Raw genomic sequence first — 114166 nt, 5'->3', positions numbered from 1 at the left:
ACCGGATCCGCGCGCATTGGTGGATGCCCGCGAGCGTGATGCGACGCTGACCAAGCCGGCGGGAGCACTTGGAAGACTTGAGGAAATCGCCTTCTGGCTCGCCGCATGGACGGGCAGGGCGCCGGCCGTCACCCGCCCGCTCGTGGCGATCTTCGCCGGCAATCACGGCGTCACCAGGCACGGCATTACGCCGTTCCCGCCTTCGGTTACCCAGCAGATGGTGGAGAATTTTGCCGCAGGTGGTGCGGCAATCAATCAGATCTGCGTCACCCATGATCTGGGCCTGAAGATCTTCGATCTGGCGCTCGATTACCCGACAGGTGACATTGCAACCGAAGCTGCCCTTTCCGAGCGCGATTGCGCCGCCACCATGGCCTTCGGCATGGAAGCGATTGCCGGCGGCACCGATCTTCTCTGCCTCGGCGAGATGGGGATCGGCAACACGACGATCGCTGCGGCAATCCATCTGGCGCTTTATGGCGGCGAGGCGGAAGACTGGGTCGGTCCTGGCACCGGGTCTCATGGCGAACTGATGGCGCGCAAGATCGCCGTCGTCAAACAGGCGGTCGATTTCCACAAGGATCATCTTTCCGATCCGCTCGAAATCCTACGCCGTCTCGGCGGCCGTGAGATCGCCGCGATCGCCGGCGCCATTCTGGCCGCCCGCATGGAAAAGATCCCGGTCCTGCTCGATGGCTATGTTGTAACCGCCGCTGCCGCAATCCTGAAGGCCATGAACCCATCGGCGATCGACCATTGCCTGATCGGTCACGTGTCTGCCGAACCGGGGCATCTGCGCTCCATCGAAAAGCTTGGCAAGACGCCGCTTCTGGCGCTCGGCATGCGGCTGGGTGAAGGCACGGGCGCAGCACTGGCTGCGGGTATCGTCAAGTCGGCCGCCGCCTGCCATTCCGGCATGGCGACTTATGAGCAGGCTGGCGTGACCAACAAGGCCTGAAGGCAATAGATGGAACAGACGCCGCTCGACACTAGAAACGGAAAAGCGAGCGGCGTTCGCCGGGTCATCGCGGCGACGCGATATTCGATGCAGGGGCTTTTGCGCCTGTGGAAGGAAGAGGCCTTCCGGCACGAGGTCTATGCTTTTGCGGCAGGCCTCATCCTGTTTGCCGTCGTTGGCGCAGCCGCGATGGATTATTTCATCTTCCTCATACTCATGCTGCTCCTGTTTTCCGCCGAAGCGCTCAACACCGCGATCGAGGAACTCGTCGATCGAATCTCGCCAGAGATCTCCACGGTCGGACGTCACGCGAAGGATCTCGGTTCCTTCGCCGTATTCTGCCTTTTGGCAGCAAACGGCCTGTTTGCTCTTTATGTCGTGATCAGGGCTCTATTCTGGTTGTCTTAGAGAATCGGAATGTTCAGATATTCCAATTGCCTAGTTATGGCATCACGGATCCGTGATGCGGGACTACAACTTCTTGTAGTGGACGTGCGAATCCTGAAAACTTAGCTTCTGTCATGTTTTCTGAATGTCGCGGAGCTTGTCACCTTGATAGACGACAAGATCGAAATTTTTGAATCTAATTTCAGGTGGGTCGTTCGGATACGCGAGGACGGACAGGTGAGCGAGCACATTTTCAATATTGCTGAACACGCCCATTCCTGGGCCGCGGGGCAGCGGATACGCATGCGAATTCAGCATGAGCAGGAAGACTGTCGCAAACGGCGTTCTGATTAGAGCGGCCGAATTGACCGAAAATGCTCTATTGCGTTTACAGGGCTTCAGGCGAATGAACGCCTGCGCCTTTCAATCGCCTGCGCATCGGCAACGGCTGGAATACTTTGCATCACGCGCGTCGCCGGCAGGATGGCGATCACTTCTGTTCCTTCGCGCAGTTTCGAGCGCAGCACGAACTGGCCGTCATGCTTGGCGAGTATCGCCTGTACTATCGGCAGTCCGAGCCCGGTGCCCTGTTCTGCACTCTTGATGGCGATCGATCCCTGGCCGAAAGCCGACAATACCACAGGGATTTCCTCTTCTGGAATGCCCGGCCCGTTGTCCTTGATCGATACATACTGGCCGCCGCCGGCCGTCCATCCCGCCTTGACGGAGATTTCTCCGCCCTGCTGGGTGAATTTCACCGCATTGGAGAGCAGGTTGAGAATGACCTGGCGGATCGATTTCTCGTCGGCCCAGACATGCGGCATATCGTTTTCGAAAGCGTGCTTGATGACGATATTCTTCGCGCGCGCCCGCAACTGCACCATGCCGATGCAGTCTTCCGCCACTTCGAGCAGTGACAGGGTTTCCTCGTTGAGATCGTAGCGGCCGGCTTCGATGCGCGACAGGTCGAGGATTTCGTTGATCAAGTTGAGAAGATGCTCACCGGAACGATGAATGTCACCGGCATATTCCCGGTAGGTCGGGTTCGGCAGCGGACCGAGCACTTCGGAACTCATCACCTCGGAAAAGCCGAGAATGGCGTTGAGCGGCGTCCTTAGTTCATGGGACATCGAGGCAAGAAAGCGGGATTTGGCCAGATTGGCCTCTTCCGCACGGCGCCGCGCCTCGTCCGACATCGATTTGGCCACTTCCAGCTCGGCGATCAGATCATCTTTTTCCGACTGATAGGACATCAGGGTCAGGTTCGATCGATAAAGCCTGTCGCCGATGAAATGGAAGAACACGACCGCAATTGCGCAGATTGCCGTCAGTCCGACATCCACCAGGTCGCGGGACATGATCGCCATGAAGAGAAGCGCTGCGATCATCGGCAGAAAGCCGACGAGCACGCCCTGGCGCAGCATGAAGCTGCTCATGGCGGTGATCGAGATCGCAAACAGAAGCACTGCGCCCTTGTAGAAATAGAAACTGTCGCCGCCGCAGGTGTTGCAGGACTGAAGCGCAAAGATCGCCCAGCCGACACCGAGCAGAACCTGGGCTGCCAGCAAACGTCGCCGCCACTTGGTCGTCGATGCCGCGGCGATCTCCTTGCGGCTGAAGCGGCGGGCGATCAGGAGATTGATCGCATGCAGGCTGAGCATGAGAAGCGCCCAGACGATCAGATTGGCGCTGGGCGACACATACATGCCGATCGCGGTGACAAGCGCGATGAACAGGGGGACGACCGCTGCGGCCTGCAGGACCGCATTGACATGCATGGACAGAGTGTCCCGGTCAAATGCCTGATTGCCGTTGGTGCTGAGTTGCAGTCGTTCACGCGTCGCGCGCACGGCCTTGGAAACCGCCTTGTTGCGGTGACCACGCGATCGATCAACGATTATCTTGTCGGTCGAGGTACTGACGCCGCTACTCATTGGTTGTGAACTAACTTACTCGGATGATTGAGAGCTTATGTTCCAAACCTTAAGAAGATACTGCCGGGAAAGGTTTTGTTTGCCATTTTCCTGAAGCTTCCGTTTGTAATTGGGACCGGATTGTGACCCGACTTGCCAAGACCCTGAAGGATGGTCTGTTCCTCGGAGCATTCCTCGTCCTTGCCTCGCTGATCGTTGCCAAGATCGACTTGAACGGCGACACCCGCATCAGCGGCCCGTTTTACGCAATCGACGGCGATACTCTGGCTGCCGGGGCAGAGCGGTTGAGGCTGATCGGCATCGATGCGCCGGAGTCCGATCAGTCCTGTGGCGGCGAGGGCGGAAATGCCTGGACATGCGGCGATGCCGCACGCGATGCTCTGTCGAAGTTCGCCGCGTCGCCTGACGCATATTGTGCGGGATCGTCCAGAGATCGTTACGGGCGCGTGCTGGTGCGTTGCAAACTGGGCGAGACGGATGTGAATGCCGAGCTTGTTCGTCAGGGCATGGCCGTTGCCTCCGGGGATTATCACGAGGAGGAGACTGCCGCGCGGGGCGAAGGCAGGGGGATTTGGTCAGCTCCCTTCGAGACGCCGCGCGCATGGCGTGCCGCCAAGGGCGCGGCAGCGGAAGATGATGGATCGGCAGGGGACGAAAGCCTGGTGGACACGATCCTCGACCGGTTGAAAGGGTGGCTTCCTTGGTCGTGACGGACCCTTGCCGGATCGCCGATCTTGGCGCATCGATTGCCGCCTGTCGCATCTGTCGGGATCATCCTGCAAAGGCGGACAATCCGCTGCCCCATGAGCCGCGGCCGGTCGTAACGCTGTCATCGACGGCGAGGCTGATGATTGCCGGCCAGGCGCCGGGCCTGCGCGTCCATGAAAGCGGACTGCCTTTCGATGATGCATCTGGCAACCGGCTGCGCGACTGGATGGGCGTCACGCGCGAGGAATTTTATGACGCGAGCCGTCTAGCGATCGTGCCCATGGGCTTCTGTTTTCCCGGTTACGACGCAAAGGGAAGCGACCTGCCGCCGCGCAAGGAATGTGCGCCCGCATGGCGCAGCAAGGTGATTGCGGCAATGCCGCAAATCGACACCATCCTCGTCATCGGCCAATATGCCGCTGCATGGCATCTGGGTGCGCGCCGCAAGAAAAGCACGACCGAGACGGTGAGAAACTGGCGCGACTATTTCTTCGCCAATGACGGGCCGCGCATCCTGCCACTGCCGCATCCGAGTTGGCGCAACAGCGGCTGGCTGAAAAGAAACGTCTGGTTTGAGGAAGAGATCCTGCCGGTGCTGAGGCTGCATGTGGATAGCTTGATCCGCGGAACAAAATTCGCTTAACTGTGCGAAATTCGGGTGTATAACGAAAAAACATTTCGAAGGGGACAATGATGGACCGTCTTGACCGCAAGATCCTGCGCATTCTGCAGGAGGATTCCACACTCGCAGTTGCGGATCTCGCAAAGAAGGTCGGCCTGTCCACCACGCCTTGCTGGCGTCGTATCCAGAAGATGGAAGAGGACGGCGTCATTCGCCGTCGCGTGGCATTGCTCGATCCGGGCAAGGTCAACACCAAGGTTACCGTCTTCGTCTCGATCCGTACCGCCAGCCACTCGATCGAATGGCTGAAGCGTTTTTCCGAAGTCGTGGTCGATTTCCCGGAAGTGGTGGAGTTTTACCGCATGAGCGGTGATGTCGATTATCTCCTGCGCGTCGTCGTGCCGGATATCGCCGCCTATGACGCCTTCTACAAGCGCCTGATCGCCAAGATCGAGATCCGCGACGTCTCCTCCGTCTTCGCCATGGAGCAGATCAAGTACACGACGGAACTGCCGCTCGACTACATGATGATCGACAACCAGAAATCCGGCGACGACTGAGCGATCCAGCTCTGTTGAGGCAATTTTGCGAGCGCTGCGATCCGGCATGGGTTGCGGCGTTTTCGCTTTGATATTCAGACTTTCAGCCGCTTCAGCACCTTCTCGCTCGACAATTCCTTGACTGCATCCTTGCCGATCCAACGTGCCGTTTTATCGTCGGATGCCTCAAGTTTTCGGGCAAGGGCGAGGGCAGGGGCATGGCAGGTGACGCTGCGCTTGCCGATATTGCGCAAGGCCCAGTTGACGGCCTTTCTGACGAAATTGCGCGGATCGGTGGAGTGCTCTTCGATCAAAGGCAGATAGCAGATCAACGCTGCATCCGGTTCCTTCTTCAGATGGACGGAGGCGCCGGCGATCATGGCAAAGGCCGTGCGGCGGACGAATTCGCGATCGTCTGCGGCAAAGTCGGCGATCAGGTCCTGCCAGAAGGGCGTTTCGGTAAAAAGGTCGGCGGCGGTATCGACGATTTCCCAGGAGACGAAGTCATTCGCCCATGAATGTGCTTCGGCGGGGTTAAGCGCTTTCGGGTCGGCCGTGTAGATCGCCACCATCCGCGCCTCGCGGATGCCTGTCTTCCAAAGTTCGAGCGCCCGGGCGTGGTTTCGTTCTACCGCCCGGGCAATCTTCTGCAGGTCCGGATTGGAGATCCCGAGCGCCGTTTCGGTGACTATGCCGAGGCGGCCCATGCCGGCAATGTTCTCCTCCGACCGTAATGTGCGCAGATGATCGATGATGCCTGCGACGTCGGAGGAGGGGCTGAGCATTGCCTTTGACCTTGCCGGTTATTTCCGCTCAAGCCGGGCGAGCAGCGAGGACGTGTCCCAGCGATTGCCGCCCATGGCCTGCACGTCGCCATAGAACTGATCGACCAGCGCCGTCAGCGGCAGTTTTGCGCCGTTGCGGCGCGCCTCGGTCAGCACGATGTCGAGATCCTTGCGCATCCAGTCGACGGCAAAGCCGAAATCGTATTTTCCCTGGTCCATCGTCTTGTGGCGGTTTTCCATCTGCCACGAACCGGCAGCACCCTTGGAAATGACATCGACGACCTTTTCAATATCGAGACCCGACTGCTTGCCGAAATGAATGGCTTCCGAGAGACCCTGGACGATGCCCGCAATGCAGATCTGGTTCATCATCTTGGTGAGTTGGCCGCTTCCGACCGGACCCATCAGCCCGACCATGCGGGCATAGGCGTCTATGACCGGCTTGGCCTTGTCGAAGATGGCTTGCTCGCCGCCGCACATGACGGTGAGCACGCCGTTTTCCGCGCCTGCCTGTCCGCCGGAAACGGGCGCATCCATGAAGTGGACACCCTTTTCTTTGGCTGCGGCCTCCAGTTCTCGGGCGACTTCGGCGCTGGCCGTGGTGTTGTCGATCAGGATCGCACCTGCCTTCATCGAAGAGAGTACGCCGTTTTCGCCTGTTGTCACTGAGCGGAGATCGTCGTCATTGCCGACGCAGGTGAAAACGAAATCGGAATCCTTGGCGGCTTCAGCCGGGGTGGCTCCGGTCGCACCACCGAATTTCGCGGCCCAGTCGGCAGCCTTGGCGGCGGTGCGGTTATAGACGGTGACGTCGTGGCCGCCCTTCTGCTTGAGATGTCCCGCCATCGGGAAACCCATCACCCCGAGACCGATGAATGCCACTTTCGCCATGCCGAACCTCCGAACGCTTGTTGTTCCAGATGATTAGAACAAAGCATGGCCGACGGGAAGAACAAAGCAGGCAAAAATGATTTTCCGCAACGCAGCGTAGATTTGCGGTTTAGCAGTTTTGCATTCCCATCTGCTTGAATCGGAGAAATGAAATCTCCATTCCCGGTTGTTTTTTGAAATGTTGGAATGTCGACCAAGTCGATAGAGTATGGGAGCCTTTCACCATCGAAATCCGGAGAGGAAGGGTTCATTCGATGGTGACACTCAATTTGAAACGTCGGCAGGCATTGGGGCTGATCGGTGCGGCCGCGGCCGCGGCAGTGCTGCCGATTGCCGGCCAAGCGAGGGCCGCCGCCAAGGAACTGCGTATCGGCTGGCAGAAGAACGGTGTGCTGGCGCTCGCCAAGAGCCAGGGCGCGCTCGAAAAGCGTTTTGCCGATCGCGGCATCAAGGTCACGTGGTCGGAATTCACATCCGGCCCGCCGCTTCTCGAAGCGCTCGGGGCGGGCGCGCTTGATTTCGGCCCGACGGGTGACGTGCCGCCGCTATTTGCCCAGGCCGCACGTGGCAATCTGCTTTATGTCGGCACCTATCGGGGCAGTTCTCAAGGTTCGGCCATCCTCGTCCACAAGGACAGTCCTATTCAGTCGATCGCGGACCTGAAGGGCAAGAAGCTCGCCTTCAAGCGCGGCTCCAGCGCCCACAATGTTGCGGTCAAGGTTCTGCGCAAGGGCGGTCTTGCACCCACCGACGTGACCCAGCTCGATCTGGCGCCGCCGGATGCGGCCGCCGCCTTCAAGAACGGCTCGATCGATGCCTGGTCGATCTGGGATCCCTATACCGCGATTGCCGAAGCCGATCCGCAGACCCGCGTGCTGACGACGGCGGAAGGCATCGTCGACAGTTGGAGCTATTTCCTCGGTAATGGTGATTTCGCTGGCGAGAACGGCGATCTGATCGTCGAGGTGATCGACGAACTGAAAAAGGTCGGCGGTACGGCACAGTCGAATTTCGACGAAACGGTAAAGGCGATCGCCTCGATTACCGGCGTGCCGGAAGATGTCACCAAGGTCGTGCTGTCGCGGCGTGGCGCGGATCTCGGCGCTGTCTCCACCGTGCCGGATGCGGCAGTCCAGTACCAGCAGGCGCTGGCCGACGAATTCTACGATCTCAAGATCATCCCGCGAAAGCTGGACATTTCCGACATCGTCTGGCGCCCGAAGGCCAGCTGAGCTGCCGTCCGTCACAGACCAACCGAGATCAAGGATTTTTGACGATGAGCGATAAGAAGAACCCCATCGATTTTCTCTGGTTCATTCCGACCGGTGGCGACGGCACCTATCTCGGCGGCAGCGAACTGAACCGCCCGCCGGAGAACCGCTATCTGCGCGAACTGGCGCAGACGGTGGACAGGCTTGGGTTTTCCGGCGTTCTGTTGCCGACCGGCGTTTCCTGCGAGGAATCCTTCGTCACGGCGGCCTCTCTGGCGCCGTTCACCGAAAAACTGAAATTTCTGGTGGCGATCCGTCCGGGCACGGCGGCACCTGCCTATTACGCACGGCTCGCGGCTGCACTCGACCGGGTGACGAACGGCAGGCTGCTCCTCAATATCGTCGTCGGCGGCAATCCATCGGAACTGGCCGGTGACGGCATCTTTCTCGAGCATGACGAGCGTTACACCCACGCGGAGGAATTCTTCCAGGTCTTTGAGGATCTTGTCACCACCGGCCATGCGGATCTCGACGGCAAGCATATCAAGGCGAAAAATGCCAGGCTCGGTTTCCCGACCATCCAGCAGCCGCGGCCGCCGCTTTATTTCGGCGGATCGTCGGATGCCGGCATCGAATTCTTTGCCGGTCGCGGCGACAAATATTTGACCTGGGGCGAGCCGCCGGAACAGGTGGGTGAGAAGATCAAGGCCGTGCGCGCTGCTGCCGAAAAACGGGGCAGGGACGTCTCCTTCGGCATTCGCCTGCATTTCATCGTCCGTGAGACCGACGAGGAAGCATGGGAAGCGGCGGATAAGCTGATCTCCAAACTCTCCGACGAGACGATCGCCAAGGCGCAGGCGCATTTCGCCCGTGATTCCGACAGTGTCGGCCAGCAGCGAATGGCGGCGCTGCATAATGGTCGTCGCGACAAGCTGGAAGTCTCGCCCAACCTCTGGGCCGGTATCGGGCTGGTGCGCTCGGGGGCGGGTACCGCACTGGTCGGCTCGCCGAAGACGGTGGCCGCACGCCTGCGCGAATACCAGGATCTTGGCATCGAGACGGTGATCGGCTCCGGTTATCCGCATCTGGAAGAGGCCTATCGCGTGGCGGAACTGCTCTTCCCGGAACTCGGCATCACCCGCGAGGAACAGCGTGCTGGCTTCGGCAACGAGTTCGCCTCGGGAAAACCGCTCTTCGGCGGCGGTGGTCACGCCACCATCCGCGCCGTCGCGGCAGCCTGATAAGAGAGTGAGGGCGAGAGAATGACGACAGTCGATACGTTTACCGATGGTCACCCGCTTCGACGTAGTGGCAGTCAGTCGCGATCTGTTGGGGGCAAAGGGCTCGCGGCTCCTGCGATCTCCCCCCTTGTGGGGGAGATGCCCGGCAGGGCAGAGGGGGGGAACGTCTCGCGGAATTCGGCATCGGCAGAGGTCGCCGAGGGGGCATCACCCCGCTCTGTCAGCTTCGCTGACATCTCCCCCACAAGGGGGGAGATCACCCGGAGCGCCTCCGATCGCTCCCGAGCAGTATTGGCCGCTTTCGGCCGATTTTTGCCATTTCTCCTGCCGGTGACATTGGTCATTCTCTGGCAGGCCGGTTCCTCCTTCGGCCTCATCTCCGACCGCATCATGCCATCGCCGGCGGCGGTGGTTGCGGCTTTCTGGGAAAGGCTGTTTTCCGGTGAACTCGCCCGCGATGTCGGTGTCAGTGGTGCGCGTGCGCTGAGCGGTCTTCTGATCGGCGGCTCGATCGGCTTTTTGCTCGGCATCGCCAACGGCGTGTCGAAACTGTCGGAACAGCTGACCGATACGACGCTGCAGATGCTGCGCACCATTCCGCATCTGGCGATGATCCCGCTCGTCATCCTCTGGTTCGGCATCGGCGAGGAGGCCAAGCTGTTCCTCACATCGCTCGGCGTGCTCTTCCCGATCTATTTGAACACCTATCACGGGGTGAAGAATGTCGATCGCGACCTCATCGAGATGGGGCGCATCTACGGCATGAGCGGCTGGTCGCTGTTCCGCAAGGTGATCTTTCCAGGCGCACTGCCGTCGATCTTCGTTGGCCTGCGTTATGCGCTCGGCATCATGTGGCTAACGCTGATCGTCTCGGAATCGATCGCCGCCAATTCCGGCATCGGCTACATGGCCAATACCGCGCGCGAATTCATGATGACCGATGTCGTCGTGCTGGCGCTGGTCATCTATGCGGTGCTCGGCAAGCTTGCCGACGTCATTGCCCGGACGTTGGAGCGGGCAGCGCTCTCATGGAACCCGGCCTATCAGCGATAAGGAGGATAAAATGCCCGTTGGACCCTATCAATCGCCGCTCGCCTTCATTTCTGATGCGGAGCTGGACGCTTACCATGAGGCACAGCCCGTGGACTATCAGGCAGCGCCGCAACCGGCGGGCTTAAGGCTGCGCGGCGTCGAAAAACGCTTCGGCGACAATCCTGTCCTGCGCGGTCTCGACCTCGATGTGCCTGCCGGACAGTTTCTGGCAATCGTCGGCAAGAGCGGTTGCGGCAAGAGCACGTTGTTGCGGCTTCTCGTCGGGCTGGATGAGCCGACCGGCGGACGGATAGAGTTCGTCGATGAGGAAGGCGAGGCGGTTGAACCGAATTCCCGCATCGTCTTCCAGGAGCCGCGGCTTTTGCCATGGTTTTCTGTTGCCGACAATGTGGCGGTTGGCCTTGGTGACGGCGTGCCAAGGGCTTTCGGGCGGCGCGAGGCCGAGCGGGCGCTGGCGGGCGTGCAGCTGTCGGAAAAGGCGAAGGACTGGCCGTCAAAGCTTTCCGGTGGCCAGCGGCAGCGTGTGGCGCTGGCACGCGCACTGGTCAGTCGCCCTGGCCTGCTGGCGCTCGACGAGCCGCTCGGCGCGCTCGATGCGCTGACGCGGATCGGCATGCAGAATCTGGTGACGGATGTCTGGCGCGAGCTTGGCTTTACCGCAGTGCTTGTGACCCATGACGTGGCGGAAGCCGTGCATCTGGCCGACCGGGTGATCGTGCTTGATGAAGGCCGTATCAGCCTTGATCTCGAAATCCCGAGAGACCAGCCGCGCCGGCATGGCGATCCGGTTCTGGCGGAACTGGAGGGCAGGCTGCTCGATACGATCCTCGGGAAAGCTTGAGGATCGGATCAGAGATTAGATCAGATCGATCGGCCGGCCCGCGCCAGCCCGTGTTCCACAAGCCGGTCGATCACTTGAGGATAGCTGACGCCGCTTGCGCCCATCACCTTGGAATACATGCTGATATCGGTGAAGCCGGGAATGGTGTTCAGCTCGTTGACGAGAATGCGCCCTTCGGCGGTGAGGAAGAAGTCAGCCCGCGCCATGCCGTCGCAGCCGAGTGCGCGAAAAGCCTTGATCGCGAAGGCGCGGATCTCGTCTTCGACATCCGGCGGTATCTGCGCCGGGACTCGCAGCGCCGCGCCATCCTCGTCGATATATTTGGCATCGTAGCTGTAAAAGCCGTGGCTCTCCGCCGGAACGATCTCACCCGTTGTCGAGACGAACAGGCTGCCGTCCGGTGCCTCCAGAACAGCACATTCGATCTCGCGGCCCTTGATGAATTCTTCGGCGAGAAGCTTGCTGTCGTGGCGAAACCCTTCGGACAGCGCCGCGCCGTAACCGGCCTTCGTCAACACCTTGCTGACGCCGACCGAAGACCCCTGGCGGGCCGGCTTGATGAAGATCGGCAGGCCGAGCGTCTGTTCCAGTTCCTCGAAAGCGGGTGCCGCATCCTGATAGATCGTCACCGAGCGTGCAGCCGGAATGCCGGCCTCGTTGAACAGCCGCTTGGCGATATCCTTGTCGAGCGCATTGGCCGAGCCGAGAATGCCGCAGCCGGCAAGCGGTACACGCGCCACCTCAGCCAAACCCTGAACCGCGCCGTCCTCGCCATGCAGGCCATGAAGCACGGGAAACAGGATGTCGATCTTCGGCAGTTCGTATGCCGCAGCCCCTTCGGGAAGCGCAAGCATGCGGCCCTTGCCGCCGGGAATGAGCGAAAGCTGGGTGCCGCTTTCCGGCTTTGAAAGCGCACCGCCCTCAAACGCGCTGAGCAGCCATTCGCCTTCGCGGCTGACGAAGACCGGTACCGCATCATATTTTTGCGGATCGAGCGCATTCATGACATTAGTTGCCGAAAGCACCGACACGTCATGTTCCGCCGAACGCCCGCCGAACAAAACGGCAATACGCAGCCTGTCTGTAGTTCCCGTCATATATCCCTCTCCAGTCCGGCTCGCAGCCGGTATCCGATTCTGCATCGGTTTTTGCCCATTCCTTGCGACGCCGCAAAACGGGCTGTTTTGCGGCGGATGCGCAGTCAAGGATGAGAAAAGGGCGAAATCAGAACGGCTTGATCACGGCCAGCGCTACGATGAGCACCAGACAGATCAGAATGGTCGGCATGCCGATGCGCACGAAGGCATTGGGTTCAAGCTTCGGATCGGCAGCCATCTTGCGCATCGCGGCCTGTTGCATGCCGTGTAGGGCCGAAAGAATGACGACCAGAAGAAGCTTGGCATGCAGCCAGCCATCGGAGAAACCGATATAACCAAAGGCGAGCCACAGGCCAAAAATCCAGGCCCCGGCAAGTGCGGCCGTGGTCACGGTGCGATCGTATTTGCGCAGCGCGACGATGACGCCGACGCGGATCGGCGGCGGCACCATCGAGATGACGAAGGCATTGATCAGCATGCCGCCGATCAGCAGAAAGTCGGAAAGTTGGTGCAGGGCCTTGATGGTGAAATACAGCATTATCGATCACTCCAGATCATCTGTTCGGTAAACCCGAGTTCAGCCAGATCCTGCGCTCGAAGCGCCTGTTCTGCCGGGTCTGATGGAAAGAATTCGTCCAGTTGCGGCGGCTTTACGCCGGTTGCGGATAACATCGCGTGAACCTGTCCGCGATGATGTATCTGGTGCTGGAAGAGATGCAGCAGGATGCGGTCTGCCGGTTCGACCTGCACATGCGTATCGCGCGGGATGCTGACTTCGCCGCAAAGCGTCTCGTCCGTCAGGCTGCGACAGTGGTCTATGAGGCGGCGGTCGGCGGCGCGCTGCTCGCGGTCGAGATCGGCAAGGATAGCAAACGGGATTTCCGGTTCGAAGGCGGAAGCGCCCGGACAGTTTCCTTCAAGTGCACCGATATAGAGCCAGTCGACGGTCAGGATATGGTTCAGCGTGTAGATGATCGATGGAAAGAAGTTTTGGCGCGGTGCGGCGAGGTCTTCAGCGGACAGTAATGCGCAGGCCTTGAGGAGGCGGTGATTGGCCCAGGCGTTGTTGTATGCCTGGGCGAGGAAGTAGCGCTGTGGTGTCGTTGCCGTCTTCACAAAATGCCCCTCACCCTAACCCTCTCCCCGCAAGCGGGGCGAGGGGACTTGCCTCGCTCGATGTCGGCGTGGGTCGATACCTTGCGGTGTCCGCCCTTCTCCCAGCATGCGGGGAGAAGGTGCCGGCAGGCGGATGAGGGGCTTTGTGGGCACCATTTCCGCCTTGTTACGAAAAGAAACTAGCTCTTCAATTTGGCGATGACCAGATGGCCCGGGCTGGGATTGCCGTCCTGCATGCGCACGTTGATGTCAGTCATTTCGACAAGCTCGAAACCGGTATCGGCAAGCCGTGTGCGGATATAGGCCGGTGAATGCATGAAGCGCTGGTGCGGGCCGACCGTGTAGGTGCGCTCGTCACCTTCATCTAAGGATTCCGACGAGAAGATGAACAGGCCGCCGGCGACCATGTTTTCGGCCGCACCGAAGAACAGCGGTTCGAGCGCGCCGAGATAGGGAAGCACGTCGGTCGCCGTGATCAGATCGAAGGGCTCGTCGTCATTGTCCTCGAGAAAGTCCTCGACTTCGGCGACATAGAGCGTCTCGTAGAGATCCTTCTCATGGGCGATCTCGACCATGTTTTCGGAAATGTCGAGACCGGTAATGTCATCGACCATGTCGCGCAGCGTGCCGCCGGTAAGACCCGTGCCGCAGCCGAGATCGAGCATGCGCTTGAACGGGCCGAGCTTCAGCTCCTGCAGGCGCTGGCGCACCAGAACCGGCACGGCATAACCGAGTTGTTCGACCAGAATGTCTTCAAAGCTTTCTGCGTGCTGGTCGAACAAGGTTTCGACATAGGCATCCGGCGCCTTCGGCGGCGCTTCGCCGCGGCCCATCGAGGCGATGCGAACGGCGGCACCACCGTGATCTTCCGGATCGATTTCGAGCACCTGGCGATAGGCTTCGACGGCGGCATCGATCTCGCCGGCCTTTTCATGTGCAAGCGCCTTGTTATAGGCTTCCGCCAATGCTTCTTCGTCGATCTTCGCCATAACCATATCCTCGTTGTTGCCAGCCGCTTTACGTGTCGCGACAGCGTTTGGCAATTGCGAGGATCGCAGCAGACGCGATCAGTGCAGGATGATTTCGCCCTTCACCTGCCGCCACTCGCTGGCCGAGATCAGCTTGCGATGCACGTAGCGGACGGAATGGATGGGGCCTTCCAGCTTTTCCTGCCAGAATTTCAGAAAGCCGTTCATTTCGGGAGAGTCGGGGGCGAGATCGTAATTCTGCCAGACGTAACTCTGCAGCAGGGCAGGATGATCCGGCATGCGGTAGAAGATCTGGGCGGTGGTGAGGCCGTAGCCTCGCAGCATCATTTCGAGTTCCGACATCTGCTGTTCCCTTTTTTCAATGACGCATTGCCTGCGTCATTGAAATGGGATCATGTCATGCTTAATGGAAGCTTGACGATTATCGCTTTTGGCCGAAATTGATGTTTTATTTCAGTCTATTAGCATCCATCTTCTGTGAGTGCTGCTAGCGCACCAGATGGCGGGTCAGGCGTCGTTCGATGAAGTTCCACAAATGCCGCAACGCTTCGACCATGGTGAGGTAGAAGATCGCAGCCCAGAGATAGGTCTGGTAATCGAACGTCCGCGAGAAGGCGTAGCGCGTCTCGCCCATCAGATCGTAGACGGTAACGATGGCGACGACGGCCGAGCCCTTGATCATCAGGATGATCTCGTTGCCATAGGGCCGAAGCGCCACGATCAGGGCCTGCGGCAGGATGATCTTCCAGAAGGCGACGCGCTTGGAAATGCCGAGTGCGGCTGCACCTTCGTGCTGGCCGACCGGAACGCTCTGGAGCGCGCCACGCAGGATTTCCGCCTGATAGGCGGCAGTGTTCAGCGTCAGCGAAAAAAGACCGCAATACCAGGCCTCGCGGAAGAACCACCACAAACCAACAGATTCCAGCTGCGGCCGGAAACTGCCGAGACCGTAATAGATCAGGAACAACTGGGCGAGCAGCGGCGTCGAGCGGAAGACGTAGACATAGGCGTAGGCAATCGCATTCAGCACGCGGTTCTTCGCCATGCGGGCGAATGCGATAGGCAGCGATAGAATGGCCCCGAGCACGATGGAGATGCCCACCAGCGAAATCGTCGTCCACAAGCCGTTGAGGTAACGCGGTCCATAGCGCTCGAATTTGGCCGGATCCCAGCCCTCGATCACCATGCTGATCAGCGCCATGGCGAGCAGCGCCCACAGGATGAGCACCCCGATGCCGACGACCTTCGCCGTCGTCAGAGGCCGGTGCAGAACAGCAGGCGCCGGGCGCGGCGGGATCATTTCCTTCGTCACGCTCATCGGGAAACCTCCGACCGCTTGGCCCAGCGCTCGATGAAGCCGAGACCGTAGGAGGAGATCATCGCCAGGATCAGGTAGAGCAGGCAGGCGAGGAAATAGAAGAAGAAGGCTTCCTTGCTGACGCGTGCAGCAACACCCGTCTGGCGCACGATATCGGCAAGCCCGATGACGGACACATAGGACGTATCCTTGAGCAGGATCAGCCAGAGATTGGTAAGGCCGGGCAGGGCGATGCGGATGAGCTGTGGCAGGACGATCAGCAGCATGGTCTTGCCGCGACGAAGACCGAGCGCATCGCCGGCCTCATATTGCCCACGCGGAATGGCGCGGAAGGCCGACAGCAGAACTTCCGACGAATAGGAGGAGAAAACCACCGCCAATGCCACCATGCCGGCAACGAAGGCGTTGATCTCCACGCGCCCGTCATAACCGAAGAAGGAAAGCACGGACTGGATCAGCATCTGCGCGCCATAGTAGACGATAAACAGTGTCAGCAGTTCCGGCAGGCCGCGAAAGATGGTCGTGTAGATACCGGCGGCCAGCCTCAGCAGTTTTTCCTGCGACTGCGCGGCAAGTGCGATCAGGAAACCGATCAGCAGCCCGACAGGCAGTGTGGCGAGCGCCAGCGAGATCGTCACCTTGACGCCGAAGGCGATTTCGTCGCCCCATCCGGTGTCGCCACAGGAGACCAGCCCGGAGCCGCCAAGCCAGGTAAAGATACCGGCGGGGCCGCAAAACGGGTCGAGTATATTAAAGAGGGCGGAGAGCCATCCGCTCATAGGATCATGTTCCGGTTCATATTCCCCTGCGGCTTATGTCGTGCCGCTTTCAAATGCCAATTAAAAAGGAAAATTTCTTGAGGACAAGTGCTTCACAAAAATGAAAACGGCGGAAGGTGACCCTTCCGCCGCTTTTTCACGAGAAAAGTAGATTACTGTTCGCCGCCATAGACGTCGAAGTCGAAATACTTGTCCTGGATCTTCTTGTAGGTGCCGTCGGCGCGGATCGCGGCGATGGCTGCGGTGAACTTGTCGGCCAGAGCCTGTTCATCCTTGCGCACGGCAATGCCTGCACCCTGGCCGTTGATTTCCGGATCGACCGGAAGCGGGGTCAGGATCTTGCAGCAGGAGCCGGCATCCGACTTCACCCATTCCGTGAGGACGACGATATCGTCGACGACGCCATCGATACGGCCGTTGGTCAGGTCGAGCTTGTATTCGTCGGCGGTCGGATAGAGCTTTTCATCCGAATCCGGGAAATGCTTTTCGACATAGTTGGCATGGCTGGTCGAACCCTGAGCGCCGATGGCCTTGCCCTTCAGCGATTCGGCGGTTGCTTCCGTCAGCGGAGAATCCTTCGGCACGGCGATCGCCGGAGGCGTGTTGTAGTACTTCTTCGAGAAGGTGACCTGCTGCTGACGCTCGGGCGTGATTGACATGGAAGCGATGATCGCGTCGAACTTCTTCGACTGCAGAGCCGGAATGATGCCGTCCCAGTCATTGGTGACGAAGGTGCACTCGGTCTTCATCTGGACGCAGAGCGCCTTGGCGATGTCGATATCGAAGCCGGTCAGCTCGCCGTTGGATTCCAGAACGTTGAAGGGCGGGTAGGCACCTTCCGTACCGATCACCAGCTTTTCCTGTGCCGAAGCGGCGCCAGCGAAAAGCGAGATCGCTGCGATCGACGCGGCAGCAAACAAACGGGTGGAGATGTTCATAATGGTCCTCTCTGTTGGCAGTCCGGCGGCGTTTTTTCGGTTTTTCGCAGCCGGTGAGGGGCGTTTTGCAGCCCTTGGTTTTTATAGATACCGGCTCCGGGAAAATTGCAACGGCATTTTCTGCGGCAACCTCGGGCTTCACATCCCTTTGACGGATACGTCCCAACCGACACGTCGCCACAAGGTTCCTGGAGGAAAATGCATAATGTCAAGGGCGGCAGTGTTTGCGATGCGCCAAGATGGCGCAGGCATAATCAGCGATGAATACTTCATTCAAGCACGGTTCAGACTTTGGTCCCGATCATGCGGACCTTTGCTGCCGGTCATAATGGGAACCAAATTGGAACAAATACAGTTGTGGTGCCGCGAAAAACTGCCCGCAAGAGGTGGGCCACAACAGGGATGACCATTGGGGCCGTCGCGCGCATCTAGGGACGAAAGCCAGAAGAGGAAAATGTCATGTCGATGAAATCCAGACTGTTCGCCAGCGTGGCGGCGCCTGTTTTGTCCCTGCCATTGTTGATGCAGCCTGCCTATGCCCTGCCGTCCGGCATGGAACTCGGAGCGGCACAGCCGGTAGCAGCAGGTATCATCCGGGTTCAGGAGCAGGTTCCTGCAGAAGGTGAGGAGATCCCCAAACGCCGCAAGCCGCAGGCAGACGAGGGCGAAGGCGCAGAGCGCCCGCGCGGTGAGCGTCAGCAGCGTGCCGAACAGCCGGAAGGTGAACGGCCGCAGCGCCGCCAGCAGGCGGACCAGGGTGAGGGCGGCGAGCGTCCGCAACGCCGTCAGCAACAGGATGCCGGCCAGGCGGAAGAGCAGCCGCGCCAGCGTGAACAGCGTGCCGAGCAGCCGGAGGGGGAACGTCCCCAGCGCCGCCAGCAACAAGCCGATCAGGGCGAGGGCAGCGAGCGACCACAACGTCGCCAGCAGAATGCCGAGCAGGCGCCCGAACCACAGCAGCAGGCAAAACCGGATGCGGAACAGGCCGAACAGCCCAAACCGCGCAAGGAGCGTCAGCAGCAGGCTGAGCAGCCACAGCCGGAGCAGCCGCAAGGCGAGCGCCCGCAACGCCAGCAGGCCGATCAGGCGCCGGAACCGGCCGCAAAGCCAGATGCTCAACAGGCTGAACAGCCCACGCCGCGGCCGCAACGCCAGCAGCAGGCCGAACAGCTACAGCCTGAACAGCCGCAAGGTCGCCCGCAACAGGCGGAGCGTCCTCAAACCGAGCAGCCCGAGGGTCAGCGTCCTCAGGGCGAGCGCCCGCAGCGCCAGCAGGCCGATCAGGGCGAAGGCGGTGAACGTCCCCAGCGTCGCCCGCAACAAAATGCCGACCAGGCTCCCGTACCGGTACAGCCGGATCAGCAGCCCGGCCAGACACCGCGTCAGCAGGCACAGGATCCGAACAGGGCGCCTCCCGAACGTGCGGCAAGCGGCGGCGAGCGCAACCAGCCGCGGCCGGTCGAACAGAGCGCCGAACAGCCGATGCTTCCGGTTGAAAACGGTGCGGCCGTGCTCGACAGCGCCAAGGAGCTGCGGCCCGATCGTGCCCAGAACAACGGTGATCGTCCGCGCCGCGATGGCAATCGCCCGGATGCCCGCACGCCCGATCGACAGCAGGCACAGGAGCGCCCGGCTCCGCCGCCGCGCACCGATGCCGACGCGCAGGCCAGCGATCGTGTGACCCGTGAAGACAGGGAGCGCTGGCGCAACCAGCGGCGCGAACTGGTCGAGGAACGTGGCGAGCGCATGGATGGCAGGCCCGATTTCGAACGCCCGCGCGGATGGGATGTTCTTGGCCCGATTGCAGGCGCTCTTCTGGGGCAGGGTCAGGCTCAAGGACAGGACCGCAATCGCGACCGCGACCGTAGAAACTGGGATCGCGACGACGGCCGTGAGATCATCTCGATCGATAACCAGACCTATGTCCGCCACAATGACAGCCGTCGCTTCTATGAGGATGGAAGGCAGCCGGAATACGAGCGTTTGGGTGATGGTCGCTACCGCGAAATCGTCGAGCGTGACGATGGCACCCGCGTGGTGACGATCCGCAACCGCTACGGCGAAGTCGTGCAGCGTTCGCGCGTTGTGCGCGGCGGCAAGGAATATGTGCTCTATTATGCACCGGAGCTTCTGGAAGATCGCAGAGATTACACCTGGCGCGATCCGGGCGACGACCTGCCGCCGATGCGGCTTGGCGTACCGATCGATGACTATATCATCGATACGTCCAGCGAGCCGGACCGCGATTACTATCGGTTCTTGGAGCAGCCGCCGGTAGAGCGGGTCGAACGGCCCTATTCGCTGGACGAAGTCCGTTATTCCGCACGTATCCGCGACAAGGTTCCGCGTATCGATCTCGATACGATCACCTTTGCCACGGGAAGTGCGGAAATCCCGATGAACCAGGCAAGCTCGCTGCGCAAGGTTGCGGATGCGATCAATCAGGTCTTGGAAAAGGATCCGTCCGAAACCTTCCTGATTGAAGGCCATACGGATGCGGTTGGCTCCGACGAAAGCAACCTTGTCCTTTCGGACAGGCGTGCGGAATCGGTTGCCGTCGTGCTGTCGGATGCTTTCGGCATTCCGCCGGAAAACATGACGACGCAAGGCTATGGCGAGCGATACCTGAAGGTGAGCACCGAGGCCGCGAACCAGGAGAACCGTCGCGTGACGATCCGTCGTATCACACCATTGGTGAAGCCGGTCGCCTCCAACCAGTAAACATCACTGCGACCTACAAGAATGGAAGCCGTCGGCCATCAAGGTCGGCGGCTTTTAGCGTCTGGGAAGGCCGGTTGCGCGGATGACGAAGTCGGCGATCGATACGGTGTCGTCAAGGTCGAATACGGGTAATGCCTGCTCTTCGATCGGATGATCTGCCGCGATGGCGACGATATGGGGATCGTTCGGAGCCAGAGGTTCGCGGCATTTCGATTCCAGTCGGCGCAGCTCTATCTTCGGGATGGCTTCCCGCTTGTAACCTTCGACCAGAACCAGATCGCAAGGGGCCAGCCGCTCAAGGATCTCGTCAAGTCTCGGTTCATCTGCGCCTCTCAATTCATGCATGATCGCGAACCGCGCGCCCGAGACGATCGCCACTTCACCGGCACCGGCCTCGCGGTGACGGAAGGAGTCCGCACCGGGCTTGTCGATGTCGAAGTCATGATGGGCGTGCTTGATGGTGGAGATGCGGTAACCGCGGGCCGTCAGTTCTTCGACCAGCCGAACGGTCAGTCCTGTCTTTCCGGAATTCTTCCATCCGGAAATGCCGAAGGCGGGTGTAGTATTCATGCAAGGATCTCCGCGAAGGTGCTCGCATGGGCAAGCTCTTCGGGTGTGTTTATGTTGAAGAAGGGATCAAGTGAGCCGTAGCGCGTCTGGAGAGGCTGGAAATCCACAGTCACCAAATGGTGATGGTCGAGAAATGCACCGATGCGGCGATTGTCGCCTTTGAGCAGCCAGCGTTCCAGACCCTCGGCAAGAGCGACCGGCCAGAGACCGAAAACCGGGTGACGGCGCTCCAGTGACGTGGCGATGACGATCGTTTCTGCAGTGCTGCAGGCAGCAGTCAGTCGCGATACGAGGTCCGGCGGCAGGAAGGGGCTATCGCAGGGAGCGCTGGCGAAATGCGAAGCCTCGGGTTGATGGGCGGAATAATGGCGCATGCCGGTGAGAATGCCCGCAAGCGGCCCGAGTTGTCCGTCAAGGCTGTCTGAGACATGAGTATAGGTATCAAGCCCGGGAACTGGATCGGCGGCATTGATGGCGAGTTCCGAGACCTGCGGGCCGAGCCTGCGCACGACATGGCCTAGAATACTGTCCCGGCCAAGTTGAAGCTGCGCCTTGTTTTCTCCCATGCGGCTCGATCGGCCGCCGGCAAGGATGAGACCGGGCGGGCGCATCGTCAGCCGCTCGCCGGAGGTGCTGCAGCCGTCTTAGCCGTATCGATGGCGCGGCGGCTCTCCCGGTAGAAGGTATAGAGGCCGGAGCAGATGACGATGGCGGCGCCGATGAGAACGGTCATCCCGGGACGCTCGCCGAAAATCAGCACGCCGATGACGAGCGCCCAGATCAGGCTGGTATAGCGGAATGGAGCGACGAAGGAGATCTCTCCGCCGCGCATCGAAAGAATGATGGTCTGGTAGCCACAGAAAACGGCAATCGCGGTCAAAACCAGCAGCAGCCAGTTAAAGTCCGAAATCGGATGCCAGCCGCCTGTCGGGACAATGAGGGCAAAACCGGCGGCCGTGATGATGAGAGAGGTGAACAGGGTCACATGAATGCTCGGAATTTCCCGTGCAATCCGGCGAGTGACGAGATCGCGCGACGCGGTGAAGAAGACCGCGGCCAGCGGGAACAGCGCATCCGAGGAAAAGCCTTCCGGTCCCGGCTGGATGATCAGCAGCACTCCCAGAAAACCGACGATGATGGCGCTCCAGCGCCTCCAGCCAACTGGTTCGCCGAAAAGGAGAGCCGCACCTAGTGTGACGGCAAGCGGCAGCGACTGCATGATCGATGCGGCAGAAGCGAAGTCAATTCTGGCAAGGGCGTTGAAAAAGCAGAGTGTCGCGCCGAGTTCGAACGCGGTTCGCAGAAGCACGAGCGGATGGGTGAAGGTGCGAAACGAAAGCCGCGCCCCGAGCAAAATCGAGACCGCGAAGACGAGTGCGGTCGTCAATACGCCGCGTACAGCCATGATTTGCGGAATGCTGAGCTCGTGGGTCAGAGCCTTGACCATCGCATCATTGCAGGAAAACACGGCCATCGCGGTCGCCATCAAAAGCGCTCCCCGCGTGTTGTCCGACAATGCCATGATGATTCCCCCGCCCGTGCTGCCCGGTGTTTTAAGGGATCGACATGCCCGCTGCCAGCGATTTTCCGTCTCATGTCGTGCGCGCGAAAATGTCGCCAAGCGCCATTAACGGTTGTTCAACCGAAAGTGGACATGGTTTGTGAATGTTCCCGCATGATGCCGGAATCGCTTCGTTGCGCACGCATGTAAGGCGTGCCTTCAGCCGAGCTAATTGACGGGGGAAAAATTGTTTATTGATCGACTTTTGCAGAGCCGTAAAATCGTCACCAAGGTTCTTCTGTTTGTTATCCCTTTGGTGTTCCTGATCGCCGGCGTGGGGCTTGCCGGGTATTACACGGCCAACACGTTGAACGGTCATATGACCGTCACTCGGGCCACGATTGAGAATATAGGCGACTTCGAGCGCCTTCAGGCCAGCCTGCAGGACTTTTCTGCCGCGCCTGACGAAAAGACGCTATCGGCGTTGAAGGCAGATATAGACGCGCAGGAAAAAGGCGTTTCCTTGCTGGAAGGCCTTCTCGCCAACGAGAATGATCGCGAGCGCGTTACGCCTGTTATCGGTCTTGCTTCGGCAATGCGCGGCCATGTCGATGCGTTGTGGTCGGTCAAGCTGCTCCGGGACGAAACGGAGGCTCAGATGGCTGCCACGATAGCGGAGATCGACACACTTGGCACCCAGGTGGCGGCACAGATGGGCAACCTGCGAAAGCAGAGCGACGGCAAGGAACGATTTGCCAAGGGCATGCTGTTCGAAGCCTATGCCTATAATGCCATTTCCGACAGGATCTCGGGCCTCAGAGACGCCATGCGCCGCGCTGAAAGCGATGATGCGGCACTAGATACGGCCAAGCTTTATCTCCCTCCGTTGCAGGAAGAGTTCGGCAAGGTCAGTGCCCTCGTTTCCGAAAAGATCGCGAAGGCGTTTGACCCTGCCCGCACAGCCACGGCCAATCTGGCTGCGGTACTTGAGAATGACGCTCCGATGGCGGACAAGGCGCAGGCTGTGCGGCTTGCTGTGAGCGCTCTCCTGCCGATTCAGCGAGACCTGAATGAACTGACGAGCAGTAGGGCGGTAACTGCCGCCGAGCGGTTCGTCGGTCTTGAAGGCGATGTTGCAGCCCAGCGTGAACTGTTGGCTCAGACCGAGAGCGCATTGGGACGAATCGATGAGTTGAAGCTTCTTGTCGAGCGCATGGGTGGAGCCATGAGCAAGGCTGCACAAACGCCATTGCTGGAATCCACTGCGGGTTTGCGCACCGTCTCAATGCGTGTTTCCGAACTTGCAAAGACCAATTTCACCATGGCGGGTTTCGGCGTGAAAATGGATCCGCTTCTGACATCACTTGATGGCGGATCGGCGAAATTGATCGAGATCGCCGATGACTGGCAGAACAAGAGGACTGCGGCGTCCACGACGCTGACCGCCGCCATGGCCGGTTTGAAGAATTTCGTCGCCCAGGCCCAGGAAGTCGGCAAGGAAGATAGCGAAAGGTCGGCAAACCTCTCGGTCATCGCCATGGTCGTCGGAACCATTCTGGCAATTGCCGGTGGCCTTATGCTGGTGGAAACCCTGCGCGGGCCGCTGCGCCGCGTGACTGAGGTGATGAAGCGTCTTGCCGATGGCGATCTGGAGGTCGCGATCGAAGGTCGTGAGCGTGGCGACGAGATCGGCGATATGGTGCGCTCCGTCACCGTGTTCCGTGATGCTGCAAGGGAAAATATCCGTCTGGAACACGAAGCCGCAGCCGCGCGCGAACTCTCCACGGCCGAGTCCGAACAGCGCGCCAGCGAACGTGCCCGCGTCGCAGCGGAACAGCAGCACGCGCTGACCGCCTTGTCCGGGGTCCTGGGTAATCTGGCCGAGGGCGATCTGGCGACGGGTATGGATGAAAATCTGCCCGCCGATTTCGTCATGATGGCGAGAACTTACAATCAGGCCGTCGATGCGCTTCGCGCGACACTCTCCGAGGTCGGTTATGCCGCACAGGAGATCAATGGTGGTACCGCCAATCTGTCCGCTTCTGCGGACGATCTGGCACGGCGCACCGAACAGCAGGCGGCAGCACTGGAGGAGAGCTCGCGGGCTCTGCGTCACCTGAGCGAAGTCGTGCGCAGCACGGCCGCAAACGCACAGCAGACATCCCGTTCGGTCAACGAGACGGAGGAATTTGCAGTCCGTTCCGGCGAGGTCGTCTCGCGTGCCGTCAATGCGATGGGCGAGATCAGCCGTTCCTCCGACAAGATCGCGACCATTATCGGCGTGATCGATGAAATCGCTTTCCAGACCAACCTTCTGGCGCTGAATGCCGGTGTCGAGGCTGCGCGTGCCGGGGAGGCAGGTCGCGGCTTTGCGGTAGTTGCCCAGGAGGTTCGCGAACTTGCCCAGCGTTGCGCCGGTGCCGCCCGCGAGATCAAGCAGTTGATTTCCGCAAGTGCGATGCAGGTGGAAAGCGGCGTGCAACTGGTCGAGGAAACCGGCGATGCGCTGTCGAAAATCATTGCCCACGTCACCGACGTGCGCAAGCTGGTGGCGCAGATTTCCTCCGCTGCGGCCGAACAGTCGACCGGCATCACGCAGGTGACCCAGGCCGTCAACGATGTGGAACTGATCACCCAGCAGAATGCCGCCATGGTCGAGGAGAACAATGCCGAGATCCGTGGCCTGCGCCATCGGGTCGAGGATCTGACGCAGAAGATCGGCCGTTTCAGAACGAGCGAGAGCGAGCAGCATTACGAGGAGCCGCAACTTCGCGGTTATCGTAGCGACGCTGCCTGACAGGCGGGCGTGAGCCGGAATTTCCTGTAAACCCCTAAAACCGCCCTTGGAGACGAGGGCGTTTTTTTTGTCGAAGATGGCTGTGACTGGACTGTGTTCCGCAAAAGTGCTGGAACCTGTGCGCGTCATCCTATAGTTGTTGGTCATGACAGGGGCGTCCGGCGAAAGCCGGGCTGAGAAGCACCCTTTGAACCTGAACCAGATCATGCTGGCGGAGGGAGTCGTTCGGGTCTTCGTCTTTCACGTCGTATCCCCACGTCCTCCTCCGTTGAAAAAGGAGGCGCAGATGACTGACCATGCCGTTCAATCCTTGAGACCCGGCCCGTTGCTGGCCGCGATGCGGCAGAAAAATCCGCTGGTGCAGAACATCACCAATTTCGTCGCAATGAACATTGCAGCCAATGTCATGCTGGCGGCAGGCGCTTCGCCAGCAATGGTTCATAGCCCGGAGGAAGCCGGTGAATTCGCGACTATCGCCGCGGCGCTGACCGTCAATATAGGCACGATCTCGCCTGACTTTCTCGATGGCATGAAGAAGGCGGCAACGGCTGCGGGCGAGGCGGGAAAACCCTGGGTGCTCGATCCGGTTGCGCATTTTGCGACCACCTATCGACGCGCTGCCGTGGCAGAGCTTCTGGCGTTGAGGCCGACGGTGATCCGCGGCAACGCTTCCGAAATCATCGCGCTTGCCGGAGAACAGGCGGCGGGGCAGGGCGTGGATTCAGGTGATAGCGTCGCGTCTGCCGAGGCGGCAGCCCGCACGCTCGCCATTCGCCATGGCTGCGTGGTGGCGGTGACGGGCGAGCGGGACTTCGTCACGGATGGTGATCGCGCCGTCCATGTTTTCGGCGGCTCACCGCTGATGCCGAAAGTGACGGCGCTTGGCTGTTCTCTGACCTGCATTGTCGGTGCCTATGTCGGCACGGTGCCGGGCAAGCCTCTCGAGGCGACGGTAGCCGCGCTCGCCCTGTTTGCCGCGGCAGGCGAATTGGCCGGGCGGGAGACAAAAGCTCCGGGATCCTTCGCCGTACGGTTTCTCGACCTGCTTGCCGAAGTAACGCCCGATGCGGTGGACGCTGTCGCAAGGGTGGTGTCGGCATGAAGCGTTTCGATCTTTCCCTCTATCTGGTGCTCGACCCTGATCTTTGCCGCGCGGTTGGAATGATCGAGACGGCACGTCTTGCGGTACGCGGCGGCGCGACCATGGTGCAATTGCGCGACAAGCAGGCGACGACCGCCGAAATGATCGCGATGGGGCTGGAACTGAAGGCGGCACTTGCCGGAACCGGCGTGCCGCTGATCGTCAACGATGACGTGGATGCGGCGCTTGCGATCGGTGCCGACGGCATCCATGTCGGGCAGGACGACATGGCGGCAGTCTCGGTGCGCGCGCGTGTCGGCGATCAAATGATCCTGGGTCTTTCCGTCGAAACGGAGGAACTGGCGAAACGTGTCGATCCGGCCGTGGTTGATTACGTCGGTATTGGTCCGGTCTTTGCCACCGGAACCAAGCCTGACCACAAGCCCCCTGTCGGTTTCGACGGCCTGAAGCGGATCGTGGCGCTGGCACCTGTTCCTGCGGTCGCGATCGGCGGGGTCAAGGGAGGGCATGCAGGCGAAATTTTCTCGGCCGGAGCCAAAGGCCTCGCCGTTGTCTCCGCCATATGCGGACAGCCGGACCCGGAGGCAGCGACCAGACTTATTGCTGCAGAAATCGCAAGGATAGGCAAATGACCATTCGCAATGTTTTATCGATTGCAGGTTCCGATCCGTCCGGCGGTGCCGGCATCCAGGCTGACCTCAAGGCATTTTCCGCCCGCGGAACCTATGGGATGGCGGCGCTGACCGCGTTGACGGCGCAGAATACGCAAGGCGTCACCGCCATCCATGCGCTGCCGCCTGATTTTGTCCGCGCTGAGATCGAGGCTGTCTTTTCAGACGTCAGGGTCGATGCGGTGAAGATCGGCATGATCGCCAATGCGCAGATTGCCGAGACGGTTGCCGCCTCGCTTGAAGCCTATGCGGCTGGAATTCCGATCGTGCTTGATCCGGTCATGGTTGCAAAAGGTGGAGCGCCGCTTCTGGCGAAGGATGCCAATCAGGCGATCATCGAGAGACTTCTGCCGCTGGCAACCGTGATTACACCCAACCTGCCGGAAGCGGCAGCCCTGCTCGGCGAGCGAGAGGCGCAAACGCGGGAAGACATGGCAGCGCAGGCGAAGCGGCTGCTACATCTTGGACCGCGGGCCGTGCTGATCAAGGGCGGGCATCTGGAGAGCGATGACAGCCCGGATGTGCTGGCTGAGGCTGGCGGAGTGACCTGGTTCGAAGGGTCGAGAACCAGGACAAAAAATACGCACGGAACCGGCTGCACCCTATCCAGCGCTATTGCTGCCGAATTGGCAAAAGGTCAGTCGGTGGTTGAGGCGGTCAGGGCGGCGAAAACCTATCTGGCAGAGGCGATCGCGGCCGCTAACGAACTGTCAGTCGGCAGCGGTCATGGGCCTGTCCATCATTTCGTAGAACTATGGAATGAAGGCATCACCCGCCGGTGACACTCATGTGCCGGGCGACGGCGGGCCGCTTGTGGGTACGGTCGATGATGAAGTCATGACCCTTCGGCTTGCGGGTGATCGCCTCGTCGATGGCGGTCGCAAGATACTCGTCGTCGTCAGAGGCGCGCAAGGCCGAGCGCAGATCCGCCGCGTCGTTCTGGCCGAGGCACATGTAGAGCGTGCCGGTGCAGGTGAGGCGGACGCGATTGCAGCTTTCGCAGAAATTATGCGTCATCGGCGTGATGAAGCCCAGCCGTCCACCGGTTTCCTTCACCTCGACATAACGCGCGGGGCCGCCGGTCTTGTAGGGGATGTCGGAGAGCGTGAACTGGTTTTCGAGACCTGCACGAACCTCTGACAAAGGTAGATACTGGTCGGTGCGATCCTCGTCGATTTCGCCCATCGGCATGGTTTCGATCAAAGTCAGGTCCATGCCGCGGCCATGGGCGAAACGGATCATGTCGGGGATTTCGAGATCGTTGAAATCCTTCAGCGCCACGGCGTTGAGCTTGATCTTGATGCCGGCCTTCTGCGCGGCGTCGATGCCGTCCATCACCTGACGGAAATTGCCCCAGCGGGTGATCGCCTTGAATTTGGCCTCATTCAGCGTGTCGAGCGAGACATTGATGCGGCGCACGCCATTGTCATGGAGTTCCTGCGCATAGCGGGTCAGCTGCGAACCATTGGTCGTCAGCGTCAGCTCGTCCAGCCGTCCGGCCTCGATCTGCTTTCCAAGCGCTTCGACCAAGAACATGATGTTCTTGCGCACCAGCGGTTCGCCTCCGGTGAGCCTCAGTTTACGAACGCCCTTGGCGATGAAGGCGGAACAGAGACGCTCAAGTTCCTCGAGTGTCAAAAGGTCCTTCTTCGGCAGGAATGTCATGTTTTCCGCCATGCAATAGGTGCAGCGGAAATCACAACGGTCCGTCACCGACACGCGAAGATAGGTCACCGCACGGCCGAACGGATCGATCATCGGCGCGTGAGCCGACGCTGGATTGCCGAACAGGGGTGGGGTAACGATGGAATTCAAATCAACATACTCCTGATCGCCGGAATCTGGTGGTCCTTGAAGGCGACGTCAAGCTTTACACCGGCAAGGCGGATGTATCTTGGATCAAATCAGCGCGACGGACAGGGTTGCGGCGAATTGACGAAATCCATAATCCTGAGTGGGTGAAATTGGAAGAGCGGACATGACCGAGGTTTTAAATGACAGTTGGCCGACCGAATTGCGCGTGGCCGAGGACAAGAGAACTCTGACCGTGACATTCGACGATGGCGCGCGTTTCGCGCTGCCTGCCGAACGGCTGCGTGTTCTGTCTCCCTCTGCCGAGGTTCAGGGCCACGGCCCCGGACAGAAGGTGACGGTTCCCGGCAAGCGCATGGTGGCGATCCGCAACGTGGTTGCCGCCGGAAACTATGCCGTGCGTATCGCTTTCGACGACGGTCACGACAGCGGGATTTTTACCTGGCGTTATCTGCGGGAACTCGGGATCGATGGTGACAATCTTTTTCGACAATACGAAGAGGAACTGGCTGCTAAGGGCCTGAGCCGAGACGGCGCGCGAGCGCATTAACAGGATAAGTAAGGGGATAAGCGGGTGGCGGCAGAATCGAATGCAGGTGAACTGGTCCAGGTCGTGGCGCTGCTCGGGGCAGGGGTCATTGCCGCGCCCCTGTTCAAACGGATAGGGCTCGGCTCTGTGCTTGGTTATCTTGCGGCAGGTCTTGTGGTTGGTCCATTCGGATTGAAGCTCGTCTCCGATCCGCAAGCCATACTGCACATAGCCGAACTCGGCGTGGTGATGTTCCTCTTCATCATCGGGCTTGAAATGCAGCCGTCGCGGCTGTGGAACATGCGCAAGGATATTTTCGGCCTAGGGGCGCTGCAGGTCTGCGCCTGTATCGTGGCGCTGATGGCAATCGGCATGGGGCTCGGCCAGTCCGCGCCCGTCGCCTTCGTGGCCGGAACCGGTTTTGTCCTGACATCTACCGCGATCGTCATGCAGATGCTGCAGGAGCGCAATCATATGCACACGCCGAAGGGCCAGCATATCGTCTCGATCCTGCTTTTCGAGGATCTGGCCATCGTGCCGCTCTTGGCAATCGTGGCGCTTCTGGCCTCGCATGGCGAGACCGTGTCTCTGGCAGGGCGCCTGCAATCCGTCGGTATCGGGCTTGCGGCGCTGATGGCGCTGGTTCTTGCCGGTCGCTATCTGCTCAACCCCTTCTTCCGGCTATTGGCCAATTCCGGCGCCCGCGAGGTGATGACGGCCGCAGCTCTGCTGGTGGTGCTCGGCTCGGCGCTGCTGATGGATTTCGCCGGTCTATCCATGGCCATGGGCGCCTTCCTTGCCGGCGTGCTTCTGTCGGAATCGTCCTTCCGCCACCAGCTGGAGGCCGATATCGAACCGTTCCGCGGCATTCTGCTCGGCCTGTTTTTCCTCGGTGTCGGCATGGCGGTGGATCTCGCCGTCATCGCCGCCAACTGGCAGCATGTAATCCTGGCGGTCGTGGCCTATATGATCGTCAAGGCTCTGGTCATATATGGCGTGGCACGGCTTTTGGGCGCGCCGCATCCGGAAAGCGTGGGACGTGCGATCCTGATGGCGCAGGGCGGTGAATTCGCCTTCGTGCTTTACGCGGCGGCGACCTCAGTCGGGATTTTCGATGCCGAGACCAATGCGGTCCTGACCGCAACCATCGTGCTCTCCATGGTGGTCACGCCGCTGGTCGTTGCGGTCTATGTCCGCATCGCGCCGAAACCTCAGGTGGATACCAGCGGGCTCGATGCGCCCGAGGATATTGCCGGCACCGTGCTGATGATCGGCTTCGGCCGTTTCGGACAGATCGTCAGCCAGCCGGTTCTGGCGCGCGGATACACCCTGTCGATCATCGACAGGGACGCCGAGTTCATCCGGGATATCGGCGACTTCGGCTTCAAGGTTTTTTACGGTGATGGATCACGTCCGGAGATCCTGCATGCGGCAGGTGCCGCGACGGCAAAGGCCATCCTCATCTGCATCGACGACAAGGAAGCGGCGATAAAGATTGCCGAGATCGTCAAGGAAGAATTCCCGCTGGTGCCGCTTCTGGCGCGGGCCTATGACCGCGGTCACGCGATCGACCTGTTGAAGGCTGGAGTGGACTACCAAATCCGCGAGACCTACGAATCGGCGCTGAATTTCGGTAGCGAAGTCCTGACCGTGCTTGGTGAAGAGCAGGAGTTGACGGCGCAGATCATCGAGGAATTCCGCGAAACCGACAGCGAACGTTTTGCGCTCGAACAGATAGGTGGCATTTATGCCGGCCGCTCGCTGATCAAGGGCAATGCCCGCCCGGCCGACGTCATCGCGGCGAGAACAGCTCGTCAAAGAGAACAGCGTGCAGCCGAGCAGGCGGCCGCTCAGGAGGCTGCAACGTGAGTGATGTGCTGGGGAATGAGCAAGGGATCATCACATCGGTGGACGCATTGAAGGCTATCTATGGCGATGTCGGCGAAGCGTCGATTACCAAGGTGACGACGGTGCTGACCCCGGAATATCGGCAGATGATAGAAATGGCTCCCTTCGTGGCGCTGGCGACGGTCGGACCGGAGGGGCTCGACTGTTCGCCGCGCGGCGATCTCGGCGGTGTCGTCAGGGTAACCGATGAAAGCACGCTGCTTCTGCCGGATTGGCGCGGCAACAACCGGATCGATTCGCTGATCAATATCGTCCGTGATCCGCGTGTCGCCCTGATGTTTCTGATCCCCGGCTCGAACACGACGATGCGCGTCAATGGCAGGGCGGTCGTCTCCGCCGAACCCTCTCTTTTGCAAAGCTTCGAGATGGACGGCAAGCATCCGCGAACGGTGGCAATCGTCACCATCGACGAGGTCTATTTCCAGTGCGCTCGCGCGCTGATGCGTTCCGAGTTGTGGAATGTCGATCGTTTCGTCGATCCGAAGACGCTGCCGACACCTGGGCAGCTTTTGAAGGCGACCAAGGCGGATTTCGACAGCGAGACCTACGATCGCGAGTTGCCCGCGCGCGCCGCCAAGACCATGTGGTGATTACGGGGTCTCCAAAAATGAAAAGGCAGGCCGCGCGGCCTGCCTTTTCATTTTTTGTAGATCAGCCAGTTCTTGCTGAGATAGTGGCTTTTCATGCTGTCTTCGAAGAAGACCGAGCGGTTCCGGCCGCTGTTCTTGGCGTAATAGAGAGCAGTGTCCGACTGGGCATAAAGCTCACCCGGATCCGCCGCCTGCGCGGCCATCGAATAACCGAGCGAGATTGTCACAGGTCCGTAATTGATCCCTGAACGGGAGTTGCGGAACGTCCGTGTTTCCAGTGCCCGACGAACGCGCTCGCAAATCACCATGACCTCGTCGGGCGTGTTTCCCTCGACGATGATGGCGAACTCCTCGCCGCCGGTGCGGGCGACGAAGACATCCTTGCGCACATTGGCACGCAGAACCGAAGCGACGGTCGCAAGGATCTTGTCGCCGACCGGGTGACCGAAATTGTCGTTGATCTTCTTGAAGTTATCGATGTCGGCCAGCACAAGTGCCGTCAGCGGCAAAGCCGTCTGATTGTCGAACGAACTAGCAAGGCGTTCATCGAAGGCACGACGGTTCGACAGTCGCGTCAAAGAATCCGTATTGGCGATGCGCTTGTATTCGTCGAGCTCGCGGCGAACCTGATCCATTTCATTGGACCGCTGCACCATATCGTCGACGGTCTTTTCGCCATGCGCCATCTTGTCGTCGGTTGCCTGATGCAACAGGCTGATGGCGCTACGGATGATGTCGGTCGAGAAGCTGTTCTTCGTGTTGATGCGCGCCGCCGTCTCGCTGAGCAGCTTTCCATAGCTCTCAAGCGAATTTTGCTCCTGGCGCAGAAGCTTCAGCAGCGCATCCAGTTCGCCAAGCAAACGGTCGTTTGCTTTTTCAATGACCGCTGACTGCGGACCTCCGAGATAACGTTCGGAAATGACGTCCAGATCCTCCTGAGTAGCCCTGCTGCCAAGGGCCGCGAGTTCTCGTGTCAGATCCGGATTCGAACCGATATAGGCTTCATAAAAAAGCTGATAATTGCGCGGAATGGGCGAGACACCCATAGACCGCACTGCATAGATAATCTGCCCCATCAGGTCGCCCGAATGTGGCTTCGATGCAGATATCGTCGTCATAGACGACCCCCAGTTAGACCCCACTACATGGATTTGATAAAATCTTATATTAAAAACTATTGGAAAATAATTAAGGATCTATTTCCCTAACGCATCCGCTAAGTAGTTTGCAGAGATTTTGAATTTTCTAAAAGTCTTTTTCGCTCAATGTGATAAGTCGTCATGTATATTTATTTAGAGAAATATACTTTAGTGATTATTGTATTTCTCTAGAGGAAAATTGCGGTATCAGGAGGCCGCATTCCGGCTTGATACCGGAATGCGGAACTCGATTTTCGGAGTTTTATTTCGGCCCGATCATGTTTTCCGGACGGACATACTGATCGAATTCTTCATTCGTCAAGTAACCGCCGCCGACAGCTTCGTCGCGCAGGGTCGTGCCGTTCTTGTGGGCGGTCTTGGCGATCTTGGCGCAGATGTCGTAGCCGAGCTTGGAGTTCAGCGCTGTGACCAGCATCAGCGAGTTTTCGACGCCCTTGCGGATATTGTCTTCGCGGGCTTCGATCCCGACGACGCAATTGTCGGTGAAGGACACTGCTGCATCGCCCAGCAATTGAACCGACTGCAGGAAGTTGTAGGCCATCATCGGATTGTAGACGTTCAGCTCGAAATGGCCCTGGCTGCCGGCAAAAGTCAGTGCGGCATGGTTGCCGAAGATATGGGCGCAAACCTGGGTCAGCGCTTCCGACTGGGTCGGATTGACCTTGCCCGGCATGATCGACGAGCCCGGCTCGTTTTCGGGCAGCGACAGCTCGCCGAGGCCGGCGCGCGGACCGGAGCCGAGGAAGCGGATGTCATTGGCGATCTTGAAGAGAGCAGCCGCGGCGGCATTGATGGCGCCGTGCGAGAAGACCATCGAGTCGTGCGAGGCAAGTGCTTCGAACTTGTTCGGCGCGGTAACGAACGGCAATCCGGTGATCTTGGAGATCTCGTCTGCGACCTTCTCGGCAAAGCCGATCGGTGCATTGAGGCCGGTACCGACGGCTGTGCCGCCCTGTGCGAGCTTGGAAAGGGCAGGCAGCGTCAGTTCGATATTGGCGATCGCCGAGGCGACCTGCGCGGCGTAACCCGAAAACTCCTGGCCGAGCGTCAGCGGCGTTGCATCCTGCGTGTGGGTGCGGCCGATCTTGATGATGTGGTTGAAAGCCTTGACCTTGGCTTCCAGCGCTTCGTGCAGATGCTTCAGCGACGGCAGGAGGTGGCGAACGATCGTCTCGACGCAAGCGATGTGCATCGCCGTCGGATAGGTGTCGTTCGACGACTGGCTCATGTTGACGTGATCGTTCGGATGCACCGGCTTCTTGGAGCCCATTTCGCCACCGAGCATTTCGATTGCCCGGTTGGAGATCACTTCATTGGCATTCATGTTCGACTGGGTGCCGGAACCGGTCTGCCAGACGACGAGCGGAAAATGCTCGTTGAGCTTGCCGTCGATGACTTCCTGGGCGGCATCGATGATCGTCTTGCCAATCCCCTTGTCGAGGCCTGCAAGCTCCATGTTTGCAATGGCTGCCGCCTGCTTGACGATGCCGAGCGCGCGTACGACTGCAAGCGGCTGCTTCTCCCAGCCGATTTTGAAGTTGCCGAGCGAACGCTGCGCCTGTGCGCCCCAATAGCGGTCGCTGGCGACGTCGATCGGGCCAAAAGTATCGGTTTCGGTGCGGGTCGATGCCATGGTTGCTGCCTTTTCTCCCTGATGCTTTAGCCGGCGGCGCGCGTCCGAAGTATCGGAGGCGGGCGTACCGTACCGGCGCGGCGCATTACTATACGATTGCCGGATGTCCGCAAGCTGCCACTGCGGCTTTTTGCAGCAGCAATTGCGTGTCGTTCATGACACGCCGATGCAATTTGTTTCGTGTGTTGAAGCTGGTGTTCGATTCGCTCAGTGTGTTTGTCAGTGAAAAATTAACCAATATTTTCTTAACCTTTGCCTCAAACGGCGCTTCGCTTGTTTCTGCCTGCCGGAACCGAGAAGTGAACGACCGTTTTCTTTTCATCCCTCACGCGATCAGCTAGATGGCGTGATACTGAAGTCGAGCCCGCCAAAAAAGACGCGGACGAAGGTCACGGGGACTACATTGCTGCACACATACAAGAAGACGTCGGTTGCGCTCGCGCTTCTGTCGGGTATCTCCATCTTTGCCGGAGCTGCCGCTCCAGCCCATGCCATTACGCTGATGGACATCATTCGTGGCGGGCCGGGCAAGCGGGATGCCGCAGCCCAGGCGAATGCCAGAGTGCAGGAAAACATGCCGAGCGAGCGCGCCCTGGCCGACCCCGAACCTCTGCCGAAAGTCTCCGGTCCCCGTTATTATACCTATAAGGCGGATAGCCAGCGTCTGGTAAAGACTGCGGCTTTCGCGTCCGCATCGGCTGCGGGTCCGTTCCAGGCAATGGGCGCTGCCAAGGTTTCAGCACCCTCAGACATCGCTTCCGCGCTTGAGGCTTTCTACGGCAAGGCGGCTGAACCGCTGTGGATTTCCGGCGGCGAGGTAAATGACAAGGCAAGGGCGGTGCTCGCTCTGTTCGAAAGGGCAGGCGATTATGGGCTTGATCCGGTCGACTACGTATTGACGCCGCCGGCCTTGACGACCGCAAGCGTCGAGCCGGTTGCAGCACCGGCAACGGATGCCGCCGCTCCGCAAAAATCTGCTGCTGCCACAGACGCGCCGACTTCTGATGTGGCCTCGACACCGACCGTCGATGGCGCTGCACCAGCGGCCGCTGAACCGGCTCCTGCTCCCGCTGTCGAGCCGGCTCCCGTTGCCGCAACCGAACCTGCAGCTGCGCCGGTAGTCGCCCAGCCAGTGGTTCATACGCAAGAGCTGATGCAGTTCGAGCTTGCCCTGTCCGCCAAGGCGCTGATGTTTGCCCAGGACATGGTGCGTGGCCGGATCGATCCCAACCGCATTTCCGGTTTTCATGACTTCAAGCGCAAGAATGTCGATCTTGCGCAGACCCTGTCTGCGACCGCGACGGCGGCTGATGCCGCAACCTATATCGAAGGCATGGCGCCCAAGGGGCCGAGTTTTGCGGCTCTGAAGGCTGAACTCGCGACCCTGAAAGCAGAAGTCGCGAATGCCGGCGATGAGATCGTGCTTCCGGAAAAAATGCTGCTGAAGCCCGGCAACAGCAGCGCCGACCTGCCGCAGGTTATCGCTGCTATCGAGAAAAAGGGTTCCGAGGCGCTCAAGGCTGCACATGCCGCAACCTTTGCCGCTTACCAGAAAACGCCGGAATACACGCCCGAGCTCGTTGATCTGGTCAAATCCTACCAGGGCGAGGTCGGCCTGAAGGCGGACGGCGTGATCGGCGCTGCGACATTGCGCAGGATGACCGGTCACTCTCTGGCAGACAAGGTTCAGAAGGTCGTGGTCGCCATGGAGCAGGCCCGCTGGCTGCCGGATGATCTTGGCCAGCGTTATGTCTTCATCAACCAGCCGGCCTACCGCGTCTATTATCACGACCATGGCGCCGAGCAGTTTTCCATGCGCGTCGTCATCGGCTCCAAGGCGCATCAGACCTTCTTTTTCCAGGACATGATCCAGACCGTCGAATTCAACCCCTATTGGGGCGTGCCGCAGTCGATCATCGTCAACGAGATGCTGCCGAAGCTGCGCCAGGATCCGAGCTATCTCGATCGCACGGGTTACGAAGTTGCGGTCAATGGCAAGGTCATGCCGTCCTCTGCCGTCAACTGGTACGGCTCGACCAGCAACATCTCCGTGCGCCAGCCGCCGTCCAGTGACAATGCTCTCGGCGACCTGAAAATCCTCTTCCCGAACGCGCATGCCATCTACATGCATGACACGCCGTCGAAGAGCTTCTTCCAGCGTGACATGCGTGCGCTCAGCCACGGTTGTGTCCGTCTGGCCGAGCCGCGCAAGATGGCAGCCGCCGTACTCGGGGTGACAGAGCAGCAGGTCGATGCCGAAATCGCCGCCGGCAAGAATGTTGCGGAAAAGGTGAACGCGAAGATCCCGGTCTATGTCGCCTATTTCACCGCATGGCCGAACAAGGACGGTGCGGTCGAATATTTCGACGACGTCTATGATCGCGATACTGCTGTCGGAAAGGCCTTCGACGCCACGACCAAGGCGCGTGGCTGATACGCCGGAATAGTCCGATACAAAAAAAAGAGGCGGCCGGTTGGTCGCCTCTTTTGCGTTTGAGGATCAGGAGGCAACTTCGGCCGTCGCCAGCAGGTCTTTCACCAGATCGACAGTGAGCGCGTCGAAATGGCTGATGACAGTGCTTGGCGAAAGATCTGCGATCGGAACGTCGGAATAGCCGAAATCGACCGCGATCGACGGAACACCTGCATTCTTGGCGGCCAGGATGTCGTTGACGCTGTCGCCGACCATGACAGCATTATCCCGCGTGCCGCCAGCCTTTTCGATCGTTCCGAAAATATGGGCGGCGTCGGGCTTGCGGACGGGAAACGTATCGCCGCCGGTGATCACCACAAAATGCGGTGTTAGGCCGAGTTTCTCGATCAGCGAGACGGCGAGTTCTTCATGCTTGTTGGTGCAGACGGCAAGTCTCATTCCCGCTGCCGACAGACGTTCCAAGCAGGCAACGACGCCGTCGAACGGCTGGCTTTTTCCGGGCATGTGGACGCCATAGTGCTGAACAAAGGCTTCGAACAGGGTCTCAGCCTGTGCATCGTCCAGTTCGACCTTTCGCAGCTGGAAGGCGCGTCGGATCATCACCCGTGCGCCCTGGCCGACCAAAAATGTCACGTCGTCGTAGGTGACCGGTTCAAGGCCGGCTTGCGCGATCGTGTGGTTGAGGCTGTCGATCAGGTCGGGTGCGGTATCGACCAGCGTGCCGTCGAGATCGAAGATGACAAGGGGAGAACTCACGGGGGATTACCTCACTGCTGCTTTCAAACGGTCCATCCGGTTAAGCACGGTAGGGTGCCCTTGGAAAGGCCATTGGTGCCGCATGTTGGCAGTGAGAAACGAAGGCAGGGGTCTTCCGCTCGCTCATTGAGCCGTGTAAACAGCCTTTCGACTGAAACAGTGGGGAGCGACAGGCGCATGGACGCCCGGGAAATGAAGGTCAAGGCGGCTGCCGCAGCGCTTGAACATGTCGAAGACGGTATGAAACTTGGCATCGGAACCGGCTCGACGGCAGAGGAATTTGTCCGTCTGCTGGCTGAGAAGGTTCATGCAGGCCTGCGTGTCGAGGGCGTTCCGACATCCGAGCGCACGGCACGGCTTTGCCTGGAGCTTGGCATTTCGCTGAAATCTCTGGATGAACTTCCGGAACTCGATCTGACGATCGACGGCGCCGATGAACTGGATGGCAATCTGACCCTGATCAAGGGCGGCGGCGGTGCGCTGCTGCGCGAAAAGATCGTGGCGGCGGCTTCCGAACGCGTTATCGTGATTGCGGACGAGAGCAAGGTCGTCGAGACGCTCGGCGCCTTCCCGTTGCCGATCGAGATCAATCCGTTCGGCCAGATGGCAACACGTATCGCGATCGAAAAAGCGGCTGCCAGACTTGGGCTCGGTGGCTCGCTTTCCATGCGTAAAAGCGGCGACGAACTCTTCACGACAGACGGCGGTCACTACATTATCGACGCATCTTTTGGCCGCATTCCTGATGCAGAGGCACTGTCAGCCCAACTGCATTCCATACCAGGCGTCGTTGAACACGGACTTTTCATTCATATGGCGTCCCTTGCGATCATCGCCGGCCCGGCGGGAGCGCGGACGCTTCAGGCCAAATAAAAGTAGGAGCATTCACTCATGATCAAATCCGCGGTTTTCGGCCGTGCCGTTGTGCTAGCCGTTCTTCTGTCCGGCTCCGTGGCCATTCAGGCGCGTGCCCAGGAAATTCCGGAGGCTCATCTGGCCGCGGCTCGCGACGCGATCAAGGCGCTCAACGTTACGGATCGCTACGACAATATTCTGCCGGCGTTGGCCGAAAACCTGAAGGCGCAGTTCATCCAGTCTTCGCCGAATTTTCAGGATCAGATTTCGGCGATCGTCAACGAGCAGGCTCTGACGCTTGCCCCACGCCGCGCCGACCTCGAAAAGGAAGCCGCGACGATCTATGCAAAGAGCTTCTCTGCTGACGAACTCAAGGCAATCGCAACCTTCTTCAACACGGAAGCCGGCAAGAAGCTGATGACGAGCACGCCGCTCGTTGCCCGTGAACTGGGCCGTGCAGCCGAGATCTGGAGCAACGGCATTTCGCGTGACCTGAATGCCCAGAGCACGGCAAAGCTGCGCGGCGTGATCGACGCCACCCCGCTTGAGATGCCGGCAGCCGAAGCTGCTCCTGCCCCGGCCGCTCCGGCAGCCGCAGCACCGGCGAAAGCCCCGGCTCCGACATTGAACCTGCCGAAGCCGTAATCGGCTGAGGAAAGCAGAAACTTTCTAGAAAGCCCGGAGCGATCCGGGCTTTTTCTTGTTCAAGAACATGCCTATATGCGGCATCCACCCCATATGCCTCAAGGAGATGAGAATGGCCGCCTATGACTACGATCTGTTTGTAATTGGCGGAGGCTCCGGTGGTGTCAGGGCAGGGCGCGTCGCCGCAAGTATTGGCAAGAAGGTCGGTATTGCCGAGGAATATCGCTTCGGCGGTACCTGCGTCATTCGCGGCTGCGTGCCGAAGAAGCTTTTCGTCTATGCCTCCCAGTTCCACGAGCATTTCGAGGACGCAGCCGGTTTCGGCTGGGATGTCGGGAAAAGCACCTTCGATTGGGCAAAGCTGATCGAAGCCAAGGACAAGGAAATTGGCCGGCTTGAAGGGCTTTATCGCCGCGGCCTGGAAAACAACAAGGCCGAAGTCTTCGATAGCCGCGCTGAACTCGTCGATGCCCATACGGTCAAGCTGATCAAGACCGGCAAGACGGTGACCGCCGAACGGATCGTTATCGCCACCGGTGGTGTTGCCAACCCACATACCTCGCTTCCCGGCCACGAGCTTTGCATCACCTCCAACGAAGCGTTTCATCTCGAAACCCTGCCGAAGTCGATCCTGATCGCCGGCGGCGGTTACATCGCTGTCGAGTTCGCCAATATCTTCCACGGCCTTGGCGTCGACACGACCCTGATCTATCGCGGCAAGGAAATCCTCTCCCGTTTCGACCACGACATGCGCCAGGGGTTGCATAAGGCGATGGTCGAGAAGGGGATCAAGATCATCCTCACCGATGTCATCGAGGAGGTCACCAAGGCAGTGGACGGCGGTCTGACGGCGCGCACGAAATGCGGCGAGACGCTTTCGGTCGATACGGTCATGCTGGCGCTCGGTCGCGATCCCTATACCAGGGGCCTCGGGCTTGAGGCGGCAGGCGTGAAGACCGATGAACGCGGCGCGATCATCGTCGACGAATATTCCCGCACCAGCGCGGAAAACATCTATGCACTGGGCGACGTCACCGACCGGGTACAGCTGACACCGGTCGCGATCCACGAAGCCATGTGCTTCATCGAGACGGTCTACCGCAATAACCCGACCTCGCCGGATTACGACTTGATCCCGACGGCCGTCTTCTCGCAGCCCGAAATCGGCACGGTCGGTCTTTCCGAAGAGGAAGCCGCCAAGCGTTACGAAGATCTCGAGGTCTATCGCGCCGAATTCCGCCCGATGAAGGCAACGCTTTCGGGCCGCTCGGAACGCATGATCATGAAGCTGATCGTCGATGCGGCCAGCCGCAAGGTCGTGGGCGCCCACATCCTCGGTCACGAAGCCGGCGAGATGGCGCAGCTTCTCGGCATTTGCCTGAAGGCGAGCGCGACCAAGGACGACTTCGACCGGACGATGGCACTGCATCCATCGGCGTCAGAAGAGCTGGTGACCATGTATAATCCGAGCTACCGTGTGAAGAACGGCGAGCGCGTCTGATCTGTCTTTGGCCGGCTAAGCGCCGGCCAAATTCCTCAATCAGTGTGTGAGGCGAAGACCTGTCGAGCCGCCGGTTGCCTGGATGAACAGCTTGACCATTGCGGCCTCCATGTTGTCGTCCGGCTTGACCTCGAAAAACAGTTCTTCAGAGGCGCATTCCTCAAGCTTGCTCGCGATCTTGTCGGCAAACACATACCTGATTTTGCCGTCCCATGTGCCGTCTCCGTCGAGCGGGACATAGGTGGTGTAAAGAATGGCGATCTTGATGTTACGCTCTTTCAGCGCGGTACAGTAGCTTGTGTCGATCGGCTCCAGACACCTGCCGCTATCGCCTTCCCAGCTTCCGTCGCAGATTTTGTCATCCGGCTTGTGGTTCGCCACGCCGTCGGTGACGAAGTAGACGATCTTCTCCGGATCGGCCGCGGACGATCCGCTACCGCCATTGCCGGTGATTTCCCTGCCGATCAGCTTGAGTGACGTGTCGAAGCTTGTCAGTGCGTTGTGGTTGTACCAGTCGTGGTTGGTCGTCATCAGCGTGACGTCCTCGGTAGCGTTGCCGACCGTATTCATGTCGAGGCTGAGTGAAGCGATCTTTTCGATCCGGTAGCCGTTCTGGAGCGCGTATTTGCCGAAGGAGTAGCTCGCAACCCTGTATTGCTCGTTCGTCGATGCAAGCGACTTGATCTTGTCGATAAGTGCCTTCGCTGCCTGCGTCACGACATCTATCCGCAGCTTAACGTTGTTTTTGGGGTCTCTGGCGATAACATAGGTTCGATCATTGGAATCGTTGAATTCTCCATTGCTGTCCCAGCGGCCGACATGACAGGCGAAGGCGCATGAGCGGCCACCATTGGCGCCGGTTAGTTGCTTCATTCGCTTGATTTCGGATGAAGTGGCGGCAATTCCCATCGAAGGGCTATTGTCCAACAGCATGTAGAAGTCGGTATAGGTTTTGCCGAAGCTTCCGGATGTGGCACGGGCCGAGCCTGAAATGCTGATCTTTTCATGACCGAACATGCTCATGAATGTCGTCGGCATGTGTGCGGTAAAGGACACGTTGGATGACATGGAGCCCTCCTTGCGTTCGACATCGACCGAGACTTCGATCGGCATGTTGGCAAGGACATCCGCCTGCGTGACGCTGCGCTGACCGAGGAAGAGCTTGCGGCCCTCGTCCTGCGCGATGGTGACCGTGCCATCTTTCTGCATCTGCTGGAACGCCTTGAAACCGTCCGAGCCTTCGCCGATGGCACCGAGCGCCGCCGCATCGGCGGCTCCCATCAATTCATGGCGCATGTTGAGCGCTCGCCCGTAGTCGATCGCCATGCCGGCCGCGCCGACCAGCGGCACCAGCGACAACGCAGTCAATATTCCGAAATTGCCGGACACGTCCGACATGAAACGTCTTGAAAACCGCATATGCTGCCCCCAGCCAACGATTAAAATGTTGCGGGTAGGCTGCTACCACATGCGGGCTGATCCAAAATTTAATGCGAATTGACAATCGTCAGGGTTGGTTAAGGAGGCTCGTTCAAGTGCGCGTTTCTTTAACGAAGCGTTTATGCTTGGCTCCTTCCAAACCGGCTAGGCAAAGGCGGCATCACGGTCTATAAGCCGCCACTATTCAAAGAGGAACGACCGGACCCGGTGGCCCGGTCCCACAGGTGAGACAAATGGCACAGAATTGGACTCCGAACAGCTGGCGCAACAAGCCGATCCAGCAGGTTCCGGCATATCCCGATCAGGCCGCTCTGGCGGCGACAGAAGCCCAGCTCGCAAAGTTTCCTCCGCTCGTATTTGCCGGAGAGGCTCGCCGCCTCAAGGCGCATCTGGCCAAGGTGGCGGAAGGTGATGCCTTCCTGCTGCAGGGCGGTGATTGTGCGGAAAGCTTTGCGGAACATGGCGCGGACAATATCCGCGACTTCTTCCGTTCGTTCCTGCAGATGGCCGTCGTCCTGACCTATGGCGCCCAGCTGCCTGTCGTGAAGGTCGGCCGTATCGCCGGTCAGTTCGCCAAGCCGCGCTCCTCGAATTTCGAGAAGCAGGGCGACATCGAGCTGCCGTCCTACCGCGGTGACATCATCAACGGCATCGACTTCACGCCGGAAAGCCGTATTCCGGCTCCCGAGCGTCAGCTCGACGCCTACCGCCAGTCGGCCGCGACGCTGAACCTTCTGCGTGCGTTCGCCATGGGTGGTTACGCCAACCTGGAAAACGTCCACAAGTGGATGCTCGGTTTCGTCAAGGATTCACCCCAGGCCGAACGCTACAAGAAGCTCGCGGATCGCATCAGCGAAACGATGGACTTCATGCGCGCGATCGGGATTACGGCTGACAACCAGCCGAGCCTGCGCGAGACGGATTTCTTCACCAGCCACGAAGCCCTGCTTCTTGGCTACGAGGAAGCCTTCACCCGTGTCGATTCCACTTCGGGCGACTGGTACGCAACCTCCGGCCACATGCTGTGGATCGGCGACCGTACCCGCCAGCTCGACCATGCGCATGTGGAATATTTCCGCGGCATCAAGAACCCGATCGGTCTGAAATGCGGCCCCTCGCTGCAGCCGGACAACCTGATCGAGCTGATCGATGCGCTGAACCCGGCAAACGAAGCAGGCCGTCTGACGCTGATCTGCCGTTTCGGTCACGACAAGGTTGCAGAACACCTGCCGAAGCTCATCCGCGCCGTCGAGCGCGAGGGCCGCAAGGTGGTCTGGTCCTGCGATCCGATGCATGGCAACACGATCACGCTCAACAACTACAAGACCCGTCCCTTCGAGCGGATCCTGTCGGAAGTGGAAAGCTTCTTCCAGATCCACCGCGCCGAAGGTACGCATCCGGGCGGCATCCATATCGAGATGACGGGCAAGGACGTAACCGAATGCACCGGTGGCGCCCGCGCTGTCACCGGCGCCGATCTGCAGGATCGTTACCACACCCATTGCGACCCGCGCCTCAACGCGGATCAGGCACTGGAACTGGCCTTCCTGCTGGCCGAGCGGATGAAGACCGGCCGTGATGAAAAGCGGATGGTCGTCAACGGCTAAGCCATAACAGGCTGAACATTTCCAGAATCAAACAGGGCCGGCAATCGCCGGCCCTGTTCTTTTCTCGCCCGGGTGCTGAACAAATTGCCGGGCGAGTACCAAGAGCAATTCCAGCAAAAGTGGGAACCGGTTTTGCGTCCGGAATTGCGTCAAGAAATACCCGAAACTACTGCACGAGAACCGGATTGCGGCACGAAGCGCCACCGACCCTGACGTCGACCTCTCCGACCTTGACACCGATCGTCGACAACACGCTGTAGAGAACCTGATCGAGCGGCGTCGTGAGCAGCCTCAGCGTGTCGGCCAACCCTCCGAGCAGGGCGGACGGCACTTCGACCCTCAACCCCAGAATCTCGACTTCGAGCTGCAGGTTCTTGAGCAGCGAATCGATCAGCGTAGAGACGGTGTTTCTGGTCGACGCCTGCTTCACCTTCTGGCTTGATATGTCGGAGGGAGAGAAGGAAAGCTGTGTCGCGTTGACATTCGTCGCATTGGTATAGGCAAGCGCCGTCAGGTTCAGCGCCGGCGTGGCCACCATCTTGGTCTTCGTTGCGCGCGGATCTTTTCCGAAATTGGCAAAGGCGGATTTATCGATATCGCCAAGTGAGAGTTCCAGAACGCCGGGAACAGCCTCGACATTCACTGTCGCTCCAGTCGCCCCGCTGGCGCAGGTGATCGATGCCATGCGGCCTTCCGCATGGGCGACCTCGATGTAAAGCGGTACCCGGATCTTGATGCCGAGCAGGCCGGTAATGCCGTCGACGGTCGTGGTCAGCGCCACACGGGTCTGGGCGGTCCGCACGATCGAGCCGGTGCGACCAATCCCGAGCGCCTTCGACCCGACCGGCGGCTCGCCGATAGCGACCGAAAGCGTCAGCCCGCCAAGGCCGGGCACAGTTGCACCGAGATCGAGATCGATCTGATGGCTGCCGCCGTTTGCAGCATTCGCCGTGGCACTGATCAGGTTGAAAATATCGGTCTGGACGGTCAGGCCGTCGCTCTTGCCGATCAGCCGCGAGCCGAGCGGTCCGATATCCATGATGTCCTTCAGTTTGACCGTGAGCTTTGTCGTGCCAAGCGTCTTTTCCAGCGACTTGAGGATCGCCGCCACCGCCGGTGTGACACCTGTTGTCTGGCCGATTGCGTTGAGAAGCGTGCCATAGGCAATATCAGTGTTGAGAAGATCGTTATAGGTTCCAGCCGTCAAGTTGAGCTTGATCGCCAACTGGTCGAAGACCTTGAGAAGATCGATATTGGCATTGGCGAGCGACTGGTAATCCATCACGGATAGCGAAACCGTGGTTCCCAGAAGATTGCCGAGCAGGGCGTTGACCACGCCGCCGTTGAGGCTCGCCAGCCGTGAGCCGACCGAAAACGAAGCCATCTTGTCGATTGCAGCCGTACCGCTGGCGCTCAGCATCGGGGCCTTGGTCAGGGAGCCTGCGAAAAACAGGCCGCCCTTCTGGTAGACATTCACTTTGACGGCGTCATAGGGCGCAACGCCGGATTGGAAGCGGCTTGCGACCGCAAGCGAGGTGTCCGCCTGATAGCGTCCGCTGATCACTTCGGCATAGGCATCGAACTTGTCGAATACGGTTTCGAGACTGAAGGCGATCGGCGTTCCCTTGCCGATAAGCTGCCCGTTTTTCAGCACCGGAATATTCTTGTTGTTGAGGTTCATGTAGTCCGCGACGCCGGCTTCGGGACTGCTCGGGTTTGCGGCAGCCGAGATAGCCGAGAGATCGGCCGTCGTCTGCAATTCACGCTGCTGCAGCGTCAGGTAGCCGTAATCGACGCCGAGCGCGAGCGCGCTGATCATGATCGGCAGAGAGAGCGCAGCGGTGATTGCGACATTGCCGCGGCAATCGCGGAGCCACCTTCTAAAATCTTGCATCAGATGCCCCCGACGCGCACCGTGGCAAACCGCCTGATCTGGCTGCTCGGCATTGCATAGGTGAAGAGGTTGAAGATCGGCAGGCCGCTGGCATCGTAAGTGATGGCAACCGTGAACTGGTTGGGATTGCCGGGATCTGCCTGTGCGGTCAGCGTCAGCTTGGATTTGTCGAGAAGCGTGCTGTCGACCATCGAGCGGTTGATGAAATCGGTGGCAAGGCTTTTGCGCTCGGTATCGCTCAGGCCCGCGACGGCGGTGCGCGCGGCATCTGCTGCCAGCTGTTGAACGGAATGGGCGGCTGCCAGATAGATGCCATAGGCAATCATGCTGAGCAGTGCGAGAAAGAAGAGGGGTGAGACGATGGCGAATTCCACCGCCGCCGCACCCGAATTATTCTTGATGAACCGCCGGATACGCATCCGTGTCCTCCGATCTTTTTTGATTGATTATCAGGATGATCAATTAAGGGATCGCTAAAATAGATTTGATGAATATAAATAAGCGATCGAGAATTTTGACGAATGCGAATTGGCGAACGTCGGCCGCCGCCATCTGTCACGAAAAATTCGCCTGCGAAGACCGTTGCGGCGATTGCGTCGTGGCATTAAATCTCGGTCATGACCCAGAATGATCCCAAGACTTTGCGCATCGCGATTGCCCAGCTCAATCCCACGGTCGGCGACGTCGCCGGTAATCTCGCTCTAGCCCGCGAAGCCCGTCGGGACGCCGCCCGTGAGGGTGCCGATCTCCTGATGCTGACTGAGCTCTTCATTTCGGGATACCCGCCCGAAGATCTCGTGCTGAAGCCATCCTTCTTGAAAGCCTGCCTTAAGGCTGTCGAGGCTTTGGCTGCGGACACGGCCGATGGCGGACCGGGTGTGCTGATCGGCTTTCCGCGCCAGGGCGAGGCGGGCCGCCATAATTCCGTGGCGCTGCTCGATGAGGGCAAGATCATTGCCATCCGCGACAAGATCGACCTGCCGAATTACGGCGAGTTCGACGAAAAGCGCGTCTTTGCCGAAGGATCGATTTCCGGCCCCTACAATTTCCGTGGCATCCGCATCGGTGTTCCGATCTGCGAGGAGATCTGGAACGATATGGGCGTCTGCGAGACGCTGGCCGAAAGCGGTGCGGAAATCCTGCTCGTGCCGAACGGCTCGCCCTATTATCGCGGCAAGCTCGATGTCCGTTATCAGGTGGCCTTGCGGCAGGTAATCGAAAGCGGCCTGCCGCTCGTCTTTGCGAACCAGCTCGGCGGTCAGGATGAGCTCGTCTTCGACGGCGCAAGCTTTGCATTCAACGCCGACAAGTCGCTGGCTTTTCAGCTCAGCCAGTTCGAGATGGCCTTTGTCGTCACCGACTGGAGACGTGAAGAGGGCGGCTGGCGCTGCCAGCCCGGCCCGATGGTGCGCATTCCCGAAAAGGAAGAGGCCGATTACCACGCCTGCATGCTCGGTTTCCGCGATTATGTGAATAAGAACGGCTTCAAGTCGGTGGTGCTGGGCCTCTCCGGCGGCATCGATTCGGCCGTCTGCGCCGCGATCGCCGTCGATGCGCTGGGCGAGGAGAGGGTGCGCACCATCATGCTGCCCTATCGCTATACGTCCGAGGATTCGTTCAAGGACGCCGCGGAATGTGCCAAGGCGCTCGGTTGCCGTTATGACATCGTGCCGATCTCCGAGCCCGTCGAAGGGTTCCTGAACTCGCTGTCCGACATGTTCGAAGGAACGGATCAGGGCATTACCGAAGAAAACCTGCAGAGCCGTACGCGCGGCACCATCCTGATGGCGATCTCCAACAAGTTCGGCTCGATGGTGGTCACGACCGGCAACAAGTCGGAAATGTCGGTCGGTTATGCGACGCTCTATGGCGACATGAACGGCGGCTTCAATCCGATCAAGGACCTTTACAAGATGCAGGTCTATGCGCTGGCGGAATGGCGCAATGAAAACGTACCGGCAGGTGCGCTCGGCCCTTCCGGCGAGGTGATCCCGAAGAACATCATTTCCAAGGCCCCCTCCGCCGAGCTTCGGCCCGACCAGAAGGACCAGGATTCGCTGCCGCCCTATCCGGTGCTGGACGATATCCTCGAATGCCTGGTCGAAATGGAAATGGGCACGGAAGACATTGTTGCCCGCGGCCATGACGTGGCGACCGTCCACCGCATCGAGCACCTGCTTTATCTGGCCGAATACAAGCGGCGTCAGTCTGCTCCCGGCGTGAAGATCACCAAGAAGAATTTTGGCCGCGACCGGCGCTACCCGATCACCAACCGATTTCGGGATCGATAGGTTGGTGGAGGGGCTACCCAAGAGGGAGGACACGGCGCGCTCGGGACTGGAATTCTCGGACGAGGAGCGCAGCTTTATCGCCATGCAGGCGGCTCAACCGGAGCCCGGTTCGGCGCTGATGCGCCTGTTCGGCTACAGCGCCTTCTTTCTTCCCGGTGTTTTCATCGGGATCTATGCCCTTGTCGTTCAGAGCTTTCAGGCAATGGCGATCGCCTTTCTGATCGTGGTCACCAATCTCTTCTGGAGTTTTGCCGGCGTCTTTCGCGAGCAGCGTGGGATCCTGCTGACCCATAGCGTGTTCCAGAAGATGCATTCCCTCCTGAACGCGCGACACCAACGCTAGAAAGCGGAAGGTCGAAAGATGCGAAGCTCTATAGAGATCTACAATATCCGTACCCGCCAGAGCCGGGTCGTCTGGCAGACGGAAGAACTGTTCGAAGCGCCGAACTGGTCGCCGGACGGTGACTATCTCATGCTCAACGCCGACGGACTGATCTATCGCTTGTCTCCTCATGGTGACGGCGGGCCGGAGAAGATCGATACGGGCTTTGCAACGCTCTGCAACAACGATCATGGTATTTCGCCGGACGGCACCATGATCGCGGTTTCGGACAAGGTCGAGTTCGGCAAATCCGCGATCTACGTGTTGCCGGCTGAAGGCGGCACTCCGAAACTGGTGACGGAAAATCTGCCGTCCTATTGGCATGGCTGGTCGCCGGATGGGAAGACATTTGCCTATTGCGGCATCCGCGATCAGGTCTTCGACATCTACACGATCGGCATCGATGGAAAGAACGAAACGCGGCTGACCTTCGGTGAAGGCCGCAATGACGGGCCGGATTATTCGCCGGATGGCGAGTGGATCTATTTCAACTCCAGCCGCACCGGAATGATGCAGATCTGGCGCGTGCCGGCTAAAGGCGGCGTTGCCGAACGCATCACCGACAGCATCTATGGCGACTGGTTCCCGCATCCGTCACCGAAAGGTGACAAGATTGTCTTCGTCTCCTATGACGCTGACGTTTTCGATCACCCGCGAGACCAGAATGTTCGCGTCCGGCTGATGGATGCGGACGGTGGCAATGTCGAAACCCTGTTCGATCTGTTTGGCGGGCAGGGAACGATGAATTCTCCAAGCTGGTCACCGGACGGTGATGAATTCGCCTATGTCCGGTATTTCCCTGCGGCTTGAACGGCCTTGCTTCAGCCGGGTTCAGCCAGCATAAGGACACCCGTCAGGTGCCCATCCTTGGTGGGAGAATCGGGAATTCGGTGAGATGCCGGAACGTGCCCAACGCTGTGAGGCGGACGCCCATCGTATTCATGCCACTGGATCTGTCCGGGAAGGCGGCGATGAGCGGATGAAGCCAAGTCAGAAGACCGGCCTGACAGGATGGACCGATCCGCGTGGACGGCGGGCAGGTTGCGCGGTTTGCTGGATACCTTGAAGGATCAGGCAATCCGCATGCGTTGTTGGGGATAAGACGATGCGACCTGATGATTTGAATGACGGCCTTGTGGCCGCTAAAGCCTTCTCTAACGCCGAGCGTGCCGCGGTCTACCGTGCGATCGAGACGCGGCGTGACGTGCGTGACCAGTTCCTCTCAGACCCGATCCCTGACGATGTCTTGCGCCGTCTTCTGGATGCTGCGCATGCAGCCCCTTCGGTTGGCTTCATGCAGCCTTGGAATTTCATTCTCGTCCGCGACGAAGCTGTTCGCCAATCCGCATGGGAAGCGTTTTCATGCGCCAATGAAGAGGCCGAGGCAATGTTCCCCGAGGAAAAGCGCAGCGTCTACAGGAGCCTCAAGCTCGAGGGGATCAGGAAGGCGCCTTTGTCGATCTGCGTCACAAGCGATCCGGATCGGGCAGGGCCTGTGGTGCTGGGACGCACCCATAACAGCCGCATGGACAGCTATTCGACCGTGTGTGCGATCCAGAACCTTTGGCTTGCGGCACGGGCGGAAGGGATCGGCGTCGGCTGGGTCAGTATCTTCCATGACCGGGATGTCCGTAAGATCCTCGGCATACCGGACCGTATCGAGATCGTTGCCTGGCTATGCCTCGGTTACGTCGATGTGCTTTACGAAAAGCCCGAACTCGCGATCAAGGGCTGGCGTCAGCGCTTGCCCCTGGAGGAACTCATCTTTCAGGATGCATGGGGCCGCAGATAATCACTCCTGCAATTTCTGCGGGCCGCTGGATTTCGGATTGGCCAGATCGATGTTTTCTTCCGGAAAGAATTGCGGCCCGACGGAGCGCAGCTTTTTCTCCGGATCGTAAGGTCGGTCCGGCGGAAACTGGACCGGCTCCTCTTTAGCGGGTGTCGGCGCGTTGCTGCCGAGATGCGTGATGCTGGAGTTGGGGTCGTTCGGTTTCAGGCCGAACGATCTCGGCTCATCTGCTCTGGGCAAGGCCAGTCCGCGGATTCGAAGACGCTCTTTCTCGTCCAGTTCCGTCTGGGTGTCGAGATCGGTCGGCGTGCAATTGTTGGCGCGGATTGCCGAAAGGATGGCAACGCGCTCCTCGGAGGGCTGCAGCAGCGAGCGGGTGTTGTTACGCTGTTCGGTCAGCCCTGCGCGCTCTTCTTCAAGCCGCTGCAGCGTGTCCTGCATGGAACTGCATTCGTCGGCATCTTCGGGGTCCCCAAAGGTCACGATACTGCCACTGCCGCAACCTAGGCTGCGCATGTCGATCCGAAGTTGACGGATATCGGCGTTGAGAGCGCTCAGATCCTGCGCGTATCGGCGAACATTACTGGTCGTGCCGATGATCTGCGGTGTGCTGTTGAGGCGCTTGTAGAGATTGGCGCAAACCTCGACATCGCGCGCAAAAGTCGCCTGCGGCAGAAGCAGCGATGCAAGCGCCAAGGATGTCATCGTCTTCGAAAATGTCATGCCTCACCTGTCGCATAGAACATGCGTGGCCGAAACTGGCATATCGAACATGCGGGAAGCTTGCTTCCAAGCTTCCCGCATAGAGTTATTTCACCAACGCAACCGGCTCGATCTGCGAGGCCTCGACCACGGCCAGAGCCGCCATGTTGACGACACCGCGGGATGTGACGGTCTGTGACAGGATATGAGCCGGCTTGGCTGTCCCGAGCAGGATCGGGCCGACATGCAGGCCGTCCATCATCGTGCGCACGAGACCGAGCGAAATGCTTGCTGCATCGAGGTTCGGGAAGACCAGGAGATTGGCTTCGCCGCTCAGTGTGCTGTTCGGCATGGCGCGCTTGCGCAGTGCCTCGTCGAGCGCCGAACCACCCTGCATTTCGCCATCGACTTCGAGTTCCGGCGCTTGCCTGCGGATGATCTCCAGCGCCGCGCGCATCTTGCGGGCGCTTTCCGAATCGCGGGAGCCGAAATTCGAATGGCAGATCAGCGCGGCCTTCGGCACGATGCCGAAACGGCGAACTTCCTGAGCCGCGAGAATGGCGATTTCCGCAATCTCCTCGGCGGTCGGATTGTAGTTCACGAACGTGTCGGTGAAGAACATCGCGCCGCGCTGCGAGATCAACAGGCTGAGGCCGGCATTGGTGCAGGCGCCGGGACGCTTGCCGATGATCTGGTTGACGTCGCGCAGGTGGCGATCGTAACGGCCTTCAACGCCGCAGATCAGCGCATCGGCTTCGCCACGCTTGACCGACAGCGCGCCGATGACCGTGTTGTTGGTACGCACGATCGTGCGGGCGGCTTCCGGATTGATGCCGCTGCGGCCGACAAGCGCGAAATAGTCCTCGACATATTCGCGGTAACGCGGGTCGTCTTCCGGATTGACCACGCCGAAATCGACATTCGGGCGGATGCGGATGCCGAAACGCTGCAGGCGTGCCTCGATAACGGAAGGACGGCCGATCAGGATGGGGCGGGCAATCTCTTCTTCCAGCAGAACCTGGGCTGCGCGCAGCACGCGCTCGTCTTCGCCTTCGGCAAAAATCACGCGCTTCTTTTCGGATGCCTTGGCTGTCGCGAAGATCGGCTTCATGACGAAGCCGGAGCGCCAGACGAAGCGGTTCAACTGGTCGAGATAGGCTTCGAAATCCTGGATCGGACGGGCAGCTACACCGCTCTCGGCAGCAGCACGGGCGACAGCCGGAGCGATGCGCAGGATGAGGCGCGGATCGAACGGCGAGGGGATCAGGTAGGTCGGGCCGAAGATCGGCGTTTCGCCGGAATAGGCCTTTGCCGCGACATCAGACACTTCTTCACGCGCAAGTGCCGCGATGGCCTTGACCGCGGCCATCTTCATTTCCTCGTTGATCGTGCTCGCGCCGCAATCAAGCGCGCCGCGGAAGATATACGGGAAACAGAGAACGTTGTTCACCTGGTTCGGGAAATCGGATCGGCCGGTGCAGATCATCGCGTCAGGACGTGCCTGGCGGGCAAGTTCCGGCATGATTTCCGGCGTCGGATTGGCAAGCGCCATGATCAGCGGCTTTTCCGCCATGCGCGCGAGAAGTTCCGGCTTCAGCACGCCCGGGGCAGACAGGCCGAGGAATACGTCGGCGCCGTCGATGCTGTCGGCCAGAACCCGATTGTCGCTCTTCTGCACATAGACGGATTTCCATTCGTCCATCAGCTCGGTGCGACCTTCGTAGACGAGACCTTCGATATCGTGAACCCAGATATTCTCCTTCTTCGCGCCGAGAGAGACGAGGAGATTGAGGCAGGCGAGTGCTGCTGCACCTGCGCCCGACGTGACGATCTTGACGTTGGTGATCGACTTGCCGGCCAGTTCCAGGCCGTTCAGGATCGCGGCCGCAACGATGATCGCGGTGCCGTGCTGGTCGTCGTGGAAGACCGGGATGTTCATCTTCTCGCGCAGCCGGCGCTCGACTTCGAAACATTCCGGCGCCTTGATGTCTTCAAGGTTGATGCCGCCGAAAGTCGGCTCCAGCGCCGAGACGGTCGAGACCATCTCGTCGATGCCGGCGGCGTCGATCTCGATATCGAAGACGTCGATACCGGCGAATTTCTTGAACAGGACGGCCTTGCCTTCCATCACCGGCTTCGAGGCGAGCGGGCCGATGTTGCCGAGCCCGAGAACCGCCGTACCGTTGGAGATGACCGCGACGAGATTGGCGCGCGCCGTGTAATCGGCAGCGGCTTCCGGATTGTCCCGGATCGCAAGGCAGGGGGCCGCAACGCCCGGAGAATAGGCGAGCGCCAGATCGCGCTGGTTGCCGAGCGGCTTGGTCGCCTGAATTTCCAGTTTGCCCGGACGGGGATACTGGTGGAAGAACAGCGCCTGTTCGTCAAGATCCGCACTGCTCGGCGGGGCCGACTTCGATTTATCCTGCGCGTCCATGCTCACTCCTGCTTTTTAGTCTGTCTTCCCGGTCCTTCTGGGGAGAATGCGGCATCTCATTACATCAAACAGGGACGTGTAACAGCAGCTATTTTTGATCGATGTAAGGAAATCCGAAGGAGATCTGCCCATGGGTGAAAAGCCTCCTGTCATCATCCTGAAACAAGACTCTGGTTTTCAGACGACGGGGCGGGCTATGAAAGGACGACTTCCGTGACAGCGACAGGTGAGACCAGGAATTTCAGGACCTTGTTCATCTCCGACGTGCATCTCGGCTCGAAGGCGGCGCGGACGGAACTCCTGCTGGATTTCCTCAAATACCATGAAGCAGAGACTGTGTTCCTCGTTGGTGACATCGTCGATGGATGGCGCCTGAAGCGCAGCTGGTTCTGGCCGCAGGGTTGCAACGACGTGGTGCAGAAGCTGTTGCGCAAGGCGCGCAAGGGCACCCGCATCGTCTACATTCCCGGCAATCACGACGAATTCTTGAGGGATTTCCCCGGCACCCATTTCGGCGGCATCGAGGTTGCCGACCGCGCGATCCACGAAATGGCCGACGGCAAGAAATATCTGGTTCTTCACGGCGACGAATTCGATGTTGTCGTCCGCAATGCCCGTCTTCTCGCCTATCTCGGCGACTGGGCCTATGACGCGGCGATCGCCATCAATGTCGTGCTGGCGGCGGTTCGTCGCCGTCTCGGCATGCCTTACTGGTCTTTCTCCGCCTGGGCCAAGCTGCAGGTCAAGCACGCGGTCAATTTCATCGGCGAGTTCCAGAAGGTGGTGGCCGACGAGGCGCGTCGCAACAAGGTGGATGGCGTCATCTGCGGGCACATTCATCATGCGGTGATGACCGATATCGACGGCATCCACTACGTCAATACCGGTGATTGGGTTGAAAGCTGCACGGCGATTGCCGAACATCACGACGGAACGCTGGAACTGATCACCTGGCGTGACATCAAGGTGACCGCGGAACTGCATGCCCTGCCGGCACCGGCAAAGACGAAGAACATGCAGGCTGCCTGAACAACACGAAATCTTCACCAGCGACACACTTTGTTTTCGCACATAGCGTGTGGACCGGTTTCCATTGCAAATGGTGGTGATAGTCTCGAGCGACTTTCACCACCATTTGTGATTCCGTGAATATTGCCGCAAAACCGTCTGCCGCCCCGCCGCAGTTCCAGCTTCGTTGTTCGTTAGCCTATGCCGCACCGATGTCGCTCAACGGCATTCTGGTGCCTTATCTGCCCGTATGGCTGCATGGTCTGAACTTCAGCGCGATGCAGATCGGTGTGATCCTTGCGGCTCAGGTGGTGTTTCGTGTCTTCGTCGCCATGGGAACGGGTTCTCTTGTGGGGCGCGCTCGCGATCCGCGCCATATTCTCGCCTGGTCCGCGGCAACGTCGATAGTCTCCATTCTCGGCCTGCTCGTCAGCGGCGATTTCTGGGTCGTTCTTGCGGCCGTGGCCATACAGGCGGCCTTGTTTGCGCCCTACACGCCGATCGTCGAATCGATCTCGATCTCTGGCGTCAAACGATGGGGCTTTCACTACGGAAAAATGCGGGTTTGGGGATCGGTCGGTTTTGTCGTGACGACGCTTATCGCAGGTAGCCTCTCGACCGCTATCGGCAATATCGCCATCCCGCTCCTGCTGGTGGCGGTCCTTTTGACCTCGTTTGCCGTTGCCTTCATCGCGCCTCGACTGGACCAGGAATCGGGCAGGCGAACGGTTGCGGCATCTCCGATGACCTCCCGCCGTCCACTCGGCAGATCTGTCCATCTGCTCCTGATCGGGGTCTCGCTCATCCAGTCGAGCCACGGGATGTTTTACGGTTTCAGCACGATCCAGTGGCAGGGCATGGGCTTTTCGAATGCCGTGATCTCCGCCCTCTGGTGCATCGGCGTGATTGCCGAAATCGGCATCTTTTTCATCTCCGGCGGCCTTGCAAGACGCCTCACGCCTTTGGGGCTGTTGCGTTTCGGCTGCCTGATGGCGATCCTGCGCTGGGTGTTTTTTCCGTTCGGCTCGGATGTCTGGTATTACGGGATATTGCAGATTTTCCACGCCTTCAGCTTCGCCTGCGTTCATCTCGGGCTGCAGTACCGCCTGTCGGAAATGGTCGCAGAAGATCAGCAGGCATCGGCGCAGGGCGTCTATGTCGCTTATAATGGTGCATTCCTGGCGATTTCGACACTGCTTGCCGGCGTCATCTACCGGCAGCTGGAAATCTATGGTTACTTCGCCATGGCTTTTCTGGCCGTGATCGGTTTTGTCGTGCTGGCGCTCGCGACCCGTTCTCAGCCCCAGAGTTCGGGCAGCGGCGGATAGACGAGCGAACCTTCATAACGAAGCCCGCCCGGACGGTCCCGGGCAAGAAGCAGCGGCCCGTCGAGATCGGCGTAATCTGTATCCTGCGCCAAAAGCACCGCAGGCGCCATGGCAAGCGATGTTCCGACCATGCAGCCGACCATGATCTGAAATCCCAGCCGTTGCGCTTGCGCCTTCATCACCAGTGCTTCCGTCAGCCCGCCAGTCTTGTCGAGCTTGATGTTCACCGCATCGTAACGGTCGCGAAGCGACGAGAGATCGGCTGTGGAGTGAACGCTTTCGTCGGCGCAGACCGGAACCAGCCGCTTGATCTGCGAAAGGATCGCGTCCTTGCCGGCAGGAAGAGGCTGCTCGATCAGCGATATCTTCAATTCGGCGGCGATTGCCAGATGCCGTTCGATATTCTCCTCGGTCCAGCCTTCGTTGGCGTCGACGATGATCCGCGCATCCGGGGCCGAATCACGAACGGCGCGAAGCCGCGATTCGTCGTCTTCCGTACCGAGCTTGATCTTCAGAAGCGGCCGCCCGCTGTTCTTTTTCGCATCCTCTCCCATCGCGGCTGCATCCGATAGCGATAATGTGAAGGCCGTCACGATCGGTTCCCGACGCGTGGCGCCGATAACAGTGGCCACGTTGTTGCCGGATCGCTTGGCCTCAAGGTCCCATAATGCGCAATCGACCGCATTGCGGGCAGCACCGGGTTTCATCGCGGATTGCAGTCCGTTCCGCGTCAAGCCCGTCTCGATTGCCTTGGAAACCGCCACTATCTCTGCCATCACGCCGTCCATCGTCTCGCCGTAACGTCGATAGGGAACGCACTCGCCCCGGCCGGAAACTCCGTCTTCCGAGATGGTGCAGACGATGACATCCGCCTCGGTTTTCGATCCACGCGAAATGGTGAATGTTCCGGCAATCGGGAAAGCCTCGATTGTTGCTTCAAGGTGACGGGGCATCGTTTTAAACGTCCTGTTGTGGCAAATCCGTCCGATGCGGCTATATTGCGTTTTCCCGAAGCGCAATCAATGCATTGCGGCAGAGACCATTTGAAGCGAGCACCCGCACCCCGTGAGTTCCAATCTGGCGAAAATCAATACTGAAGACTTGCCGGATGGCGCGGAACGTTATGTTCTGACGGGCGATTGGCGCAATCATTCTATTGCCGCTGTTCTCAAGGATCTGGGCCAAATCGAGAAATCCGGCGGCAAGGGCAAGGTCGAAATCGACCTGTCCGGCATCTCCGGAATAGACACTGCCGGCGCCTGGCTGATTCGCCGTCTGATGACGGCCAGGAGCGGCGAGGGGCAGGAAGCGACACTTTCGGGCGGCAATGGCACGATCGAAGAGTTGATCGGCGCTTTGCCCGAGACGACGCCGGCACCGCCGGCGCCCGGTCCCGACAAGCGCAGCATATTCGAGCGCGTTTTCACCCCGCCCGGAAAGCTGGTCGTAGAAGTCGGGCGCGACTTCTACGCGGCGATGAACATCCTCGGCTCCGCGGTTCGCGGCGCGCAGCTGAAATTCGGTCGTGGGGCTGGCGTGTCTCCGGCGTCGGTCGTCACCCATATCGACCGCATGGGCGTGCGCGCGGTGCCGATCATCGTGCTGATGTCGTTTCTGATCGGCGCGATCATTGCCCAGCAGGGCGCTTTCCAGCTGAGATATTTCGGCGCCGAAATTTTTGTCGTCGATCTCGTCGGCATCCTGCAGCTTCGCGAGATCGGCGTGCTTTTGACCGCCATCATGATCGCCGGTCGTTCGGGCAGCGCCATCACGGCCGAGATCGGCTCGATGAAGATGCGCGAAGAGATCGACGCGCTGACGGTGATCGGCCTCAATCCGATCGGCGTGCTGATTTTTCCAAGGCTTGTGGCGCTGACGATTGCATTGCCGCTTCTGACCATTATCGCAAACTTCGCAGCACTTTACGGTGCAGCGATCGTGGCTCTGCTTTACTCCGGCATCACCTTCGATACCTATCTGTCACGCCTGCACGAAGCGATCGACCATACATCGATTGCCTCCGGCATGATCAAGGCGCCCTTCATGGCGCTCGCGATCGGCATTGTTGCAGCCGTCGAAGGCATGAAGGTCGGCGGCAGTGCTGAATCGCTCGGCCAGCATGTGACGGCATCGGTGGTCAAGGCCATCTTCGCTGTCATCCTCATCGATGCGCTTTTCGCCATCTTCTACTCCGCGATCGATTTCTAGGAGGCATGGATTTGGCAGACGAGCAGCAGACCATGGAAAGAAAACCGAAGGACGACCGTCAGGTTGTTCTCTCCGTGCGCGATCTCACGGTCGGTTTCGGCGAGAAAATCGTCCTCGACAATCTCAATCTGGATATCTACCGCGGCGAAATCCTCGGCTTTGTTGGTGCTTCCGGAACCGGCAAGTCGGTGCTGATGCGCACTGTATTGCGGCTGTTGCCGCATCGTTCCGGCAAGATCGAAATTCTCGGCTCGAACTATGAGGAAGCCTCGGATGAAGAGCGCATCGCGCTCGATACCCGGCTCGGCGTGCTCTTCCAGCACGGAGCGCTGTTTTCCGCCCTGACGGTGAAGGAAAACATCCAGCTGCCGATGCGCGAATATCTCGATCTTCCCCAATCGCTGATGGATGAACTGGCTTACGTGAAGCTCGAAATGGTCGGCCTTCCGCCGGATGCTGCAGACAAGTACCCGTCGGAACTTTCGGGCGGCATGATCAAGCGCGCAGCACTTGCCCGTGCCTTGGCGCTCGACCCGGATCTCGTCTTCCTCGACGAGCCGACCTCTGGTCTCGACCCGATCGGGGCTGCCGATTTCGACGCGCTGATCGCCAAGCTGCGCGATACGCTGGGCCTCACCGTCTATATGGTGACCCACGACCTCGACAGCCTGTTTTCGGTCTGTGACCGTATTGCCGTGCTCGGCCAGAAACGGGTATTGGTGGAAGGTACGCTGCAGGATATGTTCGAGTTTGATGATCCGTGGGTTCAGTCCTATTTCCGCGGCAAGCGAGCGCGCACCGTCGTGACCAATGAAAACCAGAAGCCGACAGGGTCGGCAGATGCAGGCCCGACAGAGCTAGGCCCGATAGAGCTAGGGAAGTGATCTAACCCATGGAAACCAAAGCAAATTACGCCCTGGTGGGTTTCTTCACGCTCCTCGTGATCGCGGCCGCCTTCGGCTTTGTCTACTGGATGGCGCAATCCGGTCGCGGCGGCCCTATGGCCGAGCTTGCGATTCGCATTCCCGGCTCCGCGAACGGTCTTTCCGTCGGCTCCCCGGTTCGTTTCAACGGTATTGCGGTCGGTTCCGTGCGCGGCCTGACCATCGATCCGGATGATCCGCGCTATTCGATCGCCTTTACTGAAGTGCGCGCCGACGCGCCCGTCTACCAGTCGACCAAGGCCGTGCTGGAAGTACAGGGGCTGACGGGGGCTGCCTATATCGAGCTTTCCGGCGGCGCCAAGGGCGAGGAAAATATTCTCCAGAAATCCATGGAGGCAGGTCGCCCGGCAGTGCTGATTGCCGACCAGTCGAGCGTGACAAACCTTCTGGCGACAGCCGACAAGATCCTTGAACGGGCCGATCAGGCGATCGGTGACATCCAGGGCTTTGTCGGCGACGCGCGTGGGCCGCTGACCCAGACGATCCGCAACGTCGAAACGTTTACCGCCGCACTCAGCAACAATTCGGGCAATATCGACGAGTTCCTGCACAGCCTTTCCACTCTGTCGGCGACCGTCGACAGGGTTTCCGGCACGCTCAACTCGACGCTTGAGGCCGCTGATCAGCTGGTTCGTGCCATCGACGCTGAGCGCATCAACCAGATCGTCGGCAATGCCGAGCGTGTGACGCGCAACGTTGCCAATGCATCGGAAAACTTCGGTCCGTTGGTCGCGACTGTCCAGACGACTGCGACGAATTTTGCCCAGGTCGGGGCGGACGCTCAGAAGGTGCTTAACCGCGCGGATAGCCTGCTCGCCGCTGTCGATCCGAGCCAAGTCGGCACGGCAATCCAGAATATTTCGGCCGCGTCGGAAGATGCGCGTCAGACGTTGGCTTCGGCCCGCAGCGTGGTTGACGATGTTTCGCATCGCTCCGAGGATATCAACAAGGCGATCACCGATTTCACCGAACTGGCGACCAAGCTCAACAATGCATCGAGCCGCGTCGATGGCATCCTCGCAAAGGTCGATGGCCTCGTATCGAGCGATGACTCGCAAGGCCTGTTTGCCGAAGCGCGCAAGACGCTCGAATCTTTCCGCACCGTGGCTGACAATATCAACGCGCGCGTCGGGCCGATTGCCGACAACCTGCAGCGTTTCTCGTCCAGCGGCCTTGGTGACGTGAAGGCACTCGTGGACGACACGCGCCGCACGGTGAATTCGCTCAATCAGACCATCACCAATTTCGACCAGAATCCGCAGCGTTTGATCTTCGGCGGCGAGACCGTCAAGGAATATGACGGCAGGACGAGACGTTAAGGCTTTAAGGCAGGGGTAGGACGTTTATGAGTGTATCCAGGTTTCCGCAGCCGCCGGCCGGTCGCCGTTCCATGGCTCTGGCCTTGCCCCTGCTTGCGGCGCTGCTCAGCAGTTGCGGCACCAAGGCAAACAACGACACGTTCGATCTGTCGCTGACACCTGCAACCTCCGGCCCTTCGGTGAAGAACCGCCAGATCCTCGTGCCGGAACCGACAGCGGTAAAGATGCTCGACAGCGAACAGGTCGTCGTCCGCGTTTCTCCGTCGGAAGTGCAGTATCTCGCCAATTCCCGCTGGGGTGATCGTCTGCCGCGTCTGGTTCAGTCGAAACTCGTCGAAGCCTTCGAGAATTCCGGCCGCGTCGGCGGTGTCGGCAAGCCGGGGCAGGGACTTGCAATCGACTATCAGGTGGTCACCGATATCCGTGCCTTCGAGGTCACCACCGGCGGCAGCCGTGTTGCCAATGTCGAAATTTCGGCAAAGATCCTCAATGATCGAAATGGCAGTGTCCGCGCCCAATCCGTCTTCAAGGGAAGTTCTGCGGTTCGCGGAACCGAGAACAGCGATTTTGTCGAAGCGCTTGACCGCGCCTACGCCAAGGTCGGCGGCGAGATTGTTGACTGGGCATTGAAATCGATGTGATTTCCAGGCGGGCACGCTAAATCACGGCGCGATTTTTCAGATTCGCTTGCTGTGATTTAGCTCATTGTTTTTGCGCAAGTCTTCGTCCCGAAACCGGTGACCACTTTCGGGAGACATGCTGTAAGCTTCCCTGGTCCGAATCGATTGAGATCGTTCAGGGAAGGTGCCGATGCTGATCATTCTTGCCGGCTTGCCGGGGAGCGGAAAGACGACACTCGCAAAAGCACTGGCGCGCCGGCTGGGCGCTGTTCATGTCCGCGTCGATACGATCGAACAGAATATCCGCAACACGGGCGCCGAAGTCGGCCCGCTTGGCTATATGGTCGCCTATGGGGTGGCCGAGGACAATCTTGCGCTCGGGCATATCGTTGTCGCGGATTCGGTCAACAGCCTGACGATCACCCGCAGGGCATGGCGCGCCGCAGCCGAACGGCAAGGCGTGCCCTCAGCCGATATCTGGGTCAGGTGTTCGGACAGAAACGAGCATCGCCGCCGTGTCGAGACGCGTGTGACCGATGTTGCGGGACTGATAAAGCCCGATTGGGCCGCGACTGAGGCGCGTATTTTCGAGAACTGGGAGACAGAGCCGCTGATCGTCGAAACGGCCGGCCGCTCACCCGAAGAGATCGCTGTCGATCTGATCTCCAGATTGCAGATGGAAGAAGGCCTTGTCGCAACGTCGGACGAATGATGATGCGTTCTCGTCTCTTTCCAAAGAGGCAGGTTTCGGTAGAGGCGAGAATGTTTCGTAAGCGGATGCAATCCGGTTTTGGCCGGAAGCGGAAATTGGACCTTGAGATTAAGGTCGTGCCTTCATCAGCTTCCAAACTACCCATGCGAGGGTTTGTCCAAACAGCCCACCGATTGTAAATGGTATGGCAAACACAAGCCCTATCTTGACGAAGAGTGCGGCAGTTAGGAGCCATCCTTCGTAAACATTCGAGCCTTCCCACCGCTGGAGGACATCTATCAAAGCCCAAACGGCAACAAATGCCGCCAAGACTTTGAGGGGACGCAATACCCGATCTACGCTGAATTTGCCGCGCCGTAGTTGGTAAAGAGCGAAGGGGAAATTCAGTAACGCGATTGCGAGCACAGAAAGTCCGACATTGAGGCTAATCCAATCCACTTCTCAATCGCCCACTCGTTTCACCATTGCAGAAATTACAAGACAAGATGATACAATGTTTCCTGTTGACGCTTCTACGTCATAACACTTAACGGCCCATCGCAGAGCAAACGACCCGATCGCAAGCTCATCACAGTCTCTCGGAAATGAGGCGCAGGCCGAAGGCGGCAAGCAGGGTGCCGATGCCGCGCTCGATCCAGCGTCCGAAACGCTCGTAAGCCTGGCGCGCCGTTCGACCGGACAACAGCACCGTCACCAGACCGTACCAGAGGATTTCGAGCGCAAACCCGCCAGAAAGGATCGTCAGCTTGACCCACATGGCCGTCTCCGCCGGGACGGCAACGGCGTATAGGCCGATGAAGAAGGCAATCCCCTTGGGATTGGAGAGGTTCACCAATATGCCCATCCTCAGGCCACGCGACAGGCTTCCGGAAACGCCGCCTTCCCGGGAGACAGTTGCTTGCGACCCACCCGACAGCCAGGCCATCAGGCCCAGATAGACAAGATAACAGCCACCGGCGATCTGGATCAGACCGGCAAGCCAGCTGACGCGGGTGAGAACCAGCGCCAGTCCCGTCATAGACAGGACGGCGTAGAATGTTGCTGCGATGGCAAGGCCGAAGGTTGCACCGACAGCCGAAGACCGCGCGCCTGACACTGCCAGCCTGCTGATGAGCGCGAAATTCGGTCCGGGACTGATCACTACGGCCGCATAGAGGCCCAATGTCGTGAGAATGATTGTCAGTTCAGTGCTCATCTCAGTCTTCTCTCCGCAGGTGAAACGCAATGTCATCACGTTTCATATGGCGCAGATGAGCCCGCGTTTGAAAGCTGAGTCAATAGCAGCAAATATCGCTTCCGCCTCATGATGGACTTCGGCGCAAAGCTATCATTGCCCTTGGACTGCGGAGAACTGATTTGCCTTGATGATTGAGGAGTGACATGCCCCTTCAAATGAAAAGGCCGCCCCGAAAGGCGGCCTTTTCTTGTTTGTAAGCTGTCTCGTCCCGTCTCAGCCGAAACGGCCGGCTGCGTGGGCAAGCATGGTGTAGACCTTGCCGGTATCAGAGGTGAGATAGCTCTGGGTCACGGTGCGGTCGCGGTCGGTGCGGGCAACGTCGGCGAGCAGCTTTTCGAAGTCCGAGATATAGCGGTCGACGGCGGTGCGGAATTCCGGCTCGCGATCATACTTGCGCTTGATGTCGTCGAATGTCTGCTGGCCCTTCAGCGTGTAGAGCCTGCGGGTGAAGACATCGCGCTCGCCGCGCTGGTAACGACGCCACAGATCGACAGAGGCGTCATGATCGATGGCGCGGGCGATATCGACCGAAAGCGAATTCAGCGATTCCACCATGTGGCGCGGGTTGCGGTTGTCGCCATTGGCGGTCCGCGGTGCCTGGGCCGGTTCTGCCGGGCGGGCAGCCGGTGCACGGGCAGGAGCCTGACCTGCGGTCTCGTCACGCGATGCGCCGCGCAGGAGATCGCTGATCCAGCCGCCCTGGCCGGCCGGAGCCGCTGTCTCGGCAGGACGTGCCGTCGGGGCAGTAGCCTGAGCTGCAGGCTTGCCTGCGGGCAGGGTGCCGCGCAGCATGCCGGCGGTATAGGCATCGTTGCGGGGCTGTGCCTGAGCCGGAGCCTGGGCCGGCTGCTGGGCGATCTGCTGCTGCGGACGGACCGGCGCAGCCGGGGCGCTCGCTGCGAGCGGCGCCTTGGCCGGGCTCGCTTCAGCGACTTCGAGCTGCTGCGAAGAGCGGCCGACGAGCTGCGAGATTTCCTGCAGGGCCTTGATCTGCTCGGAAACGGCGCGACGCATGGCGGCAGCGCTTTCCTTGGCTTCTTCCGGCAGGTCGAATGCACCGCGCTTCAGTTCCGAGCGGGTGGCATCGAGCTCCTGGCGGATATCCTGCGCCGAGCGGCGGATCTCGTCTGTCGCGCCGGAGAAGCGGCCGACCGCTTCTTCAACAGACTGACGCAGGCTCTCGCGAAGATGTTTCGCAGCCGCGTCCGAACGCTGCGAGGCCTCGCCCATCAGACGTTCGACGTCGCCAAGCGAACCGGAAATGTTGCCGCGCATCTGCTCGGCGATTTCGCGGGCACGCTTTTCCGCATCCGAAAGGGTCGTCTCGATCGTGCGGTTGGCTTCTTCACCGGCGTCGAGCAGGGCGGCGCGCATGACCTGTGCGGTATTTTCGGCGCGCTGCTGGGTTTCGCCGAGACGGCGGCCGATATCGACGAAGGACGCATGCAGGCCTTCACGCAGCTTGTCGCCGACATTGGCCGTGCGTTCTTCTGCACGCTCGAAGGCGCCATCCACCAGCGCGGTGAGGTTGCGCAAGGTTGCCTCGATCTCGTCGGAGCGCTTGACCAGGCCGACAGACAGGCTGCGCAACGCATCCTGACGTTCGTCCAGCGTGCTGACGAGGTTCGACTGGGCGGCACCGAGAAGCTCGGACGCCTGGGCGAGAACCTTCGAATGGTCCTCGAACCGGCCGACGATACCGCCGACCTGGCTGAGCGTCTGGCCGGAAATATTGACCAGCCGATCGATGTTGTTTTCGAGGAGACGCGTGGAACCGGCAACCAGATCTGCGGCGGACCCTGCCGAATGCGCGAAGCGCGATGCGGTCTGATCGAGCTTCTGGTCGGTCGCGGCAAGCTGTTCGGCCGCGTTCTCGACGAGAGAGGCGATGTGAACATTGCTGCTCGAAAGCCGCTCGATAATGCCGTCGACATTGGCAAGCAGGCTCTGCTCGGCACCGCGAACCATGTGGGCTGCGGCTTCCGTGCGCTGGTTGAGCGCTGCAAGCGTCTCGTTGGTGCGGGCCGCAATGGCATCGACCAGGGCAGCGTTCTCTTCACGGATGCGGGCGCTGGTTTCCTTCGCGGCCGATGCGAGACGCTCGGCACTCTGCTGCGACGAGGAGGTCAGCCATTCGGCAGTCTGCTGCGTCGCGGCCGTCATGCGCTCTGCACTTTGCTGCGAGGCGGATGTCAGGCGTTCGGCACCCTGCTGGGCTGCTGCTTCCATACGCTCGGCGGCGGTCCGGCCGGTTTCGGCATAGGCCTCGACCATCGGCTTGGCCTTCTCGTCGAGCAGGCGGGACAGTTCTTCCGAACGGCTTGCAAGCATCGAGTTGAGATCGCGCGAACGGGTGTCCAGCGCGGTGCGGATCGCATCGCCACGGGCAGCCAGCGCGCGATCGACGGCATCGAGCGCAACATCGAGTTCGCCTGCAGCATCCGAAAGGGTCGAGCGGATCGACTGGCCGCGATTGTCGAGAGCCTGTTCGGCATTGCCGAGCGCGGTGGAGATCGCATCGACCTGCTGCTTCACCAGCTTGTCGGCTTCAGCCACCTTGCTGACGATCGCACTGCCGGCTTCGGAGAAGGCCTGAGCCACGGTTGCGGCCTGGCCGGCGAGGCGGCTCTGGGTTTCGGAGATGCGTCCGACGATTTCGTTGGAGCGGTCTTCGATCGAACGGGTGAATTCCTCGTTGCGGCTGGTAAGTTCCTGGGTGAACTCGGATCCGGCACGCGACAGCGTTTCGGCCGAGCGGCTTGCTTCGCTGTTCATGCCCTGACCAGCTTCGGCGACAGCATCGCGAAGCGAAGAAGCAAAACCCACAGCCTTGCCTTCGATCGTCTTGGCAACGCTTTCGAGGCCGAGGGAAAGAGCCCGGTCCATCGTGCCGAAACGTTCTTCGATATGGGCCGTACGGCCGTCGAGCGTTTCAGCGATACGGGCAGCGGCGTCCGTGCTCGTCTGTTCGAGTGCGCTCGTCCGTTCGTCGATCGCGCGGGCGATCCGTTCTGCAGCTTCGCCGGTTGCACGTTCGATTTCGATGCCACGGCTGTTGACGGTCTCGGAGACCCGGTCTGCTGCAGCGTTGGAAATGCGCTCTAGTTCGGCCGTGCGGGCAGCAAGTGCATCCGCAAGGCTGCTTCCGGCGCCGTCGACGATGGCGCTGACGCTGAGAACCTCGTTGTGGATACGATCCTCAAGTCCGCCGAAGGTGACTTCGATACGGCTTCCGGCGCTGTCGAGTGCGGTGGATACGCCGCCAACGGTCTGTTCGACACGCGAGGTGAAGGCATCGGTCGACTGGCTGATCTCGCGTGCCGCATCGCTGATCTGGGTTGCGATAGAGCCGACATTGTCGCGCAGGCGCGTGTCGAGCATTTCGCTGGCGGTATCGATCGTGGCACGCAGGGCTTCCTGCTGGCTTTCGAGCGACATTTCCAGCATGCCGGCACTGGTTGCAATCGTGGTGCCGATCGAGGTCGCCTGATCCATCATCAGGGTATCGAGCTGTTCGCGGGCATCGGTCAGCGTGCCGGAGATCGTGGCTGCGCGCTCATCGAGCGTCGTGCGCAGACGGTCGTGGCCGGCATCGAGCGTTTCCGACATGTCGCGGCTTGCCTGGCCAAGCACATCCGCCATGCGCAGATGAGCCGAACCGACGGCATCGGTAAGCTGGTCGCCGCTGGTGGCGAGCGTATCGCCGATCTGGCGAGCGGCCGTGCCAAGCGTTCCGGAAATCCGTTCATGGCCTGCATCGAGCGACGAGGCGATCTGGTTGTGAGCGGAACCCAGAGACGCGGTCATCTGCTCATGGGCCGTGGCGAGGGACGCGGAAATCTGCTCGTGGGCTGTGCCGAACGATGCGGTCATCTGTTCATGCGTCGCGCTGAACTGTTCATTGGCCACGGCGAGCGACGTATCCATGCGCAGCAGACCATCGGTCATCGTCGCGTCGAAGCGTTCGGTGCCTTCGGACAATGCGGTCTCGATTCGGCCGGCAGCACCGCCAACCGTCTGTTCGAGGCGATCGCCGCCACTCTGGAGCAGGTTGGCGAGTTCCGACGTGCGGCTTTCGAGCGAGATGTCGAGATTGAGCTGGTTGTCGGCAAAGGCTTCGCGGATCGCTTCGGCGCGTTTCGCAAACGCTTCTTCAAGACGGGTATCCGCATCGGCAACGCTGTTGACGACATTTGTCGTGTGGTCGGTGAGTGCCGTCGTGAGGCGGTCTTCATGCAGCGACAGCGAGGTGGCGATTTCCATCGACTTGTCGTCGAGGATTTCCGACAGGCGATCGCGGTTGGAGGCAAGCGTGGTGTCGAGTGCCGAAGCGCGCTTGTCCATCTCGCCGGTCAGGCGAATTTCGCTTTCGGACAGCGCGCGCGTGATCTCTTCGCTCTTCTGGTCGAGGATGGAGGCAAGGCGATCCGGCGTTTCCGCCATCAGCGACTGCAGAGCGCCGGCCTTCTCGTCTACTGCGCCGGCAAAGCGCTCGTGGCTCTCCGTCACAGAGGTGATGATGGCCGAGGTGCGGCTGGAAATGCTGTCTTCGAAACGCTTCTGGCTGTCTGCAAGGCTGGCGGAAATTTCGCCGCCGCGCGCTGCCATGATCATGTCGATCTTGTTGTGTGCGTCGCCGAAGGCGCCGCTGATCTCGCTGCTGCGTGCGGCAAGCGCGTCGGAGAACTCCTTCGAACGGCTTTCCAGCATGGAATCGAGCACTTCCTGGCCGGTGCCAAGCGTCGTGGCGATTGCCAGCTGCTGGTCGGTCAGTGCATTGCCGATCCGCTCGATGCTCGACGAAAGAATGCCGTCGATCGCTTCGTGGCCACCGGCAACGGTCTCGTTGATGCGCGCAAGGCTGTCCATCAGCTTGCTGTCGAGGCTGCCGGCGCGCTGGTCGAAGGCCGTGGTGAACTGCGACAGGCCTTCGTCGAACGACGTGCTGAGATGGCCGATCGTCGTGTGCAGGCGCTCCTCGAAGAAGCCGGTGCGCAGGTCGAGATCCATGACCGCATCATCGGCTGCGGACTGCAGGCTCTGACGGAAGGAACTGCTCTTGTCGTCAAGCGAACGATTGAGAGCGGTCAGAACGCCATCGAGCGAGCCGGTGATCGACTTTTCGCTGTTCGACAGACCCTCGGTGATTTCGCGTGTGCGCGCAATCAGGGTCTCGTTCAGCTGGCGCGTACGGTCGGCAAGCGCCGCATTGAGCTTTTCTGTATTGGCGTCGAGGCTCGATGCACGCGTCTCGAAGGAGGAGAGGATCGCATCACCCCGTTCAGACAGGGTCGAGCTCAACATTTCCATGCGGATGTCGAATTCCGTCGACATCGCTATCCCGGAGGTCGTCAGCGTGTCGATCAGGTTTTCCGTCTTGGTGGCAAGCAGAGAAGCCAGTGCTTCGCCGGCCGCATCCGACTTTTCCATCAGGGCTGCGGCGCGGGTGTCGATCATCGAGGCAAAAGCCTCGCCGGATGTGGCAAGGCGGATCGAGATTTCTTCGGTTGCCAGCGCCAGCTCTTCCTTGAGCTGGTCATGCGCGCCGACCATGGACGAACGAATGCGCTCGGCGTGATTGACGATCGCCTCGCGTTCCGAGCCCAGTTCCTGAACGAGGCCGCGCACGCGCATTTCGTTGTCGCTATAGCTGCGCTCCAGCGCATTGACTTCGGAATGAACGAGAACTTCCAGTTCGGCAGCGCGTGCAATCGTACGCTCGATGCCTTCATTCATGGCCGAGACTTCGCGGCGCACGGCCTGGCCGACGCTCATGATCCGCTCGGAGGCGATGGTTTCCGGCTCGGAAAGACGCAGAGCGACTTCGGCCATGGAGCGGGCAGCGTTTCTCAAGTCCTGCGCACGGGCCATCATGATGGCGAAGGCGAAGAAGAGCAGGATCGGAACAAGAATACCCACAACAAGCGCAACGAGACCCGGAGCGGCGAGAACGCCGGCAACCGAGGTGATGTCCCAAAGTGCGCCACCATAGATCAGCTGGCCGAGGCCGACACCGGCGACAGCCCAAAGAAGAGAGATGATCGACGCATTGCGGATTGCGCCGCGCACCGAGCCGCCATCCAGCGCGCGCATGATCGAGGCCGTGTTGCGGCGGCCGGCATCATTGGCAGGCTCGAAGGCGGGCTGACGCGGCGCCGGGTCCGCTGAGGACTGGCGTGGCGCATCTGCGGCAGCTTCGCGGCGGGGGGCGGCTGCCTGTGACGGGGCAGGGCGGGATCGTGGCTTGTCAGACACTCTGGCCTCCGAGGCGGACGACGGGGACTTGTCGCGGGGCGGTTCATCGTTGAAATCGATCTTCAAGGCATCTTCCAGTGCCTGGAATGCCGTTTCGTCGATCGATTCATTCGTGGTGTTCTTCGCCATGCGGTTACGCCTCGTTACATACACGCCCGGCATTCCGCTCGACTTGCTGCCGCCTGCAGATCGATGAGCGGAATACTCATGCCGGAGATCGTCAGCCCTAGAGCTTCGGATGACCTATTACAATTTCATTCGACGGTCGTTCTTTCAAATGGATGATAATGAAAGCTTACCGACCGTCCCACATCGGTCACCGCAATGTTCCAGTGACCCACTCAACCGTATTGTAGTGGCACAATCGGGGTTTTCGCACAAACAAAACGCGTCATCGTGATACCGGTCGACAGATCTTGTTAACAGGATTTAAACCACGTCTCAGAGTGAAACCCCTGCAATACCGGCACTTTAACGCAAATTAACCATTTGCGAAGATTTGCGTCGCGTTTGTGCCGAAATTTAACGGGATAGCTAAGGCTCCGACGGACAATTCGGAGTTGAGATCATTATTAAGCAAGGAACCAGGCAAATGGCAACCGCGGCCCATATCGCTTTCGAAGCTCCTGACAATCACAAGGCGGCATGCCTGTCCAAGGAGCGTCCGATCGATCTCGTTCATCTGGCAAAACAGACGATGGGCGACAAGGCGTTGGAAGCCGAGATATTGCAGATGTTTGCCCGGCAGGCGCGTTGCCTGATACAGGAGATCGCTATCGCAGAAGCCGCGACGGTGACAACACTGTCCCATCGCCTCAAGGGATCGGCCAGTGCCGTCGGTGCCTTCAAGGTGTCTCACGCAGCGGCACGCCTGGAAGCCGATCCTGCCGATGCAGCTGCAATGGCGACACTTCATTCCGCAACCATCGAGGCCGAAAATTTCATCACCGGCCTTTGCCGCTGACGCGATCCTTTTGTCGTTCGGACGCCGGCAGCAAAGCCGGCGTCGTCGGCGCGATTGACTGACCCGGCAGTTTGGTGGCAGAGACGGGGTTTACCCAAGGCTTCCAAGGGGCCCGTGCCCCCAACCCGGATCTTCCCAATATGACGAAATTGACCATCGTAGCCTTCGACGGCACACGCTTCGAAATCGACGCGGACAACGGTTCGACGGTGATGGAGAATGCCGTACGCAATTCTGTCCCGGGCATCGATGCGGAATGCGGCGGCGCCTGTGCCTGTGCCACCTGTCATGTCTATGTCGATGACGAATGGACGGAAAGGGTCGGCCCTCCGGCACCGATGGAAGAAGACATGCTGGACTTCGCCTTCGATGTGCGCCCGACCTCGCGTCTTTCCTGTCAGATCAAGATGAAGGCCGACTTCGACGGCCTCGTCGTCAATATTCCCGAACGTCAGGCCTGATCTGAGATTTCGTGGCTCCAAAAAAATAGCCTCGCTCCTTGATGTGTGAGCGAGGCAAGGTGGGCGCACAGCCGGCAGGCGAGGGAGGTAACACCTGCGGCTAGGTTACGCGCCAGGGGAACGCAGCAAGTGAACGCGACAAACGGAAACGCCACCAAAGAGAATTCCGACCGGGACGGTCGATCCCAGCTTGAGCTGAGAGGATTCGAATGTTCAGTGTATGATGCCGACTGAAATCAATTCTGTATAGGTAATTTATATCTAATATATAGACGGTCGGCCCACATCAGGCCAGCGCGACAAATCATCCATTATTCACAGCTATCGCCGCAAGCCTGGGGCAAGCTTCAGGGATAAGAAGCGCCGCTTTCGCTTATTTCTGACGCTGGTCGATGCGATATTGCAAAAGCCGGGTCATGCGGGCGTCGAAGTTTTTCGCTTCCACGCGGTCGAAAAGGGCCTGTTGCTTGTCGTGCTCGGCGAGCACGCGCCGTGTCGTTTCGGTCACCATGGCTTCGACACCGTCGCATGTGTCGCGGGGCGGGAGGTCGAGCAACTCCCGTTCAAGCATACGGGCGTAATTGCGGGCAATCTCGGCGTGACGTTCCTCATGCCGCTTGATGTCGGATGACAGCGTGCCCCAGATGAAGCGCAGGTCTTTCTCGGCCTTGCCGCCATTGCTCCAGCGCGGCAGGATGATGTGGGTCCGTAGCGTCACCTTTGCGCCGCCGACCGAGCAGCGTTTGCCCCGCTCCACATAGGTTACCTCACCGCCGAACTTGATTTCGGTTGCGCCGGGATGCCGGTTGCCGCTGGTCCTGGTGACCGGGCCATGGCGTTCCAGTTCCTTGTCCAGTTCCTCTGCCGTGCGGCCGCCGATGCGGAAATAGGAATAGGACTTGGTGATGAGCGGTTCTGCCTGCGCCGGGACCGAGATCACGCAGAGTAGGAAGGCTGCACCGAAGGCTCGGTGGACTCTGCGCATCAAAAACATTCTCGAGCCTGGTACGTTGAAGTTGAAACGAGCTTGGGGCATAGCCTGCGCAAGTGCAACACGAAGGCATGAAAATTTGCGTTACTTTCAAAAAGATGGATCGCCTGTGGCAACATCGCACAACCGAGTCTGGCGTCTTGCTCATGGTCGCAGCCTGACGCTTGGCGACAGGGGATGCATCATGGCGATCGTCAACGTGACGCCCGACAGCTTCTCCGATGGAGGGCGCTACATCGATGTCGAAAGCGCCGTGAAGTATGGACTTTCCTGCGTCAAGGATGGAGCCTCCATCCTCGATATCGGCGGTGAGTCGACACGGCCCGGTGCAGCAGTGGTGACGGCCGCGCAGGAACAGGATCGCGTTCTCCCGGTTATCGAGAAATTGACGCGGGAAACCGACGCGCTGATTTCCGTTGATACTTATCGCGCCGAGACTGCGAAACTGGCCATCGCCGCCGGCGCGCATATCGTCAATGATGTTTATGGTCTGCGGCACGATCCGCAGATGGCGCATGTCGTTTCTGATGGCGGGGCGGGCCTCTGCATCATGTATACCGCCCGCGGTCGTGATGACCTTCGTGACGATATTATCGACGACGAGCTGATGTTTTTCGGCCAATCGCTGGATATGGCGAAGGCCGCCGGCATTGCAGATGATGCAATCGTGCTCGATCCCGGATTTGGCTTCGTCGAGAAACGGGAACAGGATAGTGAATTGATGGCGCGCTGCGGCGAGCTTCATTCGCTGGGCTTTCCGCTTCTCGTCGGCACATCGAGAAAACGCTTTGTCGGTGCAATCACTGAGCGCGACGCGGCAACGGAGCGGGATTTTGCAACGACCGCCACCACTGCGATGCTGCGGCTTTCCGGTGCGTCGATTTTCAGGGTTCACAATGTGGCCGGCAATCTGGATGCCTTGCGTATGGCCGACGCAGTGCTGGGGGCTGGCAGGGCGATCGAGCAGGCAGGAAAAAACGGATGACGACATTTCAGATCACTCTGAAAAACTGCGCTTTTTATGCGCATCACGGGGTCTTCGAGCAAGAAACGGCGCTCGGCCAGCGATTTTTCGTCGATGTCGTTATGGATGTCGAAGCTGGGGATGCGCTTGTCTCCGACGACGTTGAGCAGACGGTTCATTACGGATTGGCCTATGAACTGGTCGAAAAGATCATGACCGGCAGTCGCCGCAACCTGATCGAAACGCTCGCCAATGACGTGGCCCTGGGGCTCGCCGCATGGTCAGCGCGGATCCGAAGGGTCGAGGTGGCGATCAGAAAGCCAAGTGCCCCGATCCCCGGTATTCTCGATTACGTGGAGGTTCGCGTTGAGCATCGTGCCTGATCATCCTTTGGAAATCGCAGCACTCGGACTGGGTGGCAATATCGGCGATCCGGCCTTGGCCATGGCGCATGCGCTGCAGACGCTTGATGCGCGAAAGGACTGTCGGGTCATCGCCGTTTCGCGTCTCTATCTGACGCCCCCTTGGGGCAAGACCGATCAGGCCGACTTCTTCAACTGTTGCGCGCTGATCGAGACTGAGCTTGAGCCGGAAGAACTGCTTGAGCTTTGCCTCGCTTTAGAGTGCGAGATGAAGCGGGTTCGTGCGGAGCGCTGGGGGCCAAGAACGCTCGATATCGATCTCTTGACCTATGGCGACCGGGTTGAAAAATCCCCGGCGCTGGAACTGCCGCATCCGCGCATGACCGAGCGCGCTTTCGTCATGCTGCCGCTTGCTGATCTCGCGCCGCAGATGGTCGTCAACGGGCGTAAGGCCGAGAGCTGGGCAGGAGGCCTGAATTCGACCGGCATTCGGATCGCAAAGCCGGATGGTCTCTGGTGGCGGCAGATAGCTGTCGCCTGACAGAAAAATATCTGAAAACGGAAAGCCGTTTTCAGATAAGGTGATATCTCTGAGATTTAAGAATAAGGATTAGCTCAGGCGATTTGAACTTCGCCTGAGAACAATCTCACTCCTTGATCGATCCGACAGCAATCGAATCGATGTCACGGTCGAGAGACAGGCCGATGACAGGCACCATCTGGTCTTCGACCTTGACCGAAATGGTGATGTTCATCTTGTTGTCGCCGCGTAGGCTGGCGACCATCGCACCGTTGAGCTTGGCGCGGTTGATACCCATCACGACCTTGTCGCCATTGACCGAGCCGGAGACGATATCGAGACCCTTGCCTTCGGCGCCATCGAGGAACTTGCCGGTATAACCGCGTCCGTTCTGGGTGATGACGGCCGTCATCGGCTGCTGAAACACGCCGACGCGGCAGGTGCCGTCGAGCTTGATGCCCGTGTCTCCGTCAGGCGATGGCGAGCCGGTCAGGTTGCAGTTGAACTTGGTGCCCTTGTATTTGCCGGCAACGATCTCGCCCGGACCCTTCCATACGCCTGCAACAGACTGGAAGAACACCTGGTCGCGCGATGCAGCTTCCGCCTGCGGAGCAAATGCCGGAACTGCGGTGACAAAAGTCAAAGCGGCAAGCCCGCCGAAAAGCGAAAAGAAGCGCGAATACATGAGGCTTTCCCCTTGGGACGTTCCGCTGTCAGCGGCAATGTTTAGTGAGGCCGAAACTAAGCGAGAATGGTTAATGCTTCGTATCTTTCGGCGCCTGCAGGGTGTCCCGGAAAGGGTTAGTCCTTCTCGTCCGTGCGGCCGGCAGCCACGATATCGGACATGAAATCGCCGATCCCCGGTCGCGGCAGGGCGCGGAACGGCAGCGGTCGGCACAGGTCCATGGCCGCGATCCCGATCCGTGCCGTCAGAAGCCCGTTGATGACGCCTTCGCCCAACCGGCGCGACAGTCTCGACGCAAGTCCATGACCGAGAACCTGCTGCGCCAACCCGTCGCCGACAGCGATGGAGCCTGTAACAGCCAGATGCGCGATGACATCGCGGATCAACCGCAGAAGGCCGAGTTTTCCTGGTCTTGCGCCATAAAGCTCGGCCATGGCGCGCACGAGGCGCGTGACCTCGAACAGGACATAGGCGAGATCGACGATCGCCCGCGGACTGATGGCGGTGACGACCGCCACCCGCTTGGACGAATTGAGAATCAGGCCGCGCGCCTTGCGATCGAGCGGCGTCAGCAATTCGCGCTCGGCGAGATCAAGAAGATGCGGCCCGTCGATAATGTCGTCCTTGGTCCCATCGAGAACGCTTCGGCCCTTGGCCGTCTCCGCCCGGTGACTGAGGAGCGATATCAGGCGTTCGACCACCTTGCGCGCAGGCTGGGCCTGAACGGAAGCTGCGGCCTCTTCCGCCTCTGTTTTCAGGGTCTGCACTGCGGCAAGACGGGCGATCCCCATGATCTCGCGCCCGACAACGACCAGCAATCCGAAAAGCGCCAGCGAAAGCGCAGTGATCGCGGCATAACCGAGCCAGTCGGCCCGGGCGAAAAGATCGCGAACGACCTGATCCGCCCAAAGCCCGAAGGCAAGCGAGAGGAATGTGCCGAGCGCCGCCGTTGCAAGCGCGACGAATGAGAAACGCTTGCGCCGCCTCGGCTCAGCGATGGGAAGGCTTACTGTCTCGAGATCGGCACCGGAAAACGGATCGTCTTCGTCCGGTACGACCGTGACCGGCTGATCGAAGCTCTTGGGTTTGCGCGCTGGTGGAGCCGTCACGGTTTCCCTGTCTGCTTCGTCTTCCACCTGAAATGCAGCCGGACGGCGTCGGGACGGATCGGTGTTGAGCGGCGGTCTCATGCGAGGCGGTCTCCGAGCAGGAACTGCAGGGCGCGGTCGAGCCTGATATGCGGCACCGCGAGATTGAGCTTGCCCGAACACCCTTCGAGCGCCGGAGGCCGGAAGCGGACGAAATTGATGTCCGGCAGTTCGGGACTGTCACTATCCAGCGTGTTGAACATATGCGTCGGGTCGGCCGGCAGATCGCCGGGGAAGATGGCGGTTGTCTTGGTGCCGTCGAACCGCTCGCCATTGATCGTCTCACCCGCCATCGGCGTTCCGACGATCACCGGCAGCATGTGATTGCCTTCCTTGACGCTCGCCTCGCGCGTGGCGCGCACAGAAGCGATCGCCATCACCTCGAATCCTGCACCCGACAGGCCGATGCGCTGAATGGCGCGGTCGACGAGACGGCCGGTCAGCCGCTCGAGCCGGTCATGGCTTTCATGATGCAGGTGGTCAGCCTTGGTGGCCGCGATCAGCACCTTGTCGATCCGGCGTGTAACGAAGGACGAGAAGAAACTGTTATGTCCCGGCCGGAAACAGCCGAGCACGTCGCTCAGCGCCCGTTCGAGATCCTGCAGCGCCTCCGGCCCGCGATTGATTGCCTGCAGCGCATCGACGAGCACGATCTGCCGGTCGAGTCGCGCAAAATGATGCCGGAAGAACGGTTTTACCACCACGGTCTTGTAGGCCTCGAAGCGGCGCTCCATCATCGCCCGCAATGACCCCTTGATTGCCGGTGTCTCCGCAATGCCCGGCAGTGGTGCGAAAGTCAGAGCCGGCGAGCCTTCGAGGTCTCCGGGCATCAGAAAACGTCCCGGCGGAAGGGTCGACAGGGATCTCTCGTCGGATTTGCACGCCTTGAGATAGGCCGAAAACACCTCGAACAGGCGGCGAGCCGTCATTTCATCGGCCGGCGCATCCATGTCGATCGTCGTCGCAAGCTGCAGCCAGTCGCGCGCCAGTTCCTTGCGGATGCCTGTCTGCGCCAGTTCCGCCGTCCCATTGCTGAACTGGCGGTAGTCCTGAGTAAGAAGAGGCAGATCGAGCAGCCATTCTCCCGGATAGTCGACGATATCGAGAGAAAGCCTTCCCGGCGAAAAGAACCGGTTCCAGCCGCTGGCGCTCTGGTAATCGATGGTCAGTCGCAATTCGGAAATGGCGCGGGTCGAATCCGGCCATATGCGATCGCGAACGAGCGCCTGGATGTGGTCCTCGTATTGGAAGCGCGGTATCGCGTCATCCGGCTGTTCTTCCAGCCTTATGCTTGAGACCCTGCCTGATCGGCCTGCCTCGAAAAGGGGCAGGCGGCCGCCGTTGAGGAGGTTGTGCACGATCGATGAAATCAGCACTGTCTTGCCGGCGCGCGAAAGGCCGGTGACGCCAAGCCTTATCGTCGGGTTCACGAGCCCCGATGCGCGGTCGGCGATATTGTCGAGTGCAATGCGAGCGTCGTCGGTAAAACTGGTCAGCGAAGTCGCCAAGGCGGGATCCCGAAAAAGTGTTTTCCCCTATATAGGCGTGCGTCGCCTGCTCGCAATGCGCAGCCGCTCACACGCTGAGCAGGTTGGTCAGCACCCAGCCGCCATTCTCCGTCTCTTCGGAATAGTCGAGAACCGCAAGGCCTGCCGTCGGATATCCACCCGGCATTGCGGCACGTCTCGCAGCTTTGCCGATAAGACCCTCCAGTAGCAGGTCTATGCTCGGATTATGCCCGATCAGCATGACGGAACGGGCAGGGCGCTGCCCGGCGATGATGGTCGCGTAGAGATCCGGTGTGCCATTATAAAGCTCGTCGACGAACTGGATTTCCAGCGTTTCGCGAATGGCCCGACGCACGATTTCCGCAGTCTGCCGGCAGCGCGCCGCCGTGGAGCTGACGAGGCAGTCCGGTACATATCCAAGATCTGCCGCACGATCGGCAACCATCTCCGCCTGCATGTAGCCGCGATCGTCGAGATCGCGGTCGAAGTCGCGCCCGCCCGGCACGGACGAAGCCGCCTGCGCATGTCGCATCAAATAAATACGGAATGGTTCAGGCTCGATCATCTTCGGCTCGCCAAAATGAAACGCTGAGTAAAAGGCGTAACGTTGCTTGGGCCGATTGGTCAACCGCATCATGTGCTGCCGGTTGAGGTGTTTGGAAGCCGGCTACCCATGCGATTATGGGAAAAGCATAAAAATTAGCCACTTAGCCGATTTTTGTGACAAATTTAAAACTGCTGCAAATGTGGGCGAAAGGCTTGAATGAGGACTGGTTAATGGAGTATAGGGGCCTCATGAGATGTTCTTCAGGAGAATCGCGTTGAGTGAGAAGATCGATCTTAGTAACTATGTGCTCTCGGAAAACGAAGAGTTCATGAATGCAAATCAGAAGGCTTACTTCAGGGCCAAACTGATCGCATGGAAGAATGACATCCTCAGGGAGGCACGGGAGACCCTCGGGCACTTGGCTGAGGAAAGTGCAAACCATCCAGACCTAGCAGACCGCGCATCTTCGGAAACGGACCGTGCAATTGAATTGCGCGCCCGCGACCGTCAGCGCAAACTCATATCCAAGATCGATGCTGCCATGCAGCGTATCGACGATGGAACCTACGGCTATTGCGAAGAAACCGGCGAACCGATCGGCTTGAAGCGACTGGACGCCCGTCCGATCGCAACACTGTCGATCGAGGCGCAGGAGCGTCACGAGCGACGTGAAAAGGTCTATCGCGACGAATAGTTTTCGTTAAGCTGAGACAAAAACAAAAGACAAAAACAAAAAAAGGCACGTCGCGACGTGCCTTTTTTGTTTGCATTCATCGTTCCTGATACGGGCCTTATTTGTCGCGGCTCGCAGACATTTCCCCGAATATCCGGGCGACCTCGCTTTGCAGTGAGGGATCTTCCCGCGTCGCGGCACCCGGCGTCGTGACGACCGGTATGGCGACGGCCGGGCCTGCCTGGGGCAGCGGGCGGCCCGGGCGATTGGCAAGCGACGCTTCACGCGCAGCCATGTTCTGCGCCATCTCCTCCTCAAGGATCTTTTCAAAATCACTTCCGAGACCCGTCGGCCGTTCGGTGGAGGCGGTAACCGGCTGCGGTGCCGGACGGAAAACGGGCGCCGCCGCAGGGGCCGTGTTGTTATGGTCGGCAAAGACACGATTGCGCTGGCTGTCGAGAAGCTGGGCGGCATCGTCAAGCGCAGGCTGGGCGACCGCCGGCGATTCCGCGCGCGGCCGAGACTGCACAGGCTCCATTCGGGCCGGGTTTGCCGGTTGCGGGGCAACCACCGGCTCCATGCGCGGAGCGGGGATTGAGGGAGCTGCGGCAGGTTGGGGCGCTGCGACAGCGCGCGCTTCGCGGGCGGGAACCTCTGCCATCGGCTCTTTGATGGCCTCGGGTCGAGGTGCCGGGGCCGGTGCCGGTCGCCGCGCCGGCTCGGTTGCCGCCGGCTTTGCGGTGATCGCCGCGGTCGGTGCCGCAGTCGTTACGGTCTGCACGTCCTGGATCGGATTTTCCGCGTCTCTGGCTGGACCGGTAATCCGGCTTTCTATGACGACATCGGTCGGTCCGCCGATCATGATCAGATGCTCGACATCATCCCGTCTGACGAGAACCAAGCGGCGGCGCGCATCGACGGCTGCTGCATCCAGTACCTGCAGGCGCGGCTGGCGGTTGCGCCCACCACGCACGAATGGCGAAGGTCCCCGCCGTCCGCGCACTATCCACAGGATTCCGACGAGGCAAATGAGGGCCAAACCGACGCCAATGACCGCCACGACAAGGTTGCGACCGTATTCGCCCCAAAGTTCAGCCATGTTTTTAAACTCCTTACGCGATCTATGCATTGGACACTGACGATTTTTTCGCCCCGGAGGCAAGGCTTGGCGCCATCCGTCAACGCTAAAATGTGTCTCATTCGCATCTCAGATAGGGCAGGGCGCTGCACTGTCCCGCCTTTTGTGGCTTTCCGGAGCTTTTTGCTTCATCTTCAAATTGCTAAGAGAGAATCGCGAACGCCAAAGGGCGCGTTTTGCGATGTCGGTGCATGCACCGGAACAAGAGGTATTGATGACCAGCTCGCCGAAAGCCGGTAACGACGAAGCGCCATTGGTTGATCGCGGCAGCCGCGGCGGCACGGTTGTCCGGATCGTCCTTCTGGCGATGGTGCTGCTCGGCGTTGCCATCGCCTTTGTCGTCTTCCAGCAGGCGCTGGACAACGAGGTCGTTCTCGGCCTTCTCGGCATCCTGGCCATGGTCGGGATTTTCTTTATCGTCTCGTCGTTGATCGGCCTTGTCGAGGTCATGCCGCAATCGCGCTCCGATGAGCTGGCCCGCAGTTTCATGGCAAGTCACCCTGACGGCATCGTCGTTACCGACGCCAAGGGGCGGATCGTTTATGCCAATCCCGCCTATGGGCGCATGACCGGCGCTACCAGCGGCCACAATGTCCAGTCGCTCGAAACGCTGTTGTCTAAGACACGCGAATCGACCGAGGCTCTCTACCGCCTGACATCGGCGCTGCGGGAAGGACGCGAAGGCCACGAGGAATTCCGACTGCTGCAGCCGTTAGGCCGCCTGACCGGCAATGGTTCCGACGCACACTGGTATCGCCTCAAGGCCCGGCTGCTCGGCTCTGCCGGTCGCAACGCCCTCGATATCTGGGAAATCACCGACATCACCTCGGAACGGGATGACCAGGAACGCTTTTTCCGTGAGTTGCAGAACGCGATCGATTATCTCGATCACGCCCCGGTCGGCTTCTTCTCCGCTGGCAGGAAAGGCGAGATCTTCTATATCAATGCGACGCTTGCCGAATGGCTTGGTCTGGACCTGACGAAATTCACGCCGCAATCGATGATGATTTCGGATCTCGTGGCGGGTGAGGGTATGGCGCTCATCCAGTCCGTGCAGGCGGCTCCGGGTCTGAAGCGCACCGAGATGCTCGAACTCGACCTTCGTCGCGCCAACGGCCAGAGCCTTCCGGCAAAGCTGGTCCACAATGTCAGCGCCCTGCGCGACGGAGCGCCGGGCGAAAGCCGCACCGTGGTGCTGATGCGCGCCAAGGGCGCCGAGACCGACCAGTCCGCGTCTGCCATGCGCTTCACCCGCTTCTTCAACAATACGCCGATGGCGATTGCCTCGGTGGACGGTAACGGCAGGATTTTGCGCATCAACGCGCCGTTCCTGCGACTTTTTGCGGGCGTCGTCTCGCGTGACGATGTCGATGCAGGCAGCGCGCAGCTGGAGCGGATCGTTCACGACAGCACGCGCGACATGCTGATGGAGGCTCTTGCCGCGGCCAAGGACAGGCAGGGCGATATCGCTCCGATCGAATCCCGCCATCCCGGCGACGAAAACCGCTATGTCCGTTTCTACGTCAATGCCGTGATCGACGAGAGCGACGAGGCGCCGGAGGAGGCCGCAATCGTCTACGCGGTCGAGACGACCGAGCAGAAGGCGCTGGAAACCCAGATGGCGCAGACGCAGAAGTTGAATGCTGTCGGCACGCTGGCAGGCGGCATAGCGCACGATTTCAACAACGTGTTGACGGCAATTCTCCTGTCTTCCGATCATCTTCTGTTGCAGGCCCGCCCTTCGGACGCAAGCTTTGCCGATCTGATGGAGATCAAGCGCAACGCCAATCGTGCCGCCGTGCTCGTTCGCCAGCTGCTCGCCTTCTCGCGCAAGCAGACGATGCGTCCGGCCGTGCTCAACCTGACAGACGTGGTGGGCGACCTGCGCATGCTGGTCGACCGGTTGATATCCGGCACCAACGTCAAGCTGGAAGTCGATTACGGCCGTGACCTCTGGCCGGTGCGCACCGATCTTTCGCAATTCGAGCAGGTCCTCATCAATCTCTGCGTCAACGCACGAGACGCCATGCCGGGCGGCGGCACGATCCTGATCAAGACCCGTAACGTGACGGCGGAAGACACGAGCGGCTTCCTGCAGGCCGAGCTACCGTCTGAAGATTTTGTCATGATCGAAGTCTCCGACAACGGCACGGGCATTCCGCCGGAAATCATGGACAAGATTTTTGAGCCGTTTTTCACCACGAAGGAAGTCGGCAAGGGGACGGGCCTCGGCCTCTCCATGGTCTACGGGATCGTCAAGCAGTCCGGCGGTTACCTCTATCCTGAATCGGAACTGGGGCAGGGTACGAGCTTCCGCATCTTCCTGCCACGGCATATTCCCGAGGTCGCGCCTGCGACGCCTGCCGCGGCATTGATCGATGCTGCCGCCAATGTCGCCCCGAAGGTCGAGGCTGTCGCGACACCTTCCGCCGAGCCGATCGACCTGACCGGCAAGTCTGCGGTCGTGCTCCTGGTGGAAGACGAAGAGGCGGTCCGTCGTGGTGGCAAGCGCATGCTCGAAACGCGCGGTTATACCGTCCACGAGGCAGGTTCCGGCACCGAGGCGCTCGACATCATGGACGAGCTTGAAGGCAAGGTGGATATCGTCGTTTCCGACGTCGTCATGCCCGAAATGGACGGCCCGACCCTTTTGACCGAATTGCGCAAATCCTATCCCGACCTGAAGTTCATCTTCGTCTCGGGTTATGCGGAAGACGCCTTTGCCCGGAACCTTCCGGCCGACGCAAAATTCGGCTTCCTGCCAAAACCGTTCTCGTTGAAGCAGCTGGCCGTCTCCGTGCGTGAAATGCTTGATTCGGAATAGGCCGGTTCATCTCTGAGGCATTTGGGGCGCTTGTGTTGACGGCAGGCAAAATGCCCCAAATGCAAAGTTATTTCCACAGCTTGCATGAACCGTGAACATTTGTGGAACGGGATGGAAATAACGATTTCTTCCTAAGGGTTTAAATGGCCCTTGCGGAATGAGAACAAAATGAGTACGAATATCCCATCGGCTGCTTCATTGCTTGCGCGGCGGCAATAACCTAAAGGTGGGATCTCATGGCACAGAACACATTGCGGCTCGTAGAGGAAAAAGGCGTGGACAAGAGTAAGGCGCTCGAAGCAGCACTCTCGCAGATTGAACGATCCTTCGGCAAAGGCTCGATCATGAAGCTCGGTTCGAACGAACAGGCGATCGAGATCGAGACGGTTTCGACCGGCTCTCTCAGCCTCGATATCGCACTTGGCATCGGCGGCCTGCCCAAGGGCCGTATTATTGAGATTTATGGCCCGGAAAGCTCGGGTAAGACGACGCTGGCGCTCCAGACGATCGCCGAGGCCCAGAAGAAGGGCGGCATCTGCGCCTTCGTCGACGCCGAACATGCGCTCGATCCGGTCTATGCCCGCAAGCTCGGCGTCGATCTGCAGAACCTTCTGATCTCTCAGCCCGATACCGGCGAACAGGCGCTTGAAATCACCGATACGCTGGTTCGTTCCGGCGCGGTCGACGTTCTCGTCGTCGACTCTGTTGCGGCACTGACCCCGCGTGCCGAAATCGAAGGCGAGATGGGCGACAGCCTTCCCGGTCTCCAGGCCCGCCTGATGAGCCAGGCGCTGCGCAAGCTTACCGCGTCGATCTCCAAGTCGAACACGATGGTGATCTTCATCAACCAGATTCGCATGAAGATCGGCGTGATGTTCGGTTCGCCGGAAACCACGACCGGCGGCAATGCGCTGAAATTCTACGCTTCCGTCCGCCTCGACATCCGCCGTATCGGCCAGGTCAAGGAACGCGAGGAAGTTGTCGGCAACCAGACCCGCGTCAAGGTCGTCAAGAACAAGATGGCGCCTCCCTTCAAGCAGGTTGAATTCGACATCATGTATGGCGAAGGCGTGTCGAAGACCGGAGAGCTCGTCGATCTCGGCGTCAAGGCCGGTATTGTCGAAAAGTCGGGCGCCTGGTTCTCCTATAACAGCCAGCGTCTCGGTCAGGGCCGTGAAAACGCCAAGACCTTCCTTCGGGAAAATCCCGAGGTCGCTCGCGAGATCGAAACCTCGCTGCGCCAGAATGCCGGCCTGATAGCCGATCGCTTCCTGCAGAACGGCGGCCCGGATGCCAATGACGGCGATGGATCCGCAGACGACTGATTTGACCGGGTGAGGGCGGTCCTGCCGTAAACGGAGGGCCCTTTCTGTTTCCCTGATGTCACTTTTCACCGGCCGCCATCGCAAGATGTGCGGCCGGTTTTCTGTTCGGCTGGACAGTCGCTTATGTGGACGATACAAGCCTTCTGACTTCAAATACTGGTACCGCAGCGGCGGTTGAAAAGGGCGTAGCATGAGCGGCGTGAATGACATCCGGTCGACCTTCCTCGACTACTTCAAGAAGAATGGCCACGAAGTTGTGGATTCGAGCCCGCTCGTTCCGCGCAACGACCCGACGCTGATGTTCACCAATGCCGGCATGGTGCAGTTCAAGAACGTCTTCACCGGTCTTGAAAAGCGGCCATATTCGATGGCGACGACCTCGCAGAAATGCGTGCGCGCAGGCGGCAAGCACAACGACCTCGACAATGTCGGTTACACCGCCCGCCATCTCACCTTCTTCGAGATGCTCGGCAATTTCTCCTTCGGCGATTATTTCAAGGAACAGGCGATCGAGTTTGCCTGGAAACTCGTCACCGAAGGTTTCGATCTGCCGAAGAACCGGCTGCTTGTGACCGTCTATTCGGAAGACGAGGAAGCTGCGACCCTGTGGAAGAAGATCGCCGGTTTCTCCGACGACAAGATCATCCGCATCCCGACCTCCGACAATTTCTGGCAGATGGGTGATACCGGCCCTTGCGGTCCCTGTTCGGAAATCTTCATCGACCAGGGCGAGAATGTCTGGGGTGGCCCTCCCGGTTCGCCGGAAGAGGATGGCGATCGCTTCCTCGAATTCTGGAACCTCGTTTTCATGCAGTTCGAGCAGACGGCACCGGGCGAACGTTCGCTTCTGCCGCGTCCGTCGATCGATACCGGCATGGGCCTCGAGCGCATGGCCTGCGTGCTTCAGGGCAAGCAGAGCGTTTTCGATACCGACCTGTTCCGCACCCTGATCGGCACGATCGAGGATGTCATGGGCGTCAAGGCGGAAGGCAGCGCCAGCCACCGCGTCATCGCCGACCACCTGCGTTCTTCGGCCTTCCTGATCGCCGACGGCGTTCTCCCCTCCAAGGAAGGACGCGGTTATGTGCTGCGCCGCATCATGCGCCGCGCCATGCGTCATGCCGAACTCCTTGGTGCCAGGGAACCGGTTATGTACAAGCTGCTTCCGACGCTTATCCAGGAAATGGGCCGCGCCTATCCGGAGCTGGTCCGGGCGGAAGCTCTTATTTCCGAAACGCTGAAGCTTGAGGAAACCCGTTTCCGCAAGACGCTTGAGCGCGGCCTTTCGCTTTTGTCCGATGCAACGGCGGATCTCGGCAAGGGCGACATGCTCGACGGCGAAACTGCATTCAAGCTCTATGACACTTTCGGATTCCCGCTCGATCTCACTCAGGATGCCTTGCGTACCCGCGAAATCGGCGTCGATCTTGCCGGGTTCGACGATGCGATGGAGCGCCAGAAGGCCGAAGCACGGTCTCATTGGGCCGGATCCGGCGACAAGGCGACCGAGGCGATCTGGTTTGAATTGAAGGAAAAACTCGGCGCCACCGAATTCCTCGGTTATGAAACGGAACAGGCCGAGGGCGTCGTTCAGGCCATCGTCAAGGACGGCACGTCCGTGGACAGTGCCGAAGTCGGCGAGAGTGTCCAGGTCGTGGTCAGCCAGACGCCATTCTATGGCGAATCCGGCGGCCAGATGGGCGATACCGGCGTGATTTCGACAGACAATGCCAAGGTTTCTGTTTCTGATACACAGAAGAGAGGCGAGGGCCTTTTCGTCCATGTTGCCAAGGTCGCGGAAGGCAAGCTGAAGGTTGGCGATGCTGTCATCCTGACCGTGGATCACGCGCGCCGCTCGCGCCTGCGCTCCAACCATTCGGCAACTCACTTGTTGCATGAAGCGATGCGCGAAGTGCTTGGAAATCATGTGGTGCAGAAGGGGTCGCTGGTCGCTCCCGAGCGCCTGCGCTTCGACGTTGCGCATCCGAAGCCTATGTCGGCAGAAGAGTTGCAGCGTGTCGAGGACATGGCCAATGCCATCATCATCCAGAACGCCAAGGTTAGCACCCGCCTGATGAGCGTCGATGACGCGATCGCGGAAGGTGCGATGGCGCTGTTCGGCGAAAAATATGGCGACGAAGTTCGCGTTGTGTCCATGGGCACGGCGATCGACGGCGAAAAGGCCGGCAAGCCCTACTCGATCGAGCTGTGCGGTGGCACGCATGTCAATGCGACAGGCGATATCGGCCTTGTGCGCGTGCTTTCGGAAAGCGCGGTCGGCGCCGGCGTTCGCCGCCTTGAGGCGGTCACCGGCGATGCGGCCCGCGCCTATCTGTCTGAACAGGACGACCGGGTGAAGACGCTGGCCGGCGCGCTGAAGGTTCAGCCTTCGGATGTCGTTTCCCGGGTCGAGGCTCTGCTCGATGAGCGCCGCAAGCTCGAAAAGGAACTGGCCGATGCCAAGCGCCGCCTCGCCATGGGCGGCGGTGAAGGCGGCACGGGCGCGGATGCCCGCGAAATCGCCGGTACCAAGTTCATGGGCCGCGTTCTTGCCGGCATCGATGCCAAGGATCTGAAGGGTCTGGCTGACGAAGGCAAGGCATCGCTCGGCTCCGGCGTCGTCACGCTGATCGGTGTATCCGAAGACGGCAAGGCAAGCGCAGTCGTGGCCGTAACCGAGGATCTGGTCGGCCGGTTCAGTGCCGTCGATCTGGTTCGCATCGCATCGGCCGCCCTTGGTGGCAAGGGCGGTGGCGGTCGCCCGGATATGGCCCAGGCAGGCGGTCCGGATGGTGCCAAGGCCGATGAGGCGATCGAGGCGGTCGCGGCCGCACTTTCCGCCTAATCGAAATAAATGAGCGGGCGGCTTCGGCCGCCCGTCTTGCATGAGGTTTGCCATGGGATTGAACGCTGTTATCGAAGACGAGATGGACGAGGCCGTGACCGGTCTCGCACCGGCATTGTTTCGCGATGCGCCGAACTCGGTGTCGTTCAACAAGCTGCGCAAGCGTCTGCTGCGTCAGGTGCGCCAGGCATTCGAAGATTTCGGCATGCTGAAGGACCAGCAGCGATGGCTTGTTGGCCTTTCGGGCGGCAAGGACAGTTATGCGCTGCTCACTGTCCTGCTCGATCTGCAATGGCGTGGGCTTCTGCCGGTCGAACTGATTGCCTGCAATCTCGATCAGGGCCAGCCGAATTTCCCAAAACACATCCTGCCGGAATATCTGACCTCGATCGGCGTGAAGCACCGGATCGAATATCGCGATACCTATTCGATCGTGAAGGAAAAAGTGCCTTCGGGTGCCACCTATTGCTCGCTCTGTTCCAGGCTGCGCCGTGGCAATCTCTACCGCGTTGCGCGCGAGGAAGGGTGTCAGGCTCTCGTCCTCGGTCATCACCGCGAGGATATTCTCGAAACCTTTTTCATGAATTTCTTTCACGGCGGACGCCTTGCCGGCATGCCGGCTAAGCTCTTGAACGACGAGGGTGACCTCATGGTGCTGCGGCCGCTGGCCTATTGCGCCGAGGACGATCTGGCGAAATTTTCAGCTGCAATGCAGTTTCCGATCATCCCCTGTGACCTCTGTGGCTCGCAGGACGGCTTGCAGCGCAATGCGATGAAGCAGATGCTCGCTGATATCGAAATCCGCATGCCAGGCCGCAAGGACACGATGTTGCGTGCGCTTGCCCATGTGAACCCGGCTCATCTTCTCGATCCGAAACTTTTTGATTTTTCCGGCCTGTCGGCCAAGGCCGACGACTGATCTTGCCATCTTGAAACGCAGATTGGATTTTAAATGACTTTGCCACTCGATGTCCTCAAGCTCGCCGAACTCCTGAAAACAGCCGCCAAAACTGAAATATTGCCCCGCTTTCGCCGGCTGGGTGGTGATGATATCCGATCAAAGAGTGAGCCATCGGATCTGGTCACCGAGGCAGACGAAGCTGCGGAAAGGCTGATCCGTCGGGAAATCGACAATGTCGTGCCGGGAGCGCTTTTCATCGGTGAAGAATCGGTCGCGGCTGATCCGTCGCTTCTCGGCAAATTGGCCGATGCGGAACTTGCGGTCGTCGTCGATCCGATCGACGGCACATTCAATTTCGCCTCCGGCATTCCAGCCTTCGGCGTCATGGCCGCCGTCGTCTACAAGGGCGAAACGGTAGCCGGCATTATCTACGATCCGATGGGCGACGACTGGGTCATGGCGGAAAAGGGCGCAGGCGCCTTCCTTCGCCGCCCTGATGGTGAGGCGGTCAAGCTGTCCGTCGCAGCACCCCAGCCGCTTGGCGAGATGATCGGCATGGCCTCTGCCGGCTATTTCTTCGGCCATGAACGCGAACAGATCCTCGCCAATCTCGCCAAGGTCAGGCTTTTTGCCAGCTACCGCTGCGCGGCCCACGAATACCGCACCTTCGCCAGCGGCCACGTCCAGTTCGCGCTCTATAACAAGTTGATGCCGTGGGATCACCTTGCGGGGACATTGATCGGCACCGAAGCGGGCGGCTACATCCGCAGGCTGGACGGATCCGCCTATCTGCCTCATCACGTTGAAGGTGGGCTGCTGGTGGCAACGGATGAGGATAGCTGGAATACCTTGCGCCGAGAAATCATCGGCTGATTGGCCTTGGCGCAAGGAGCCGAACGGTCGGCACTGCATCCGGCTGAACCGTTCCCACAAAAAGAAGCCCGGCACTGCCGGGCTTTTAGATTCAGTTGTGCTGCTGGCGTTTAGTGCGCCAAGATCATCTTCGGCTTGAACTGGCCGCCATCGCGCGGTTCGAAGATCTGATAGACCTGCGGGTTGCGAAGCGGTTGCTCGCTTTCATCATGCTCGAGGTTCTGTTCCGAAACATAGGCCACGTATTCCGTGTCGTCGTTTTCGGCGAGCAGATGATAGAACGGCTGGTCCTTGGCGGGCCGGATTTCTGATGGGATCGAGTTCCACCACTCTTCAGTATTCGCAAATTCCGGGTCAACATCGAATATGACGCCACGGAACGGGAATACTTTGTGACGGACGACCTCCCCAATCATGAACTTTGCGTTTTTCTGTTTCATGGTGCGATGTCCTTTCACAGAATAATGTGGTGTCGCGGCGCATAAACATCAAGATCTGGTGTTTTCTGATGTCGGTTGCCGCTTTTCATGCCTTAATGTGTCTCTTGCCTTTCAAGGATGCAAGCACGACGCCACCCAATACAAGCACAATGCCGAGTGCATGATAAGTCTCGAAGGGTTCTCCAAGAAAGACCATGGCCATGACGATGGAAACCGGCGGCATCAGGTAGAGTGTAATGCCTCCCGTCGCAGGCCCGAACACGCGCACCACATGCTGAAAGCAGAAGAAGGCTGCAAGCGACGCGAAGACGACCATGCCGGCGATCTTCCACCAGTCTGAAGCTGAATCAGGAATTGGCCCACCGTTCAGAACCTCCCATATGCTCGGTGGCAAAAGAACCAGTGCACCCGAAAGCGCGATAATGCCGAAAAGAGCCAGCGGAGAAAGCTGCTGCAGAGCAGGATTTTTCAGCAGTATTGAGTAGATGGCGAAGGAGATGGCGGCAACGAGAATGCCGAGGTCGCCGATATTGAAGCTGAGGGTGAGCAGTGCCGCGGGATCGCCGCGCAGCACGATTGAAATGACGCCCGCAAATGCGACCAGCATGCCGGCCAGCTCCCGACCGCTGATATTGCGGCCACTAAACATCCACTGGAACAGGATGATGAAAAGCGGTGAAGTCGTGTAGATCAGCGTGCCGTTGGCGGCACTCGTATAGGTCAGCGACCAGTAGACGAGCCCGCCGCATATGCCCATGCCGAGCCCTCCGAGCAGTAGCCAGAGCCAGAAATGGTTGCGTACGAAAAGCGCGCTGGCGCGCCGGTCGGCATAGATGAACGGCAGCATGATCGCGGTCGAGCCAGCCCAGCGCAAAAAGGCCGTCGTATAGGGCGCGACGTCACCGATGATGCCGCGGCCGAAGATCATGTTGCTGGAGAAGAAAATCGGGACGAGGGAGAAAATCAGCCAGTCTACAGGCCGGCCTGATTCAGGCTTTGCTTGGGGAGCCATCTTTCACCAGGAATAAAATATCGCCGCATGCGGCTGAGGCCGTTGAAAAGAAAAACGGCGGGAAAGCCCGCCGTTTCTGGATGCGGTTTGGACCGCATGTCATGTTGTCCGGCAGATCACGCCGAATAATACATGTCGAATTCGACCGGGTGCGGCGTCATTTCGTAACGCATCACTTCCGTCATCTTCAGTTCGATATAGGCATCGATCTGGTCGTCATCGAACACGCCGCCGGCAGTCAGGAACTTGCGATCCTTGTCGAGGCTTTCGAGCGCTTCACGCAGGCTTCCGCAGACGGTCGGGATCTTCTTCAATTCCTTCGGCGGCAGGTCGTAAAGATCCTTGTCCATGGCCTTGCCCGGATGGATCTTGTTCTTGATCCCGTCGAGACCGGCCATCAGCATGGCGGCAAACCCGAGATAGGGGTTCTGGGTCGGATCGGGGAAACGAACCTCGACACGCTTGGCCTTCGGGTTGGAGCCGAACGGAATGCGGCAGGAAGCGGAACGGTTGCGCGCCGAATAGGCAAGCAGGACCGGTGCTTCATAGCCGGGAACCAGACGCTTGTAGGAATTGGTCGTCGGATTGGTGAAGGCGTTGATCGCCTTGGCATGCTTGATAATGCCGCCGATGTAGTAGAGGCAGCTTTCCGACAGGCCTGCATACTCATCGCCCGCAAAGGTCGGCTTGCCGTCCTTCCAGATCGACTGGTGCACGTGCATGCCCGAACCGTTGTCGCCATAAACCGGCTTTGGCATGAAGGTGGCCGTCTTCCCGTAGGCATTGGCAACCTGATGCACGACATACTTGTAGATCTGCATCTTGTCGGCATTGCGCACCAGCGTGTCGAACTTGACGCCGAGCTCGTGCTGGGCGGACGCCACTTCGTGGTGATGCTTTTCGACGACGACGCCCATTTCGGTGAGCACGGTCAGCATTTCGGAGCGCATGTCCTGCAGGCTGTCGACCGGCGGAACCGGGAAATAGCCGCCCTTGACGCGCGGACGGTGGCCGAGGTTGCCGGTCTCGTAATCCGTGTCGTCGTTGGACGGCAGTTCGGAACTATCCAGCTTGAAACCGGTATTGTACGGGTCAGCCTTGTACTTCACGTCGTCGAAAACGAAGAACTCCGGCTCAGGACCAACGAAGATCGTGTCACCGATGCCCGATGCCTTCAAATAGGCTTCCGCCTTCTTGGCCGTGCCGCGCGGGTCGCGGTTATAGGATTCGCCCGAGATCGGGTCGAGAATGTCGCAGAAGATCACCATCGTCGATTGGGCGAAGAACGGGTCCATATGCACGGTTGCCGGGTCGGGCATGAGCACCATGTCGGACTCGTTGATAGCCTTCCAGCCACCGATCGAGGAACCGTCGAACATGACGCCATCGGCGAACATGTCCTCGTCCACGGCGGAAATATCCATCGTCACATGCTGCAGCTTGCCGCGCGGGTCAGTAAAGCGAAGGTCAACGAACTTGACGTCGTTTTCCTTGATTTGTTTCATGATTTCGCTTGCGCTCGTCATTACAGGTTCCTCGATTTCAGTAACGATATGAACGGTCACGCCGAGCCGGCTAGATCGCGTCTACACCCGTCTCGCCTGTGCGGATACGGATGACCTCCTCGACGTTGGACACGAATATCTTGCCGTCGCCGATCCGTCCAGTCTGCGCCGCGTTGCGGATCGCTTCGATCACGGCTTCGGCATTCTCGTCGGCAAGAACCACTTCCACCTTTACCTTGGGCAGGAAGTCCACGACGTATTCGGCGCCGCGGTAAAGTTCGGTATGGCCCTTCTGGCGACCAAAGCCCTTGGCTTCGGTTACCGTAATGCCCTGCAAGCCGACTTCCTGAAGGGCTTCCTTCACTTCGTCGAGCTTGAAGGGTTTAATGATCGCTTCGATCTTCTTCATGAGAAACTATCTCTCCGCTTCTCCCTATGCGCGGGTCGTCGACCCACTCGGCCATGCCAATGCAGATATCGTGCCAAACTAATGTTGGACTTTCAAAAGGATATTGTCATTTTGCACGTATTCCTGTCCATTTCCATGCCGGAAGCCGCGACAAGCGTAGGCTTGCCCATGATTTTGATGTGAAATGACGCCGCAGCGAACTGTTTTGTGACAAAATCGCGAAAAATCCTTAAGGCTGCCCGCTTGGTTTGTTGAGGCGTAAAATTATGCAGTTGATGATTTTTTGGGCTTTGTGGGCGCGGGCGTACTGCTTGCACCTTGTTCGTGGCGGAGAGTGAATTCGATGTCCGCCATTCCAGCACATACTTTGTTGACCCCAGATGAGATGGCTCAGGCTGATGCTGCCGCCGCCGCATCGGGTATACCGTCCTTTGATCTGATGGTGCGGGCAGGTCATGCGGTTGCCGCCACCGCCTTAAGGCGCTTTCCGGCCGCGTTGCGTTTCGTCGTTTTATGCGGCCCGGGAAACAATGGTGGCGATGGTTATGTCGCGGCCTCGGTGCTTGCCGAAAGCGGAGTTGTGGTTGCTGTTTTTGCTGCCGAGGACCCGACAGTTTTGCGCGGCGATGCCAGGCTCGCCTTTGAAAAATGGGGCGGTCAGCCCGCAGCGCTGGAAGAATTTCAGCCAAGCGCAGGGGATGTCGTCATCGACGCCCTGTTCGGCGCGGGCCTGTCGCGGGATCTGCCCGAAAATGTTCAGAAAATCATTGCGCAGGTGAACGACGCGTCATTGCCGGTGCTTGCCGTCGATTTACCATCCGGTATCTGCGGGCTGACCGGCAAGCCACGTGGCGGAGCTTTTCGCGCGCATTGCAGCGTCACCTTCATGGCGCGAAAACCGGGACATCTGCTTCTTCCCGGAAAGTCTCTCTGTGGTGATATCGAGGTTTTCGATATCGGCATTCCGGCTCGGATCGTGCTGGCGGCGGCCAGGCGGATCCATGAAAACCGCCTGGAACTCTGGCGCGGATTGCTGCCTTCCTCCGGAGCTGACAGTCATAAATACAAACGAGGGCATCTTGGCGTATTTTCCGGGCCTGCCGCCTCAACGGGGGCCGCACGGTTGTCTGCGCTTGCCGGACTGAAGACTGGAGCCGGACTCGTCACGGTGGCGTCGCCGGAGGACGCAATGGCGATCAACGCGGATCATCTGACAGCAATCATGCTGCGTCAGGTCGATGGAGTGGACGACCTCCATGCCTGGCTTGAGGTGGCAAAACTCTCTGCCTTCGTTCTCGGTCCGGCTTTCGGCATCGGAGAGCGGACGCGCGATTTCGCAATTGCCCTCCGCAATCATCCGCTCGTTCTCGATGCAGACGGCATCACCTCCTTCAGGGATGACCCGAAAACACTATTCGACGCCTTCTCGAGCCGTGAACCGCATCTGATTATGACACCACACGAGGGGGAGTTCGGTCGCCTTTTCCCCGATCTTGCCGCCGACCCAAATCTCGGAAAGATCGAGAAGGCGCAAAAGGCAGCCGAACGCGCGCGTGCGGTGATCGTCTACAAGGGGGCCGACACGGTGATTGCAGCACCAGATGGGCGCGCCAATATCAATTCGAACGGCCCGGCCTCACTGGCGACCGCCGGTTCCGGCGACGTGCTGGCCGGCATGATCGGCGCGCTGCTGGCGCAGGGCATGCCGCCATTTGAGGCGGCCTGCGCCGGCGTATACCTGCATGCGGAAGCGGCACATCTCTGCGGGCCCGGATTGACCGCGGAAGATCTGGCAACCCAGGCCGGAAAGGCCATGGCGAAACTTGCCGAACCCAACTAGTTCCTAAAGCCTCTAGCTGCCGTCGACGAGAGCCTGCATCGCCATCGCGCCCTGCGGCGCGTTGACCTTGCCCTCATGAATGAAGAAGGCAAACACATCGCGTGGAAGCTTCGCGACTTTTCGGGCCTCATCGACGAGGGGGAGATCGGCAGGCACGCCGCCCTCGGCCCATGTCTTCAGCCATTTCGCCCAGACCTTCATGTCGCCGTCGGCGTAACAGGTCGCAAGATCATCCGACCCCTTCTGCAGACGGGCATAGACGAAATCGGCGGTCACGTCGGCCACCATCGGATAGTCGAAATGTTCGGCGCAGACCGGCGCAACCTTGTATTTTTCCAGAAGGGCGATGAATTCCGGGACCTTGAAACTGTCATGCCGCACTTCCACGACATGCCGCAGCGGCAGTCCTTCGAGCGCCTCCGGCAGAAGCTTCAGGAATGCCTCGAAATCGTCCGGTTCGAATTTCTTCGTCGGCGCGAATTGCCACAATAACGGCCCGAGATGGTCGCCCAACTCAACCAGTCCCTGGGTGAGGAACTTTTCGATCGATTCACCGGCATCAGCCAGAACCTTGCGATTGGTGGTAAACCGGCTGGCCTTCAGCGAGAAGATGAAACCATCCGGCACTTCCGAAGCCCATTTGGCAAAGGTTTCGGGCTTCTGCGAGCCGTAATAGGTGCCGTTGACCTCGATGACCTTGAGTTTGCTCGCGGCATATTCGAGCTGGCGTTTCTTCGCCAGCTTTTCGGGATAAAAACTCCCCTCCCACGGATCGAAGGTCCATCCACCGATGCCGGTGCGGATTGTGCCGGATGCCGTCATGTTCCCCTCCACAAATGTGTGGCGACGGATCACTCCGCCGCCTGAACCTTTTTCGCAGGCCGCCGTTCGAGCAGTTCCTTGAGGAACTGGCCGGTATAGGAGCGCTTTTCTTTGACCACCTGTTCGGGCGTGCCGGAGGCCACAATCTCGCCGCCGCCGGTACCGCCTTCAGGGCCGATATCGATGATCCAGTCCGCCGTCTTGATGACCTCGAGATTGTGCTCGATGACCACGACGGAATTGCCCTGGTTGACCAGTTCGTGCAGCATTTCCAAGAGTTTCGAGACGTCGTGGAAATGCAGGCCGGTAGTCGGCTCGTCGAGGATATAGAGCGTGCGGCCGGTGGACCGTTTCGACAACTCCTTGGCGAGCTTGACGCGCTGCGCCTCGCCGCCTGAAAGCGTGTTTGCCTGCTGGCCGACCTTGATATAGCCGAGGCCGACATCGAAGAGAGCCTGCAGCTTGTCACGCACGGCAGGCACCGCCGAGAAGAATTCGACACCTTCCTCGACCGTCATGTCGAGCACGTCTGCGATCGACTTGCCCTTGAAATGAACGTCGAGCGTTTCGCGATTGTAGCGCTTGCCGTGGCAGACATCACAGGTGACATAGACATCCGGCAGGAAGTGCATCTCGATCTTGATGACGCCATCGCCCTGGCAGGCCTCGCAGCGGCCGCCCTTGACGTTGAACGAGAAGCGGCCCGGAGCATAACCGCGCGCCTTCGCCTCCGGCAGGCCCGCAAACCAGTCACGGATCGGCGTGAAGGCGCCCGTATAGGTGGCCGGGTTGGAGCGTGGCGTACGGCCGATCGGCGACTGGTCGATATCGATGACCTTGTCGATATGCTCGAACCCGTCGATGCGGTCGTGTTCGGCCGGGATTTCGCGCGCGCCCATGACGCGGCGTGCCGCCGACTTGTAGAGCGTCTCGATCAGGAAGGTGGATTTTCCGCCGCCCGATACGCCGGTAACCGCGGTGAAGACGCCGAGCGGAACCGATGCCGTGACATTCTTCAGGTTGTTGCCGCGGGCGCCGACGACCTTGATTTCCTTGCCCTTCTTGGGCTTGCGCCGCTCTGCCGGGACGGCGACGCCGAGTTCACCCGACAGGTATTTACCGGTCAGTGACTTCGGGTTCGCCATGACCTGCTGCGGAGTGCCTTCGGCCACCACCGTGCCGCCATGGATGCCGGCCGCAGGGCCGATATCGACGACATAATCAGCTGTCAGGATCGCGTCCTCGTCATGTTCCACGACGATGACCGTGTTGCCGATGTCGCGCAGGTGCTTCAGCGTTTCCAGCAGACGGGCATTGTCGCGCTGGTGCAGGCCGATCGACGGCTCGTCCAGAACGTAGAGAACGCCGGTCAGGCCGGAACCGATCTGCGAGGCAAGCCGGATGCGCTGGCTTTCACCGCCCGACAGCGTGCCGGAATTGCGCGACAGGCTAAGATAGTCGAGACCGACATCGTTGAGAAACTGCAACCGCTCGCGGATTTCCTTGAGGATGCGGACGGCGATCTCGTTCTGCTTTGCGTTCAGGTGTTCTGGGAGCGCCGAAAACCAGTCGCGCGCCACTTTGATCGACATCTCGGTCGTCTCGCCGATATGCAGCTTGTTGATCTTGACCGCCAGCGCTTCCGGCTTGAGGCGATAACCGGCGCAGGCCGGGCAGGGGGCGGCCGACATGTAGCGCTCGATTTCCTCACGCGCCCAGGCACTGTCGGTTTCCTTCCAGCGGCGCTCCAGATTGGGCACGATGCCTTCGAAATTCTTCACCGTCTTGTAGGAACGGGCGCCGTCGGCATAGTTGAATTCGATCTTCTCCTCGGTGCCCTTGAGGATCGCCGTCTGCGCCTCGCTGGAAAGCTTGTCCCAGCGGTCGGAGAGCTTGAAGCCGAATACCTTGCCGAGACCTTCCAGCGTTTGGTTGTAATAGGGCGAAGAAGACTTGGCCCATGGCGCAATCGCGCCGTCGCGCAGCGTGCGGGCCGGTTCCGGCACGATCAGGTTTTCATCCACCTTCTGCTGCGAGCCCAGACCATCACAGGTCGGGCAGGCGCCGAAAGGATTGTTGAAGGAGAAGAGGCGCGGTTCGATTTCCGGAATGGTGAATCCGGAAACCGGGCAGGCGAATTTTTCAGAAAACAGCACGCGTTCATGCGTTTCGTTGAGCGACTTGTTGGCGGAGCCACCGGCCGCCGTTTCGTTCGCCGGCAGCGGCTTGTCGGCAAATTCCGCCACCGCCAGCCCGTCAGCCAGCTTCAGCGAAGTCTCGAGACTATCGGCGAGACGTGCGCCGATATCGGAACGCACCACGAGGCGATCGACCACGACATCGATGTCATGCTTGTATTTCTTGTCGAGCGCTGGAACATCGGCGATCTCGTAGAACTGGCCATCGACCTTGACGCGCTGGAACCCCTTCTTCATCAGGTCGGCGAGTTCCTTCTTGTACTCGCCTTTTCTGCCGCGGATCATCGGCGCAAGGATGTAGAGCCGCGTTCCTTCCTCCAGGTCGAGCACCCGGTCGACCATCTGGCTGACCGTCTGGCTTTCGATCGGAAGTCCCGTTGCCGGCGAATAGGGAACGCCGACACGTGCAAAGAGAAGGCGCATGTAGTCGTAGATTTCGGTGACCGTGCCGACCGTCGAGCGCGGGTTGCGCGAGGTCGTCTTCTGTTCGATCGAGATCGCCGGAGACAGGCCCTCGATCTGGTCGACATCCGGCTTCTGCATCATTTCCAGGAACTGGCGCGCATAGGCTGAAAGACTTTCGACGTAGCGGCGCTGCCCTTCGGCATAGATAGTATCGAAGGCAAGCGACGATTTTCCCGAACCTGAAAGCCCGGTCATCACGATCAGCGAATTGCGGGGCAGGTCGAGATCGATGCCCTTCAGATTGTGCTCGCGCGCACCACGTATGGAAATAGTCTTGAGTTCGCTCATCGTCATGCCTTTGGGGAGGCCCATCTGGGAGGATTTGAAGGCCCTTATGTAGTCATGGATATCCGTCTGTCGAGGCGAAACTGGTGCAAACGCCCGTGGTTCCGACTCCGTTGACAGGAGTATAGGAATAAAATAGAACAAATAAAGAACAAAATTCAATGTATGTGGATGGTGCCGGAAACTGTGGATGCGGGAAAAGGGGAGGTCGCGCCTCGACCGGCCTATGGTCTATGGTGCGCCTATCGGTTTTTCGCCGCGGTGGCGGCAGAGTAAGGTGAAAAGATATGGCAGGCAGCGTCAACAAGGTCATCCTGATCGGCAATGTGGGAGCAGACCCGGAAATCCGTCGTACCCAGGATGGTCGCCCGATCGCCAACCTGCGTATCGCGACGTCCGAGACCTGGCGCGACCGCAATTCCGGCGAGCGCAAGGAAAAGACGGAGTGGCACACGGTCGTCGTTTTCAACGAAGGTCTGTGCAAGGTCATCGAACAGTATGTAAAGAAGGGCGCCAAGCTTTACATCGAAGGTGCGCTCCAGACCCGCAAGTGGCAGGACCAGAACGGCAATGACCGCTATTCGACGGAAGTTGTGCTGCAGGGCTTCAACTCGACGCTGACCATGCTGGATGGTCGCGGCGAGGGCGGCGGTGATCGCGGCGGCTTCGGCGGCGGTCGCGGCGGTTCGAGCGATTTCGGCGGCGGTGATGATTTCGGTGGCGGTTACGGTGGTGGCGGCAACGATTACGATCGTCCCCGCTCCGGCGGTCAGGGCGGCCAAGGCGGCAATCAGGGTGGCCGCGGCGGCCAGTCCGGTGGCGGCAACTTCTCCCGCGATCTCGACGACGATATCCCATTCTGATGAAAGGCGCCGCAAGGCGCCTTTTTCATGCGTGCTGCAATCGCTGAGTTTCAAGGGGCATCATGAGCGACACCACCAACATCTCCAGACAACCTGCCACCTGGCGGATCGTCCTTGCCGCCATCCTTGATTTCTTCACCGTCTTCTGGGCTGCAGGCTTTCTTGTTGCGTCGCTCTTCGGAGGGCGTACCGAAAACGGATTTGCGCTGGATGGCGGACCAGCACTGTTATGTTTCGTGCTGATCGTCGCCTATTTCGTCGTCTTCAACAAATTCCTCGGCGGGACCATCTGGAAGCGTATCCTGAAGGCCAAGCGGACCGATCGATAGCTCGGTCCGCTTGAGTTACGGTCGTCCGTCCCGGTCCGCCAGCATGGCAATCAGAACGTCCGATTGAGACAGAATGCCGACCAGCCGGTTGTCTCCGGTTATCACAGGCAGATAGTGAAGGCCGTTTTCGGCAAAGCGGATGATGGCCTCGGCAAGCGGCATATCCGGCTGAGCGGTGGTCACCGGCGATGTCATGATGGTCTCGACCGTGCCGCGTGGTTCAGCCTTGCCGGAAACGGCGAGAAGTATCCGTGCCACGAGGTTCGAAGGTGCTCCGACCCAGTTCACCTTGTCGAAAAGATCCGTCTGCGTGACGATGCCGATCACTTTCGCGTCCTGTCCGATCACTGGCAGGGCCTTGATGTGATGCGATTGCATGAGTTTCTGCGCATCCAGCACCGACATAGCTGGAGAGGCAGTCACTACGTCGCGGGACATGAAGCTGTCGCAGGATAAATCGCCTCCGCGGCGACGGTAGGATCGCAGTTCCGTGCGTCGCAGGATGGTTTCGAGGTCGTCGCGGTCAACATCCAGAAACGCATCATATTCCTTCAGCACCTCGTCTAGGTCATCGGAGGAAAAGCCGATCCGCTGGATCGGGGCGGGGTCCTTGGTGCCGTGATCGGTCGAGGCCGGCAGCGCCCTGTGCGGATATCTTCGACCGGTGACATTGTTAAAGATAAGGGCAAGGGCGAGAAGCGCGAATGAATTTCCAAGCACCGGCCAGATGACGAAGGCATAGCCGAGATCGTGAATAGCCGGTCCGCCGAGCACGGCCGTCAGCGCGATTGCGCCGCTCGGCGGATGCAGGCAGCGCAGCGTCATCATCAGCCCGATGGAAATGCCGATCGCCAGTGCGGCGGCGGCGAATGGATTAGGAACGATCGCGGCGGCTGCCACCCCAACTAGCGCCGCGATCGTATTGCCTCCGATGATCGACCAGGGCTGCGCCAGAGGGCTGACCGGCACGGCAAAGAGGAGCACGGCGGATGCGCCCATCGGGGCGATCAGCGCGGGCAGAGAGGGATCTGGCCCGATCGCCAGGCTTCCGATCAGGCCGGTGATCAAGATGCCGAGCAGCGCGCCGGTCGAGGCTCGCAGCCGTTCTCTTCCGGTGACAGGTGGCGTATCCGGCAGCAGCCGGCGAAGCATGGGGCGCATGTCGTTATTCCCTGCGGCAGGCCAGGGGGGGCTGCCGATATTTCTGATGGCATGCCTCCGCCGCAAGCGGAAGGTATTTTGCCACGTCATGCTTTCAGGCTTTCAAAGCCCGATATCGTCTAGCCGAAAAGCTTAGAGATCGAATGCCGAGCGCACGCCGTCCACGACGAACTGCACCGAAAGTGCGGCAAGAAGCACGCCGAGAAGCCGAGTTAGAATGGCCCGACCGGTAACGCCGAGCAGGCGGTCGAGCTTCTCTGCGAGCAGCAGCGTCACGTAGAGAATGAGCATCATAAGCGCGATAACCGCAATCAGCAGCGCCCGGTCGAATGGCGCCGTGAATGTGCCGGCGAGAAGCACGGTTGCCGATATCGCGCCGGGGCCTGCGATCAGCGGTATGGCCAGCGGAAAGACCGCCAGATCACGGATATGGTCGATTGTGATCGCCGCCTGCGAGGTCTTTTCCTTGCGCTCCTGACGACGTTCGAACACCATTTCGAACGAGATCCAGAAGAGCAGCAATCCGCCGGCGATGCGGAATGCCCCCATCGAGATCCCGAGAAGGCCCAGTACGCCCGCACCGAAAAGTGCGAACACGGTCAGGATGCCGAAGCCGATAATCGAGCCGCGCAGAGCCACCTGCTTGCGCTGTGCTGCCGTCATGCCGACAGTCAGGCCGAGGAAGACCGGGGCCAGCCCCGGTGGATCCAGCGTCACCAGCATGGTCGTCATCGCGTTGATCAGCGCATCGGCGGTTGCCATATATAATTCCTTGATGGTTCGAGTTCCTTGCGAACCCGCTGGATGATTGTTAGGACACTCCCGGCTTAACGGGAAGTCGGGACCATTGCCGCGTTTGCGGCGATGGACAAAGTCTTGCCGTGAATGGCGTCGAAAGCTGTTCAAAACCCTTGCGGAAATTGGCGCTCGTTACCTCTTTCCGATATAAAAATGCAACTGATTCCGTACAGAGATCGTGATCCGATTTGACTGAGCAAAGCACACCCGGCGGCGGAAAGCTGCCCCCAGGCATCGAACCCATTTCCATCATGGAGGAGATGCAGCGCTCCTACCTCGATTACGCCATGAGCGTTATCGTCAGCCGCGCGCTTCCTGATGTCCGTGACGGCCTGAAGCCGGTGCATCGCCGTATTCTCTACGGCATGTCCGAGCTCGGCATCGACTGGAACAAGAAATACGTCAAATGCGCCCGTGTCACCGGGGACGTGATGGGTAAGTATCACCCGCACGGCAACTCGGCGATTTACGATGCGCTGGCCCGCATGGCGCAGGATTGGTCCCTGCGTCTGCCGCTGATCGACGGCCAGGGCAATTTCGGCTCGATCGACGGCGACCCGCCGGCGGCCGAACGTTACACCGAATGCCGTCTTGAAAAGGCGGCCCATTCGCTGCTCGACGATCTCGACAAGGAGACGGTCGATTTCCGCGACAACTATGACGGTACGCTCTCCGAGCCCGTCGTTGTTCCGGCAAAATTCCCGAACCTGCTGGTCAACGGCGCAGGCGGCATTGCCGTCGGCATGGCGACCAACATTCCGCCGCACAATCTTTCCGAAGTCATCAACGGCTGTATCGCGCTGATCGACAATCCGGCGATCGAACTGCCGGAAATGATGGAGATCATTCCGGGTCCGGATTTCCCGACCGGCGCGCTCATTCTCGGCAAGAACGGCATCCGCTCAGCTTACGAGACCGGCCGCGGCTCCGTCATGATGCGTGGCGTCGCCACCATCGAACCGATGCGCGGCGACCGTGAGCAGATCATCATCACCGAAGTTCCCTATCAGGTGAATAAGGCGACGATGATCGAAAAAATGGCCGAACTGGTCAAGGACAAGCGCATCGAGGGCATTTCCGACCTTCGAGACGAATCCGACCGTCAGGGTTATCGCGTTGTCATCGAGTTGAAGCGTGACGCCAATGCCGACGTCATCCTCAACCAGCTTTACCGCTACACGCCTTTGCAGACCTCCTTCGGCTGCAACATGGTGGCGTTGAACGGCGGCAAGCCGGAACAGCTGACGCTGCTCGACATGCTGCGCGCTTTCTGTTCCTTCCGCGAGGAAGTGGTCAGCCGCCGCACGAAATACCTGCTGCGCAAGGCGCGTGAACGCGCCCACGTCTTGGTCGGTCTGGCGATTGCTGTCGCCAATATTGATGAAGTAATCGCGCTGATCCGACGCGCGCCCGATCCGGCGACTGCCCGCGAGCAGCTGATGACGCGTCGCTGGCCGGCGCATGATGTCGAAGGCCTGATCCGCCTGATCGACGACCCGCGCCACAAGATCAATGAGGATGCGACCTACAATCTGTCCGAGGAACAGGCTCGCGCTATCCTCGAACTGCGTCTTGCCCGCCTGACAGCTCTCGGCCGCGATGAAATCGCCGACGAGTTGAACAAGATCGGCGCCGAGATTTCGGATTACCTCGACATTCTGTCGTCGCGCATCCGTATCCAGACGCTGGTCAAGGAAGAACTCGCCGCCGTTCGCGACGAATTCGGCACGCCGCGCCGCACCCAGATCATGGATGCCGGCCTCGACATGGATGATGAAGACCTCATCGCCCGTGAAGACATGGTCGTGACGGTTTCGCATCTCGGCTACATCAAGCGCGTTCCGCTGAACACCTACCGCGCCCAGCGTCGCGGCGGTAAGGGGCGTTCGGGCATGGCGACGCGTGACGAGGATTTCGTCTCGCGCCTGTTCGTGGTCAACACCCACACGCCGGTCCTGTTCTTCTCCTCGCGCGGCATTGTCTACAAGGAAAAAGTCTACCGTCTGCCGATCGGCACGCCGCAATCGCGCGGCAAGGCTCTGATCAACATGCTGCCGCTGGAACCCGGCGAGCGTATCACCACGATCATGCCGCTGCCGGAAGACGAGGCGACCTGGGAAAATCTCGACGTCATGTTCGCAACGACCCGTGGTACGGTTCGCCGCAACAAGCTCAGCGACTTCGTTCAGGTCAACCGCAACGGCAAGATCGCCATGAAGCTCGAGGAAGAGGGGGACGAAATCCTCTCCGTCGAGACCTGCACGGCGCCGAACAATGATCTCGCCATCCCGGGTGACGACGTGCTTCTGACGACGGCGCTCGGCCAGGCGATCCGCTTCCCTGTCGACGAAGTCCGCGTCTTTGCGGGCCGCAATTCGATCGGTGTCCGCGGCATCAACCTGGCCGATGGCGACCGCATCATCTCGATGACCATCGTCAACCATGTCGATGCCGAGCCGTGGGAACGTGCCGCTTACCTGAAGCGTTCGGCCGCAGACCGTCGCGCCGCCGGAGCAGACGAAGATGAGATTGCTCTTGTCGGCGAAGAAGTCACCGAAGAGGGACAGCTGACCGATGAACGCTATGAAGAGCTGAAGGCGCGCGAACAGTTCGTGCTGACGGTCTCCGAAAAGGGTTACGGCAAGCGTTCGTCTTCCTACGACTTCCGTACATCCGGCCGTGGCGGTAAGGGCATTCGTGCCACCGACACGTCGAAGACTGCGGAGATCGGCGAACTCGTTGCTGCCTTCCCGATCGAGGATGCCGACCAGATCATGCTCGTGTCTGATGGCGGCGTGCTGATCCGCGTGCCGGTCGGCGGTATCCGTATCGCCAGCCGCGCCACCAAGGGTGTCACCATCTTCTCGACCGCCAAGGATGAAAAGGTCGTTTCCGTCGAGCGCATCAGCGAGCCGGAAAGCGATGAGGAAAACGGTGTCGAAGGTGATGAGGCTGCGGTTGATGCAGTCGAAGATCAGACACCGGAAGGTGACGATAGCGGCGCGTAATGCGCGCCGCCCTTTCCTGAAAACTTAAAGTCAGATACGAAAAAAGCCGGAGAACATGTTCTCCGGCTTTTGAATTTTATGCCTGTGACACTCTGTGGTGACTTGGGTGCGGACTGCTCAAAAGACACTGTGTCTTCGAACGAAATCCTCAAGGTCTCCGCGCGGGCGGTGAAGCATGGAAACCATAAGCGCCACTGATAACACACTCAGACTGCTGATCAGGACCGCAAGAACCGCAAGCGTTTCAAACATGGCCGGCCTCGTTGGCTCAGGCCTGTCAGGCCCGATTAATAGTAGGAGACGTCCTGATAACGGCCGGACATCTGCGAATAGTTCATTTCCGACGGATCGGACTTGTTCTGGTAAAGGGTAATCGTTGCCGTCAGCATCACTGCGATCATCGACGTCCAGACGACATTGATCATCATCACCTTGTCGAGCATCATCGGGTTCCGCTTAAACATATCCGAATTCCTTTTTACTGGCCTGATCGCGACAAGCGCAGACAGGTTCCACCGCATTTTGAGAGAAATTTAACTGAACGCCTCTGAAGCCTCCCTGAAAGGGTCGTTCATCTGGCGTTCATCTTGCCGGTCCTTCAGGCGTCATTCTGCTCCAGGGCAAAGAGCGCGCTTTCGATGAGGAAAGCAGCAAAAACAGCACCTAGAACAACAAGAACCAGCATTTCACTTCTCCATGATCGGGCAGGAAGCCCTGCCGCTGTGTGCAATAAAACAAACCGCCGCTGAAACGACCTTGAATGGCCCGTTCATCTTGCATTCACGGCATCGATAGCCTCTGACCCTTGCAGATGAGGGGGCGACGTGACAAAAGGCCGGGGAATCTTAATCGGCAAAGTCAGGGGCTGGGCCTAGGCATGACGACCGCTTTCTATCCCGGATCTTTCGATCCGATGACGAACGGGCATCTGGATGTTCTGGTTCAGGCACTGCAGGTCGCTGACCGTGTGATCGTCGCGATCGGTGTTCATCCTGGCAAGACGCCGCTATTTTCCTTCGATGAACGTGCGGAGCTGATCCGCGCGTCGCTGAAAGAAGCGCTGCCGCAAAAGGCGGCCAATATAGATGTCGTGTCCTTCGATCGCCTGGTTGTCGATGCCGCACGCGCCAATGGCGCAAAATTGCTGATCCGCGGCCTGCGTGACGGGACGGATTTGGACTATGAAATGCAGATGGCCGGCATGAACCGTCAGATGGCGCCCGATGTGCAGACTGTCTTCCTGCCGGCAGGCACCGCGTCGCGGCCCATAACCGCCACATTGGTCCGCCAGATCGCTGCAATGGGCGGCGATGTGGCAGCTTTTGTACCGCCAACCGTGCTCGCGGCCTTGAAATCGAGATTTGCGCGCTGATTTGTTCAGAAACACGGAGTTTCCAATGAAATTGCTTCACTCTGCCTTTGCCGGTCTTCTCACTTTCGCATCCATGACGGGCGCCGCCTATGCCGACGATCTCCTGACCATCCAGTTGAAGGACGGCCCGGTCGTCATCAAGCTCGCGCCGGAAGTGGCGCCCAAGCACGTCGCCCAGATCGAAGCGCTTGCTTCCAAGGGCGAATACGACAACGTTGTGTTCCATCGCGTCATCGATGGCTTCATGGCCCAGACGGGCGACGTCGAGTTTGGCAAGCAGGGCGGTGCGAAGTTCAACCCGCAGCGCGCCGGCATGGGCGGTTCAGAACTGCCCGATATCCAGGCGGAATTTTCCAAGGTGCCGTTCAAGCGCGGTACTGTCGGCATGGCGCGGTCGCAGAACCCGAACTCGGCCAATTCGCAGTTCTTCATCATGTTCGATGAAGGCGCGTTCCTGAATGGCCAGTATACGGTCGTCGGCCAGGTTCAGTCCGGCATGGAATTCGTCGACAAGATCAAGCGCGGCGAGGGCGGCAATGGCGAAGTCAGCAACCCTGATAAGATGATCAAGGTCACCGTTACAAAGAAATAACGGCACTAAGAAATAACGGCGCACAGCCGAGATTTTTCCACTAGAGAAGAGCCTTGAAGGCAAGACCCCAAAGGCACAACAAGGAGACGCACATGGCGGAGATCAAGGATCCCGAAAACACCCTCATCATGGAAACCACCAAGGGCAAGGTCGTGATCTCGCTTCTGCCGGACCTCGCTCCGGGCCACGTTGCCCGCATCAAGGAACTGGCGCGCGAAGAAGCCTATGACGGCGTTGTCTTCCACCGCGTCATCCCGGACTTCATGGCACAGACCGGTGATGTCAAGTTCGGCAAGAAGGGCGGCGAAAGCTTCAACCCGTCGCGCGCCGGCATGGGCGGCTCCGACAAGCCCGACCTGCAGGCTGAATTCTCGGCTGTTCCGCACGTCCGCGGTACCTGCTCCATGGCCCGTTCGCAGAGCCCGAACTCCGCCAACTCGCAGTTCTTCATCTGCTTCACCGACGCTCCCTGGCTGAACAAGCAGTATTCCGTTTGGGGTCAGGTCATCGAAGGCATGGACATCATCGACCAGATCAAGAAGGGCGAGCCGGTACAGGATCCGGATTCGATCGTTTCGGTCCGCGTCGCAGCCGACGTCTAAGTCGCGCTTTCGCCTTTGGCCCGCTCCGTTCCTTTAAAGGACGGGGCGGGCTTACGCATTTCAAGAACAGGCCTGAAACCACACCATGCGTGTCGAACTTTTCGATTTCGATCTGCCGGAAGAAAATATCGCTCTGCGGCCCGCAAACCCGCGGGACAGTGCACGTTTTCTCGTCGTGCGCCCGGATGCAACCCCGGTTCTCGCAGATCACCGTGTTTCCGAACTCGCCGAATTTTTGAAGCCCGGCGATGCGCTGGTGTTCAACGATACCAAGGTCATTCCGGCGCAACTCGAAGGCGTAAGACACCGCGAAGGCGCGGGTGGCCAGCAGGTGTCGGCAACGCTGCATATGCGCAGCGAGCCCGATGTCTGGAAGGCTTTTGCCAAGCCCGGTAAACGTATCAAGATCGGCGACCGTATCGAATTTGGTCACTCGGCGGAGACTTGCCTTCTCGGTTCGCTGATGGCGACGGTGGAAGAGAAGGGCGAGGGCGGCGAAGTCACGCTGCGCTTTGATCTTTCAGGACCGGCGCTTGACGAGGCGATCATGTCTGTCGGCCATATCCCGTTGCCGCCTTATATCGCCGCCAAGCGCGCCGAGGACGAAAAGGACCGGCAGGACTACCAGACGATCTATGCCCGCGAGGAAGGAGCTGTTGCAGCACCGACCGCCGGCCTGCATTTCACGCCCGATCTTTTCGCAAAGCTCGATGCCGCCGGCATCGAACGGCATTTCGTCACTCTCCATGTCGGCGCAGGCACCTTCCTGCCCATGAAGGTGGACGATACGGTCGACCACAAGATGCATCAGGAAATCGGCTATGTCAGTGCCGAGACGGCCGCCAAGCTGAACGCCGTGAAGGCGAGGGGCGGGCGCGTTGTCTGCGTCGGCACAACCTCGCTGCGCCTGATCGAAAGCGCTGCCGTCGAAGATGGCACGATTAAGCCCTGGAGCGGCCCGACCGGCATTTTCATTACGCCCGGCTACCGCTTCAAGGCGGTGGACATGCTGATGACCAATTTCCACCTGCCGAAATCCACCCTGTTCATGCTCGTTTCGGCCTTTTGCAGCCTTGAGACGATGCAGGACGCCTATGCCCACGCTATTAAGACAGGCTATCGCTTTTATTCCTACGGCGATTCCAGCCTGCTATTTCGGAAAGACTAGATGAGCACCGAGAATTTCCAGTTCACCCTGAAGAAGACCGACGCCGGCGCGCGCCTTGGCGAAGTCTCCATGCCGCGTGGCACGATCCGCACGCCTGCCTTCATGCCGGTCGGCACCGTCGGCACGGTCAAGGCGATGTATCTCGACCAGGTCAAGGATACCGGCGCCGACATCATCCTCGGTAACACCTATCACCTGATGCTGCGCCCGGGCGCTGAACGCGTCGCGCGCCTTGGTGGCCTGCACAAGCTGATCCGCTGGGATGGTCCGATCCTGACGGACAGTGGCGGTTTCCAGGTCATGTCGCTATCGGGCCTGCGCAAGCTCGACGAGAAGGGTGTCACCTTCAAGAGCCATGTCGACGGCTCGCTGCACCACATGTCGCCGGAACGCTCGATCGAGATCCAGGGGCTTCTTGGCTCCGATATACAGATGCAGCTCGACGAATGCGTGGCGCTGCCCGCCGAGCCGAAGGAAATCGAACGCGCGATGGAACTGTCGCTGCGCTGGGCCGAGCGCTGCCGCGTCGCCTTCGGCGATCAGCCGGGCAAGGCGATGTTCGGCATCGTCCAGGGCGGCGATCAGCCTGCTCTGCGCATTCGCTCCGCCGAAGGCCTGAAACAGCTCGATCTCAAGGGCTATGCCGTGGGTGGTCTTGCCGTCGGCGAGCCGCAGGACGTCATGCTCTCGATGCTGGAAACGACGCTTCCCGTTCTGCCGACCGAAAAGCCGCGTTATCTCATGGGCGTCGGCACGCCGGACGATATGCTGAAATCGGTGGCTCGTGGTATCGACATGTTCGACTGCGTCATGCCGACCCGCTCGGGACGCCATGGCCTGGCATTTACCCGCCGCGGCCGCGTCAACATCCGCAACGCCCGCCACGCCGAAGACATGCGGCCGCTGGACGAGGAATCGAGCTGCCCGGCAGCACGCGATTATTCCCGCGCCTATCTGCATCATCTCGTCCGTTCCGACGAGGCGCTCGGCGGCATGCTGCTCTCCTGGAATAACCTGCATTATTACCAGGATCTGATGAAGGGCATCCGTCAGTCGATCGAGGAAGGCCGGTTCGCTGACTTTTACGCCGAAACCCAGGAAAACTGGGCCAAGGGCGATATCGACCCGCTCTGAGGAGTTTTGGTGGCGTGAGCGGCGAGCAAGAGCAGGATCAGGCAATCGGCGTGACGCCGCGCATGCTGGCCTGGGCACGTAACTCCACTCTGTATCGTCTGTCGCGCCGGATGATGTCCGAACGCGAACTCACCGATGCCATCAAGCGCAAGGCCAAGCAGAAGTTCGAGGATATTTCCGACGAAGACCTGCAGGTCTTGGCAGCGGCCGCGCTCGAATGCGGCCGCACCCTCGGTTGCCTCGATGATGCGAATTATGCCGAGACCAAGGTCCGCTCCGGCGTGCGGACGGGCCGCTCGCGGCGTATGCTGCAGCGGAAGCTGCAGGAAAAGGGGATCGCTTCGGAAACCGCTGCGGCAGCATTGGAGGATGTCGACGACCTCCAGTCCGCTCTCGCCTATGCACGCCGACGCGGCTTCGGGCCTTATCGGCGCGAGGACGCCGATGAGAAGCGGATCATCAAGGAACTATCCTCATTCGCGCGCAACGGATTCGGTTCGGATGTCGCCCGTCGCGTCATCGGGCTCACGCGCGACGATGCGGACGAGATGATGTCGGCTGCACCGCTTTAGCCGTCGTGGCTCGTCAGATGCCGGTGCTCGTGGAGTTCTTCATCATCCTGACGCCATTCACCTTGTAGCTGCCATCGTCCATCAGCCGCATCTCGTAAATGGCGGTCCAGTCCTTGCCGTCCGGCCCGGTGATCATCACTTCCTGAAACACCATCTCGCCGCCGCCGATCAGTTTCGAGCGGCCGAAGGCGTAGTTTCCGGCGTGATAGACCGCCTCGTAGTTTTTCTGCACCATTGTCAGAAATGCATTCTTGTCGGGATACATCATGCGGATATCGGGTGAGGCGTAGGAATAGGCCTTTTCCGCATCGTCCTGCATAAGGGCCCTGATCTGGTCGGAAATCACCGACTGCGCCTGCAGGGTGGGATCCTCGGCCTGGACAATAGGAGGAGCGACAAGCACCAGAGTGGCAACGAGTGAAGCAAAGCGAGCGACCATCAGACGTTCTCCAGCAAGAAGATTGATGGTAGCGCATTTCTTATCGCTGAAAAGATGGGCATGTAGATTATTTCAGCAGGTGGCATGAACTTGAGCCGGTGGGTTTCCGACGCAGGGCAGGGTCCCGTCATACGCGCTTGTTGTTCCCATGACCTTTTGCGACGAATGCCTTGCCTGATTCGATCGGATAGCCTTCATGACCCTGATGCCCCCGGCCTTGCTCTATTTCAGCAATGCCATCCTCTTTATCTCATTGTTCACGCGCCTGCCTTCCATTCAGGAATCCCTTGGGGTCGACAAGGCGGTACTCGGACTGGCCCTGCTCAGCGCGCCGGTGGGAACCTTTCTTGCGCTGCCGATCGCCGGTCGTATCACCGATCGCCTGACGCCGCGTCTGACCGCCGTGATCATGCTGCCGATTGTTGCGCTTCTAGGCCCGCTTTTGACGATTTCTCCGCTGCCGGCCTTCATCTTCTGTTTCTTTCTCTTCGGCTTCTTCCGCACCATTTTCGACGTCGCCGCCAATATGATCTCGGCCGGTATCGAGGCGCGAACGGGCGTCAAGGTCCTGTCCCGCAGCCATGGGTTCTGGTCGGTGGGCCTTCTTGTCGGTTCGCTCTCATCCGGCTTTCTGGCGGAAGAGGGAATTTCGCCGGTGATCCAGCAGAGCATGGCAGCCTGTCTTGTTCTTCTTGCCTGCCTCACTGTTTTCCTGCTGACGCCTGCGGATCCGCCGGCAGTACCCACCGCAAAACGCCGCTCGGCTTATGTCCTGCCCGACCGCACCATTCTTCTGATCTGCGTCATGGTCTTCGGCCTCTGCATCGTCGAGGGCGCGATCTATGACTGGGGTATCTTCTTCCTGCGCGAAGAAATGCGCGTCGATCCGGCACTCGCCGGCACGCTCTACGCCGCCTTCACCATCGGCATGGGTCTGACCCGGATGATGGGCGACATGCTGCGCGACCGTTTTGGCGCGCTGGCGCTGATCCGCATGTCCGCGCTGACAGTCGCAGTCGGGATCGTCCTGCTTGTCTCTGCTCCCTCCTATATATATGCGGGCGTCGCACTCTTCCTGATCGGCTGCGGCATCGCTCTGGCCTTCCCGCTGGCAGTCGCCACCACGATCGCGCTCGGCAAGGGCCAGCCATCGGAAAACCTCGCGGCTCTCGCCCTGACGCTGATGTTGTCCACCATCGGTGTTCCGCCGCTGTTGGGCTTTATTGCCGAGCATGTAAGCCTCACGGCAACCTTCCTCGTGCTTCTGCCTTGTGTTTTCGTCAGTTTCCTCATGGCGCCGGTGGCTGAGGGTAAGCGCCCGTTTCGCCTGCGAAAACAATAACTGTGGGCAAAGGCGGGCAGGGCAGGCAGCCGCCCATAATTGGCCATAAGAATGGGTAAGGGGTTGAGCCGTCGTGGCTTAACGCTTACGACTAGAGCAATCCCAGCAAAAGCGTGAACCGGTTTTGCATCGGGAATTGCGTTAAAGCATGACATGCCGAAGACAGGTGACGCTCCTTGATCGACCCCTATGACATTCTGGGCCTTTCGCGAGACGCTGATAGCGCGGCCGTAAAATCCGCCTACAGGAAGCGTGTGAAGACGGCCCATCCGGACGCCGGTGGCGATCAGGAGGCATTCGGTGACCTGAAGCTGGCCTACGAACTGCTGCTTGATCCCGTGCGTCGCAAGGTTTTTGACGATACCGGTTATGATCCCGAACTGGCCGACACGAAGGACTTGCAGGGCCTCGTCATTCTGGAAACGCTCGTCAACGAGATGATCCTCGACGAACGCGAGCCGGGTTCCTTCGACCCCGTGGCCTCCATGCGCCGCAAGCTGACCGACCGTATCGTCAGCGCGCGTTTCCACATTCTGGAAATGGAGCGGCATCGCGCCCGTATCCGCAATCATATGGACCGCATGGGCCGCAAGCCCGGAACCGACGTGCTGGGGCGCATGCTGAAGGCGCGCTGCGAGACGATCAGCCAGGCGATTTCCAAGTCCGAAACGGAAATCAAGACGATCGAACAGGCCTATGGCATGCTCGACGGCTATGCCTATGAGCTTGAAATAGCCGAAGTGCAGGACGCAGCCGAGTAACATCGGAAAATCATCGTCCAGCTTTTGAACTGAATTCCGGAGATCATTGATGTCACTCACCATTCGCCCCGCCACGCGCGGCGACGCCTCTATCCTGCTGGGCTTCATTCGCGAGCTGGCGATCTATGAAAAGGCCGAGCACGAAGTGGCGGCCACAGTGGAGACAATCGAACAATCCATCTTCGGTCCCCGATCGGTGACACAGGCGCTGATCTGCGAGAAGGACGGGCAGGCGATCGGCATGGCGATCTGGTTCTTCAATTATTCCACATGGCAGGCCCGCAACGGGCTCTATCTTGAGGACCTTTATGTCACGCCCGGCGCGCGCGGTTTCGGGGCAGGAAAGGCGCTGCTGCAGCGGCTGGCTCAGATCGCGCTGGAAAATGGCTGCGGCCGTTTTGAATGGAGCGTGCTCGACTGGAACGAACCGGCGATCAAGGTCTATGACGCCATCGGCGCCGAGCCGCAGACCGAGTGGATCCGCTACCGTCTGGCCGGTGATGCACTGGCCAATTTTGCCGACAAGCGGGCAGGGAACTGACCTTTCAGCTAGGTACGATCACAAGATCAACACTCAGGAATGTGATGAATGGTCGGTTTTTGCTGAAATTCGCCCAGAGCGTCATAATATCGATATGCTTGCCTTCGTATGAGCAGGACATCTCCAACGAAGGTTATCGATATGCGCATTCCGGATTACCCGTCAGCCGATTCCCAGAAGTGGTCGCAGGTCGATAGCTATTTTTCTGGTCTTCTGGCACCGGAGGATGATGTGCTGAAGGTCTGCCTGGCCGAGAATGCAAAAGCCGGCATGCCTGCGCATGACGTTTCCGCATCGCAGGGCAAGATGCTGGCGCTTTTCATTGCCATGACGGGCGCATCGCGCGTGCTCGAAATTGGCACGCTCGGCGGCTACAGCACCATCTGGATGGCGCGTGCCCTGCCTGATGGCGGCAGAGTCGTGACGATCGAGGCCAATGAACTTCATGCTGCAGTCGCAATTTCCAATATCGAACGGGCAGGGATGGGCGACAGGGTGGACGTTCATGTCGGGCCCGCTCTCGATGTCCTGCCGAACATCGCCAGAGATACGGACAAGCCCTTCGACTTGATCTTCATCGATGCGGACAAGCCCAACAATCCGAACTATCTGCAGTGGTCGCTGAGGTTGTCACGCCCCGGAACGGTCATCATCGCCGATAATGTCGTGCGCGGAGGTGCCGTTGCAGATCCGGACAGCGAGGATGCCAATGTTCGCGGCGTTCGCGAATTCCTCGCAATGGTCGCCGAAAATCCCGATCTGGATGCAACGGCGATCCAGACCGTCGGCGAAAAGGGTTGGGACGGGTTTTCGCTCATACGAGTGAAATAACCTTGGGATGATCCCGGCATGCGGATCGCTGGATGACGATAATGACGCGGAAACAAAACCATTCTTGACCTTGCGGTCCAGCGCTGGTGAGTTCGGTCCCATGTCTCACATCCAGATGAAAGCCGAATCTCGAAATGCCGGATACCTTCATTGATACGAGCCACGGTCGCCTTGCATGTTCCGATACCGGAGGGGCAGGGGTGCCGGTCGTGATGATCCACGCAAACTCGGTCTGCAAGGAATCCTTTGCGCCGCAGATCGCGGTGCTGTCCTCCTCCCACCGCGTGATCGCCTTCGATCTTCCCGGCCATGGCGCGTCCGGTGACGCGATCGACGCGAGGCGAACCTACAGCATGTCGGGTTATGCCGATGCTCTGCTCGAGGCTCTCGGCCTTATGGGGATCGAGCGGTTCACCGCAATCGGTCATTCGCTCGGCGGACATGTCGTGCTCGAAATGATCTCGGCCGGGGCCACGATCGATGGTGCGTTCATATTCGGTACGCCTCCGGTGGAAAACAATCCGCAAGGGCTGCAGGCTGGTTTCAAGCCTAGTCCGGAAATGGCCTATACCGGAAATGCCGAACTGCTGGACGAACAGGTGCCGATGATCGTCGAACTTGCGCTTGGTTCAGAAGTCCGCAACGACGATTTCTTCATCCGCGCCGTTCGCAGAACGCATGGGCTCGCACGGCAATATATGATCGAGGCTGCAGCTGGCGGGAAAGGCAGCGACCAGAAGCGCGTCGTCGAAACATCCGCCATTCCACTTGCCGTCCTCAACGGGCAGGAGGATCCTGTCATCAATCTCGATTATATCGATACCGTCGATTTCGCCAATATCTGGGAGGGGGAGCCGATCCGAATCCCGAACGCCGGTCATGCGCTTCACCGGGAGCGCCCTGATGAATTCAACGACACTCTCATGCGGTTCCTGGACTTCGTCACGGCGTCGAACACGCTTCCAATCGAAGGCATGCCGTCCGCCGAGGCCTGATCTCGCTTGTGGGCACGCTTGCCCAGCGTCCTGGCGGCGAAAATTTCCGCCGCCAGACATTTTTTCCCGAAAAACTATCCCGTCAGGCTGTCCTGAAATCTCCATCGTCACGGGGCAGGTGGCCGCCCGGGGTGAGATCATCCACCGCACGCGGCAGGTCCTTGCTCAGGCGCGCGAGAATTTCCTCGCGTGACAGGCCGGTTTTCGTCGAAAGTTCTTCTAGCACATCCGGTCCGATTGCCTGCTCGAGCTGATCGCCGTCGATATCCTCATTCGTACCTGGACGTACCCAGGATTCAGCCTTTTCGCCGAGCCCGTTCTGCTGGAACGTCTTTAGAAGATCGCCCAGTCCACCGCTGAGAACCCCGCCGGACGCAAGGCCGCCAAGCAGACCACCCAGCCCGCCAAGCCCACCGGCTCCGCCGCCGCCAGCTATCTTGCCGAAAAGATCGTCCAGACCCGCCGTCTGAGGTTGCGGCGAACTACCATCCGGATTGGTGCCCGGGCTCCCAGCCTGCGGGTTCTGTATTCCGCGCAGCATTTCGGCGATCTTATCCCTGTTTTGATATCCGGCGACCGCAAGAACGCCGAGCAACGCTTTCAATTGACCACTCACCATGAGTTTTCCCTCCATTCCGCAAGCCTCATGAAAGAGGCGCTGACGGATCCAGAATCAGCAGATTTGAAACGGCCATTTGCCGCGAACTGTCATGCGAGGCTTGAAAATTGAGCGATACACCTGAACGCAAACATCGTTCGGCAGAAACAGCAGGTATAAGCGCCAATGCGTTATTTAGGACGGGCTTATGTAATTTCCATCGGCTGCGCCGAAGTTTGTGTCGTTTCCCGATCTCGCAGCCAGTGAGGACGGATATTCCGAATAAGGCTGGATTTCTTTGGCAACAGCGTGTGCTTAACCTCCACCATCGTGCCAAAGCGCGGAGGGTGGAGTGGTCACTGCCAGGCTATCCATGATGCAAACTGTCCAAGCTTGGCGTCCCATGGAGGGCAAGAGAGTGAAGGCGCTTGCGCTTGGAAATAGACTCCACCCCGTCACACGCGATGTCAAAGCTGGATAGGGCTGCGACGCTGTCGGCCAGTTAGAGATGCGACACTGGCTCCGACGATCAGCCCCCGATCCGACCGGCTGGGCCGGGTTGCAAGGGAGGAGCGGGGGCGGGTGATGAC

At 59.7% G+C, this 114166-nt stretch carries 104 protein-coding genes and 2 riboswitches (1 of these 106 cut by a window edge); of the genes, 60 read left to right on the top strand and 44 right to left on the bottom strand.

The features are described 5' to 3' along the window. Together cobT and JNB91_RS21065 are read left to right on the top strand one after the other, a co-directional pair. Nucleotides 1-958, top strand: the 3' portion of a protein-coding gene (gene cobT, locus JNB91_RS21070; RefSeq protein ID WP_220327438.1) for a nicotinate-nucleotide--dimethylbenzimidazole phosphoribosyltransferase. The gene continues 59 nt to the left of window position 1, outside the view; only the last 958 of its 1017 coding nucleotides appear in the window; the start codon falls outside the window, past its left edge; the stop codon is at nucleotides 956-958. A gap of 9 nt (nucleotides 959-967) precedes the next feature. Beyond that, entirely contained in the window at nucleotides 968-1366 is a 399-nt protein-coding gene (locus tag JNB91_RS21065; protein ID WP_220327437.1) for a diacylglycerol kinase, read from the top strand. A gap of 111 nt (nucleotides 1367-1477) precedes the next feature. Here JNB91_RS21065 and JNB91_RS21060 read toward each other — a convergent pair whose 3' ends face one another. Both JNB91_RS21060 and JNB91_RS21055 read right to left on the bottom strand, forming a co-directional pair. Continuing rightward, nucleotides 1478-1663 carry a hypothetical protein gene (locus JNB91_RS21060; RefSeq protein ID WP_220327436.1) on the bottom strand — a complete coding sequence of 62 codons (186 nt, stop codon included), beginning with the start codon at nucleotides 1661-1663 and terminating at the stop codon, nucleotides 1478-1480. An 80-nt stretch (nucleotides 1664-1743) separates the two neighbouring features. Next, nucleotides 1744-3279, bottom strand: coding sequence for a sensor histidine kinase (locus JNB91_RS21055; protein WP_220327435.1), 1536 nt, complete (start codon nucleotides 3277-3279; stop codon nucleotides 1744-1746). Nucleotides 3280-3401: 122 nt separating this feature from the next. Here JNB91_RS21055 and JNB91_RS21050 point away from each other — a divergent pair, with 122 nt between their 5' ends. The 3 genes from JNB91_RS21050 to JNB91_RS21040 are packed head-to-tail and all read left to right on the top strand — an operon-like array spanning nucleotide 3402 to nucleotide 5169. Then, the gene (locus tag JNB91_RS21050) at nucleotides 3402-3989 is read left to right on the top strand and encodes a thermonuclease family protein (protein WP_220327434.1); all 588 of its coding nucleotides are present in this window, start codon (nucleotides 3402-3404) and stop codon (nucleotides 3987-3989) included. Continuing rightward, a complete protein-coding gene (locus tag JNB91_RS21045; protein ID WP_220327433.1) occupies nucleotides 3986-4630 on the top strand; it encodes a uracil-DNA glycosylase family protein in 645 nt (214 codons plus the stop codon). The genes JNB91_RS21050 and JNB91_RS21045 overlap by 4 nt, the downstream gene beginning before the upstream one ends. Before the next feature lie 50 nt (nucleotides 4631-4680). Next, nucleotides 4681-5169 (top strand): Lrp/AsnC family transcriptional regulator, encoded by a 489-nt coding sequence (locus JNB91_RS21040; RefSeq protein ID WP_148148515.1) that lies wholly within the window; start codon nucleotides 4681-4683, stop codon nucleotides 5167-5169. A gap of 74 nt (nucleotides 5170-5243) precedes the next feature. On the opposite strand, the gene JNB91_RS21035 is transcribed toward JNB91_RS21040, so the two are convergent. Both JNB91_RS21035 and JNB91_RS21030 read right to left on the bottom strand, forming a co-directional pair. Beyond that, complete coding sequence (locus JNB91_RS21035; RefSeq protein ID WP_220327432.1) at nucleotides 5244-5933, bottom strand: DNA alkylation repair protein; 690 nt, start codon at nucleotides 5931-5933, stop codon at nucleotides 5244-5246. 18 nt (nucleotides 5934-5951) lie between these two features. Next, nucleotides 5952-6824, bottom strand: coding sequence for an NAD(P)-dependent oxidoreductase (locus JNB91_RS21030; protein WP_220327431.1), 873 nt, complete (start codon nucleotides 6822-6824; stop codon nucleotides 5952-5954). 254 nt (nucleotides 6825-7078) lie between these two features. On the opposite strand from JNB91_RS21030, the gene JNB91_RS21025 reads away from it, so the two are divergent. The 4 genes from JNB91_RS21025 to JNB91_RS21010 all read left to right on the top strand — a co-directional run bounded on the left by JNB91_RS21025 (nucleotide 7079) and on the right by JNB91_RS21010 (nucleotide 11170). After that, nucleotides 7079-8056, top strand: coding sequence for an aliphatic sulfonate ABC transporter substrate-binding protein (locus tag JNB91_RS21025; protein ID WP_220327430.1), 978 nt, complete (start codon nucleotides 7079-7081; stop codon nucleotides 8054-8056). A 44-nt stretch (nucleotides 8057-8100) separates the two neighbouring features. After that, nucleotides 8101-9276: an FMNH2-dependent alkanesulfonate monooxygenase gene (gene ssuD / locus JNB91_RS21020; protein ID WP_220327429.1), complete on the top strand. Its 1176-nt coding sequence runs from the start codon at nucleotides 8101-8103 to the stop codon at nucleotides 9274-9276. Nucleotides 9277-9414: 138 nt separating this feature from the next. Next, the gene (gene ssuC, locus JNB91_RS21015; protein WP_430736332.1) at nucleotides 9415-10329 is read left to right on the top strand and encodes an aliphatic sulfonate ABC transporter permease SsuC; all 915 of its coding nucleotides are present in this window, start codon (nucleotides 9415-9417) and stop codon (nucleotides 10327-10329) included. A 10-nt stretch (nucleotides 10330-10339) separates the two neighbouring features. Next, nucleotides 10340-11170: an ABC transporter ATP-binding protein gene (locus JNB91_RS21010; RefSeq protein ID WP_220327428.1), complete on the top strand. Its 831-nt coding sequence runs from the start codon at nucleotides 10340-10342 to the stop codon at nucleotides 11168-11170. A gap of 20 nt (nucleotides 11171-11190) precedes the next feature. Here the strand turns inward: JNB91_RS21010 and JNB91_RS21005 are convergent, their stop codons facing one another. The 8 genes from JNB91_RS21005 to JNB91_RS20970 form a co-directional block, all read right to left on the bottom strand. Beyond that, entirely contained in the window at nucleotides 11191-12267 is a 1077-nt protein-coding gene (locus JNB91_RS21005; RefSeq protein ID WP_220327427.1) for a D-alanine--D-alanine ligase family protein, read from the bottom strand. 127 nt (nucleotides 12268-12394) lie between these two features. Then, nucleotides 12395-12805, bottom strand: coding sequence for a CopD family protein (locus JNB91_RS21000; protein WP_220327426.1), 411 nt, complete (start codon nucleotides 12803-12805; stop codon nucleotides 12395-12397). Next, nucleotides 12805-13383, bottom strand: a complete 579-nt coding sequence (locus JNB91_RS20995; protein ID WP_220327425.1) for a DinB family protein — start codon at nucleotides 13381-13383, stop codon at nucleotides 12805-12807. The genes JNB91_RS21000 and JNB91_RS20995 overlap by 1 nt, the downstream gene beginning before the upstream one ends. Before the next feature lie 179 nt (nucleotides 13384-13562). Beyond that, nucleotides 13563-14378, bottom strand: coding sequence for a class I SAM-dependent methyltransferase (locus JNB91_RS20990; RefSeq protein WP_220327424.1), 816 nt, complete (start codon nucleotides 14376-14378; stop codon nucleotides 13563-13565). 72 nt (nucleotides 14379-14450) lie between these two features. Beyond that, nucleotides 14451-14714 carry an usg protein gene (locus tag JNB91_RS20985; RefSeq protein ID WP_220327423.1) on the bottom strand — a complete coding sequence of 88 codons (264 nt, stop codon included), beginning with the start codon at nucleotides 14712-14714 and terminating at the stop codon, nucleotides 14451-14453. 145 nt (nucleotides 14715-14859) lie between these two features. Next, complete coding sequence (locus JNB91_RS20980) at nucleotides 14860-15690, bottom strand: ABC transporter permease (RefSeq protein WP_220327422.1); 831 nt, start codon at nucleotides 15688-15690, stop codon at nucleotides 14860-14862. Continuing rightward, nucleotides 15687-16469 carry an ABC transporter permease gene (locus JNB91_RS20975; RefSeq protein ID WP_220327421.1) on the bottom strand — a complete coding sequence of 261 codons (783 nt, stop codon included), beginning with the start codon at nucleotides 16467-16469 and terminating at the stop codon, nucleotides 15687-15689. Before JNB91_RS20975 ends, JNB91_RS20980 begins: the two co-directional genes overlap by 4 nt. Nucleotides 16470-16621: 152 nt before the next feature. Then, nucleotides 16622-17407: an ABC transporter substrate-binding protein gene (locus JNB91_RS20970; RefSeq protein WP_220327420.1), complete on the bottom strand. Its 786-nt coding sequence runs from the start codon at nucleotides 17405-17407 to the stop codon at nucleotides 16622-16624. A 459-nt stretch (nucleotides 17408-17866) separates the two neighbouring features. On the opposite strand from JNB91_RS20970, the gene JNB91_RS20965 reads away from it, so the two are divergent. Continuing rightward, nucleotides 17867-20128: an OmpA family protein gene (locus tag JNB91_RS20965; RefSeq protein WP_220327419.1), complete on the top strand. Its 2262-nt coding sequence runs from the start codon at nucleotides 17867-17869 to the stop codon at nucleotides 20126-20128. 54 nt (nucleotides 20129-20182) lie between these two features. On the opposite strand, the gene mobB is transcribed toward JNB91_RS20965, so the two are convergent. From mobB to JNB91_RS20950, 3 genes are read right to left on the bottom strand one after another with little or no spacing between them, the layout of a single operon-like run. Next, nucleotides 20183-20698: a molybdopterin-guanine dinucleotide biosynthesis protein B gene (gene mobB, locus JNB91_RS20960; RefSeq protein WP_220327418.1), complete on the bottom strand. Its 516-nt coding sequence runs from the start codon at nucleotides 20696-20698 to the stop codon at nucleotides 20183-20185. Beyond that, entirely contained in the window at nucleotides 20695-21309 is a 615-nt protein-coding gene (gene mobA, locus JNB91_RS20955; protein ID WP_220327417.1) for a molybdenum cofactor guanylyltransferase MobA, read from the bottom strand. The genes mobB and mobA overlap by 4 nt, the downstream gene beginning before the upstream one ends. A 2-nt stretch (nucleotides 21310-21311) precedes the next feature. Next, the gene (locus JNB91_RS20950; protein WP_220327416.1) at nucleotides 21312-22220 is read right to left on the bottom strand and encodes a DMT family transporter; all 909 of its coding nucleotides are present in this window, start codon (nucleotides 22218-22220) and stop codon (nucleotides 21312-21314) included. Nucleotides 22221-22464: 244 nt separating this feature from the next. Between JNB91_RS20950 and JNB91_RS20945 the strand changes: the two genes are divergently transcribed. From JNB91_RS20945 to thiD, 4 genes are all read left to right on the top strand, one after another. Further along, entirely contained in the window at nucleotides 22465-24996 is a 2532-nt protein-coding gene (locus JNB91_RS20945) for a methyl-accepting chemotaxis protein (protein WP_223218298.1), read from the top strand. A 140-nt stretch (nucleotides 24997-25136) separates the two neighbouring features. Further along, a riboswitch (TPP riboswitch) is annotated at nucleotides 25137-25233 on the top strand. A 49-nt stretch (nucleotides 25234-25282) separates the two neighbouring features. Then, the gene (thiM, locus tag JNB91_RS20940; RefSeq protein WP_220327414.1) at nucleotides 25283-26098 is read left to right on the top strand and encodes a hydroxyethylthiazole kinase; all 816 of its coding nucleotides are present in this window, start codon (nucleotides 25283-25285) and stop codon (nucleotides 26096-26098) included. After that, on the top strand, nucleotides 26095-26730 hold the full coding sequence (thiE, locus tag JNB91_RS20935) for a thiamine phosphate synthase (protein WP_220327413.1): 636 nt from the start codon (nucleotides 26095-26097) through the stop codon (nucleotides 26728-26730). Before thiM ends, thiE begins: the two co-directional genes overlap by 4 nt. Next, complete coding sequence (thiD, locus tag JNB91_RS20930) at nucleotides 26727-27551, top strand: bifunctional hydroxymethylpyrimidine kinase/phosphomethylpyrimidine kinase (protein ID WP_220327412.1); 825 nt, start codon at nucleotides 26727-26729, stop codon at nucleotides 27549-27551. The genes thiE and thiD overlap by 4 nt, the downstream gene beginning before the upstream one ends. On the opposite strand, the gene moaA is transcribed toward thiD, so the two are convergent. Then, nucleotides 27538-28527, bottom strand: a complete 990-nt coding sequence (gene moaA, locus JNB91_RS20925) for a GTP 3',8-cyclase MoaA (protein ID WP_220327470.1) — start codon at nucleotides 28525-28527, stop codon at nucleotides 27538-27540. The two genes, thiD and moaA, sit on opposite strands and share 14 nt — an antisense overlap. Nucleotides 28528-28747: 220 nt before the next feature. Between moaA and JNB91_RS20920 the strand changes: the two genes are divergently transcribed. The 3 genes from JNB91_RS20920 to JNB91_RS20910 are packed head-to-tail and all read left to right on the top strand — an operon-like array spanning nucleotide 28748 to nucleotide 31608. Continuing rightward, nucleotides 28748-29131 carry a gamma-butyrobetaine hydroxylase family protein gene (locus JNB91_RS20920; protein WP_220327411.1) on the top strand — a complete coding sequence of 128 codons (384 nt, stop codon included), beginning with the start codon at nucleotides 28748-28750 and terminating at the stop codon, nucleotides 29129-29131. A gap of 24 nt (nucleotides 29132-29155) precedes the next feature. After that, complete coding sequence (locus JNB91_RS20915; protein WP_220327410.1) at nucleotides 29156-30979, top strand: monovalent cation:proton antiporter-2 (CPA2) family protein; 1824 nt, start codon at nucleotides 29156-29158, stop codon at nucleotides 30977-30979. A gap of 5 nt (nucleotides 30980-30984) precedes the next feature. Then, nucleotides 30985-31608 carry a pyridoxamine 5'-phosphate oxidase family protein gene (locus tag JNB91_RS20910; protein WP_346269374.1) on the top strand — a complete coding sequence of 208 codons (624 nt, stop codon included), beginning with the start codon at nucleotides 30985-30987 and terminating at the stop codon, nucleotides 31606-31608. Between the two features lie 47 nt (nucleotides 31609-31655). On the opposite strand, the gene JNB91_RS20905 is transcribed toward JNB91_RS20910, so the two are convergent. Continuing rightward, on the bottom strand, nucleotides 31656-32726 hold the full coding sequence (locus JNB91_RS20905) for a GGDEF domain-containing protein (RefSeq protein WP_220327409.1): 1071 nt from the start codon (nucleotides 32724-32726) through the stop codon (nucleotides 31656-31658). A gap of 283 nt (nucleotides 32727-33009) precedes the next feature. Continuing rightward, nucleotides 33010-34401, bottom strand: a complete 1392-nt coding sequence (gene fumC, locus JNB91_RS20900) for a class II fumarate hydratase (protein ID WP_220327408.1) — start codon at nucleotides 34399-34401, stop codon at nucleotides 33010-33012. Here fumC and JNB91_RS20895 point away from each other — a divergent pair. Together JNB91_RS20895 and JNB91_RS20890 are read left to right on the top strand one after the other, a co-directional pair. Then, complete coding sequence (locus tag JNB91_RS20895; protein ID WP_220327407.1) at nucleotides 34395-34742, top strand: hypothetical protein; 348 nt, start codon at nucleotides 34395-34397, stop codon at nucleotides 34740-34742. The genes fumC and JNB91_RS20895 overlap by 7 nt on opposite strands. A gap of 62 nt (nucleotides 34743-34804) precedes the next feature. Continuing rightward, the gene (locus tag JNB91_RS20890; protein ID WP_223218297.1) at nucleotides 34805-36835 is read left to right on the top strand and encodes a L,D-transpeptidase family protein; all 2031 of its coding nucleotides are present in this window, start codon (nucleotides 34805-34807) and stop codon (nucleotides 36833-36835) included. A 66-nt stretch (nucleotides 36836-36901) separates the two neighbouring features. On the opposite strand, the gene JNB91_RS20885 is transcribed toward JNB91_RS20890, so the two are convergent. Further along, nucleotides 36902-37591, bottom strand: a complete 690-nt coding sequence (locus tag JNB91_RS20885; RefSeq protein ID WP_220327406.1) for an HAD family hydrolase — start codon at nucleotides 37589-37591, stop codon at nucleotides 36902-36904. Nucleotides 37592-37768: 177 nt separating this feature from the next. On the opposite strand from JNB91_RS20885, the gene rpiA reads away from it, so the two are divergent. From rpiA to gor, 3 genes are all read left to right on the top strand, one after another. Continuing rightward, nucleotides 37769-38464 carry a ribose-5-phosphate isomerase RpiA gene (gene rpiA / locus JNB91_RS20880; protein ID WP_220327405.1) on the top strand — a complete coding sequence of 232 codons (696 nt, stop codon included), beginning with the start codon at nucleotides 37769-37771 and terminating at the stop codon, nucleotides 38462-38464. An 18-nt stretch (nucleotides 38465-38482) separates the two neighbouring features. Further along, the gene (locus tag JNB91_RS20875; protein ID WP_220327404.1) at nucleotides 38483-39091 is read left to right on the top strand and encodes a DUF2059 domain-containing protein; all 609 of its coding nucleotides are present in this window, start codon (nucleotides 38483-38485) and stop codon (nucleotides 39089-39091) included. Nucleotides 39092-39203: 112 nt separating this feature from the next. Next, entirely contained in the window at nucleotides 39204-40592 is a 1389-nt protein-coding gene (gene gor, locus JNB91_RS20870; protein ID WP_220327403.1) for a glutathione-disulfide reductase, read from the top strand. Between the two features lie 39 nt (nucleotides 40593-40631). Here gor and JNB91_RS20865 read toward each other — a convergent pair whose 3' ends face one another. Next, a complete protein-coding gene (locus JNB91_RS20865; protein WP_220327402.1) occupies nucleotides 40632-42011 on the bottom strand; it encodes a TadE/TadG family type IV pilus assembly protein in 1380 nt (459 codons plus the stop codon). A 254-nt stretch (nucleotides 42012-42265) separates the two neighbouring features. Between JNB91_RS20865 and JNB91_RS20860 the strand changes: the two genes are divergently transcribed. Continuing rightward, nucleotides 42266-43639: a class II 3-deoxy-7-phosphoheptulonate synthase gene (locus JNB91_RS20860; RefSeq protein ID WP_220327401.1), complete on the top strand. Its 1374-nt coding sequence runs from the start codon at nucleotides 42266-42268 to the stop codon at nucleotides 43637-43639. A gap of 166 nt (nucleotides 43640-43805) precedes the next feature. Here JNB91_RS20860 and JNB91_RS20855 read toward each other — a convergent pair whose 3' ends face one another. Then, nucleotides 43806-45533, bottom strand: a complete 1728-nt coding sequence (locus JNB91_RS20855; RefSeq protein ID WP_220327400.1) for a pilus assembly protein TadG-related protein — start codon at nucleotides 45531-45533, stop codon at nucleotides 43806-43808. Further along, nucleotides 45533-45952 (bottom strand): TadE/TadG family type IV pilus assembly protein, encoded by a 420-nt coding sequence (locus JNB91_RS20850; protein ID WP_220327399.1) that lies wholly within the window; start codon nucleotides 45950-45952, stop codon nucleotides 45533-45535. Before JNB91_RS20850 ends, JNB91_RS20855 begins: the two co-directional genes overlap by 1 nt. Nucleotides 45953-46150: 198 nt before the next feature. Here JNB91_RS20850 and JNB91_RS20845 point away from each other — a divergent pair, with 198 nt between their 5' ends. The 4 genes from JNB91_RS20845 (at nucleotide 46151) to bluB (ending at nucleotide 49998) form a co-directional block, all read left to right on the top strand. Beyond that, the gene (locus JNB91_RS20845; protein ID WP_220327398.1) at nucleotides 46151-47824 is read left to right on the top strand and encodes an NAD+ synthase; all 1674 of its coding nucleotides are present in this window, start codon (nucleotides 46151-46153) and stop codon (nucleotides 47822-47824) included. A gap of 4 nt (nucleotides 47825-47828) precedes the next feature. Further along, entirely contained in the window at nucleotides 47829-48167 is a 339-nt protein-coding gene (locus JNB91_RS20840; RefSeq protein WP_220327397.1) for a hypothetical protein, read from the top strand. 18 nt (nucleotides 48168-48185) lie between these two features. Then, complete coding sequence (locus JNB91_RS20835) at nucleotides 48186-49016, top strand: TolB family protein (RefSeq protein ID WP_220327396.1); 831 nt, start codon at nucleotides 48186-48188, stop codon at nucleotides 49014-49016. 28 nt (nucleotides 49017-49044) lie between these two features. Further along, nucleotides 49045-49227, top strand: a riboswitch (cobalamin riboswitch). Between the two features lie 84 nt (nucleotides 49228-49311). Next, nucleotides 49312-49998: a 5,6-dimethylbenzimidazole synthase gene (gene bluB / locus JNB91_RS20830; RefSeq protein ID WP_220327395.1), complete on the top strand. Its 687-nt coding sequence runs from the start codon at nucleotides 49312-49314 to the stop codon at nucleotides 49996-49998. Here the strand turns inward: bluB and JNB91_RS20825 are convergent, their stop codons facing one another. After that, on the bottom strand, nucleotides 49999-50721 hold the full coding sequence (locus JNB91_RS20825) for a hypothetical protein (protein ID WP_220327394.1): 723 nt from the start codon (nucleotides 50719-50721) through the stop codon (nucleotides 49999-50001). Between the two features lie 85 nt (nucleotides 50722-50806). After that, a complete protein-coding gene (locus JNB91_RS20820) occupies nucleotides 50807-53134 on the bottom strand; it encodes an NADP-dependent malic enzyme (protein WP_220327393.1) in 2328 nt (775 codons plus the stop codon). A gap of 213 nt (nucleotides 53135-53347) precedes the next feature. Between JNB91_RS20820 and JNB91_RS20815 the strand changes: the two genes are divergently transcribed. Beyond that, nucleotides 53348-54163 carry a UDP-2,3-diacylglucosamine diphosphatase gene (locus JNB91_RS20815; protein ID WP_220327392.1) on the top strand — a complete coding sequence of 272 codons (816 nt, stop codon included), beginning with the start codon at nucleotides 53348-53350 and terminating at the stop codon, nucleotides 54161-54163. A 116-nt stretch (nucleotides 54164-54279) separates the two neighbouring features. Beyond that, on the top strand, nucleotides 54280-55470 hold the full coding sequence (locus tag JNB91_RS20810) for an MFS transporter (RefSeq protein WP_220327391.1): 1191 nt from the start codon (nucleotides 54280-54282) through the stop codon (nucleotides 55468-55470). Here JNB91_RS20810 and dgcA read toward each other — a convergent pair. After that, entirely contained in the window at nucleotides 55440-56423 is a 984-nt protein-coding gene (gene dgcA / locus JNB91_RS20805; protein WP_220327390.1) for an N-acetyl-D-Glu racemase DgcA, read from the bottom strand. The genes JNB91_RS20810 and dgcA overlap by 31 nt on opposite strands. 112 nt (nucleotides 56424-56535) lie before the next feature. Here dgcA and JNB91_RS20800 point away from each other — a divergent pair, with 112 nt between their 5' ends. The 5 genes from JNB91_RS20800 (at nucleotide 56536) to JNB91_RS20780 (ending at nucleotide 61273) form a co-directional block, all read left to right on the top strand. Continuing rightward, on the top strand, nucleotides 56536-57678 hold the full coding sequence (locus JNB91_RS20800; RefSeq protein ID WP_220327389.1) for an ABC transporter permease: 1143 nt from the start codon (nucleotides 56536-56538) through the stop codon (nucleotides 57676-57678). A 5-nt stretch (nucleotides 57679-57683) separates the two neighbouring features. Further along, nucleotides 57684-58562 carry an ABC transporter ATP-binding protein gene (locus tag JNB91_RS20795; protein WP_223218296.1) on the top strand — a complete coding sequence of 293 codons (879 nt, stop codon included), beginning with the start codon at nucleotides 57684-57686 and terminating at the stop codon, nucleotides 58560-58562. 8 nt (nucleotides 58563-58570) lie between these two features. Next, on the top strand, nucleotides 58571-59941 hold the full coding sequence (locus JNB91_RS20790) for an MlaD family protein (protein ID WP_220327388.1): 1371 nt from the start codon (nucleotides 58571-58573) through the stop codon (nucleotides 59939-59941). 26 nt (nucleotides 59942-59967) lie between these two features. Continuing rightward, on the top strand, nucleotides 59968-60582 hold the full coding sequence (locus JNB91_RS20785) for an ABC-type transport auxiliary lipoprotein family protein (RefSeq protein ID WP_220327387.1): 615 nt from the start codon (nucleotides 59968-59970) through the stop codon (nucleotides 60580-60582). 169 nt (nucleotides 60583-60751) lie between these two features. Beyond that, nucleotides 60752-61273, top strand: coding sequence for a P-loop nucleotide/nucleoside kinase family protein (locus tag JNB91_RS20780; RefSeq protein WP_220327386.1), 522 nt, complete (start codon nucleotides 60752-60754; stop codon nucleotides 61271-61273). A 568-nt stretch (nucleotides 61274-61841) separates the two neighbouring features. On the opposite strand, the gene JNB91_RS20775 is transcribed toward JNB91_RS20780, so the two are convergent. After that, on the bottom strand, nucleotides 61842-62468 hold the full coding sequence (locus JNB91_RS20775; protein WP_220327385.1) for a LysE family translocator: 627 nt from the start codon (nucleotides 62466-62468) through the stop codon (nucleotides 61842-61844). A 255-nt stretch (nucleotides 62469-62723) separates the two neighbouring features. Continuing rightward, the gene (locus tag JNB91_RS20770; RefSeq protein WP_220327384.1) at nucleotides 62724-68894 is read right to left on the bottom strand and encodes an apolipoprotein A-IV repeat region-like domain-containing protein; all 6171 of its coding nucleotides are present in this window, start codon (nucleotides 68892-68894) and stop codon (nucleotides 62724-62726) included. Nucleotides 68895-69357: 463 nt separating this feature from the next. On the opposite strand from JNB91_RS20770, the gene JNB91_RS20765 reads away from it, so the two are divergent. Both JNB91_RS20765 and JNB91_RS20760 read left to right on the top strand, forming a co-directional pair. Continuing rightward, complete coding sequence (locus JNB91_RS20765; RefSeq protein ID WP_220327383.1) at nucleotides 69358-69729, top strand: Hpt domain-containing protein; 372 nt, start codon at nucleotides 69358-69360, stop codon at nucleotides 69727-69729. A 140-nt stretch (nucleotides 69730-69869) separates the two neighbouring features. After that, nucleotides 69870-70190: a 2Fe-2S iron-sulfur cluster-binding protein gene (locus tag JNB91_RS20760; RefSeq protein WP_220327382.1), complete on the top strand. Its 321-nt coding sequence runs from the start codon at nucleotides 69870-69872 to the stop codon at nucleotides 70188-70190. 373 nt (nucleotides 70191-70563) lie between these two features. Here the strand turns inward: JNB91_RS20760 and JNB91_RS20755 are convergent, their stop codons facing one another. Then, nucleotides 70564-71175: a DUF922 domain-containing Zn-dependent protease gene (locus JNB91_RS20755; protein WP_220327381.1), complete on the bottom strand. Its 612-nt coding sequence runs from the start codon at nucleotides 71173-71175 to the stop codon at nucleotides 70564-70566. A 190-nt stretch (nucleotides 71176-71365) separates the two neighbouring features. Between JNB91_RS20755 and folP the strand changes: the two genes are divergently transcribed. From folP to folK, 3 genes are read left to right on the top strand one after another with little or no spacing between them, the layout of a single operon-like run. Further along, entirely contained in the window at nucleotides 71366-72166 is an 801-nt protein-coding gene (gene folP, locus JNB91_RS20750) for a dihydropteroate synthase (protein WP_220327380.1), read from the top strand. Continuing rightward, nucleotides 72163-72528, top strand: coding sequence for a dihydroneopterin aldolase (gene folB, locus JNB91_RS20745; protein WP_220327379.1), 366 nt, complete (start codon nucleotides 72163-72165; stop codon nucleotides 72526-72528). The genes folP and folB overlap by 4 nt, the downstream gene beginning before the upstream one ends. After that, nucleotides 72521-73048, top strand: coding sequence for a 2-amino-4-hydroxy-6-hydroxymethyldihydropteridine diphosphokinase (gene folK / locus JNB91_RS20740; RefSeq protein WP_220327466.1), 528 nt, complete (start codon nucleotides 72521-72523; stop codon nucleotides 73046-73048). Before folB ends, folK begins: the two co-directional genes overlap by 8 nt. Before the next feature lie 106 nt (nucleotides 73049-73154). On the opposite strand, the gene JNB91_RS20735 is transcribed toward folK, so the two are convergent. The 4 genes from JNB91_RS20735 to JNB91_RS20720 form a co-directional block, all read right to left on the bottom strand. Further along, nucleotides 73155-73712 (bottom strand): hypothetical protein, encoded by a 558-nt coding sequence (locus JNB91_RS20735; protein WP_220327378.1) that lies wholly within the window; start codon nucleotides 73710-73712, stop codon nucleotides 73155-73157. Nucleotides 73713-73828: 116 nt separating this feature from the next. Then, nucleotides 73829-74902, bottom strand: a complete 1074-nt coding sequence (locus JNB91_RS20730) for a YcjF family protein (RefSeq protein ID WP_220327377.1) — start codon at nucleotides 74900-74902, stop codon at nucleotides 73829-73831. Next, complete coding sequence (locus JNB91_RS20725; protein WP_220327376.1) at nucleotides 74899-76368, bottom strand: YcjX family GTP-binding protein; 1470 nt, start codon at nucleotides 76366-76368, stop codon at nucleotides 74899-74901. The genes JNB91_RS20730 and JNB91_RS20725 overlap by 4 nt, the downstream gene beginning before the upstream one ends. A gap of 67 nt (nucleotides 76369-76435) precedes the next feature. Next, nucleotides 76436-76933, bottom strand: coding sequence for a SixA phosphatase family protein (locus JNB91_RS20720; protein ID WP_220327465.1), 498 nt, complete (start codon nucleotides 76931-76933; stop codon nucleotides 76436-76438). A gap of 256 nt (nucleotides 76934-77189) precedes the next feature. Here JNB91_RS20720 and dksA point away from each other — a divergent pair, with 256 nt between their 5' ends. Then, the gene (dksA, locus tag JNB91_RS20715) at nucleotides 77190-77609 is read left to right on the top strand and encodes an RNA polymerase-binding protein DksA (RefSeq protein ID WP_148144342.1); all 420 of its coding nucleotides are present in this window, start codon (nucleotides 77190-77192) and stop codon (nucleotides 77607-77609) included. A 97-nt stretch (nucleotides 77610-77706) separates the two neighbouring features. Here dksA and JNB91_RS20710 read toward each other — a convergent pair whose 3' ends face one another. Continuing rightward, complete coding sequence (locus JNB91_RS20710; protein ID WP_220327375.1) at nucleotides 77707-78687, bottom strand: flagellar biosynthetic protein FliO; 981 nt, start codon at nucleotides 78685-78687, stop codon at nucleotides 77707-77709. Nucleotides 78688-78940: 253 nt separating this feature from the next. Here JNB91_RS20710 and cckA point away from each other — a divergent pair, with 253 nt between their 5' ends. The 5 genes from cckA to JNB91_RS20685 all read left to right on the top strand — a co-directional run bounded on the left by cckA (nucleotide 78941) and on the right by JNB91_RS20685 (nucleotide 87494). Beyond that, nucleotides 78941-81550: a cell cycle histidine kinase CckA gene (gene cckA / locus JNB91_RS20705; RefSeq protein ID WP_220327374.1), complete on the top strand. Its 2610-nt coding sequence runs from the start codon at nucleotides 78941-78943 to the stop codon at nucleotides 81548-81550. Nucleotides 81551-81786: 236 nt separating this feature from the next. Continuing rightward, nucleotides 81787-82875 carry a recombinase RecA gene (recA, locus tag JNB91_RS20700; RefSeq protein WP_220327373.1) on the top strand — a complete coding sequence of 363 codons (1089 nt, stop codon included), beginning with the start codon at nucleotides 81787-81789 and terminating at the stop codon, nucleotides 82873-82875. Nucleotides 82876-83065: 190 nt separating this feature from the next. After that, nucleotides 83066-85720, top strand: a complete 2655-nt coding sequence (alaS, locus tag JNB91_RS20695) for an alanine--tRNA ligase (RefSeq protein ID WP_220327372.1) — start codon at nucleotides 83066-83068, stop codon at nucleotides 85718-85720. Between the two features lie 52 nt (nucleotides 85721-85772). After that, nucleotides 85773-86639 carry a tRNA 2-thiocytidine(32) synthetase TtcA gene (gene ttcA / locus JNB91_RS20690; RefSeq protein WP_220327371.1) on the top strand — a complete coding sequence of 289 codons (867 nt, stop codon included), beginning with the start codon at nucleotides 85773-85775 and terminating at the stop codon, nucleotides 86637-86639. A 33-nt stretch (nucleotides 86640-86672) separates the two neighbouring features. After that, nucleotides 86673-87494, top strand: coding sequence for an inositol monophosphatase family protein (locus JNB91_RS20685; protein ID WP_220327370.1), 822 nt, complete (start codon nucleotides 86673-86675; stop codon nucleotides 87492-87494). Between the two features lie 110 nt (nucleotides 87495-87604). Here the strand turns inward: JNB91_RS20685 and hspQ are convergent, their stop codons facing one another. From hspQ to JNB91_RS20665, 4 genes are all read right to left on the bottom strand, one after another. Further along, nucleotides 87605-87934 carry a heat shock protein HspQ gene (gene hspQ, locus JNB91_RS20680; protein ID WP_183989313.1) on the bottom strand — a complete coding sequence of 110 codons (330 nt, stop codon included), beginning with the start codon at nucleotides 87932-87934 and terminating at the stop codon, nucleotides 87605-87607. Nucleotides 87935-88019: 85 nt separating this feature from the next. Beyond that, on the bottom strand, nucleotides 88020-88946 hold the full coding sequence (locus tag JNB91_RS20675) for a DMT family transporter (RefSeq protein WP_220327369.1): 927 nt from the start codon (nucleotides 88944-88946) through the stop codon (nucleotides 88020-88022). 116 nt (nucleotides 88947-89062) lie between these two features. Continuing rightward, a complete protein-coding gene (gene glnA / locus JNB91_RS20670; protein ID WP_220327368.1) occupies nucleotides 89063-90472 on the bottom strand; it encodes a type I glutamate--ammonia ligase in 1410 nt (469 codons plus the stop codon). 49 nt (nucleotides 90473-90521) lie between these two features. Beyond that, nucleotides 90522-90860 carry a P-II family nitrogen regulator gene (locus JNB91_RS20665; protein WP_003515720.1) on the bottom strand — a complete coding sequence of 113 codons (339 nt, stop codon included), beginning with the start codon at nucleotides 90858-90860 and terminating at the stop codon, nucleotides 90522-90524. Nucleotides 90861-91203: 343 nt separating this feature from the next. On the opposite strand from JNB91_RS20665, the gene JNB91_RS20660 reads away from it, so the two are divergent. Then, nucleotides 91204-92700, top strand: a complete 1497-nt coding sequence (locus tag JNB91_RS20660) for an NAD(P)H-hydrate dehydratase (RefSeq protein WP_220327367.1) — start codon at nucleotides 91204-91206, stop codon at nucleotides 92698-92700. 12 nt (nucleotides 92701-92712) lie between these two features. Here JNB91_RS20660 and JNB91_RS20655 read toward each other — a convergent pair whose 3' ends face one another. Both JNB91_RS20655 and uvrA read right to left on the bottom strand, forming a co-directional pair. Then, a complete protein-coding gene (locus JNB91_RS20655) occupies nucleotides 92713-93522 on the bottom strand; it encodes a DUF72 domain-containing protein (protein WP_220327366.1) in 810 nt (269 codons plus the stop codon). Nucleotides 93523-93551: 29 nt separating this feature from the next. Then, complete coding sequence (gene uvrA, locus JNB91_RS20650; RefSeq protein ID WP_220327365.1) at nucleotides 93552-96473, bottom strand: excinuclease ABC subunit UvrA; 2922 nt, start codon at nucleotides 96471-96473, stop codon at nucleotides 93552-93554. A 284-nt stretch (nucleotides 96474-96757) separates the two neighbouring features. Here uvrA and JNB91_RS20645 point away from each other — a divergent pair, with 284 nt between their 5' ends. Further along, a complete protein-coding gene (locus tag JNB91_RS20645) occupies nucleotides 96758-97333 on the top strand; it encodes a single-stranded DNA-binding protein (RefSeq protein ID WP_220327364.1) in 576 nt (191 codons plus the stop codon). A 62-nt stretch (nucleotides 97334-97395) separates the two neighbouring features. Beyond that, nucleotides 97396-97662 carry a hypothetical protein gene (locus JNB91_RS20640; protein WP_220327363.1) on the top strand — a complete coding sequence of 89 codons (267 nt, stop codon included), beginning with the start codon at nucleotides 97396-97398 and terminating at the stop codon, nucleotides 97660-97662. 15 nt (nucleotides 97663-97677) lie between these two features. Here JNB91_RS20640 and JNB91_RS20635 read toward each other — a convergent pair whose 3' ends face one another. Both JNB91_RS20635 and JNB91_RS20630 read right to left on the bottom strand, forming a co-directional pair. After that, a complete protein-coding gene (locus tag JNB91_RS20635; RefSeq protein ID WP_220327362.1) occupies nucleotides 97678-98823 on the bottom strand; it encodes an HPP family protein in 1146 nt (381 codons plus the stop codon). A 132-nt stretch (nucleotides 98824-98955) separates the two neighbouring features. Beyond that, a complete protein-coding gene (locus tag JNB91_RS20630; RefSeq protein ID WP_220327361.1) occupies nucleotides 98956-99585 on the bottom strand; it encodes a MarC family protein in 630 nt (209 codons plus the stop codon). 224 nt (nucleotides 99586-99809) lie between these two features. Between JNB91_RS20630 and gyrA the strand changes: the two genes are divergently transcribed. Next, on the top strand, nucleotides 99810-102629 hold the full coding sequence (gyrA, locus tag JNB91_RS20625) for a DNA gyrase subunit A (protein ID WP_220327360.1): 2820 nt from the start codon (nucleotides 99810-99812) through the stop codon (nucleotides 102627-102629). 287 nt (nucleotides 102630-102916) lie between these two features. Here the strand turns inward: gyrA and JNB91_RS20620 are convergent, their stop codons facing one another. Next, a complete protein-coding gene (locus JNB91_RS20620) occupies nucleotides 102917-103093 on the bottom strand; it encodes a hypothetical protein (RefSeq protein ID WP_220327473.1) in 177 nt (58 codons plus the stop codon). A 413-nt stretch (nucleotides 103094-103506) separates the two neighbouring features. On the opposite strand from JNB91_RS20620, the gene coaD reads away from it, so the two are divergent. From coaD to JNB91_RS20590, 6 genes are all read left to right on the top strand, one after another. Beyond that, nucleotides 103507-104001, top strand: a complete 495-nt coding sequence (gene coaD / locus JNB91_RS20615; protein WP_220327359.1) for a pantetheine-phosphate adenylyltransferase — start codon at nucleotides 103507-103509, stop codon at nucleotides 103999-104001. A 25-nt stretch (nucleotides 104002-104026) separates the two neighbouring features. Further along, nucleotides 104027-104593, top strand: coding sequence for a peptidylprolyl isomerase (locus JNB91_RS20610; protein ID WP_220327358.1), 567 nt, complete (start codon nucleotides 104027-104029; stop codon nucleotides 104591-104593). Nucleotides 104594-104685: 92 nt separating this feature from the next. After that, complete coding sequence (locus JNB91_RS20605; RefSeq protein WP_220327357.1) at nucleotides 104686-105195, top strand: peptidylprolyl isomerase; 510 nt, start codon at nucleotides 104686-104688, stop codon at nucleotides 105193-105195. Between the two features lie 85 nt (nucleotides 105196-105280). Beyond that, nucleotides 105281-106363, top strand: a complete 1083-nt coding sequence (gene queA / locus JNB91_RS20600; RefSeq protein ID WP_220327356.1) for a tRNA preQ1(34) S-adenosylmethionine ribosyltransferase-isomerase QueA — start codon at nucleotides 105281-105283, stop codon at nucleotides 106361-106363. Then, a complete protein-coding gene (gene tgt / locus JNB91_RS20595) occupies nucleotides 106364-107497 on the top strand; it encodes a tRNA guanosine(34) transglycosylase Tgt (RefSeq protein WP_220327355.1) in 1134 nt (377 codons plus the stop codon). Between the two features lie 62 nt (nucleotides 107498-107559). Then, nucleotides 107560-108069, top strand: coding sequence for a regulatory protein RecX (locus JNB91_RS20590; protein ID WP_220327464.1), 510 nt, complete (start codon nucleotides 107560-107562; stop codon nucleotides 108067-108069). Between the two features lie 13 nt (nucleotides 108070-108082). Here the strand turns inward: JNB91_RS20590 and JNB91_RS20585 are convergent, their stop codons facing one another. Next, a complete protein-coding gene (locus tag JNB91_RS20585; RefSeq protein WP_220327354.1) occupies nucleotides 108083-108508 on the bottom strand; it encodes a DUF4864 domain-containing protein in 426 nt (141 codons plus the stop codon). Nucleotides 108509-108704: 196 nt separating this feature from the next. On the opposite strand from JNB91_RS20585, the gene JNB91_RS20580 reads away from it, so the two are divergent. The 5 genes from JNB91_RS20580 (at nucleotide 108705) to JNB91_RS20560 (ending at nucleotide 112978) form a co-directional block, all read left to right on the top strand. Continuing rightward, nucleotides 108705-109850, top strand: coding sequence for an MFS transporter (locus JNB91_RS20580; protein WP_220327353.1), 1146 nt, complete (start codon nucleotides 108705-108707; stop codon nucleotides 109848-109850). Between the two features lie 176 nt (nucleotides 109851-110026). Beyond that, a complete protein-coding gene (locus tag JNB91_RS20575) occupies nucleotides 110027-110611 on the top strand; it encodes a J domain-containing protein (RefSeq protein WP_220327352.1) in 585 nt (194 codons plus the stop codon). A 49-nt stretch (nucleotides 110612-110660) separates the two neighbouring features. Continuing rightward, a complete protein-coding gene (locus JNB91_RS20570; protein ID WP_220327351.1) occupies nucleotides 110661-111152 on the top strand; it encodes a GNAT family N-acetyltransferase in 492 nt (163 codons plus the stop codon). Nucleotides 111153-111260: 108 nt separating this feature from the next. Next, nucleotides 111261-111983, top strand: a complete 723-nt coding sequence (locus tag JNB91_RS20565; RefSeq protein ID WP_223218295.1) for an O-methyltransferase — start codon at nucleotides 111261-111263, stop codon at nucleotides 111981-111983. A gap of 134 nt (nucleotides 111984-112117) precedes the next feature. After that, on the top strand, nucleotides 112118-112978 hold the full coding sequence (locus tag JNB91_RS20560; RefSeq protein WP_220327350.1) for an alpha/beta fold hydrolase: 861 nt from the start codon (nucleotides 112118-112120) through the stop codon (nucleotides 112976-112978). An 82-nt stretch (nucleotides 112979-113060) separates the two neighbouring features. Here the strand turns inward: JNB91_RS20560 and JNB91_RS20555 are convergent, their stop codons facing one another. Further along, on the bottom strand, nucleotides 113061-113597 hold the full coding sequence (locus tag JNB91_RS20555; protein ID WP_220327462.1) for a YidB family protein: 537 nt from the start codon (nucleotides 113595-113597) through the stop codon (nucleotides 113061-113063). Nucleotides 113598-114166: the final 569 nt, after the last annotated feature.

It is taken from the genome of Aliirhizobium wenxiniae, from assembly GCF_019511445.1.
In the GTDB taxonomy this organism is placed as follows: Bacteria; Pseudomonadota; Alphaproteobacteria; order Rhizobiales; family Rhizobiaceae; genus Neorhizobium; species Neorhizobium wenxiniae_A.
Note: the sequence above shows the minus strand (reverse complement) of the source record. Positions and strands in the feature narration are given on the sequence as shown.

Bases quoted from the DNA above. Each gene is read 5' to 3' on its own strand.
- JNB91_RS21065 (WP_220327437.1), top strand. From the start codon at position 968: ATGGAACAGACGCCGCTCGACACTAGAAACGGAAAAGCGAGCGGCGTT.
- JNB91_RS21060 (WP_220327436.1), bottom strand. From the start codon at position 1,663: ATGCTGAATTCGCATGCGTATCCGCTGCCCCGCGGCCCAGGAATGGGC.
- JNB91_RS21055 (WP_220327435.1), bottom strand. From the start codon at position 3,279: ATGAGTAGCGGCGTCAGTACCTCGACCGACAAGATAATCGTTGATCGA.
- JNB91_RS21040 (WP_148148515.1), top strand. From the start codon at position 4,681: ATGGACCGTCTTGACCGCAAGATCCTGCGCATTCTGCAGGAGGATTCC.
- JNB91_RS21035 (WP_220327432.1), bottom strand. From the start codon at position 5,933: ATGCTCAGCCCCTCCTCCGACGTCGCAGGCATCATCGATCATCTGCGC.
- JNB91_RS21030 (WP_220327431.1), bottom strand. From the start codon at position 6,824: ATGGCGAAAGTGGCATTCATCGGTCTCGGGGTGATGGGTTTCCCGATG.
- JNB91_RS21025 (WP_220327430.1), top strand. From the start codon at position 7,079: ATGGTGACACTCAATTTGAAACGTCGGCAGGCATTGGGGCTGATCGGT.
- ssuD (WP_220327429.1), top strand. From the start codon at position 8,101: ATGAGCGATAAGAAGAACCCCATCGATTTTCTCTGGTTCATTCCGACC.
- ssuC (WP_430736332.1), top strand. From the start codon at position 9,415: ATGCCCGGCAGGGCAGAGGGGGGGAACGTCTCGCGGAATTCGGCATCG.
- JNB91_RS21010 (WP_220327428.1), top strand. From the start codon at position 10,340: ATGCCCGTTGGACCCTATCAATCGCCGCTCGCCTTCATTTCTGATGCG.
- JNB91_RS21005 (WP_220327427.1), bottom strand. From the start codon at position 12,267: ATGACGGGAACTACAGACAGGCTGCGTATTGCCGTTTTGTTCGGCGGG.
- JNB91_RS21000 (WP_220327426.1), bottom strand. From the start codon at position 12,805: ATGCTGTATTTCACCATCAAGGCCCTGCACCAACTTTCCGACTTTCTG.
- JNB91_RS20990 (WP_220327424.1), bottom strand. From the start codon at position 14,378: ATGGTTATGGCGAAGATCGACGAAGAAGCATTGGCGGAAGCCTATAAC.
- JNB91_RS20985 (WP_220327423.1), bottom strand. From the start codon at position 14,714: ATGTCGGAACTCGAAATGATGCTGCGAGGCTACGGCCTCACCACCGCC.
- JNB91_RS20980 (WP_220327422.1), bottom strand. From the start codon at position 15,690: ATGAGCGTGACGAAGGAAATGATCCCGCCGCGCCCGGCGCCTGCTGTT.
- JNB91_RS20975 (WP_220327421.1), bottom strand. From the start codon at position 16,469: ATGAGCGGATGGCTCTCCGCCCTCTTTAATATACTCGACCCGTTTTGC.
- JNB91_RS20970 (WP_220327420.1), bottom strand. From the start codon at position 17,407: ATGAACATCTCCACCCGTTTGTTTGCTGCCGCGTCGATCGCAGCGATC.
- JNB91_RS20965 (WP_220327419.1), top strand. From the start codon at position 17,867: ATGTCGATGAAATCCAGACTGTTCGCCAGCGTGGCGGCGCCTGTTTTG.
- mobB (WP_220327418.1), bottom strand. From the start codon at position 20,698: ATGAATACTACACCCGCCTTCGGCATTTCCGGATGGAAGAATTCCGGA.
- mobA (WP_220327417.1), bottom strand. From the start codon at position 21,309: ATGCGCCCGCCCGGTCTCATCCTTGCCGGCGGCCGATCGAGCCGCATG.
- JNB91_RS20950 (WP_220327416.1), bottom strand. From the start codon at position 22,220: ATGGCATTGTCGGACAACACGCGGGGAGCGCTTTTGATGGCGACCGCG.
- thiM (WP_220327414.1), top strand. From the start codon at position 25,283: ATGACTGACCATGCCGTTCAATCCTTGAGACCCGGCCCGTTGCTGGCC.
- thiE (WP_220327413.1), top strand. From the start codon at position 26,095: ATGAAGCGTTTCGATCTTTCCCTCTATCTGGTGCTCGACCCTGATCTT.
- thiD (WP_220327412.1), top strand. From the start codon at position 26,727: ATGACCATTCGCAATGTTTTATCGATTGCAGGTTCCGATCCGTCCGGC.
- moaA (WP_220327470.1), bottom strand. From the start codon at position 28,527: ATGATCGATCCGTTCGGCCGTGCGGTGACCTATCTTCGCGTGTCGGTG.
- JNB91_RS20920 (WP_220327411.1), top strand. From the start codon at position 28,748: ATGACCGAGGTTTTAAATGACAGTTGGCCGACCGAATTGCGCGTGGCC.
- JNB91_RS20905 (WP_220327409.1), bottom strand. From the start codon at position 32,726: ATGACGACGATATCTGCATCGAAGCCACATTCGGGCGACCTGATGGGG.
- JNB91_RS20895 (WP_220327407.1), top strand. From the start codon at position 34,395: ATGCCATGGTTGCTGCCTTTTCTCCCTGATGCTTTAGCCGGCGGCGCG.
- fumC (WP_220327408.1), bottom strand. From the start codon at position 34,401: ATGGCATCGACCCGCACCGAAACCGATACTTTTGGCCCGATCGACGTC.
- rpiA (WP_220327405.1), top strand. From the start codon at position 37,769: ATGGACGCCCGGGAAATGAAGGTCAAGGCGGCTGCCGCAGCGCTTGAA.
- JNB91_RS20875 (WP_220327404.1), top strand. From the start codon at position 38,483: ATGATCAAATCCGCGGTTTTCGGCCGTGCCGTTGTGCTAGCCGTTCTT.
- gor (WP_220327403.1), top strand. From the start codon at position 39,204: ATGGCCGCCTATGACTACGATCTGTTTGTAATTGGCGGAGGCTCCGGT.
- JNB91_RS20865 (WP_220327402.1), bottom strand. From the start codon at position 42,011: ATGCGGTTTTCAAGACGTTTCATGTCGGACGTGTCCGGCAATTTCGGA.
- JNB91_RS20860 (WP_220327401.1), top strand. From the start codon at position 42,266: ATGGCACAGAATTGGACTCCGAACAGCTGGCGCAACAAGCCGATCCAG.
- JNB91_RS20855 (WP_220327400.1), bottom strand. From the start codon at position 45,533: ATGCAAGATTTTAGAAGGTGGCTCCGCGATTGCCGCGGCAATGTCGCA.
- JNB91_RS20850 (WP_220327399.1), bottom strand. From the start codon at position 45,952: ATGCGTATCCGGCGGTTCATCAAGAATAATTCGGGTGCGGCGGCGGTG.
- JNB91_RS20845 (WP_220327398.1), top strand. From the start codon at position 46,151: ATGACCCAGAATGATCCCAAGACTTTGCGCATCGCGATTGCCCAGCTC.
- JNB91_RS20835 (WP_220327396.1), top strand. From the start codon at position 48,186: ATGCGAAGCTCTATAGAGATCTACAATATCCGTACCCGCCAGAGCCGG.
- bluB (WP_220327395.1), top strand. From the start codon at position 49,312: ATGCGACCTGATGATTTGAATGACGGCCTTGTGGCCGCTAAAGCCTTC.
- JNB91_RS20825 (WP_220327394.1), bottom strand. From the start codon at position 50,721: ATGACATTTTCGAAGACGATGACATCCTTGGCGCTTGCATCGCTGCTT.
- JNB91_RS20820 (WP_220327393.1), bottom strand. From the start codon at position 53,134: ATGGACGCGCAGGATAAATCGAAGTCGGCCCCGCCGAGCAGTGCGGAT.
- dgcA (WP_220327390.1), bottom strand. From the start codon at position 56,423: ATGCCCCGTCACCTTGAAGCAACAATCGAGGCTTTCCCGATTGCCGGA.
- JNB91_RS20795 (WP_223218296.1), top strand. From the start codon at position 57,684: ATGGATTTGGCAGACGAGCAGCAGACCATGGAAAGAAAACCGAAGGAC.
- JNB91_RS20790 (WP_220327388.1), top strand. From the start codon at position 58,571: ATGGAAACCAAAGCAAATTACGCCCTGGTGGGTTTCTTCACGCTCCTC.
- JNB91_RS20785 (WP_220327387.1), top strand. From the start codon at position 59,968: ATGAGTGTATCCAGGTTTCCGCAGCCGCCGGCCGGTCGCCGTTCCATG.
- JNB91_RS20780 (WP_220327386.1), top strand. From the start codon at position 60,752: ATGCTGATCATTCTTGCCGGCTTGCCGGGGAGCGGAAAGACGACACTC.
- JNB91_RS20775 (WP_220327385.1), bottom strand. From the start codon at position 62,468: ATGAGCACTGAACTGACAATCATTCTCACGACATTGGGCCTCTATGCG.
- JNB91_RS20770 (WP_220327384.1), bottom strand. From the start codon at position 68,894: ATGGCGAAGAACACCACGAATGAATCGATCGACGAAACGGCATTCCAG.
- JNB91_RS20765 (WP_220327383.1), top strand. From the start codon at position 69,358: ATGGCAACCGCGGCCCATATCGCTTTCGAAGCTCCTGACAATCACAAG.
- JNB91_RS20760 (WP_220327382.1), top strand. From the start codon at position 69,870: ATGACGAAATTGACCATCGTAGCCTTCGACGGCACACGCTTCGAAATC.
- JNB91_RS20755 (WP_220327381.1), bottom strand. From the start codon at position 71,175: ATGCGCAGAGTCCACCGAGCCTTCGGTGCAGCCTTCCTACTCTGCGTG.
- folP (WP_220327380.1), top strand. From the start codon at position 71,366: ATGGCGATCGTCAACGTGACGCCCGACAGCTTCTCCGATGGAGGGCGC.
- folB (WP_220327379.1), top strand. From the start codon at position 72,163: ATGACGACATTTCAGATCACTCTGAAAAACTGCGCTTTTTATGCGCAT.
- JNB91_RS20735 (WP_220327378.1), bottom strand. From the start codon at position 73,712: ATGTATTCGCGCTTCTTTTCGCTTTTCGGCGGGCTTGCCGCTTTGACT.
- JNB91_RS20730 (WP_220327377.1), bottom strand. From the start codon at position 74,902: ATGAGACCGCCGCTCAACACCGATCCGTCCCGACGCCGTCCGGCTGCA.
- JNB91_RS20720 (WP_220327465.1), bottom strand. From the start codon at position 76,933: ATGATCGAGCCTGAACCATTCCGTATTTATTTGATGCGACATGCGCAG.
- JNB91_RS20710 (WP_220327375.1), bottom strand. From the start codon at position 78,687: ATGGCTGAACTTTGGGGCGAATACGGTCGCAACCTTGTCGTGGCGGTC.
- cckA (WP_220327374.1), top strand. From the start codon at position 78,941: ATGACCAGCTCGCCGAAAGCCGGTAACGACGAAGCGCCATTGGTTGAT.
- recA (WP_220327373.1), top strand. From the start codon at position 81,787: ATGGCACAGAACACATTGCGGCTCGTAGAGGAAAAAGGCGTGGACAAG.
- alaS (WP_220327372.1), top strand. From the start codon at position 83,066: ATGAGCGGCGTGAATGACATCCGGTCGACCTTCCTCGACTACTTCAAG.
- ttcA (WP_220327371.1), top strand. From the start codon at position 85,773: ATGGGATTGAACGCTGTTATCGAAGACGAGATGGACGAGGCCGTGACC.
- JNB91_RS20685 (WP_220327370.1), top strand. From the start codon at position 86,673: ATGACTTTGCCACTCGATGTCCTCAAGCTCGCCGAACTCCTGAAAACA.
- hspQ (WP_183989313.1), bottom strand. From the start codon at position 87,934: ATGAAACAGAAAAACGCAAAGTTCATGATTGGGGAGGTCGTCCGTCAC.
- JNB91_RS20675 (WP_220327369.1), bottom strand. From the start codon at position 88,946: ATGGCTCCCCAAGCAAAGCCTGAATCAGGCCGGCCTGTAGACTGGCTG.
- glnA (WP_220327368.1), bottom strand. From the start codon at position 90,472: ATGACGAGCGCAAGCGAAATCATGAAACAAATCAAGGAAAACGACGTC.
- JNB91_RS20665 (WP_003515720.1), bottom strand. From the start codon at position 90,860: ATGAAGAAGATCGAAGCGATCATTAAACCCTTCAAGCTCGACGAAGTG.
- JNB91_RS20660 (WP_220327367.1), top strand. From the start codon at position 91,204: ATGTCCGCCATTCCAGCACATACTTTGTTGACCCCAGATGAGATGGCT.
- JNB91_RS20655 (WP_220327366.1), bottom strand. From the start codon at position 93,522: ATGACGGCATCCGGCACAATCCGCACCGGCATCGGTGGATGGACCTTC.
- uvrA (WP_220327365.1), bottom strand. From the start codon at position 96,473: ATGAGCGAACTCAAGACTATTTCCATACGTGGTGCGCGCGAGCACAAT.
- JNB91_RS20645 (WP_220327364.1), top strand. From the start codon at position 96,758: ATGGCAGGCAGCGTCAACAAGGTCATCCTGATCGGCAATGTGGGAGCA.
- JNB91_RS20640 (WP_220327363.1), top strand. From the start codon at position 97,396: ATGAGCGACACCACCAACATCTCCAGACAACCTGCCACCTGGCGGATC.
- JNB91_RS20635 (WP_220327362.1), bottom strand. From the start codon at position 98,823: ATGCGCCCCATGCTTCGCCGGCTGCTGCCGGATACGCCACCTGTCACC.
- JNB91_RS20630 (WP_220327361.1), bottom strand. From the start codon at position 99,585: ATGGCAACCGCCGATGCGCTGATCAACGCGATGACGACCATGCTGGTG.
- JNB91_RS20620 (WP_220327473.1), bottom strand. From the start codon at position 103,093: ATGTTTAAGCGGAACCCGATGATGCTCGACAAGGTGATGATGATCAAT.
- coaD (WP_220327359.1), top strand. From the start codon at position 103,507: ATGACGACCGCTTTCTATCCCGGATCTTTCGATCCGATGACGAACGGG.
- JNB91_RS20610 (WP_220327358.1), top strand. From the start codon at position 104,027: ATGAAATTGCTTCACTCTGCCTTTGCCGGTCTTCTCACTTTCGCATCC.
- JNB91_RS20605 (WP_220327357.1), top strand. From the start codon at position 104,686: ATGGCGGAGATCAAGGATCCCGAAAACACCCTCATCATGGAAACCACC.
- queA (WP_220327356.1), top strand. From the start codon at position 105,281: ATGCGTGTCGAACTTTTCGATTTCGATCTGCCGGAAGAAAATATCGCT.
- tgt (WP_220327355.1), top strand. From the start codon at position 106,364: ATGAGCACCGAGAATTTCCAGTTCACCCTGAAGAAGACCGACGCCGGC.
- JNB91_RS20590 (WP_220327464.1), top strand. From the start codon at position 107,560: ATGCTGGCCTGGGCACGTAACTCCACTCTGTATCGTCTGTCGCGCCGG.
- JNB91_RS20585 (WP_220327354.1), bottom strand. From the start codon at position 108,508: ATGGTCGCTCGCTTTGCTTCACTCGTTGCCACTCTGGTGCTTGTCGCT.
- JNB91_RS20580 (WP_220327353.1), top strand. From the start codon at position 108,705: ATGACCCTGATGCCCCCGGCCTTGCTCTATTTCAGCAATGCCATCCTC.
- JNB91_RS20570 (WP_220327351.1), top strand. From the start codon at position 110,661: ATGTCACTCACCATTCGCCCCGCCACGCGCGGCGACGCCTCTATCCTG.
- JNB91_RS20565 (WP_223218295.1), top strand. From the start codon at position 111,261: ATGAGCAGGACATCTCCAACGAAGGTTATCGATATGCGCATTCCGGAT.
- JNB91_RS20560 (WP_220327350.1), top strand. From the start codon at position 112,118: ATGCCGGATACCTTCATTGATACGAGCCACGGTCGCCTTGCATGTTCC.
- JNB91_RS20555 (WP_220327462.1), bottom strand. From the start codon at position 113,597: ATGGTGAGTGGTCAATTGAAAGCGTTGCTCGGCGTTCTTGCGGTCGCC.